The organism is Desulfovibrio sp. Huiquan2017 (genome assembly GCF_017351175.1).
In the GTDB taxonomy this organism is placed as follows: domain Bacteria; phylum Desulfobacterota; class Desulfovibrionia; order Desulfovibrionales; family Desulfovibrionaceae; genus Pseudodesulfovibrio.
On sequence record NZ_JAFMPN010000006.1, the window covers coordinates 57672 to 173014 of the forward strand.

Below are 115343 nucleotides of genomic sequence, written 5' to 3' on the forward strand. Positions count from 1 at the left end.
CGTTGGCCTGCTCAAAACGGCCCATCTTGCCCTTGGGGTTGGCCCCGGTAAAGGCCCCGCCCACGTAGCCGAAAAGCTCACTTTCGAGCAGGGTTTCGGGGATGGCCCCGCAGTTGATGGCCACGAACGGGCCTTCGCGGCGACCGCCCTCCTCGTTCAGGGCCCGGGCCACGAGTTCCTTGCCGGTGCCGGATTCGCCAGTGACCAGGACGGAGGAATTGGAGTCCGCAAACCGGGCCACCTGCTCCTTGAGGGTGACGATGACCTCGGAGGTGCCGAGAATGGCGTCCAGGCCCAGGCGTTCGTGGGAAGAGGCCAGGCGCAGGGCGTCGTCATGCATGAGCTGGGCATCGCGAAACATGAACATGCAGGCGCTTTCGCCGTGCTCAAGGCGGTACTCGTTCCCGGCCACATTGTGAGAGCGGCCCAGGAGGTTGACGGTGTACTCGGTGTATTGCAGCAGACGGTTTTCACCGCGCATGAGCCGTACGGAAATGGCGTCCTGCCCTTCGAAGGGGAAGTCGAGAATCTGCTGTGCGGCCTTGTTGGACCGGACGATGCGTCCGTCCCCGGAGAGCAGGAGCACGCCTTCGTCCACCTTGTCCACCACGGTTTCGAGCAATTGGCCGAGAGCCTTGCTCCGGGCGTACGCCATGGACTCGACCACCTTGGAAGCGAGAATGTCGGCCATCTGGGCCAGGAAATCGAAAAACACCTCGAAATTGTCCTGAATGTGGTCCTTCTGCTCCGCAGTGAAACAGACGAAACCGATGACCCCGACCACGGTGCCCTGGTACAGGATAGGCGTGCTCATCTCGAAGGTCTCGTCGCAGGAATGCCAATTGGGGCAGTCGGCGCAGAACTCGGAGAAGCCGGGCTCGCGGATGACCAAGGGCCGTCCGGTCTTGAGCACCTGGCGGTACACGCCGCTGGCCGAGGACATCTGCTTGCCCACCAGGGAGGCGAACCGCCCCGTGCCGGCCACGCGGTAGAGATCGCCGTCCACGATCTCCACATCCACCCGGAGCACCCGCGAGATGACCGCCGCGTATTGGGACGCGGCTCCACTGATGTCCCACAGATTCCGGGGCACGCTCTCCACGTTCACTTCCATTGTCAGAACCGCTCCAATGGGGCCTTCCCCGTATCAAAACGATACCGCCTTTGCGGCGCACCCATTGGCGAAGAGGCGCAACAACCCGGCATCGTGTCGTTTTAGTCCGGCGGCAACAAGAACCGGCCGCTAGTATCAAAATGAAAACACCTATGACATAATCGTAATCTCAAAACCGTTCAAGTGCTTTCAAGCGGCACACTCCGCGAGAACCAGCTCAAAATTATATAAGTAACCTATTAATATTTTAACTACTTTTTAAAAAATACCAAAACGGCAAAAAAAATCACACCAGCCAAAATCATGGCACGCTATCTGCTTCATAGAGACATCCTCGAATGGGGACATCACTTCAACCCATCACATTATGCAAACACACAAAACACCCCCCTTCCTCAATCTGGGCATCGCCGTGGAACGGTTCGCCTTCCAGCTGAACCACGTCCTGGAACGGATCTGCGCCCTCCTGGTGGCCGCCATGATCTGCGTGGTCTGGTTCGGCATCGTCGAACGCTACGCTCTGGCCCTGGGAGCCACCTGGAGCGAGGAGCTGGCCCGCTACATCATGATCTGGGCCGCGCTCCTGGCCGTGCCCTGCTGCGCCTACCGGCGCGAGCACATCGGCCTGGACCTGGTCTTTTCCCGGCTCCCGCTGGACTGGCAACCGCCCGCACGCATGTTCCTCGACCTGCTCGGCCTGTGCTTCTTCCTGTTCCTGGCCTACTACGGCATAACCATGGCCAAGTCCGGCGCACACCAGTACGCCACCATCTTCGGCATGACCATGTTCCTGCCCTTCACCGCCGTACCGATCACCGCCGGACTGACGGTCTTCCAGATCGCGGCGGTCATGATCCGCGACGCCGCCGGGGTCACTCCCCTGTTCGTCGGGAAGGGGGCCGCCTGATGCTTACCGTCGCCATCGTCTTTTTCGGCCTGCTGCTCATCGGCGTGCCCATCGGCTTCGTACTGGGCATCGCCGGCGTCATCGGCCTGGTCCAGGTGGGCGGGGACAACTTCCTGGTCATGGCCCCCAAACGGTTCTTCGAGGGGCTCAACCTGTTCACTTTCATGGCCATGCCCTTCTTTATCCTGGCGGGCGAGATAATGAACCGCGTCGGCATGACCCAGCGTATCGCCAATCTGGCCGACGCCCTGGTCGGCTACCTGCGCGGCGGCCTGGCCCACTCGAACATGCTCGCCTCGGTGCTGTTCGCAGGCATGACCGGCGCGGCCGTGTCGGACACCGCCGCCTTCGGCAACACCCTGGTCCCGGCCATGGTCAAGCAGGGCTATACCCGGCCCTTCGCCTGCGCGGTCACCGCCGCCGGGTCGATCATCGGCCCGACCATCCCGCCGTCCAACCTGATGGTCATCTACGGCTCGCTGGCGGGCGTATCCATCGCCGGACTGTTCGCGGCGGGCATCCTGCCCGGCCTGCTCATCTGCCTGGTGTGCATGGCACTCATCGTGGCGATGGGGCGCAAGCTCGGCCTGCCCAAGAAGGAGGGCTGCCCGTCCCTGCGGGAAATTCTCTGTGCCTTCAAGGGCTCCCTGCTGGCCCTGATCATGCCCGCCATCATCCTCGGCGGCATCCTCGGCGGCATCGTCACCCCCACCGAAGCGGCGGCCATCGCGGTCTTCTATGCCCTATTCGTCGGACTGGTTATCCACCGCACCCTGACCTTCAACGACATCGTGGAGATGCTCGTCCGCACGGCCCGGATCACCGGCGTGGTATTCCTGATCATCGCCTCGGCCTCCATCCTGAGCTGGTGGATGACCTTCATGCAGATCCCGCAGCAGATCGCGGACGCCTTCCTGTCCCTGTCCACCACTCCGTGGATGATCAAGGCCATGATCCTGCTCATGCTCCTGGTCATCGGCATGTTCATGGACATCAACGCGGCGCTGATAATCCTGACGCCCATGCTCGGCACCCTGACCCAGGCCATCGGCATGAACCCGGTGCACGCGGGCGTGATGATCGTCCTGACCCTGAACATATCGCTCATGACCCCGCCCGTGGGGGCCTGCATATTCGTGCTCTCCTCGGTCACGGGGGAGCGCATCGAGCGCATCAGCGCCGCCCTGTGGCCGTTCATACTCGTGGAGGTGGCCGTACTCATCCTGACCACCTTCTGGACGGACCTGGCCATGTTTTTCCCCAAACTTCTGCTCGACATGTAGCGGAACAAACCATGAGAGAGGATTGTATGAGAATTGGTAAGAAATTGACTGTGCTGCTCGCCGTGGCGGCCTTGCTGCTCTGTTCGGCCCAGGGGGTCCTGGCCGCCAAGGTCATCAAGATGCACCACCTGAACAAGAACGGCGCCTTCGACAACCCGTCCGGCGCGGCCGCCGTGGTCTTCAAGAACCTGGTGGAGTCCGGCACCAACGGCGAGGTCCAGGTCCAGATCTTCCCCAGCGGCCAGCTCGGCAAGGACGCCGAAGTGGTCCAGCAGGTCAAGGACGGCATCATCCAGCTCGGCGTGCACTCCGTGGGCGCCGTGGGCAGCGTCTACCCCATGATCTCCGTGCTCGACGTGCCTTTCGCCTTCCCCAACCACGCCGTGGCCTACGAGGTCTTCGACGGTCCCTTCGGCAAGAGGCTGGGTGACGACATCACCGCCAAGACCGGCATGAAGTGCCTCGGCTTTTCCGACTCCGGCGGATTCTTCCAGTTCACCAACTCCAGGCGGCCGATCAAGACCCTGGAGGATATGAAGGGCTTGAAAATCCGTACCATGGGCCTGGACACCCACAAAATGCTCGTCTCCAGCCTGGGCGGCCAGCCCGTGTCCATCGCCTGGTCCGAGGTTTACACCTCCCTTCAGACCGGCGTGGCCGACGGCCAGATGAACCCGGTGCCTATCGTCGAGTTCGCCAAGTTGTACGAGGTCCAGAAATACCTGACCATTTCCAACCACCTGTTCGCGCCCCACGTCTGGCTGATGAACAAGGCCTTCTACGACTCCTTGACTCCGGCCGAGCGCACCGTGGTGGAGAGCGCCGCCAAGACAGCCATCGTGGTCTCCCGGGGCATCGCCAACGCCATCGAGGCATCCGACAGGGGCCTGCCCTTCCTGTCCGCCAAGATGGAGATCTACACCCTGCCCGAGGCCGAGAAGGAGCGTTTCCGCGCCGCTTCCCAGCCGATCGTCAAGAAATACCTCGAAGAGCATTTCGGCGACGAGGGCAAGGCCATGCTGAACGCCTTCCTGAAAGCCATCGAAGAGGCCTCCAAGTAACCCAGTACAAGGCTTGAACGCCGGGCGGCGGACCTTCCGTCGCCCGGCCGCTCAACACCACACACGAAAACAATGAATACGACACCCCGGCCCGACCACGTCACAGGGATGCGCTGCACCCTCTGCGGAAAGACCTATCTCCCCGGCGAGGTGGACTACGTCTGCCCCGACCACGGCAACGAAGGCATCCTGGACATCGAATACGACTACGACGCCATCGGGCGACGGATTTCCCCACACAGCCTGGCTCGGGACAAGACATGCAGCCAGTGGCGCTACCGCCCGCTCCTGCCGGTCCTGCCGGAGACCCCCGCGCCGTCCGCCGTCGTGGGCTGGACGCCGCTCTACGAGAACCCGCGCCTGGCCGCCGCCGTCGGTCTCGACACCCTGTTCATCAAGGACGACTCCCGCCAGCCCACCGGCTCCCTCAAAGACCGGGCCAGCGCCCTGGCCGTAATGAAGGCCCGGGAGGCCGGGGCGGACATGATCACCACGGCCTCCACCGGCAACGCGGCCGCCGCCCTGGCGGGCATGTGCGCGGCCGACGGCATGCGCTGCACCATATTTGTGCCCCGCTCGGCCCCACGGGCCAAGGTGGCCCAGCTTCTGGCTTACGGAGCGCGGGTCTTCCTGGTGGACGGCAGTTACGACGATGCCTTCGAGCTGTGCCTCGCGGCCGCCGCCGAATACGGCTGGTACAACCGCAACACCGGCTTCAATCCCTACATGGCCGAAGGCAAAAAGACTGCGGCCTACGAAATCTGCGAGCAGCTGGACTGGCAATGCCCGGACGCGGTCTTCGTGGGCGTGGGCGACGGCTGCATCATTTCCGGTTTGCACAAAGGATTTCTGGACATGTACCGGCTGGGCTGGATCGACCGTCTGCCCCGGCTCATGGGTGTGCAGGCCGAGGGCAGCGACTTCCTGTACCGTTGCTGGGAGGCCGGGGCCGATCCCGTGAGCTTTCCGGCCATCCGGGCCCATACCGTGGCCGACAGCATTTCCGCGGGCCTGCCCCGCGACCGCAAGAAGGCGCTGAAGGGCGTCGCCGACACGGACGGGGCATTCCTGCGCGTGGCCGACCAAGCCATCCTCTCGGCCATCCCCGAGCTGGCCCGGGCCACCGGGGTATTCGCCGAACCCGCCGGGGCCTCGCCCCTGGCCGGACTACACGCGGCCATGGCCCAGGGACTGGTCCGCCGCGATACGACCTGCGTGCTGCTGGTCACCGGCTCGGGCCTCAAGGATGTGGACGCGACCATCAAGGCCTGCGGTGCCGAGCCCCCGATCATCTCCCCGACCATGGGGGCCCTCCGGGATGTCCTCGGCAAGATCGAACGAAACCAAAATCATAAAAGATAAAGGACGGACAACCATGCTTGACCTGACCATCAACCCGCAGGGCCTGGATAGCGCCGTGGCCTGCGCGCGAGAGAAGGATATCATCATCCCCACCCTGGAGCAGATGTGCCACCCGGAGAAGATCCCGGCGCCCATCAAGGAGAAACTCGGTTCCGTGGGACTGTGGGACCTCAACCCCTTGAACCTGTTCCGCATCACCTGGAAAAACGAGCCCGCCGCGAGCGGCGGCAAGTACGCGGGTGTGAACCACATTGAATTGCCCCCGTCCCTGACCGGGGTTCCCGCGCGCATCGTCCTGCTGGTGGGCAAGTGGTTCCCCACCGGGGCGCACAAAGTCGGCGCGGCCTTCGGCTGCCTGGCCCCGCGTCTGGTCACCGGCCAGTTCGACCCACGCAGGCAAAAGGCCGTCTGGCCTTCCACCGGCAACTACTGCCGGGGCGGGGCCTATGACTCCAACCTGCTCGGCTGCGAGTCCATCGCCATCCTGCCCGAGGGCATGAGCCGGGAGCGTTTCGACTGGCTGTCCAAGGTGGCGGGCGAGACCATCAAGACCCCGGGCTCCGAGTCCAACGTCAAGGAGATCTTCGACAAGTGCTGGGAGCTGCGCAATTCCGGCGACGACATCATGATCTTCAACCAGTTCGACGACATGGGCAACTACCTGTGGCACTACACCGTGACCGGCCGGGCCATGGCCGAGCTGGTCGAATCCCTGACCGACGACGCGGACAAGCGCTTCAGGGGCGTAGTCCTGTCCACGGGCTCCGGCGGCACGCTGGCCGGCGGCGACTATCTCAAGCAGCGGTTCGCCCGCGTCAAGGTGGCCGCTTGCGAGGCGTTGCAGTGCCCGACCCTGCTGAACAACGGATTCGGCGCGCACCGCATCGAGGGCATCGGCGACAAGCATGTGCCCTGGGTGCACAATGTGCGCAACACGGACATGGTCATCGCCGTGGACGACGAGGTGCCCATGAACCTCATCCGCCTGTTCAACGAGCCTGCGGGCATCGAGGCCCTCAAGGATAACGGAGTCCCCGCCGCGATCGCCGAGAACCTGCATCTGCTCGGCATCTCCTCGGTGGCCAACATGATCTCGGCCGTCAAGTTCGCCAAGTACTACGAGCTGGGCGCGAACGACGTGGTCCTGACCGTGGCCACGGACTCCATGGAAATGTACCAGAGCCGCCTGGCCGAACTGACCGCTGAACGGGGCGAATACAACGCCGGGGATGCCGCCTACTCCCGGGGCGTGTTGGCCTCCACAACCACCGACAACATGGAAGAGCTCGGCTACTACGACCGCAAGCGCATCCACAACCTCAAGTATTACACCTGGATCGAGCAGCAGGGCATGGACTTTGCGGACATCCAGGCCCAATGGTACGACGAACATTACTGGGAAAGCGTCCAGAAACTCGCCCCCGAGGTGGACCGGCTGATCAACGAATTCAACGCCAAGACCGGCCTGCTTGAAGGCTAGGAGGGCGACCATGCCGAACAAGGAAAAGTACTGCAACCTGAGCGTGGCCTTGTGCCAGGAGCTTATCTCCCTGCCCAGCCTCTCCGGCCAGGAGGCCGACGTGGCCAAGGCCTTGACCGCCGCCATGGAGGCCAACGGCTTCCACAAGGTCACCGTGGACCGCTACGGCAACGTCCTGGGCCGCATCAAGGGCGACAAACCCGGCCCGTGCGTCCTGTTCGACGGGCACATGGACGTGGTCCCCGTGCCCGATCCGGCCGCCTGGACCCATGCGCCCTTCGGCGGCGACATCAAGGACGGCAAGGTCTGGGGCCGAGGCTCCTCGGACATGAAGGGCGCCCTGGCCTCCATGGTCGGGGCCGCCGCATGGTTCGCCAAGGAGACCAAGGGCAGATTCGCGGGCGAAGTCTGCGTGGCGGGGGTGGTCCACGAGGAACTCTTCGAGGGCATCGCCGCGCGGGAGATATCCCAGGCGGTCAAGCCGGACTTCGTCATCATCGGCGAGGCCTCCGAACTGAACCTCAAGATCGGGCAGAGAGGCCGCGCCGAGATCGTGGTCGAGACCATGGGCGTGCCCGCGCACTCGGCCAACCCGGACAAGGGTGTCAACGCCGTGCACCTGATGACCGACCTGATCCGCGAGATCGACCGCATCGAGGCCCCGGAGCAGCCGGTCCTGGGCAAGGGCATCTGCGTGCTCACGGACATCAAGTCCACGCCTTACCCGGGCTCGTCCGTGGTCCCCAGCGGCTGCCGCGCGACCTATGACCGCCGTCTGCTGGTGGGCGAGACCCCGGAATCCGTCCTGGCCCCCATCAACGAAGCCATCCGGCGGCTGGCCGAGGGCAATCCGGACTTCAAGGCCAAGGCCTGCTTCGCCAAGGGCCGCGAAACCTGCTACACCGACGTGCACATCCAGGGCGAGCGTTTCTTCCCGGGCTGGCTGTTCGACCCCGAAGCCCCGTTTGTGACCGCCGTCCTGGCCGGGCTCAGGGACGCCGGGCTCGATCCCGGGCTGTCCCATTACTCCTTCTGCACCAACGGCTCCCACTACGCGGGCGAAGCGGGCATCCGCACCCTGGGCTACGGCCCGTCGCGCGAAAACCTGGCCCACACCATCGACGAGCACGTCGAAGTGGACCAACTGCACAAGGTCACCGTGGGCTACAAGGCCATCATCGAGGCCCTGCTCGCTTGCGAATAGCCGCCGGGAGGAACCATCTCATGAGCATCCGCATGGAAAACGCCCGCATCATCGACGGCACCGGCTCGCCCGCCGCGCCGGGCGGCGTACGCGTCGAGGACGGAATCATCACCTACGTGGGCCCAAACCCGCCCGAGGCGGAACAAACCATTGATGCCGGGGGGCGCGTGGTCTGCCCCGGCTTTATCGACACCCACTCCCACTCCGATCTGGTGGTCATGGAGGACCCGTTCATCTGGCCCAAGATACGCCAGGGCGTGACCACGGAAATCCTGGGCCAGGACGGCATATCCATGGCCCCCCTGCCCCTGTGCCACGTCCCTGCCTGGCGCAAGAACCTGGGCGGCCTGGAAGGCGAGTCCGACACCCTGGACTGGGCCTGGAAGACCACCGAAGGCTACCTCGGGCGACTCGAACAATCCGGCGTGGGCGCCAATGTCTGCTATCTGGCCCCCCACGGAAATGTGCGCATGGAGGCCATGGGCCTGGACGACCGCCGGGCCGGTCCCGGCGATCTGACCCGGCTCAAGGCCGTGCTCCGGCGCGAATTGGAGGCCGGGGCCTTCGGCTTGTCCACCGGGCTCATCTACCCGCCCTGCACCTATGCCGACCGGGCCGAGATGGAGGCGCTTTGCTCCGTGGCCGCCGGATTCGGCCGCCCGCTGGTCATCCACCAGCGCAGCGAGGCGGACACCATCCTCGAATCCATGGCCGAAGTGCTCGACATCGCCCGGCACACCGGGGTGCATGCGCACTTCTCCCATTTCAAGATCTGCGGCAAGAACAACGCCGACAAGTTCGACCGGGTGCTCGGCCTGCTCGACCAGGCCGCCGACGAGGGGCTCACGGTCACCATAGACCAATACCCCTACGTGGCGGGCTCGACCATGCTCGGGGCCATCCTGCCCCCCTGGGCCCACGCGGGCGGCACGGACAAGCTCCTGGAACGCCTCGCCGACGAAGAGGCCCGCGCCCGCATGCTCCGCGACATCCGCCAGGGTATCGACGGCTGGGACAACTTCGTGGACTTTGCGGGCGTGGACGGCATCTTCGTCACCAGCGTGCGCACCGCAGCCAACGCCGACGCCGTCGGTAAAACCCTGGTCCAGCTCGGCGGGATGCGCGGCAAGCCGCCGCTGGAAGCCGCCCTCGACCTCCTGCTCCAGGAGGAAAACGCCGTGGGCATGGTCGATTTCTACGGCCTGGAGGAGCACGTCAAGGCGTTCATGGCCCGCCCGGAAATGAATGTCTGCACCGACGGCCTACTCGGCGGCACGCCCCACCCGCGCACCTACGGGGCCTTCCCCCGCGTGCTCGGCAAATACGTACGCGAGGAACGGGTCATGCCGCTCGAAACGGCGGTCCGCAAGATGACCGGCAAGCCTGCGGAAACATTCCACATCAACAAACGCGGTCTGCTCAGGCCCGGCTACCACGCCGACATCGTGCTCTTCGACCCCGCCACCGTGCGCGACAAGGGCACCTACACCGAACCACGCCAACACCCCGTCGGCATAGACCTGGTCATGATCAACGGAGCCGTCGTCCATGGCCCCGGCGCCCCGGACACCCCCGCCCCGTCCGGCCGCGTGCTGCGATTGGGCCGGTAGAAAGGCCTCCGGCGGCCGGGGGAAGGGGAGGAAAAACCCTTTGGAAAGGGGTCGTTCCTCCCCTTCCCCCGGGCCCCATCCTCTCCTTTTCCCAAACGGTATACGCGCTTCGCGAGTGCGGGAGAGCGCCCTTTGCCGTGCGTCTTTGTCGGACGAAGTAGGGTCTGAAGACTGATCCGTAGAGATAGCGCCCATACAGGTGCTTGGCCCCCGCGAAGCGACGCTGACAAGTTTTGGAGAATCCTGGCGAGGTCTGGGGCAGCGCTCTGGCCGCTCGCTGCCGTCCGCATCCGTAAGGCTCAAAGACTCACCGATGGTCGGAGGCTCGGAGACGCCCGCCCGGCGGGGGCTCCTACGCCACGCAGTCGACGGAGGGACCGGCTTCGGTGCGGGAAAGGAGGCAGAAGCGGGAACGGTCTTCGTCGTTGCCGATGAAGGCCACGAGGTCGCCGGGTTCAAGACGATAGGCGGCGTCGGGATTGGTCTTGAGCCGCCCGTCGCGGACCACGCCGACCACGGATGCGCCCGTGGTCTTGCGGATATTGCTTTCGCCGATGGATTTCCCGGCCAGGGGACTGCTCGGGGCCACCTTGATCCATTGCAGGTCGAACTGTTGTTCCGCCCCCCGAAACTGGACGAGTTCGCGGTATTCATCGGAGGAGTTGGCCAGCACGGAGTAAAACTCCTGGCGGATGCGGTCCGTGTGCCGTTGAATGTCCACAGGCGACTTGTGCAGCCGAAGCAGGGACTGGCGGGACATCTCCAGGCTGGCCTCAAGTTCCGGAAGCACGGCCTCGTTCGCGCCCAGTTCCTTCATGTCGTGGAGGTGCTCCCGGGTGGTGGATCGGGCGATGATGTCCAGGTCCGGATAATCCTGCCGGACGTGCTGGAGAATTGTCCGGATGGTCACCAGGTCGGGCACGGTGACGATGAGCTGGGCGGCATCGCGCAGTCCGGCGGCTTCAAGCACGATCTCCTGGCTGGCGTCGCCGTAGACCGCCGGAATGCCCGCCTTCTTGGCCTGCTCGAAGCGGCGATGATCCAACTCCACGACCACGTGGGTCTGGTCGAAGCGTTTGAGGACCTGGGCTATCTGGAGCCCCACCCGGCCCGCGCCGAGGATGATCACGTGGCCGCTCAGGCCGTTCCTGGGCATGTTCGAGGATTCGAGGGGCTCATGGGAAAACCAGCGCTTGCGCAGGGCGTAGAGCCGGGCGGTCTGGCCGGAGACGATCGGGGTCAGGACCATGGAGAGGATGGTCACGGTCATGATCATGGAATACAGTTCGCGGGGGATGGACCCGGTGGACAGGCCCAGCCGGGCCAGAACGAAAGAGAACTCGCCGACTTGGAACAGGCCGAGCCCCACGGCCAGGGGCACGACATTGCGGTAGCGGAATATCTTGGCGACCACGGCGAAGATGAGCCCCTTGCCGACGCAGATCACGGCCAGCAACCAGAATATCTGCTTGAAGTGCTCCACAAGGTACATGGGATTGAAAAGCATGCCCACCGAAGAAAAGAAGAGCAGCCCGAAAATATCGCGCAGGGGGATGATGTCCGACAGGGCTTGGTGGCCGAAGTCCGATTCGGACAGGACCATGCCCGCCACGAAAGCGCCGAAGGCGAAAGACAGACCGGCCAGGTAGGTCAGATATCCCACGCCCAGGCCGATGGCCGCGATGGCCAGCAGAAAGAGTTCGCGCGAGCCGAGCCGGGCGATGCGGGCCATGAGCCAGGGCAGCAGCCGGGTGCCCAGCAGGATCATGGCGGCCAGAAATACGGCGGCCTTGACCAGGGCGAAGCCGAGCTTGGGCAGGCCGACCACCGGATCGTTCAGCTCGGGCAGGACGATCATCATGGGCACCACGGCCAGATCCTGGACGATGAGCATGCCGATCATGACCTTGGAGGACAACGTCCCGAGCCAGCCCTGGTTCATCAGCGTCTTGAGGAGGACCATGGTGCTCGAAAAGGAGGCCAGCGCCCCCAGCCACAGGGAGGACTTCCAGTCGAAGCCCATGACCTGGCCCACGGCGTACCCCATGGCCATGGTCAGGAGCATCTGGATCGGGGTGCCGATGAGGGCCACGTACTTGACCGGCTTGAGGTCCTTGAAGGAGAACTCCAACCCCAGGGCGAACAGGAGGAGCGCGATGCCGATCTCGGCCAGCAGCTCGATCTCATGGGTTCCGGATATGGTCAGCCCGCCGGTGTACGGGCCGAGAAGCACCCCGGCCAGGATGTAGCCGAGGATGATCGGTTGCTTCATGCGCTGGGCCGCCAGCCCGCAGAAGAAGGCGACGACGATGATGAGGATGATGTCCGTGGCCAGGCCCATGTCAGGTTCACCTTGCGTGTTTGTCGGATTGTGTACGGCCGTTGAACCGGCCCCGCCCCTGGAACGGGAACTCCCCTTCCCACGGCGCGAGGGTTTACCATAATGGGTATCATGACGGGAATCCAGACGAAAAGAAGGCTTGCTCGCCAAGCGTGCAACCCTTCTTTTTTATTGATCTTCGCCCCGAAAACAGCCGGGATACGCAACTCCGGCTCCTGGCGGGCGGGTTGCGGTCCGGGACTGTTTGCTTTGCGCCGGGACTCCGGGGGCGGGGCCTTCTCCGGATAGGGTCCGCCTTCTTGAACGCGCCTACAATTCGATCTTGTGGTCCACGATTTTCTGGAGGATTTTTTTGCAGGTCTTAAAATCCTTTTCCTTTATCGCCCGGTAGATGCCATAATGCCGCCGATCATCGATCGTATCGTCGTCGCGTTGCTTCCAGTTCTCAATGCGCTTGCGCAGGATGATGATCAGGTAGCGATAGATAATGTCCTTGGCCACCGTGTAGGCGTTGAAATACAGCTCGTTATGGGAAAATTCGCAAATAGTGCTGTGGAACTTCAGGTCCGTCCTGGCGAGTTCCGCCAGATTTTCCTCGCTGTAGTTTCCCTTCAGCACGGCGCATTGCCGGGAGTATTCACGGCAGATGCGTTCGAGTTCGCCGACCTCCGCCTCGGTCGCTTTCTGGATGGCCAACCGGCAACATTCGGTCTCTATGAGCTTTCGGAAATCGGCAACGTCGTCAAGCAGTTCCGGGCGGCTGAAAAAAATCGAAACCTCGCCGAGGTACTGGCTCATGTCGAATTTCTTCACGTAGGTACCGTCGCCGATCTTGGTTTCCAGCACGCCGAGAGTGTTGAGCTTCTGCAGCGCCAGACGAACCGACAGCCGGTTCACGCCAAAGGTCTTGGCCAGGGCCTGTTCGGAAGGCAACCTGTCGCCGACGGCCCAATCCCCGCGGATGATCGCATTTTTTATCTGTTCGTAAACCAGCTGGTATATGGTGGGCTTTTGTATTTTATCCGCTATAAAATCCATACGATACCTCCGCGGCGCCTCGGCCGTTTGCCAGGCGTCTGCCGCCCTTCACAAGAAAAAATCTCACCTAACACTTGGAATGTCAAGTAGTTGCAATGAGATACGGGCGATTTCGGCCTTTCCTCCGCGCAAAAGAATGTGATGTTTCCGCCTTGTACCCAAACGGACGGCCGCCTGCAACGAATCATCCTCCCCCTTTTCCCGGCTCACAATCCTCCGACGGACGGACCGGCGGGAGGCATCGCACCGAAAATGTTTTTCGGAAAGAGGGGTTGACACCTCCTTTTTTTTGGACGACAAATTGGGCGAACAGGTGAACTTGTGGTCTAATAAACAGATGCAGTTTGGAGGTCTGAATCATGTTGGTCTTCGCGTTTGTCTTAACAATTGTCTTACTGATCTTCCTGATCGTGAAAGTTCGGGTGCACGCTTTTATCGTGTTGCTCTTTTCCGGTCTGCTGTTCGGCCTGCTGGCCGGGAACGCCCCGGTCGAGGTCGCCAAAAACGTGGCTGCCGGGTTCGGAGGGACCCTGCAACACATCGGAATCGTGATCGTGCTCGGCGTTCTGGTCGGCGAAATCCTTGAACGGACGGGCGGCGCACAGAAAATCGCCCGCTCCATCCTCAAGGTGGTCGGCATCAAACGGGCAACCTATGCGACGTCGATTACGGGTGCGATGGTCGCCATTCCGGTCTTTTGCGATTCGGGATTCGTCATCCTGAATCCCATCATCAAGGCCATCTCCCGCGTGGGAAAGATACCGTACATGACGCTGGTCGTCGCGCTGATGGCCGCTTTGCTGACCACGCACTCGTTCATACCGCCCACTCCGGGGCCCGTCGCGGCGGCCGCGCTGTTCAACGCAGATCTCGGCCGGGTCATGCTGTACGGGCTCATAATCTCCATCCCCGTGGTCATCGCCTGCTCCATCTGGGCCAATTCCCGGTTCATCAAGGGAGCGTACCCCGAACTGGCGGAGGAAGAGGAAATTGAGGATGCAGCCAGAAAAATCGACGAGTCCCTGGAGTCCGGGCCGAGCACTTTCATGTCGTACCTGCCCATCCTCATTCCCATCGTGCTGATCGTCACCTCGTCCTTCGTCCATAGCGACTCGGCGTTCGGCAAGGTCATCGGCTTCGTGGGAACGCCCTGGGTGGCCCTCTTCATCGGCACCCTGGCCGCCTTCATGCTGCCCAAGAAATGCGACCGGACCGTGACGGAAGACTGGGTCGTCGCCTCCATGAAGAGCGCCTCCGAAATCCTGCTGATCACGGGAGCGGCGGGCGGTTTCGCAAAGGTGCTCCAGAGCACGGACATCGGCATGCTGCTCTGCAACTTCATCCTGGACACGGGCCTGCCGGGATTCGTCATCCCGTACCTGATGGCCACGCTGATGGATGTCGCCATGGGCTCCGCCACCGTGGCCCTGATGACCGTCGGCGCCATCCTCGGCCCCATTGTCGGCACGTTGGGCATCACCCCGGAAGTGGCCGTACTGGCTACCGCCGCGGGCAGCCTGACCTTCTGCCACACAAATTCGTCCTATTTCTGGTGCGTCTCGAAAATGGCCGGGATTACGGAACTCCGCACGTCCTACCGCATCGTGACCGCCACATCCGTCATCATGGGCATCGTTGCCATGATCTCGTTGTACATTCTGAAAATGTTTATCTAGAAGGAGTTACCCATGAAAATCGTAAGCGTTGATATCATCAAGGTATTCCCCAACGCCAATGTCGGGAACGTCTCTGTGGGCGGCGTCGGCTGGAGCCCCGTGGTCGTCCGCGTGAACACGGACGAGGGCATCAGCGGATTTGGCGAAGTCGGGCTGGCATATGGCAGCGCCCAAAGCGGCGGCTTCGGCCAGGCCGTGGACTTCGCCCGGCACATCATCGGCATGGACCCCATGCGGATCGAGGCCATATGGGACCTGCTGCACCGCATGACCTTCTGGGGCATGGGTGGCGGCAGCGTCATCTTCGCCGCCATGAGCGGCATTGACATCGCCCTGTGGGACATCAAGGGCAAGGCCCTCAACGCCCCCGTCTACCAGCTCCTGGGCGGCAAGACCAACGACAAGCTCAGGGCCTACGCCAGCCAGTTGCAGTTCGACTGGGGCAAGGAAAGCCATTCCCTGTCCAAGCCCGAGGAGTACGCCGAGGCGACCCGCAAGGCCATGGCCGACGGGTTCGACGCCGTCAAGGTGGACCCCGTGGGCTTCGACGAGCACGGCAACTGGATGGCGGACAGCGGCTACGGGCTGCTCAGGCACAAACAGGTCCAGCGGGCCGTGGACCGCGTGGCGGCCATGCGCGAGGCGGGCGGCCCCGACATGGACATCATCATCGAACTGCATGCCCTGACCGACACCAACACGTCCATCCAGTTGGCCAAGGAATTGGAGCCCCTGAACTGCTTCTACTATGAAGAGCCCACCCAGCCCCTGAACAGCGGGCTGTTCAAGACCATCGCCTCCAAGGTCAACATCCCCCTGGCGGCCGGCGAACGCATGTACTCCCGCTGGGGATACCGCCCGTTCTTCGAGGACCGCTCCATCTCCATCATCCAGCCGGACCTGTGCAACACCGGCGGTCTCACCGAAGGCAAGAAGATCTGCGACATGGCCCACGTCTACGACATCGGGGTCCAGGTCCACGTCTGCGGCGGACCGATCTCGGCGGCCGCCGCGCTCCAGTTGGAGGCGGTCATTCCCAACTTCGTCATCCACGAGCTGCACGCTTCGGCCCTGATCGATACGAACATCAACCTCTGCAAGTACGACTACCGGGCCAAGGACGGATACTTCGAAATCCCGGACCGGCCCGGAATCGGCCAGGAACTCACTGAAGAAGCCTTCCGCAACGCCGAAGTCGTAACGGTCCGCTAGACCGACGGCATCGACAACCTCCCCCATCCCGCCCCACGTCGTTCCCGATACCGGGACCGGCGTGGGGCCCTCTTTTTCGACGCATCCGGACGCCTTGCGGAGACCTGCGCCGCAGCCATAAAAAAGACCGCCCCGGATGGGGCGGCCCTGTGATCCTTCCGGCCGTCCCTGCCTAGCACTTGGACGGTGCGAGCGCGGGCTCAGCGTCCGGGTCGAAGACCACGTCGCCGTCGTCGGTGACCTGCGGATTGAGTTCCTCCATGAAGTCCTGGGTCATGCCGGGGACCTTGAGCATGTCCTCGGCGGACTTGAAGGGACCATGGGCCTTGCGGAAGTCCACGATGGCCTGGGCCAGCTCCTCGGGGATGTCGATGTCCTCGATGGCCATGAGTTCCTGGACGGTGGCCTTGTTGAAGCTGACGATGCCGTCTTGGGCAAAGGCCGCGGCGGCGAAGAGCAGGCAGGCGGCAACCAGGGTGAGAGAGAGGATGATCTTCTTCATGTCGTTGTCCTTGTATGCTGTTGAAAGCGGGCGGAACGGCCAAAAAACCAGGCCGTCCCGCCCACGGGGTTTGGTATCCGTTAGCCCGCCTTGACCCGGAAGGTGGTGTTCTCGGGAGGCGTAACCTTGAGTTCCACAGGCTTCTTGAGTTGCGGCACGTAATCATACGGCACACGATAGGCTCGGTAAACCAAATTGTACTTGCCGTTGGCGGTGTAGTACGGGCTGATGTATTCCCAGACGATTTCATGATCCGGGGTGACTTCCTGGAACTGCCCCACCGCGCCGTTGGTGATCAGCGTATTGCCGTTGGGCAACCGCTGGGCCGAAGACACGTAGTCGGAGTAGAACTGGTACTTGTTGCGCATGCCCATCTGTTTGGCCGAGTGCTCCCAAACCATCTTGAGGGTGCGGGGGTCGAACTCGATGACGCGGGAGTAGTCGCGACGGGCGTCGGACCAGCCCACGGGTGCGCCGGGGTTGCGCTTGCCATAGCCCGCGTAGCCGCCGTTGTCGTAAATCATGATGTTGCCCTCGCCCGGCAATCCTTTGGGGATCATATGGGTGTGGTGCTGACCGATGATCTGCTCCAACTTGGACAGAGCGCGCTTGTACTGCTTGCCGCCGAAGGTCCACATGGAATCGCGGTAGAACTCGGGCCCAACCTGCCAGACGACCTTGCCGGTCTTCTTCTCGATGATGAAACTGGTGTTGGTCTGGCGGCAGGAGATGATGATGTTCTCCGGGTTGAAGACCGCGTACTTCTCCTTGTCTTCGTCCCACCACTTGTTGGGGCCGAGGTAGGAGGCGGCGTTGACATGGATCCAGTCGCCGCCCTTGCGGCCCGGGGTGCGGGTCATGGAGAAGGTCGGGTACTTGTACATGGTCTTCTTGAAGTCCAGGGGGAAGTCCATCTCGTCGAAATGCTCGGAGGCGAGCCAGTCCCAGATGACCTTGCCGTCGGCGTCCACCTCGGCGATATAGTCGTCGTACAACTCCTTGTCGGAGATGAACTGGTTGTGGACAAACTTGTGGGACAGGATGAGCATCTTGCCCTTGTAATTGTCCACAGGCATGCCCGGCACGTGGTAGCCCACGGGGTTGCCTTCGAATTGATAGTCGTGGTGCATGCCCGCGCGGGGGATCTTGCGGACAACCTTGTCGTTCCAGTCCACGACCACCAGATCGGTGGAGTACGGATCGTCCCAAACGCGGCCCTTCTTGTCCGGGGCCGGGCGTTTGGCTCCAGCCAGATAACCGCCCTTGAGCATCTTGGGCGGATGTTCGGCCTGGCCAATATCCTTCCACTGCTTGACCACGTTGCCGTTCATGTCGATGAGGACGGAGCCCTCGGATTCCACCTCGGTGCCGAAGACGGTGTAGCCGCTCCAGCACTTCTCCGGCTTGTAAATGGTCGTCCCGTGGGGAAATACCGTGGGGAAGGACAACGCCTTCAGAGGATTGACCAGTGTTGCCGCGGCCGCCACAGCTGCACCGGTGATGAATTCGCGTCTTTTCATTATGTTCTTTCTCCTTTGCCGCTTTGTTGCAAGCGGCCCGGATTGGAGTCTGTTGATCCGGGACCGGAAAACCGGTCCCGGGCTTGATGCATTCTCTAGTAGGCGTTCATGGTCGGGCCGTCACTATCGTCCTCGGCCGGAACAGCCGCGGCCGGGGCCTTGGCCGGAGCCGCGCCCGCCGCCGGAGCGGTGAAACCGGCACCAGCGTGATAGTCGCGGAAGAAACGCGGCGCGTCATCGCCCGCGATGTAGCCCTGCGGAGTCAAGGTCTTGCCGTAGAAGGCCGGGTAGTCCTCGCCGTAACGATAGGCGCGGTGCACCATGTTGGCCATGCCGTCGATGTGGGCCTCAAACGGCAGTCCGTCGATATTGTGGAACACGGCCTTGGTCTTGCCCGCGGAGATCGGATTGACGAATTCCCAGACCAACCGTCCCTCGGGATTGACCTCGAAGATGTGGCCGCCGTGGGTGGAGGTGATCAAGGTATTGCCGTTCTTCAGCCGCTGCACCGCGCCCTGGCGGTGGGAGTTGAAGCTGTTGGTATGGCGGGTCCTGAATTCCCAGACAATCTTGCCAGTCTTGGGATCGACCTCGATGGCGCGGGACCGACGGTCTTGGGGACGCTCGGAACCGTTGTCGAAGACGAGTATGTGGCCGTTCTTCAGCGGAGTGGCGCAGTGGTTGCCGAACATCTGCTGGGAACCGTCATCCCAGTAGCCGGGCTTCTTGGCGTTGGGATCCCAGGCAGAGGGATTGCCCCAGCGGTATTCCATTTCACCGGTCTTGTGGTTGATGAGGTAGAACTCGGACAGATTGCGCGAGTTCAGGACCACGGTGTCGGTCTCGGGGATGTAGTTGACGGTGTTGAAGTGGGACCAGTCGTAGGTGGCGTACATCTCGCCCATGGGCATGGGCAGGGTGTAGTTGATGTCGAACTGCTTGGGGCCCGTGCCGATGTGATCCTTGATGTGCCATTCCCACACGGTCTTGCCTTCGGGATTGATTTCGCGAACGAAGTCCACCCAGAACCGGTCGTGGGGGATGCCATTGGAGACCACCGGCTTGGTCGGGATGGTCAGAGGACTGCGGCCCAGCTTTCGGGCCTCGTTATTGGTCAGGGTTTCCCAGCCCAGGATCATGGTGTTGCCGTTGGGCATGCGGCAGAAGGTATGATGCTGAATCTCCTTATTGGGGATGAACATCTTGTATTCCCAGACCTTTTTGCCATTCCAATCAAATTCTTCCAGGATGCCGCCCGCACCGCCGATACCGCAGTAGCCGACTTCTTTTTTCCTGGGCAGGACGCCAGCGCGCAACAAATGGCCGTTGGGCAACAGCACGGAATGCAGGCCCGCAGTGTATTCGCTTGTCCAGGTGTGGACGATGTTGCCGCGCATGTCGATGAGATAGGTGGTCTTGCAGGCCACCGTAGGGTCATACAGGGTGTAGCCCTGATAGGACTTCTCCTGATTGTAGTACAACACACCGGTGGGGCCGGTGATGGCTTCATAGGCGAACGCCACCGAACTCAGGACCATCACGAAAATCCCGAGCAGAAGCGCCATGTGCCAGCGTTGCAATTTAAGCACTCTTTCCTCCTTACCTGTTTCAAAGACGTTTGTTGCCACACAAGCCGCACATGCAGCCCCGAACCGGCCACGCTCCCCGCCCGGTTATTCTTCACGGGGGAGACGGCCGCCCGGCACGAGCCGCACGGTACGCAAGACAGCTCAACCAAGTTTCATGCCACCGCAACGCAAACAATAAAAATCAATAAATTCAAGCTGATAAAAAAGCACGCATGGAACAAATGCCTCCCCTCGCATGCGTCCGCACGCACACACTGTATTGCCCTCCGCACAGAAGGCCATGGAATCACGACCCGGGCCAAGTTGCGGGCGCCGTGGCCAAAACCCGGCAGCGCCCGGCTCACCGGGATGCCGAGGGAAAAGCTTGCAAGGCCGAAGCCGCACTGGAACGGATCTTGATCAACCACGCGGAACCGCCCGGAAAGCTGCTCCGGCGGCCGGTTGCCGCGCAGGTTGGTCAACGGGACCCGAAACGCAGGTGGCCAACATGCAAATCCGGCGCGATTTCCGCAAAGGCGCGCCGAGCAAGTGGAGGAAGAATGAAAAGTATCAAAATCGGATTACTGGGCTGTCTGCTGCTCGTCTTGCTGGCTGTCCCGGTCCGAGCCGAAGAGAAAACGCCCGTCGCCTGGGGGGGCGTGGGTTCGACCTTCGGCCCTTGCGGCCTGGGGTTCCCAACCGGCGCCCTCGGCGTCGGCGGCAACGTCTACTTCGGCAAAAGCAACGGCGTCCGGGAAAGCGCCCGGCGCGTCAACGGCAACGTCAAGACGACCAAACTCAACGAGATTTTCAAACTCCGCTACGGCATCATGGACGGCTTGGATGTCCGTACGGCGACCCCGATCTACAATGTTCACCTGGACCGCCAGGGCACAGCCAACCGGGACACCTACGGCGTCGGCGACAGCACCGTGCTGCTGCACAAGACCTTTCTGACCCAGAAGAGCGGCGACCCGTTCTCCCTGGCCTTGGACTTCGGCGGCATCGTGCCCACCGGATCCGTGACCGAACACTCTTCCGACGCCGCCGGCAACTCCGCCTGGGGCGCGGTGGTTGGCGTGGGCGCCACCTACTTCCTGGGGGCCAACCGATTTGACTCCGAAGTCAACTACGCCACCTTCACCGAGGGGGCCAGGGATTACGAGCATGGAGACAGGGTCCGCTGGAACTTGGGCTACGCCTACGCCTTGAGCGACCGCTGGGACATCGGCGCCGAATCTTCCTGGACGATGCAGGAAGAGGCCCGATACAAAAACGAGGGCATGAAAGACGCCTATGTGGAATGGTATATGGGCCCCAAAGTGTCCTACAAGTACACCCCTTGGAAGCTCTATGCGGGCCTGCTGGCCGACGCACCGGTGCATCGCTGGTACGAAAGCAACAAGGCCGGGTCCGACGACTTCAGGCTCCAACTCAAGCTGATCAAGGTCTTCAACCTGAACGCCCTATTCGACTAGCCACCCTCCCGCAACAACAAGGGCCGGTCCGCGCGGACCGGCCCTTTTCCGTGCCCGCAGCCGGCGGGCCTAAAGATTGTAGGAATCTATCTTGTCGTACAGAGTGCGACGCCCGATACCGAGTATCTTGGCCGCCTTGGAGCGATTGCCCCCGGCCGAGGCCAAAGCCTGGCGGATAGCCGTGATTTCGGCGTTCTTCACGGCCTGTCTCAAGGAGACAGCGCCCTCCTCTCCCCCGTGCTCCTCCGCAGAAAAACAGAGAGGATGAGCGCAGAGATCCTCCACGCTGATGGTCTGCCCTTCGGCCAGAAGCACGGCCCGCTCAATGACGTTCTCCAATTCGCGAATGTTTCCCTTCCACGGGGAGTCGCGCAGGGTCTGCATGGCCCCCGGCGTCAGGGACTGAACCTTTTTGTTGTAGCGCGCGTTGAACTTGCGCACGAAATGGCCCACGAACAGGACCATGTCTTCCGGGCGGTTGCGCAAGGCGGGCAGTTGCAGGGGGATGACCGCCAGCCGGTAATAAAGATCCTTGCGGAACTCCCCGGTCTCCACGGCCTCCTCCAGGTTGCGGCTGGTGGCCGAAAGAAAGCGCACATCCACGGAGATGGGCAGGTTGCCGCCCACGGGCTTGATCTCCTTCTCCTGGATGGCCCGCAGAAGCTTGACCTGGGTGGATGGGGTCAGTTCGCCGATTTCATCCAGAAATATGGTCCCGCTCTGGGCCTCCTCCAACAGGCCGCGCTTGGCCCGGATGGCCCCGCTGAAAGCGCCCTTGACGTGTCCGAAAAGCTCGCTTTCGAGAAGATTTTCGGACAGGGCCCCGCAATCAATGGTGAAGAACGGCTTGTCCGCCCGGGAGCTGGCGCTGTGTATGCGCTTGGCGAACAGGGACTTGCCCGTGCCGGTCTCGCCCTGGATGAGGATGGACACGTCCGAGTCCGAGACCTTCTCGATCATGGTCATCATCTGCTGCATGAGAACGTTGTTGCCGATGACCATGGCCCCGGACTCCGCCTGCTGTTCGCGCTCGCTGAAGGTCTCCAGCTTGCGGTGCAGTTGGCCGTATTCGATGGCCCGACGAGCCAGCAAGGCCAGTTCCTGGGTCTTGAACGGCTTGGTGATGTAGTGGTAAGCCCCGAGCTTGATGGCCTCCACGGCAGTCTCGATGGTCCCGGCCCCCGTCATGATGATGAACGGTTGAATGTGGTCTATGGTCCGGATCTGCTTGAGCAGTTCGAGCCCGCTCATGGGTTCCATGGCCAGGTCGCTGACCACAAGGTCGTAAGCGGTCTCGGACAGGGCCTTCCAGGCCTCCAGGCCGGTGGAGGCCGTATGCACCACGTATCCTTGGCGGCCCAAGGATCGCTTCAGCACGGCGAGCAGGTCCTGCTCGTCATCGACCAACAGTATCTTTTCCGGCATGACTTATGCCTCCTCGGGATGAACTGACGGAAATTCCAGGTACATGCATGTCCCCTTTCCCAGCTCGGATTCGGCGAAAATCAGGCCGTCAAGGCGCTCCACCATGCGGCGGGTGATGAACAACCCCAGACCGAACCCTCCCTTGCGAGAGGAAAAGAACGGCTCGAATATCTGAGTCAGGTTGCGCCGTTCGATGCCGGTGCCGTTGTCGCTGACCTCCAACCGCACGGTCTCGTCCTCGCCCTGTCCGGCCTTTTTGGCGCGGATGAGGATACGTTCGCCCTCTCCGGTCACGGCCAGGGAATTAAAGACCAGATTCATGAGTACCTGTTGCAAGGCCCGGACATCCCCCCGAATGTACATCGGCGCGCCAGGCAAATCCACCTCGACCCGTTCCCGCTTGCGGCGGCTGCCGAGCAGCGACAGAGCGTCATGGACCAATTCGCCCAATTCCACGACTTCCAGGACCATGGGTTTGGGCGTGGCCGCTTCAAGCAGTCCCTTGGTGATCTCGCCGGCCCGAATGGCGTTGCGCTGCACGGCCTTGAGCCCGTCCTTGACGTCCTGGGTCAGACCTTCCTCGAACATGAGGTCCTCGGCGTTGGCCTGAATGACGCCCAAGGGATTGTTGATTTCATGAGCCAGGGAAGCGGCCATCTTGCCAATGATGCCCAGCCGCTCGGACTGGATCAACTCTTCCTCCATGCGGTTGCGCTCGGTCACGTTGCGTGCGAACAGGCAGGCCAGAAGCTGGGTCAGAACCGGCCCCTGGATGATCCGTCCGGCCACTTCCACCTCCATGGGCTGGCTCGCGGCCCCGACCATCTCAAATTCGAATTTGTCGCAGCCGTCATTGAAAACCTTCCTGAGGAAGGCGTCGATCTCGTCGGTGTACTCCCGGGTGACCAGTTGGCGCAGGTTGACCACCCCGCCCGCGGGCGGGAAACGCAGGGAGTCACGGGCCCGCTCGTTGGCATGAAGCACATGGCCTTGCTCGTTGACCAGAAAAATCATGTCCGGCGAGGACTCGATGAGATCGCGATATCGCTGCTCGGTGCGGCGCAAATCCTGGGTCACCCGGTCCACCCGCCGCTTGAGCGAGACGTTCCAGGCCACGATGGCGATGAAGATGATCCCGGCCGCGCCCGAAGCAACAGCCACGTACTTTGCGTAATGACGGATGTCGTCGGTGATGGTCGGCTTGCCGAACCACTTGTCGCGCAACCGGGCGGCCAAGCCGGACTCCCGTAAATGGCGAAAGGCGTTTTCGATCAGCACGGCCAGTTCGGGCCGCTTGCCGGACACGATGATGCCCAACGGACTCTCTCCAAGGACCACGCCCTTCTTGAGGATGTTCGGGATCTGGTAGCGGTCGATAAGGTCGTCGGCCACCCGCTCGGACGGGGCCACGAACACGTCCATGACACCCTGGCTGACCATATTCAGGGCCTCCATGGGCGAACTCAACCAGATCACGTCCTCGGGTAGGTTAATTTCCCCGCTATAAGGGGCCGAGGTAATGGCAACGACCTTTTTCTTGGACAGATCGCGCAGGCAGGTCACGGAACGGCAGCTCTCGTTGACGTAGAGGTGATGGCGCAGGCTGATCCCCACAGGTATCCAGATGGCGCCCAGCGCTTCGGCCGTTTCTTTGGAGTCATGGGCCAGGATGTCTACCGAGCCGTTCAGAAAGAGTTCGCGGCGCTTGTCCAGATCATGGATGGGCTTGAATTCCATGTCCGCGCCCATGATCTTGCCAAGCAGGACCATCTCGTCCACGGAATAGCCGCGCACCCCCGGCTTACCTTCCTTGACGGCCAGGAAGGAGAACGGCGGGGAAATGGCCCGGGTCCCCACGTGGTAGACCGACCGCGCGAAGGCCCCCCCTTGCGGCAGGACCGGGAAAAGTCCGAACCAGAGCAGGGTAAGCAGGAGGATACGGCGCATGGTCGTCAATCTATCGCAAAGCGGCGCGATGCGCCACCGCGCCGTGGAAGGCGGTTGCCGAAACGCCGAAGTCCCCCGGCCGGAGGAATGCCGGGGGAGTTCGGTGAGAGGAGGTTGATGAAACGTCGGTTCATCATTGTTCCTTGGGACATTATTTCACGGTGCCGATGAGGACGGCCTTGTACCCCTTGCCAATGTCGTTGCGAGCGTCCGAGTGGACCATGACCATGTCCAGGAAACGGCCGGAGGACAACCCTTCCAGGGTGAAGGCGATCTTCGCGGACTGCCCGGAGGGCACAACCAGTTCGCCCTGCCAGTATGTCTTGCGGAACTTCTGCGACTGGAGCGCCGTGACCGTCATGGGCGCGTCGCCCGCATTGGTCACCGTGAGAGACACATCGTTGGGCAGCCCGGCCTTGAGGGTCCCGAGCTCGATTTTGCGCGGCTCCACCTCCATGACCCCCATGGGGATGGGGTCTACGTAGCCGACAATGTGGATGACGTCCTCGGCCCCGCCATTCTCGCCGGTAAAGACGTGGACCGTCTTGTCGAACTTACCGGGGTACTTGAGGGTGTGGTAGGTGATGACCATGGTCGCGGTCTCGCCCGGGGCCAGGGTGGTCTTGTCCAATTTGGTGGTGGTGCAGGCGCAACTGGTGGAGACGTTGGCCACCACGGCCTCTTCGCCCGAGACGTTGGTCAGGGTGATGGTCTTTTCCGCGTTGGGGCCTTCCTTCATGTTGCCGAACCGGACCTGGGTCTCGCTGATCTTCAACTGGCTCGCGAACGCGGACGCGGCCAGACACAGGACCATGGCCAGGGCCACGGTTATGGTACGCACTTTCATTGCTTGTTCCTTATTGTTCCCCGTGCACGAGACGGGATTTGACCTTGTAGTCGAAGTTGCGGTCCTGCCCCTCGGTGTGGCAGACGCGACATGCCTCCTCGCCGGGCCTGGCGACGATATCGGCCGGGTCCTGCGATTGGACGTGCTTCCGTCCGGGGCCGTGGCAGGCCTCGCACTGGACGTCCTTAAGCTCCGGAGTCAGGTCCATGTCGATGAATCCGCCGTCCGCGTCCATGGCCACTACATGGCAACGCACGCAGCCCGGCACGGACTGTTTCTCCTCGCCCTGTTGCCGGAGATCCTCGAAGGCGTTGGCGTGGGGAGTGGTCTTCCACCCCTTGACGATGTCGGCATGGCACTCCACGCAGGCGGTGTAGCCCACGTAGTCGCCGAACAGCTCGGCATAGGACACGGCCGCCGCCAGGGAGAGGGCGAAGCAGGCGGCGGCCACAATCAGCAAAAGGCGGTTCATGCGCTCCTCCCCACTAACAATTGCAATCCGATGCGGGCTCTATGTAGATGACCTTTTCGAGCTTGCGCAGCAGGGCGTTGTCCACGCCGTCGATGTCGAGCAGTTCGGACATGTCCACGAACTCGCCGTTTTCGGTGCGGGTCTTGACGATCTCCTCGGCCAGCTCGTGACTGACGCCGTCGATGGCCTCAAGCTGTTCCACGGTGGCCACGTTGAGGTTGAGCTTGCCGGAATTGTCCCCGGCAAAGACGGTGGTGGCGGACAGGGCCAAGGCCAGAAGCAGGGCGAATGCGATGCAGATCTTTTTCATGATCAATACTCCTAAACGGGATTTACCAGCCGAGATACTGATGGCTGTACATAAAGAACCAGGCCAGGCAGGAGATGGCTCCGCTGGCGATGCCGGAAACGGTTTTGCGGAAGGCCGAGGCCGTGTCGCGGCCCGCCTTGAACACGCCCAGGTACAGGGCTGCCGTGGTCAGAAAGACCAGCAGGACCGCGAACAAAGGCAGGATGACGTAGTAGATGCCGTGCATGATCTCCTCCTAGAGCAGGCCCAGGTATTGGCTGACGGTGATGACGACCATGACCGCCAGGGCGAAGAGGATGCCGAGGGTGTCCCGGTCCTGCTCCTCCACGCCCTTGTTGGCCATGAAGTCGAAGCCGGTTTCGTCGGTGGTGTGCGGATGTCTGTTCATCTCGTTCCTCCTAGGCCGCGAACAGGCCTGTTTTGACGCAGATCGTCAGGGCCGCGAGAAGCAGGGCGATGCGCAAAAGCCCGGCGACCACGGTCACCGCCACGCCCTTGAGGCCGTGCCGCGTGATCTCGCGAAAGGATATGGACAGGCCGAGCGCGGCCGCGGCCAGGGAGAAGTCCCATTTGACCATCTCGAAGATGGCGCGATGGGCGGGTTCCTTGAACAGGTGCAGGCAGGCCAGGGCCCACAGGAAAATGAACACGGCCAGCCAGAGCGGGAAGGTCTTGATGCCGCGCGTGGCCATGACCGTCTCGTCGTTGCGGCGTCTCAGCTTGCGCACGAACATCACGATGAAGACGTAGAGAAAGCCCGCGGGCATGATCACATGGCGGCCCACGTCGAACCAGGTGGCCCAGCGGCCCGCTTCATAGCCGGAGCCGAAGGCCGCGAACAGGGACTGGGCGCCGTTGCCCACGCCGACCACCGAGGCCAGGCCAAGCGCCTTGGGGGTCAACCCGACCCACTCCCCGAGCACGGGGAGCAGATACATGGAGACAAGCCCGAAACCGATGACGCAGGCCGTGGCATGGACCACCTGGCCGCCCTTGGCCTTGATCAACGGCATGAGAATGGCGCAGGCGTGGGGGTCGCCAGTGGCCAGCCCGCCCGCGATGATGGCTCCATGGCGGTCGTCGAGCCTGAAGAGCTTCGCGATCCACAGGGTCAGGGTGGCGGTCAGGAACAGGAACGCGGTACAGATCAGGATCGGGGCCAAGCCGAGCTTGAAGGCATGGCCGATCATAAAGTGTGGGGCCAGCATGATGATGCCCAGAGGCATAAGCATGTGGATGTAGGACAAGCCCCGCTTCCAGCAGTCCGGCACGCCGAAGACGTTGCCGATGATCAGGCCCAGCAGCAGCGGGTTCCAAACGAAGTTGGAGTTCAGGACCTGAAAGAAGGACTGGTGGTGCACCGGGCCGATGACCCCGTCCAGCCAGACGAACAGGTTGTGCAGGGTGAACGGATTGGGCACCCCGGCCAACTTGTTGCTGAAGATGGCGATGAAGAACATCGCCAGCAGGCCGGGCAGGACCGCCTTCAAGCCGTACAGAGCGCTGAGCCAGGATTTGCGGCCCAACTCGTAGTCTATTGCCATGCTATCGGTATTCATTGGTTTTCCTCGTGATGTCTTGGACCGTTACCGGCGGATATGGGCGGAGCCGCCGGTATTCACCGAACCGCTGACCTTTTCGTCCGGGGCCTTGGAGCCCACGCGCCAATGGTCCATGAAGCCCAGGCGCGGCAGCATGGACAGCCGCAGGAAGCCCTCGATGGTCCCGTTGACGCCGACCAGCACGTCCACATTGTTGCGCGGGCGGAAGGCCAGGTTGTCGGTCTTCTCGATCTCGCCCTTGTACTCGGTCTCGATATGCCAGGCATGGACCATCTCGCCGTCAAAACTATCGAGAACAAGGCGGAACAGCGGTTCGCCCTTCTCGTTCTTCGGGCCTTCGAACACAGGATGATCCTTGTCCAGGACGATGGCCTCGGGGTTGTCGAGGAGCACCTCGTTGAGCTGGTAGCAATGGCCGCATACGTCCGGGCGGACCATGAAGCGCGGATCGAACTCGAACGGGGTGTCGCGCTGAAGCTCCTGGATGCCGGTGTACAGCCAGAGATGGGCCTTGCCGTCCTCAAACGGGGTTTCCAGGTCCATCTCGGCCAGAACCGAACCGGCCTTGAACTGCATCATGCGGGCGGTATGTTCGTGCTGGGGCAGCAACTTGCGGGTCTCGGCATTGAGCGGGCCCACGGTCTTTTGGGCGACCGGACTGCCCGATTTGTCCAGCAGGGACAAGGCGATGGTTCCGGCCTGTTCATCCAGGCCGTCGCAGCGCAGGACATACGTGCCGAGCTTGGCCGTGTCACCCACGCCCAAGGCCTTTTCGCCGGGCTTCTTGTAGGTGTAGCTGATGCCTTGCAGAGACGGGGTGCCGAACTCCTTGATCTTGACGTAGTTGGAGCCGATGTACTCGGGCTGAATGTAGGTCGCGCCCTCGGAGAAGAGGTCGGGCATGAAGTAGCGGTCACGGGCCGACTTATCCTCGCTGAATCCCTGAGCCAGGTAGAAGTGCGCGCCCCAGCGGTTGCCGGAGTACTTCATCAGCGAAAGCGAGGCCACGGGGCGGTCGTCCAGGTAGGACATGCCGGTGTAGCGCAGCGCCTTATTGCGCACGCCAAGCAGTTCGTCCTGCCAGTACATCAGGTTGCCGTCGCCCATGGGTTGGTTCTTCCAGAAATCCAGGTCGAAATCCTTGCGCACGAACGTCCCGGAATCGAAGGTGGTCAGATAGGCGCGCTTGCCGAGCAGGAAGAAGCTTTCGCCCGCCAGGGTGCGGATGTTGCGCGCGTTGCGCGAGGTATAGCACAGCCCCGCCGGAGGAATGACCACGCGGTTGTTGCGGTAGTCCACGTAGGATCCCCGGACCACAATGGCCTCGGCGGACAGGAGCCGCTCGCCCTTGCGGTTGCGCGAGACCTTGCGCATGAGCCCCTTGAGCCGGGGCACGAAGGGGGCGGTGTGGTCCGGCTCGTAGAAGGAGGCGTCAGAAATGACCTTGGGGTAGGAGGTGAACTTGGACTCCTCCACCACGGTGCCGTAGGAGGAATCGGCCAGCCGCGTCAGAAAGGAACGCTCGATGATCGGCTCCAGGACCGGCGAGGAGCCGAGGAAAAAGTCGATGCTGTTTTTCCCTTCCTCGGGCCACAGGACCATGTTGTCCGTGCGCATGAAATAGTAATCGCGGACGTACAGGTCGCGAACCACGTCCCCGTCCAGACCGTCCACGACCACCTTGAAGGCCGGGCGGTTCCAGACATCCGAGTACTTGACCGGCCCCGCGTAGACATCGTGATCCTTGTCGAAGGTGATGGGCCGGTTGTTCTCGAGCAGCAGCCGGTGAAGCATGCCGGTTTTGAGGTTGGGCTCCAGGACCACGTTGTAGCGCGTGTCCAGGGGCCAGGGCTCGCCGTTCCTGACCGTGACCAGGCCACGGTAGACGACGAAGGAAAAATTGCCCGAGGAATAGCCGTGGGCCTTGCCCGTGGACCAGGGCACAAAATCCGAATCCTTGAGGAAGGTCGGGTCGATGACGATCTCCACGCGCATGTCCAGCTCCGGGACGGTCAACTGGTACTTGTCCACCTCGTCCGGGCGGGTCTTGTACTCCTGGGCCGTGGTGGGCCTGACCAACTTCTCGGCCAGCACCTCGCTGCCCGTGAAGTTGGTCACCCGGACCAGGAAGCCGTCGGGCCGCCGGAAGGCGTAGATGCGCTTGTTGGAATAGTAGCGAAAGTCTTCCTGGCGCACTTCGAGAATGACCGGACGCTGCATGGAGAAAGTCGCCTCGGTGATCTCCGGGAACTCGATGGACTCGAACTCGGCGGTGTCGAAATCCACGTCGCGGGCCACGTATTTGCTGGCCCCGAAATAGTAGGTGTTGTCCAGATAGAACTTTTCGAGCTGCGGGTTGAGCCCTTCCTTCAGGTGGATGTCCCGGACCTCCTCGCGTTTGGGAAACCGCGAGGCGATGGGGAATTCCAGGGGAAATCCACCGGACGGGGAAATGACCGCGAACTCGCCGTAAGGCACGTCGTAATGGTCCGTGGAATAATCGAACCACAGCCGGTAGCCCGAATCGCCCAGCGGTGTGCGGTCGCCCTTTTTCAGGGCCACATCGCGAAAGGTTCGTGTGGCGGTCTTGAGGTCCACCAGGTAGGCGTGCTCGCCCAGAACCAAGAACGGATCGCGCAGGAGCGGCCGGGCGTCGTGGGAGGTCTCGGACAGATAGAACAGCCCGCCCGGCTGGACCGTGGCCTTGCCGTCGGCGATCTCGCTGCCGCGCAGGACGATGGCCTCGGTCAGGCTCTTCTTCTGCCCGACCTGGTTCTTGAAGACCTTGTTGCGCAGCCCCGCCAAGTGCGGCAGGAAGGTCATGTCCCCTGCCGGCGACAGGCCGTGCGGGTCGGTTGCGGCAGCGCCTGCGCCCGGCAGGGCGAGGAACAGGGCCAAGGCAAGGGCCAATAGTCTGAATGTGTGTTGCATATTCCTCTTTCCTGAAAAGCTGTGTTTCAACGTCTCACGGATAACCTGAGCCTTCAGGGAACAAGAAGCGTACCAAGCAACTCCACTTTCATTTTGTTATTTATTTATAGTATGTTATAAAATCCCCCCTGGTTATGCCCCCGCTTTTATTGTGCGCCTTGCCGCACAGCCATCCTCCGTATGTCCGCGTGAACGCACACTCGAAACCGGCGCGCTTTCCCGGAATCGGCCGGAAAGGCTGCGCAGGAAAACGACACTTATGTAGGAAAGTTATTTCAATTTTGTATGCAAGTGCAGAAATTGTAGGCACGCCGACCTTTCAACATGCTGAAATAATTAGATCCACATATTGGCATGTTGTATGCTTTGTTGAGCACAACACACCAAACAAGGCGTACCCAATGCAGATTCACTACAGACCCATCGGATATTTCCACACCCCGCACAAGAGCATCACGGGCATGCCCATCCAGCCTTCCGGGGCCAGAGGCGTCAAGGGGACCATCCAGGTGCTGCCCGAATTCCGCGAGGGGTTGAGGGATATCGAGGGATTTTCGCACCTGATCATCCTCTACCACCTGCACGAGATACAGGGGCAGGACCTGACCGTGGTCCCCTTCTTGGACAAGAACCCGCACGGCATCTTCGCCACGCGCTCACCCAAGCGGCCCAATCCGCTGGGGCTGTCGGTCATGTCCCTGTGCGGGGTTTCGGAAGAGGGGGTCATCCTGAATAACGTGGACGTGCTGGACGGCACGCCGGTCATCGACATCAAGCCCTACGTCCCGGACTTCGACGTCTGGCCCGCCGACCGCGTGGGCTGGTTCGAGGGCAAGTCGTGCAATGCGGCCACCCGGCGCAGCGACGACCGCTTCGCGGCCTGCGCCCTGGAGGAGACCGGGAGCTAGATGCGGTCCCCGGATGAAAAACGGCATCCCGAAGCGCTCGCGGCCTCCGCGCCGCGCCCAGCCGACCGATGCGCAACCCGGATGAGGTGAAACATGGCACTCTTCGTTCTTTTGCACGATGCGTTTCAGGGCGGCTGGGTCTGGCGCCAGACGGCCCGCGAACTGCGCGACCTCGGCCACGAGGTCCACACCCCGAGCTTCGCCGGACGCACCCTGCCCTTCGGCCCGGAAAACGCGGACAGTCCGGCCGGGACGGCCCTGGACAACCTGATCCGCTATGCCGAGGCCGAAAACCTGCGCGACGCGGTCCTGGTCTGCACCGGCTGGTCGGGCCTGCTCGGCCCGGCCCTGGCCCACGCCCTGCCTTCGGCCGTATCCGCCCTGGTCTTCTGGGACGCCGTGCTGCCCGAGCCCGGCAAGAGTTTCATGGAGGTCTGCCCCGCCGATCTGGCCGACGCCATCGACGGCAACAGCGAGGCCACGGAGGTGGCTCCGTTCGTGTCCGGCCCCCTCCATTGGTTGGAATGCGGCGAGGACATAACCTCGCTCCTGGCACCGTTTCCCCGGCGCGGCTTCACCGAGCCCTATGCCGGTCCGGCGCGCGCGGACTGGCCCGAAGCCCTGTTCGTCCACTCCCCGGAGATGGACGCGCCCGGCTCGCCCTTCACCCGCGAGGCCGTCGAGGGAGCGGGCATACCCTGGCTCGAACTCGACATGTACGAATATCCGCTCCTCGCCCGGGCGCAGGAATTGGCCCGCCTGCTGGCCAGCCGGACCGCGCCCGACGCGCCGCGCGATACCGTCGGCTGCGGGCGCAACGCCATGCCGCACGAAATGCGCATGCAATATTGTTCGCACTATCGCCGCCGCCATGCCCTGACCATGGCCTGCGAAGCAAACGAAGCCTGACGGCGGGCCACCTCCTCCCGTTCGTCGGCATGACGGCCCACGCCACCCGGGCCACCCTCCCCTTCACCGTCCGCGTCGGACGCCGCACCTCGATCCGGCGCGGACGGGCTTGGGGGAAGCCCCGCCTATTGTTCCTTCTTGAAGATGATCAACGGACAGTTCTTGCACACGTCCGCGCCGGGGAAACCGTCGCCGGGCCGGGTGATGGAGCTGCTGCCCGCTTCGATGCGCGCCATGAGCCGGTCGAAGACCGCGCCGAACTGCTTGCCCGGAATGATCACGTTGATTTCGCCACGCTCGGTCTTGCCCGCATTATAGCTGCCCGAACAGGCCGGGAGCATATTGAATTCCTGGGCCATGAAGGAGTGCACGTTGCCGCCGCAGGCCGAGGAGTTCATGGTGATGGTCGGGCGCAGGGGGTGGGTGTCCGTGGCCGCCATATAGTCAACGGCCAGATGATAGGCCTGCATGTTGTCGCAGTAGAAGTGCACGGTATCCGGCTCGTACAGGCCGTCCACGGAGCCCAGCGGGGCCACGGCGCTGCCGAGCAGTCCCTCGGGCAGGCGGGCCTTGGAGCGCACGAACCGCTCGGCCTGGTCCAGGTCCTTGGTATACTTGGCGTGGCCCTTGATCTCGCTCTCGTCCAGTTCCTTCCAGCCGAATCCATAGCGCGCATTGCCGCAGCCCAGTCCGGCCTCGCCCGAGTAGACGATCTGTCCCTTCATCCGCGCTCCGATCTCCCATTGGCAGAAGGTCATGGGTTTGACCGGGGTGTAAACTTCCGGGGCCGCCTTGTGAAAGGCGTCCAGTTCGGCCTGGTCGTAGAAGAACTTGACCGCCACGGGGTAATGATAAAGGCGCAGCTCGCGCATCAGGACTTCCTGCATTTCCTTGTACGACATGATCTTTCTCCTTGCGGACAGAATGTTGAAAACGATGCCGGTCCGGACGGAGCCCGCACTGGCAATTCCCCGCTATGCCCCGGTTCGGCCGGGGTCAAGCAGGAGGCGTGTTGTGAAATCCCGCACGCCTGATTATGCTTTATTAAGCATAATACATGTCTTGTACGGGCAATCATTGCACCGTTTTTTCACAAGCGGCAAGGCAGTCACGAAAACAGGGACATTGCGGGCCGCCCCGGAGGGAATCGCCTGAACGGCGGGCCGGAGCGGAAAGGTAGGAACGCCGTGAAGGGGCGGTTGGCGATGGAGCCGCCCGGCAAGGTTCGGGCGGCTCCATCTCCGGTTCGGTCCGGCGGGTCAGCGCAGGATAAGCATGGATGAGGAGGCGTGATTAACCAACGCGTTGACCCTTTTGGAATGAAACAACTTCTCCAAGGGCGACTTGTGCTTGAGCCACAGGGCCATGAGGTCGTCCTTGCGGCCTGATTCGATGAAGGTCTCAAGGGAATCCGCATCCACCACGCGGATCAGGGCGTGGACATCCCGACGCAGGTAGTAGTCCAGGACCTCGCCCATCTTGGACTCGACTTCCTCACGCAGTTCGCCCTTCTTGAGCACGCCAACCACTTCGAGTCCGGCGGCATAGATGGTCACCCACTGGTTGATCAACTCCAGCGATTCCTGTGAGATATCCGCATGATCCAGGCAGCAGACCACCCGTGAGGTCACCGACTCCTCGCGGATGACGAAGACCGAGCAATCGGCCGCGTCGGCGACTCTGCCGGGCACGTCCGAGCCCCGGCCCCAGCCGCCCTCGTGGTGGCCGCAGCCGAGGATAATCAGGTCGCAGCCCTCGGTCTGGGTCTCGGCGGTGATGGCCTTGACCGGATCGCCGCCACGCAGGCAGAGCTTGAAGCCCTTGCGGCCCGAGAGGTCCTGTTCCAGGACCTTGTCCTCACGGCGGACGAAGGGAGCGTCCTCGCGGTCGCCGTACAGATCCGCGCCGGGGCCGAGCGCTTCGAGAAAATCGGCCCGGTAGCGGTTCAGCAGCCGAAGGCGGGGATGGGCGTGACCGGGGTCCAACTCCTCCTCGGCGATGTAGGCGCGGTTCTTTTCGATGGCCAACATGACCACGTCGGCCCAGGTGTTGGCCGCCAGGCGCGCGGCCTGTCGCACGGCGTACCGGCTGTAAGCGTTTTCATCCACGGCGACGAGAATCTTCATGTCAACTCTCCCTTGAAACGGTTACCAGCAAATGAGGATGGGGCTGGAGACCAGTCCCAGGACCTCGGTCAGGGGCGATTTGCGGTTGGAACTGCGGTCCAGGTGGGCCACGATCATGCCGTAGTCGCCCAGGTTCCGGGCCGCCGTCTCGGGCGCGCCGAGCAGCGTGAGGGCCCGGGCGGGTTCGTGGCCGAGCCTGCCGAGCCGATCCCGGCCTTCGGCCAGCAGCTCGTCCGGATGGGGACCGCGGCGCAAGTCGTCCATGACGTAGGCGCACAGGTCGAAATCCGCGGCCCGGCCATTGAACAGGTGATGAAAACGGGCCGTCAGGGATTCCATGTCGGTCTTCTCGTCCAGGAGCAGAACCAGCCGGTCGGACTGGATCATGTTGCGCACCAGCAGGACGGGGCAAGGCATCTGGCGGTAGAGCTTGGAACGCAGCCGCTTGCGGAAGGCCCCGGTGTTGAAATTGGCCACCTCCCCTTCCACGAAGAAATCGTAGCCGCCGAGCCGGAGTTCCTCCAGCAGGGTATCCTCGCGATCGCCCACCCGGACGATGGGATTGGGCAGGATGAAGCAGTCGAGCTTCTCGCTGTTCAGGATGCGCTGCACCTCCTCAAGTCCGGCCTGACGCAGTCCCGATTCCCAGGAGCGGCGGATCCAGCCGGTCTCCGAGGAATGCGGCTTGTGGTCCGGTTCCTCCACGTGCACGGGCTGCACGGCGACGCCGAGCAGTTCCGCCTTGCGGCACAGGTATCGCAGGGCCACATTGGACGCCAACGTCATCTCCACGGGGACAAGAGCTTTCAGCATGTCCATGGGCGCACCTCGTTTGTTGAATGGTTCATGAAATCCTTCCTTCACTCGCCGAGACGAATGTGTTCCTCGGCCTTCCTGATCACTTCCTGGATCTCGCCGAGCTTGAACGGCTTGGCCAGGAAGTCGAACACCCCCTTGCGCATGGACTCCTTGGCCGTGTCCATGGTGGCGAATCCGGTGATGACGATGACTTCGGTGCGCGGCGACAGCTTCTTCACCTCAGCCAGGAACTGCATGCCGTCGATCCCTTCCATCTTCAGGTCGGTGACGACGATGTCGAAGGTCCGCTCCCGGATGCGGGCCATGGCCCTGGCGCTCTCGTAGAAGCTCTCCACCTCGTACCCTTTCTTTTCCAGGGCGGGCTGGAGCCGCTTGCTGACGATGGGTTCGTCGTCGAGAATGAGAATACTGGTCTTCGATGTGCCGGTCATGTTGCCAACCTCCAATGCTAATTGCCCACCGCCTCTTCGGCGATGTGTTCAAATTCCTGACAATGCTCGTAAATCACCGAGTCGCTGACCATGGAGACGTCCAACTGGCGGGTGTAGGCCACCAGCAGGCCGAGGATGCGCATGAGCCGACCCAGATCGCGAGCCATCCAGCCCTTGGCCCGGGCCACCACCAAGTCGTCCTTGACGGTCACGGAAAAATCGAACCCGTTGAGGACCTCGGCCAGGAAACGCGCCCGGCGCGACCGCCTAACCGCTCCGGTCACCCCGCCCGCGAAGCGGAACTGCACGCTGTTGCGCGAGTCGTCCTCGCTCTTGTAGCAATCGATGAGCGTGAAGTGGTAGCCGAGCTTGAGGCTCAGATGCAGGTAGCGGTCCGAGACCACGGCCAGATTCTGGCCCATGCGGCTGACCCCGGCCGAGTCGGCCGAGAAGGTCCGGGTCATGCTCGACATGAAGCTTGAAAAGTCCACGGGAACGGGCTGGGACTGCCAGACCCCCTCCGAGGTCACCCCGGAAATGAAGGCGCGCAAAGTCTCGGAGCGGACCTGGTCCGTGCGGATGGTCCGCCTGTGCCCCGGCTTGTCTCCGTCCCCGGCGCACGATTCGTCCAGGCCGCCGCCGATGTCCAGGACCACCAGGTCCAGGGGCACCGGGAGTTCCAGCCGCCCGCCGGGGCAGGCCTCTGCGGCCCCGGACGAGGTTGGAATCTCGGTCAGGATCTCCACGGCCTTTTCGTGGATGAACCGGGCGATGTCGTGCATGGTCCGGCACCCCTGGGGCGTGAAGTTGTTCTCCTCCGGGTCCACCAGGTAGAGGGGCTCGATGAGCTTGAGCATGCGCCTGAGCAGCCGATACTCGTAGGTCTCCTCCATATGGTCGCACAGGTAGTCGTGCATGCGCAGTTCCCGGACCAGCCCCTGGTAGACCGTCTTCTGCTCGGCATCGAGAGTGACCACGTCGCCCTCCTTGAGCACCAGCGTGGCCCGGCTGACGTTGAGCAGGGCGGGCACCCTGTATTCGCGGGCAATGGTGGCCATGTGCCCCAGCGGCGAACCGATGTCGGTGATCACCCCCGAGGCCTTGGGCAGGACTGCTGCATACTGGGGCGACGACAGGTGGGCCACCAGAATCGCGCCCACCGGGAATTCCTCCAGGTCGCGGCCCTCCCAGGCCACGAAGACCGGACCCGAGGCCACGCCCTGCTGGGCCACATCGCCTTCGCCGCTGAGCAGCACCGGGTATCCCTTGAGCACGTCGCTCAAATCCGGAGAGTGCGGATCGTCGCACACTTCCATGCGCAGGGGCCGGGACTGGAGCACGATGAGCGCGCCGTCCGGAGCGAAGGCAAACTCCACGTCCTGGGGCTTCTTGAAATATTGTTCCAGGCGGATGGCCGTGTCCGCCAGCAGACGGATCTGTCCGGGCGACAGGCTGGGCTTGTCGCACAGGGACGCCTCCACCTCCTCGGTGACCACGGACCCTTCGGGCCCGGGGCGCAGGACCGTGGCCTTATGCGCCACGGTCTCCATGAGCAGGCCATGGCCGGGCTCGCGGGAGACCAGGAAATGGTCCGCCGGCACCTCGCCGGAAACCACCGGAGCGCCGAGCCCCCAGGCCGCCGCGATCTCGATCCCGCTCTCGCCGAGCCGGACCGGGGACAGGGAATAGACCACCCCGCTGGTCCGAGCCTCGACCATGGCCTGCACGGACACGGCCATGAAGACCTCGTCCGGCTTGAAATCGTACTCGCGCCGATACTCCATGGCCGCCGGACAATAGGTGGAGGCCAGAACCTTGCGGTAGGCGTCGTGCAGATCCTCGGGCCGGACGTTGAGAAAGCTCTCGTACTGCCCGGCAAAGGAGAGGTCGCCGTCCTCGCCCCAGGCCGAACTGCGCACGGCCAGACGCAGGATTCCCTCGCCCGCTCCCCGGCGCAGGGTCTCCAACTCGCGGGCCATGGCCCGGCGCACCCGGGGGGGGATGGACCCGGCCAGAATGCGCGACCGGATCTTGCCCGAGGCCTCCTGCACGGTCATGGCCCCGTCGCGCCAGGCCTTTTCCAGGCGGACGATCTCGTCCTCGATGTCGTTGAGTTCCATGAACAGCCGGTAGGCCGAGGTGGTCACTGCGAAACCGGACGGCACGGCACCGGCCGAGGCCTCGGCAATCAGGGCCAGACGGGTGGACTTGGCCCCGGCCGCGTCCATGTCCTGGAGACGGATATCCGCAAAGGACATGGCCATGACGTCGGGCAGGACCGGACGACGTTCCATCTCGCTCTCCAGCTTATGGCGGATATCGCGGAAGATGGCGTACAGGCCGGGATACCGGCCGGGAGCCATGGCGTCGAAGGCGTCGATAAGCTCCCGGACCGTATCCACTATGAACTGCTTGGAGGTGCGCAGGTACTGCACGTCGAAGATGTAGTCCCCGCCGAGCTTGTCGTGCATGGAGGCGATGGCCGTGAGGATGCGGTTGTTCAGTTCCAACACCTGCTGGAACTGCCGGAACAGGGCGGCCAGGGACACGCGTTCCCTGCGCCGCCTGCGCAGCAACCTGGTGCGGATGTGCTCGAACAAACCGAACATGGCCGGTCCTCCCGCCCTAGTGGGCGCCCCCGCGTTCCTTGAAGACCATGCTCATGAACAACCCGGCCAGAATGGCGATGATCACGGCGGCCACGCCGTAGAGCAGCGAGTGGTCGAAGGCGAGCTTGGCCAGGAAGGCGGGCAGCCCGACGAGCTTGGCGTGCAATTCCTCGGCGGCCATATCCACGATCTTGCCGTCCTTCACGGCCAGGACTTCCACCCGGTACACCCCCTGGTGCATAGCCGACGGCACGGCCAGTTCGGCCCGGAAGGAGCGTACGCCGTCCTCCTTACCGGTATACTGGATCACGCCGTTTTCCACCGCGTAGAAGCCGTCCTGCTCCATGAGCTTGATAAACTCGTCATAGAGCCAATCTTCGGTATCGCCCTTGACCGAGCGGAAGGCAAGGTCCGAGTGTTCCCAGTCCATGTCGGACATGCCGTCCGTGCCCATCAGGAAGACGTCGGGAACGCCCTTCACCTCCACCGCGCCAAGGTTCATCCACAGCAGGCCCAGCGCCTTGCCCTTCTTTTTAAAGGTCTTGTCGCGCGGCTCGCCGAGCAGGCGGATAACCGCGCTGGTGCCTTGGGGGATCCGGCCGGTGATGGTCACCTTGGTCCCGTCGTAGCCGGTGCCGATGGCCACAAGGTTGGGGCGCAGAGTCATTTTGACTGCGGCCGCGGCATGGGCCGGGGCGGACAGGATCAGGACGGCCAGCAGGGCCGCGCAAAGGTATGCGAACTTATTCATGACTAGTGACCTCCGGTGACGGCCAGCAGCACGTCGGGCGTGACCAGCAGGTTGAGCAACATCTTGACCATGACGGCCAGGACCAGAGTAGCCAGCAGGATCTTGAGCTGTTCGCCCTTGAGCTTGCGGCTGATGCGGGTGCCGAACTGCGCGCCCAGGGTGGAGCCGAGCAGGAGCAGGACCGCCAGGACGAAGTCCACGGTGTGGTTGGTGTAGGATTGCAGGATGGTCACGTTGATGCAGGTGAACAGAATCTGGAACAGGCTGGTGCCCACGACCACGTGCATGGGCATGCGCAACAGGTAGACCATGATCGGGACCATGATGAATCCGCCGCCCACGCCCATGATGGCCGCGAGAACGCCCACCAGGACGCCGAGCACCAGGGGCATGAGCATGGACAGCCGCACCCCGGACTTGACGAAGTCGGTCTGGAAGGGAAGCTTCTCCATCATGGCCGCATAGCACGACTTCTTGACCGGCTTGGCCGGCGCGCCCGCCTCGGGGGCCCTCTTGCGCAGGCTCTGCACGGATTCAATGAACATGTACGCCCCCACGCCGCCGAGCATGAGCACGTAGGTGACGTTAATCAAGAAATCGGCATTGCCCATGGCCCGCAGGATCTTGATCACCTGGACGCCGCCGAAGCCGCCGAGCACGCCGCCGATGAGGAGTAGGATGCCCATCTTGAAATCCACGTTGCCCAGCCGGTAGTGGGCCAGGCAGCCCGAGGTGGACGCGCCCACGATCTGGTTGGAATCCGAAGCCGCGGCCACGGTCGGCGGGATGCCGAACATGATCAGAAGCGGCGTCATCAAGAACCCGCCGCCGACACCGAAGATGCCGGACAACAGGCCGACGAACCCTCCCAGGGCGAATACCAGGAACACGTTGACGCTGTTCCCGGCGATGGGAAGATACATATGAAACATCGATACTCCTCCACAGGTTGAAATCCATCTTCCGGACCGGACCCGTCGCCGGGCCCATGCCGTAAGCTCCCCGCCTCGCCCCCTTCGGGAGGCGGATCACTTGCGCTTGCCGTGCGCGGACACCTTCTGCACCACCTCCACCTCGCAGCGGGTGGTGGTGTTTACCGCGTCAATCACCTTCATCAGCTTGGAATACAGGGATTGGCGGCCCGACGGCGGGGCCCCGATGAAGAGTTTGGTCACGTTGTTCTCACGGATGAACTTGGGAATCTCCTCCTCCATCCGTCCCCGGACCACGTAGTAATCGAGACGTGCGCCCTCAAAGCGCCCTTCGGCCAGGATCGACTCCAGCCGCTTTTCGGGCGACCCGATCCACTCCTCGGTGTCCCCGGCCCCGTCGAATTCATCGTCCGCCACCAGAAGGATGGAGACGTTGACGGCCATGCGCCGGGTCAACCCCATGGCGTAATAGGCGAGCCACAGGCTGGATTCCGATTTGTCCACCACGATCAATACGTTCTTCATGTTTCCCGTCCGTCGGCTCCCATGAGCAAGGGAGGTGCCAAGACGTTCGTGGGCATGACATTCTTAATGCATTGACATATAAGTGTTTTATTTTTTCGAGACCGTCCACGGGGTCGATTTTTGGCCATTTCGTGTTTCAAAATGAAATACGAAAGGCCGAGCGGGCAGAATCCCGGACGGCTCGGCAACGAGATGGCGTGTTGCTCTTCAACAGATTAAGATACAATGAAATAATGCTTAATCAACGGGGAAGACGGAACGGATGTGGGCCTAGGGAGCATGTTTCATTTTGAAAAATACAGACAGGACAATGGGGACTCCGACCCTCTTTTCGCCCAAATCGTGTTTCAAAATGAACAAGCGCCCAAAAAAGCCCAGGAGGACCGATCCCAAGCGCGCCGTTTTTTTTCAAAAAAACGCGACGCCCCGTCGGCCGGGAAGGCCGAAGGCTCAACCCGCAAAACGGCGCCCTGTGGGATAAGATGAATGAGGGAGGGTGCTTGCGCGGCGTGTCCGGCTAGTCTTCGTCCGCGTCCAGGCCGAATTTCTTGAGCCGTCGCCACAAGGTGGTCCGGGGGATGCCCAGGATGGAGCTGGCCAGCCCCTTGTTGTGGCCGGTGGCTTCGAGCACGCGCTGGATATGCCGTTTTTCGACCTCTTCCAGGGGGAGCAGGCCCGGGGTGCCCAGATTGCTGAAGGTCAGGTTGAGCAGGTCGGGCGGCAGCTCGCGCAGGCCGATGATCTCGCCGTCGGCCAGGGCCACGGCGCGCTGGATGATGTTTTCGAGTTCGCGGACGTTGCCCGGGTAGTTATACTGGGTCAGGACCTCCATGGCCTGGGGCGAAATGGAGGCGACCGCCTTGCCGAACCGGGCGTTGAAGGTGGCCAGGAAGTGGTCGGCCAGGAGCGGGATGTCCTCGCGCCGCTCGGCCAGGGTGGGCAGGTAGATGCGCACCACGTTGAGACGGTAGAAGAGATCCTCGCGGAACTGCCCGGCGGCCATGGCCTCCTGGAGATCCCGATTGGTGGCCGCGATGATGCGGATGTCGAGGTCGATGGGCTGGGTGCCGCCCACGCGCAGGATGCGACGGTCCTGGATGACGTGAAGCAGCTTGACCTGCATGTTCAGGGGCATCTCGCCGATCTCGTCCAGGAAGACCGTGCCGCCGTTGGCCGATTCGAGCAGTCCGATCTTGGTGGCCGTGGCCCCGGTGAAGGCGCCCTTCTCGTGGCCGAACAGCTCGCTGGAGATAAGCTCCTCGGTGAATCCGCCGCAGTTGAAGGAGACGAAGGTCTTGCTCTTGCGCGGCGAGAGGTCGTGGATGGCCTTGGCCGCGCGCTCCTTGCCCGTGCCGGTGTCGGCCTGGAGCAGGACCGTGCAGTTGACCGGCGCGACCTTGCGGATCATGGCGAAGACGTCGAGCATGACCTGGCTGGCCCCGAGAAAGTCCTTCAGCGGCGGGACTTCGTCCAGGGCCTCCTTGAGCCGCCGGTTCTCCTCGCGCAGTTCGAGCTTTTCCAGGGCCTCCCGGGCCACGGCCCTGATTTCCTGCAACCGGAACGGCTTGACGATGTAGTTGGCCGCACCCTTGGCCGTGGCCTCCACGGCCGAGGCGATGGACCCGTGGCCGGTGATGATCACGGCCTCCACGTTCTCGAACCCGGTCTTGACCGCCTCCAGTATCTCGATGCCGTCCATATCCGGCAGCTTCAGGTCGATGAAGGCGAGCTGAAAGGGCCGTTCCGCCATGCGCGCCAAAAAGTTGTGGCCCAGCCCGAAAGTCTCCACTTCGAAGCCGAGCTTCTCCAGCGCCCTGCCGACCATTTTCGCCGCCTGCGCCTCGTCGTCGATAACCGCCGCGCGAAATCGCATCACGCCTCCTTGAAGTCGGGTTCGTCGGCCAGCACGGGCAAACAGACGGTAAACGTCGTGCCCGTTCCCTCCTCGCTGTGCACGTCGATGGCCCCGCCGTGCTTCTTGAGAATGCCGTAGATGATGGAAAGCCCCAGCCCCGTGCCCTTGCCCACCGGCTTGGTGGTGAAGAACGGGTCGAAGATACGGCTCAGGGTGTCCTTGTCCATGCCGCAGCCGGTGTCGGACACGTCCACGCACAGCCGTTCCCCGTCGCGCCGGACCCTGACGCCGAGGGTGCCGCCCTTTTCCATGGCCTGATCCGCGTTGAGAAAAAGATTGATGAAGACCTGTTGCAGGTAGTGCATGTCGCCGTGGATGTCCGGCAGCCCCTCGGGCAGGTCGGTCTGCACCTTGATACCGTTCAGGGAGAGCTGGTTGCCCACCAGCTTGAGGGTCTGGCGGATGACGTTGTTCATGCTCAACCGGGCCAGGGGCCGCTCCTCCTCGCGCGAGAAGTCCAGGAGGTTGCGGACCACCTCGGAGGCCCGGCCCGTCTCGTTGATGATATCGCCGAGCAATTCGCGGACCTCCTCCTCGGGCAGATCCTCCAGCTCCTCCAGGAGGGTGTCGGCGGTCAGGGAAACGTTGTTCAGCGGGTTGTTCAGCTCATGCGCGATGCCCGAGGTCAGGGTGCCGATGGAGACCAGCTTGCGGGCTTCGACGAGTTGCTCCTGGCGCTCGTCCAACTGGGCGGCCATGGACTGGAAGGCTGAGCGCATCATCATCGAGATGGGGTCCTGGCTGGTCAGGTGCTGGACAGCCTCGTAGTCGCCCTTGGCCACGCCGTCGGCGGCCCGCTGGACGTAATTCAAGCGGTCCAGGATCTTGCGCGCCTGCCAGAGATAGACCGCGGTAATGGATATGAGGATCAGGGACATAACCGCCAGGGGCATGAACAGGATGCGGTCCAGGGCGTCGTGGATGGTCTGCTTCTTGGTCGTGAGCAGGGACTGGGCCCCTTCCACCAGCCGGGCGCCGTGCTGCCGGGTATCGTCCGCCACGGACGCGTCGCCGTTGGCCAAGGCATGCAGCAGCCCGCGGTATTCGGCGATGTCGTCGAGCAGGCCGTCGTAGATCCCCCGGCCCGTGATCTCCTCGATCTTGGGCTTGAGCAGGGTCACGGTGTGCTCGGCGCGGTCCAGGTAGACCAGGGCCTCGCCCAGGCTGCCCGGCTCGGGGTAGAACATGAAGTTCTTCTCGTACCGCCGGGTCTCCAGGATGTCCGAGACCACGTCGTGGAACTCGTCCATGACGGTCAGCCGCTCACGGAAGGCCACGATGTTCCACCAATACATGCCCATGGTCAGGAGCATGAACAGGATAAAGGCGACGCCCACCAGAAGGACCTTGATCTTCAACGACTGCATATATGCTCCGAGAGTTTCCACGACGCCCGGCGGGGCAAGGGCCACACATGCGGCCCCGGAACGCCGGGGACAACGGGTACTTTCGCCCCAAACCGGCCAAAAAATCAACTTCGACCCTTCTCCCTGTTTTTATGCGGGTCATTACGACCCGACAAATGACCGCATTTGGGTCATTACGAAACGTAATGGGCTCGCGGCCGTCTCCGGTTTCTGGATCATTTCCCCCCGCCTGAGAAAATTCATGTCTTTCCCTCAAACGAGTGGTTTTGCAGCGCTAGTATTATATCAATATCATGCACGAAATAGGTGCTCAAACCCTGCTCCTCAAGGGCTGGCCCCGTATTTGCTCAAGCAGACATGCGGTCCAATATGTAAATCAAGAAGATTCCCATGAGCGCCATCAAGGCAACGAACCTTGTCGCGGTTGAAGAGACGGCCGCCGATCGCACGGCGGCCCTGGAATAAGCGTCGCAGGGCCCGGGCAACGGCATATCACGTTTCAGGAAATCCTATGCGCCGCATGGCCAGCGGATTGGCCGGGCGCGCCTGGCCGGAGTTCCAGCCAGGTGAAACAACGAGCCAACCATTCAAGGTGAAAGAAGTTATTGCGCCAAGCGTCTTGATAGGGGATGGTCAAAAGGATACAATTATACCAAAGGACTACACTGTGGACATATTCAAGTTCGCTATACCGGAAGTGATTTTCGGCCGGGGAAGCCTGCAATATGCCAGTATTTGCGCCAAACGTCTGGGGGCGTCCAAGATTTTCGTGGTCTCGGACCCCGGCGTGGAGAAGGCGGGCTGGGTGGAGGCCCTGCTCGACATCCTGCGCCGGGAAAACCTCGATTTCGTCTACTTCAACGACGTAATGCCCAACCCGCGCGACTTCGAGATCCAGAACGGGGCGGCGCTCTATCGTCAGGAGGAGGCGGACGTGGTCATGGCCCTGGGCGGCGGCAGCCCCATGGACGCGGCCAAGGGCATCGCCCTGATCGTCAGCAACGGGGGCTCCATCGCCGACTACGAGGGCGCCAACCTGGTGCGCCGCCCCCTGCCTCCCATGGTCTTCATCCCCACCACCATGGGCAGTGAGTCGAACATTTCCCAGTTCACGGTAGTCTCGGATATGGAACGGCGGGTCAAAATGACCATCATCAGCCGGACCCTGGTGCCGAACATCTCAATCACCGACCCGCTACTCCTGGAAACCCTGACCCGGGAGCAAATCATCCCGCCGCTGTTCGACTCCCTGGCCCATGCCGTGGAGTCCTACGTCTCGCCCATTGCGAATCCGTTCACCGAGTCGTGGAGCCTCAAGGGGCTGGACCTGCTCATGCAGCACATCCGCCCCGCTTTGGAATACCGTCGGCTGGAGGATCTCGAGCAACTGGCCATAGCGGGGACCTCGTCGGGCATGGCCTTCACCAACGCCAGCGTGGGACTCGGGCACGCCCTGGCCCACGCCCTGGGCGGCATGCACGACGTGGTCCACGGCATGGCCCATTCCCTGCTGCTGCCCAGCGTCATGCGCTACAACCTGCCCGTCTGCGAGGACAAGATGGCCAAGATGGGCGAAATCATCACCGGCAAGCGACTGAGGACCGCCGAGGCCACGGCCCTGGCGGGCATCGAAGCCCTGGAGCGGCTGCGCGAGGAGATCGGCCTCCCCTGCCGCCTGCGGGAGATACTGCCCGACCGGACCATGCTGCCCCAGGCCAGCCACAACGCGGTCAAGGACATCTGCCTGCTGACCAACCCCCGGCCGGCGGACTGGAAGGATATCCTGAACATCTACTACGAGATGTGGTGACATGACCAAGGAAAACGGTAACGGCGACCCCGTCCCCGGGACCCGCGCGCGCCTTGAGGACATCATCGGCATCGAGTCCATCAAGCTCGGGTTCTTCAAGGAAGTCCAGAAGACCATCAACGAGCTCAAGGCCTCGAACATCGAGCTGGAACAGAAGCGGCGCGACGTCCAGGACATCCTCAACGGCATCCCGGACGTGGTGGCCGTGGTCTCGCCGGACTACCTTGTGCTCTCGGTGAACAGCGCCTTTTCCGACACCTACGGCGACCGCGATCCCATCGGCTTGCCCTGTTACAAGGTCTTCAAGGGCGCCAAGCGGCCCTGTTCGCCCTGCCCCCTGGTCATGACCCGGGAAGAGGGCCGCAAGGTCTGCCGCCAATTGCAGATCATGAACGTAGACGGCGAAAACCGGCAAATCGAGTGTTCGGCCGCGCTCATGCCCGGCACCGGAGAAACCCCGGGCAAGGTCCTGCTTCTGCATCGCGACGTCACCGTGGAAAAGCAGTACCAGGCCAAATATTTCCAGGCCGAGCGCATGGCCACCGTGGGCGTGCTGGCGGAGGGCGTGGCCCATGAGATCAACAACCCCCTGACCTCCATCCGGGGGTTCGCCGAGGCCCTCTATAGCCATCTCGAGCGGATGGGAGGCTGCCTTAAGGGCGGCGAGCCGTGCGTGGAACTACTTGAAACATATGACGAATACCTGGACATCATACTCAAGGAATGCCACCGCTGCTCGGAGATCGTCCAGAATCTGCTCAGCTTCGGGCACCGCGACGTGCGCACCATGTCCATCGTCAATATCAACAATCTCATCCTCAACTGCCTGAAGCTGCTCCACCCCCGCCTATCCGCCCTGCCGCCCGGGATCATCCGGCTGGCCCTGTCCGAGGAGGAGCCGTGCGTCATGGGCCATCCCGGCGAGCTGATGCAGGTGGCCCTGAACCTGATCCTCAACGCCCTGTACGAGATACGCGACATCGGGACCATCGACATCTCCACCCGGGTGAACGGAAGCATGATCCTGCTGCGGGTCTCGGACACGGGCGGGGGCATCGCGCCCGAGGTCATCGACAAGCTCTTCGAGCCGTTCTTCACCACCAAACCAGCGGGCCAGGGCATCGGCATCGGCCTGTCCACCTGTTACAACATCATCATGAAGCACGGCGGCGAGATCACCGCCTCGAACGCCCCCGGCGCGGGTGCGATCTTCGAGGTCATCCTGCCCTTGCTTGAGGAATAACGTCATGGCGAAGCCAGAGATCAACCGCGTCCTGGTAGTGGACGACGAGCCCTTCATCCGCAAGCTGGCCGAACGCGAGCTGGCCCGGCCGGGCAGGGAAGTGACCACTGCGGCCACGGCGGCCCAGGCCCTGCGCCTGGCCAAGCGGGGCGGTTTCGACGTGGTCCTGTTGGACGTGCGCCTGCCCGACGGCAACGGCAACCGGTTGCTGGAGCATTTCCGCGAGACCCTGCCCGATGTGGAGGTCATCATGATCACCGGCTACACCCAGGTGGACAGCGCGGTGGAGGCCATGAAAGCCGGGGCCTACGACTACGTGACCAAGCCGTTTTCCCTGGATCGCATGAACCTGCTCGTGGACCGGGCCTTCCAGCGTCGGCTCATGCAGCGGGAACTGCGCAGCCTGCGCCGAACCAAGGGAGGCAAGCCGAGACAGCCGATCATCGGGACCTCGGCTCCCATGCGCCAGATAGGCTTCCTGGTGGACAAGGTAGCGCCCACGGACGCCCCCGTGCTCATCACCGGCGAAAGCGGCGTGGGCAAAAACGTGGTCGTCAACGTCCTGCACGACCGCAGCGCCCGGGCGGACATGCCGCTCATCATCAAGAACTGCGGCGCATTCAACAAGGAACTGTTGCGCAGCGAGTTGTTCGGCTACTGCAAGGGAGCCTTCACCGGAGCCGACTCCTCCCAGGAAGGCGTCCTGGCCCAGGCGGACAAGGGGACCCTGTTCTTCGACGAGGTGGGCGAACTGCCGCTGGAGGTCCAGGCCATGCTCCTGCGCGTTTTCGAGTCCCAGCGCTACCGCCGCGTGGGCGACCGCGAAGAGCGCGGCGTGGACGTGCGATTCCTGTTCGCCACCAACCGCGACTTGGCCCGGGAAGTGGAGGACGGCCGCTTTCACGAGGCCCTCTACCACCGGCTGAACGTCTTCCGCATCGACATCCCGCCGCTTCGGGAGCGCAAGGAGGACATCCCCCCGCTCATAGAGCACTTCCTGCACAACCTCTACCCGGACCGGCCACCCTATCGGCTGTCCAAGCGGGCCGGGCAGAGCATGATCACCTACAACTGGCCGGGCAATGTCCGCGAACTGCGCAACGTCATCGAACGGGGCATCATCCTGGCCGAGAACGATCTGATCACCACCAAATGCCTGCCCTCGGACATCGCCCGTTCCCTGGAGGAAGGCGAGAACTGCGCTCCGCTGCCCACCCTGGAGCAGCAGGAAAAGCGCTACATCCTGCGGGTCATGGAACATGTCGGCCAAAACCGCACCCAGGCGGCGCGCATCCTCGGCATCGGACGCAAGACCCTGTACCGCAAGTTGCTCGCCTTCGCGGAGAAGTAGGCTTCCCGGAGCCATTCCCGCGCCCGCCGGACGCCCCGAACCAGTAATCGGCCCAGGCGAAGAGCCGGTGGCTTTTCCCGCCCGAACAGGCTATCCTCGGCGGCGGATCGACGACCCGCTCAGGGAGGAGTGTTTCCGATGCAGAACCTTTTCGCCCCGCACCTTATGGACATCATCTGCCTGGCGGCGTCCGCCGGGCTCTTCTCGTCCCACCACCTGTACGTGCGCCACAAACTCAAGACCAATCCGACCTATTCCCTGTACGGTGCCACCACCCTGGCCAGGACGGCCTGGGTGGTCAACGTCATGGAGGAGAAAAACGACATCCTGGCCGTGCAGACCCTGCGCAATTCGACCATGGCCGCCACCTTCCTGGCCTCCACCTCCATCCTCCTGGCCGTGGGGCTGCTGACCCTGTCCGGCCAGGCCGACAAGCTGGGCGAGACCTGGCATGCCCTGAACCTCTTCGGCTCCAGGGCGGAAAGCACCATCACCCTCAAGCTCCTGGTCATCCTCGGGAACCTGTTCATCGCCTTCTTCAACTTTTCATTCGCCATCCGGCTGTTCAGCCACGTCGGTTTCTTGATCAACACCCCGCCCGAGGAAGGGAGCTACGGGGCGTCCATCACCTTCGTGGCCATGGAGCTGAACAAGGCGGGCAGCTATTTCCACATGGGCATGCGCGCCTACTACTTCCTGGTGCCGCTCATCTTCTGGCTGTTCAGTCCCCTGTTCATGCTCGTGGCCACCATCACCCTGGTGGCGCTCATGTCGCGGATCGAAAAAACCCCGCCCCTGGACTGCGAATACCTCGGGGGCCTGTTCAAGAATTCCTGTCCCATGCCGCGCGAATAGGCCTGTTCCCGACCGGGCGGGAGCTCAGGAGACCACCCAGACCGTATGGGCCTTGGCGTGGTGGACGAGCTTGTTGAAAACACTGCCGAACAGAAATTCCCCGGCTTTGGACACGCCTCTGCGCTCGGCGACCAATGTGCCGTAGCCGCCCTCATCGGCTATATCCAAAATCTCCAAGGAGCGGTTTCGGCCGTGGCTGCAATCCACCGCGCCCTCGGGCCGAGCCGCGCAACTATCGATGTATTGGCTGCAAATCTCCTCGGCGGCCAGGCCCCCCGCTTCCAGAACGGCCCTGACCTGGTCGAGAAAGGCCCGCATGACCGGGGAGTGCTCAAGGCACTGCCCGGACCAGGCATCCTTGACCAGATCGCCCATGCTCCAGACCTGCTTGTCCGCGCAGTAAATGAGGATATTGCCCAAGCCGAAGGTATCCAGGCCGTAGGGATTCTCGTGAAATTCGAAGAGGTGGGCGAAATCGACCCAGCGGATCGCCCTGTGCCGTACTCGACGAACAAGTGGTCACGCCGGAAGGCCATAGACGTACTTGCCGATCTTGCGGCCTGGACAATATCCATGAATTGCGTGGTGTCCGTGAAGACCTTGCCGCGCGCCGGACGGGGAACTCCGGCATATATCGCTCCACCAGCCCCCGACCTCCTCGGGCATGGCGGACCTCGCCTGACCGGTTCCCGGAGGAATGTCCGACTCTGTCACAAGATCCGGCCGGGGAGCGGACGACAAGCATCCATTCCGGCGGGCGGCCGGGATGGCGCGGGCGGCTACCGCACGGTCAGGCGGCGGCGCAGGGTCTGGGGGTAATCGGTGATGATGCCGAAGCAGCCCGCATCCAGGAGGGACAGGGCCCGGTCCATGTGATTGACCGTGTACGGAGAGACATGGATGCCCACCCCGGCCAATCTGCGGACCAATGCCTCGTCCAGGATGGCCTCGTCCGGATGATAGCCCACCGCGCCCAGATCGGCGAGGTAGCGCTCGATGTCCTCGGGATGGCGCTCCTCCACCAGGGCGGCCAGGGGAATCTCCGGGGCCAGGCGGCGCACCTCGGCGAGGTAATCGTGGTTGAAGGATGAAATCAGGATAAGGTCCTCGGCCTTGGCCTCGCGGATCTGGCGCAGGACCTGGGAAACGATGGACAGATCGCCGGGGGCGTAGGACAGATCCTTGATTTCCAGGTTCATGGGAAAGTCGTTGCGCCGGGTGAAGGCCAGGGCCTCCTCCAAGGTGGGGATGCGCTGGCCGCGCATGCGTCCGAGGTCGGCCTCGCGCACTTCGCCGCGCGCGATGGTCCCGTAAGGGTCCTGGGCCGCGAACCACGACCCCGCGTCCAGGGAGCGCAGTTCTTCCAGGGTGAACCGATGCACGGGCCACGGCGCACGCTCGCAGAACTCGGGCCGGGCGGACACGTCCGTGGTCCGGCCCAGGTCGTCGTCGTGAAAGACCACCAGTTTGCCGTCGGCCGTCCGCTGCACGTCCATCTCCCAAAAATCGGCGCCCAGCACCATGCCGAGCTCGGCGGCCAGCATGGTGTTTTCGGGAGCCAGGGAACGCGCGCCGCGATGGGCGCCGACATAACCGCCATTTTGCAGATGATCGAAGAACATCAATCCGTCTTCCTGTTGAAATAAAAATTGACCAGGGCGAGCAGCGAGGTGCCCATGATGAGCATCAACGAAACCGCGTTGATGACCGGAGTGGAACCGTCGCGCACCTGGAGATAGAGGTTGATGGGCAAAGTCGGTTCCGAGCCGACCAGAAACAGCGTGGTGTTGAAGTTCTCGAAGCTCATCAGGAAGGCCACGGCCCCGGCCCCGACGATGGCGGGCCGCAGATATTTAAGCGTGATATGCCAGATGACCCCGAACTGGGTGGCCCCGAGATTCAGGGCGGCCTCCTCCAGCGAGGTGTCGAACTTGCGCAGGCGGGCCGAGACCACCAGGGTGACGAAGGTGGAGATGAACGAGAACTGGCCCAGCACCACCAGCCAGAAACTCGGACGAAAGATATCGAAATCCAGGCCGAAGGTCTCGTCGAAAAAGATGCCCGCCGTGTTGGCCGCGAGCAGTTGGGAGATGCCCAGGATCACGCCGGGGACGACCAACGGGGCGAGCATAAGCAGGTAAAGCAGCCCCTTGAAGCGAAAGTGTTCCTTCTCGAACAGGAAGCTCGCGCAGGTGCCGACCACCACGCTCAGGATGGACACGAAGAAGGCGGTCTCGAAGCTGGTCAGGATGGCCCGCAGGTTCTGCTCGTCGTGGAACAGCCCCACCCGGTCCGGGCCGTCGGCCAGGAACCAGTCCAGGCTGAACCCTTGCCATGGCAGGGACGGAAAATCCGAGTTGTTGAAGGCCAGCACGCAGGTGACCACCAACGGCGCGAACAGAAAAACGAAATAAAGGACGATGAACCCGTTGAAGGCCCAGTCGTATCCTTTGGAACGCGGCAGGGAGCGGATCATGAAGCCACCTCCCCGAGTTTCTGGCCCGACAGTTTGAGGCCCGCCCAGATGATCAGGGAACTCAGGACCAGGAGCAGGAAACCGAAGGCCGAACCCTGGTTCCAGTTGAAGCTGGCGATGAACTGATTGTAGATCTGCTCGGTGAACCACAGGGAGTTCTTGCCGCCCATAAGGTTCGGGGTCAGGTAATTGCCCAGGGTGAGCATGAAGACCACGATAGCCCCGGAGGTAATGCCCGGCTTGCAGTGCGGAATGATGATGGTTCGCCAGATGGCCGTCTTGCGCGCCCCCAGGTCGTGGGCCGCCTCGATGAGGCTGTCGTCCAGGCTGTCCATGACCGAGACCAGGGGCACGACCATGAAGAGCATGGAGGTATAGACCAGCCCCATGATCATGGTTGCGTCGTTGTAGAGCAGCTCCACGGGCCTGTGCAGGATGCCGAGCTTGACCAGGAAGAAATTGAGCACGCCGGACTCGCGCAGCAGGATCATCCAGCCGTAGATGCGCACCAGCTCGCTGACCCAGAACGGCAGGAGGATGAGAATCATCAACGCGCCCTGGATCCGGACCCGGGCCAGCTTGGAGATATAGAAGGCCACGGGCATGGCCAGGATTAGGGTGATGCCGGTGGTCACGATCGCATAGAGCGCGGTGCGTACAAAGGTCAGCCAATAGATGGGCTCAGTGAAGAAATTCAGGTAGTTCTGAGCCGTCCAGACTATGTCGCCGTAGTCGTTCTCGCCCCGGAAGCTCATGAGCAGCAGGTCGATGTGCGGCAGGACGATGAGCAGCAGGAGCCACATGAGCACCGGGGCCAGGAATATCCAGAAGGCAAGACGCGACCGGGGCAAGGCGCTAATCCCCCGCCCGGAAGCAGATGCCCGACTCCGGGTGCCAGCCCACGCACACTTTGTCGCCGGGCCGGATGTGGTCGAACTTGCGGTTTTGCGGCAGGGTGACGATCAGTTCTCGATCCTCGCCGGTAACCGTGAGCAGGCGGCTGTTGGCCCCGTCGAAGAGGATGGACTTGACGGTCACGTCGAAGGTGTTCAGCCCGGCGCACTCACGGGGCTCGATGCGCATGGCCTCGGGCCGGAGGAATAGATCCACCCGCTCACAGCCCGCGCAGGAGGCGTGCGCCCGGGTATGGAAGGCATATCCCTCGTCGGTCGCGATGAGCACCTCGCCGCGATCCAGGGTCTGGGTGACCGTCCCGCGCCACCGGTTGTTGTCGCCCACGAACTCGGCCACAAAGGGGGTCTCGGGCTGGCCGTAAAGCTCCTGGGGCGTGCCCACCTGCTCAAACCGGCCGTTGTGCATGACCGCCACGTGGTCGGACATGACCAGGGCCTCGGACTGATCGTGGGTGATGTAGACGAAGGTCGTGCCCACTTTGGCCTGGAGCTTCTTCAGCTCCACCTTCATCTGCTCACGCAGCTTCAGGTCCAGCGCGCCCAGGGGCTCGTCCAGAAGGAGCACCGAGGGCTCCAAGACCAGGCAACGGGCGATGGCCACGCGCTGTCGCTGGCCGCCGGAAAGCTGTTCGACCCGCTTGTCGCCGAAGCCGGGCAATCCGACCCGCTCCAGGATGGCCTCGGTCCGCTTCCGGACCTCGGCCCCGGCCACGCCGCGCCGTTTCAGGCCGAAGGCCACGTTCTCGGTCACGTCCATCATGGGGAACAGGGCCAGATGCTGAAAAACCAGGTTCACGGGACGCCGGTTGGGCGGCACCCCGAGCATATCGCGGCCGCGGATCTCGATGCTCCCGGAACTGGGATTCTCGAATCCGGCAATCATGCGCAAAAGCGTGGTCTTGCCGCAGCCGGACGGGCCGAGAATGGAAAAAAACGACCCGTCGGGCACGTCGAAGGACACGCCGTCCACGGCAGTGAACTCGCCGAAACGCTTCACCAGGGCTCGGACAGAAAGATCATTGGTCATAGGCGTCAATTGGTTGTGTACGGAATGAGGCGGAGAGCCTCGTCGGCTCCCCGCCTCGTGCTGTCGTCTTGCACCGGGTCAGACTAGTTGGAGGCCTTGATCTTGTCCAGAACTTTGCCTTCCAGGCTTTCGAGCTTGGCCGGAACCGGCGGATACCACTTGATGTTGTCGATGACATCCTGCGGGAAGGAGCGGCTGAAGTTGTCGGCCACGGCCTTGGTTGTGTATTCGAGCGCGCCCTGGGACGCGGTGGCATACTTTTCCTGGGAGGAGAAATAGCCGCAGTTCTCGGGCTTCATCATGAAATTGATCCACTTGTAGGCGGCGGCCACGTTCTCGGCCTTGGCCGGGATGGCGAAGGTGTCGATCCAGCCGAGCGCGCCCTCCTTGGGAGCCTTGAAGTCGATGGCCGAATTGTCGCCGTGGAGTTTCCACCCGCCCGCGTCCCAGGCCATGGCCACAAAGACTTCGCCGGAACGCATGGACTCGATGAGCGCGTCGCCGTTGGCCCAGTAGTTCTGGACGATGGGCTTGGCCTCGATCAGGGTGTCGGCCACCTTGTCGAGCATGGCCTTGTAGCCCTTGACGTCGGCGTACAGGGCGAATGGGTCATAGCCCAGGGCGAATCCCATGGCGATGAGGGTCGGGCGCTTCAGCCGGTAGCTCACCCGGCCCTTGTACTTGGGGTCGATGAGGGCCTTGAAGGAGTCCACGCCCGGCGCCTTGTCATTGTTGACGATCAGGCCGGAGGTGCCCCAACAGAAGGGCACGGCGTAGGACTCACCGTCCACCAGGGTGTTCTTCTTGACCGCCTTGAGCATGGACGGAATGAACAGTTTGGAATCAATCTTGGCGTAGTCAAGGGGCTGATAAATGTGGAACTTCTCCTGGACCGACGAGATGCGGTCCTGGGAAGGTTGGACCAGGTCGAAGCCCGCGCCGCGGGTGGCGCGCAACTTGGCGATCATCTCCTCGTTGTTGGAAAAAGTCACCTCGACCTTGATGCCGGTTTCCTCTTCGAACTGCTCGACGAGCTTCTGGGGCGCATAGCCCTTCCAGGTCAGGAGTTTGAGCGTTTCGGCCCGCGCCGTCCCGGCGAAAGCGAACATTGCCAGCAGGAAAACCACGAAAATCCGTTTCATCATCATCTCCATTTGCACGTGTTGGGTTGATTCGGACGTTTGTTACAGTCATCCGGCCCGTTGCGCAATATCGCTTTGTTACAAACGCATTAACTTATCACTTCGCCCGGCGAGCGCCCGGCCGAATCCAGGGCCAGGGCGTCGTCCACCTTGAGGGCCACGCCGGACAGGCCGCGAATGTCCTATAATGGCAAAACGCGACGAGGCCGGGTCATTCCTGGTCCGGCAAGCCCTCAAAGACCGGCACGGCTTCCAGGCCGTTGTCCCAATCGGCCCTGCGGGCGTGAAAAATGTGCCCATCGGGCCGGATCGGCACCTCGGTGTCCAGACTCCCGGCGGGCACGACCAGAAGCGCGCCGTCCATCTGAACGTTCGGCAGGGCCGAACCGCAAATGGTGCAGAAACTCTTGATGTGCCCCGTGCCGTTGAAATCGAAGGTCCGCACCAGATCCTCGCCGCGCAGCCAGTGCAGACGGGCCGTGGACGAAAACAGATTGGCCGCGTGGGCCGAGCCGGTGTCCTTGCGGCAACGCTCGCAGTGACACAGATAGAATTGCTCGAAATCCCCTTCCACCTCAAATTGCACGGCCCCGCACAGGCAGCCGCCGACATGTTTCCCGGACATACGCATTCCTCACCTCGCCCGGCCAACCCGAAAGGGCGGCCGTCGCGCGTTATCGGTCTATCCCCGCCTCGGGGGGAGGTTCAGGCAGGCCATGGCGCAACGGGCGAACAACTCCACGCCGGGAACCAGACACGCCTCGTCGAAATCGAAACGGGGATTGTGGTGCCCGGCGGCCAGATCACTGCCGAGCAGAAGGTAGGCCCCCAGGCCGCCCCGAGCCTGCACCGCGCCGAGCAGCAGAGCGAAATCCTCGCTGGCGCGCATATCGACGCCGTCCCGGATGTCGGAGAAGCACCCCATGGCCTCGGCCGCGCGGCGCACCACGGCCACCACCCCGGGGTCGCTCCGGCCGCTGGGCGACCGGCCCGCCACCATGATTTCATGGTCCACGCCGTACATCATAGCCGCCCCGGCCACGACCTCCCGCGCCCGTTCAAAGACGAAACGGTCGATCTCGGTGGTCCGGCCGCGCGTCTCGGCCTGGAGCTCGGCCTTGGCGGGGATGACGTTGCGCCCCTGCCCGGCGTGGAGCGTTCCCACGGTGATCCGCGACGCCCCTTGCCCGTGGCGCGAAATGGCGTGCAGATTCAAGGCCGCGTTGGCTGCGGCCAGCAGGGCGTTGCGCCCCTGCTCCGGAGCCGCTCCGGCATGGGCCGCCATCCCGGTGAAGACCGCGTCGAATTTGGTGGTGGCCAAAAATCCCTCCACGCCGCAGACCACCTGCCCGGTTTTGGGCGCGCGCAGCCCGATGTGCCCGCCCAGGAGGTAATCAACGCCGTCGAGCACGCCCGCGTCCGCCATGGGCCCGGCCCCGCGCACGCCCTCCTCGCCGGGTTGAAATATCAGCCGGACCGTGCCGCGCAAGCGATCCCCGAGAGTGGCCAGAATCTCGGCCACGCCCAGCCCGATGGCCGTATGCCCGTCGTGACCGCAGGCGTGCATGGCCCCCGCGTTGACCGAGCCGAAGCCCTCGCGGTGGGGCCGGTGACCGTCGTCACGGGCCTCGTCCAGGTCGTTGGCGTCCATGTCGAAACGCAGGGCCACCACCGGACCGGGGCCGAAGCAACGCTCGCCAACCACCCCGGTCAGACCACCCGCCATGCGCCCTATAAGCGCCGGGTCGCCGCCTTGGGCCGCCGCCCGCTCCATATGGGTCGCCAACTCTCCGGCCGGGGGCGCGCCGAGCATGGATTCACGGCGCACCACCTCCCCGCCCAGGCGAACCGCATACCCGGCCGCCGCAAGCGCCCGGGCCGCCAGGGAAGCGGTCCGAAACTCGGTCCAGGCCGTTTCCGGGTACTTGTGCAGGTCGCGCCGCCGGGCGATGAGTCCGTCCGCAAGCCCGGCCGCCAGCCGGCCGATATCCGTGGTCGCGTGATCCGTCATGTCCTTCCTCCGTTCGAGCGTTTCCCTGTTGTGGCCCAACGGACGGCCAAATGCAAAGGGCTACGCGCAATCCTGAACGCCCCCGGACGCGAAACGGCCCGGAAGGATCGCCTTCCGGGCCGTCGCCACCCGGCCAGAGGCCGGGATAATTCATTTCGCGCCGGGCCGTTATCCGGCCCGATGCCTAGTCGTGGTTATGGCCGTGGCCGTCGCCGTCGTCGTGGGCATGATCCACGCTGTGGCTGTGCGTGCCGTGGCCGTGCTCATGCTCGCCCTCGGGCCCGTGCTCATGGCCGTGGCTGTGCGAGTGACTGTGCACATGGCAGTGTTCGTGAACATGAGTAGTGCCGTCCTCGTGGGTATGCTCGTGCACATGGCAGTGCTCGTGTTCATGCTCGTGCTCATGCGCCACCTTGTCGCCGTGGGCGTGCTTGTGAGCCACCTTATCCTTGCCGAGATTGCATCCGCAGTCCTTGCACATGATGTCGCTCCTTGGGGCTGAAGTGTTCCGTCTACATAGAGTATGTATTCGATTTCCCCCCGGGACAAGTCCCGCAAGAAAATTCTTTTCATGTCCAGCCCAAGAGACCCCCGCCCGACGAGTGACACGCTTTCGCACGAAAGCCGCATCCGTCCGCGCCCAGGCGCACGATCCGCCGCCCGGTGCCGGAATCAGCCGTCCAGTCCGGCCACGTAGTCCATGATGGCCTGGGCCGAACGCTTGGAACGGCTCACGGCCTCGGCCACGGTTTTGGCCCCGGTGACCACGTCGCCCGAGGCGAACACGCCATCACGGGTGGTCCGGCCGTCCTCGTCGGTGATAATCAGACCCGTCTTGCCCACTTCCAGGCCGACCAGGTTGGAGCGCGGGGCCTGGCTGACCGCGATGAAAGTCGAGTCGGCCTTGAACAAAAACTCCGAGCCCTCCACGGGCTCCACCCGCGACCGGCCGTCTTCGCCTTCCACGACCCGTGTGTCCACACAGATCACGCCTGCATCAACCAACTCCTCGGGGGAGGTGTAAAAGCGGAAACGGACGCCATCCACCTTGGCGTACTCGTACTCGTACTTGGTGGCGGTCATGTCCGCCTCGCCCCGGCGGTAGAGCACGGTGACCTCGTTGGCGCCCTTGCGCAGGGCGGTCCGGGCCACATCCATGGCCACGTTGCCCGCACCGATGACCGCGACCCGGGAACCCAGGGTGTAGACGCCGGGATTCTGGAGATAATGGATGGCGTAGTGCACGTTGCCCAGGGTCTCGCCCTTGAGGCGCAACGGCTTGGGATTCCAGACCCCGGTGCCGATGAAGACCGCTTTGTAGTCGTCCCGGAACAGGTCGTCGAGGCCGATGACCGGCCCGATGAGCGTGTTGGGCCGGATCTTCACCCCCAGGCCCAGGAGCTTCTCCTTGAGCTTTTCGAGGATGTCCTTGGGCAGACGGAAATCCGGGATGCCGTATTGGAGCACTCCGCCGATCCTCTCCTTGGATTCGAACAGGGTCACGTCGAATCCCTGCCGGGCCAGGATAATGGCCACGGTGATCCCGGCCGGGCCGGACCCGACGACGGCAATGCGCTTGGCGTTGTTGCCGTTTTCCGGCCGCTCGGGCTGGAACTGCTCCAGATAATAGCGGGAGATGTATTGCTCGATGCTGCTGACCTGAACCGGCGCACCCTTTCTGCCCAAGATACAATGTCCTTCGCAGAACCGCTCGTGCGGACAGATCAGCGAACAGATCGAGGTCAAGGGGTTGTTGTCGAACAACAACGCGCCCGCCTTGCGCATGTCGCCCTCAAGCAGGGCCTCGACCATGCGGTTGGCCGGAGTCGATACGGGACAGCCCTTGCTGCACTGCGGCTTGCGGCATTGCAGGCAGCGCGCCGCCTCTTCTATGATGTGTTTACCCATTCCCTTTCCTTCTGGATTGTCGGTGTGACCCGGCGGACCGGACAGACAGATGGTCCTACAGCAAGTCCCGGCCGTGTGCAATTCCTGGATGCCCGCCACAACGCGGGGGGAATTTCCCCCGGCAAACGCCCCGAAGCAAGGCGCATGGCCATGACCGACAAAATCCTTCGGAAGGATGGGGCCGTTTCGGCCCAATGGACAGCACCTGCGTCGATTCACCAACACGTTGCAATAAGTGGAATATTTTCAAACAGACAGGACCGAAGCGCCCGTTCTGGATACGACAACGCGCTCATGCGATACGTCGATGCGAACAACATGTTTAATAGAACAGGATAATTGACATGCCAATGGGAGCGCAATAATAGATTCCCCCTGCCCGGAATGCCGTGCAAATTCCCTGTCCGCAAGGCTCGGGCCCCCGCCCTGGCCCGATAATCACGAGGCTGCCATGCACTATTATCTCTGCATCGACGATACCGACAACCTGGAGACCAAGGGCACCGGCTGGCTGGCCGAACAGGCCTGCAACGAGATGAAGGACCTGGGGCTGGGTTCGTTCTCGGCCATCAGCCGCCACCAGCTCTTCGTCCACGAAGACGTGCCCTACACTTCGCACAACAGTTCCCTGTGCGTGGAGGTGGGAGATTGCGGCGCCCCCGAACCGATCCTCCGCCACATGCGGACGTTTCTCGAACGCAACGCCGCGCCCGGCTCCGATCCCGGTTTGTGTCTGGTTCCCGAGACCCTGTCCGGCGAGGCCCGGAAACGGCTCATCCGCTTCGGCAACGATGCCAAGCGCACGGTGCTGAACAAGGGGCTGGCCTACGGACTGGCGGGGGAACTGGGCGTGCACCTGTCCGAACACGGCGGCACGGGCGACGGAGTGATCGGCGCCCTGGCGGGCGCGGGACTGCGCATGGGCGGCGAAGATGGCCGCTATCGGGGCTGGCACCACCTGGGCCCCGAAGGATCGGCCCTGCCCGCCGGGGAGATCGCCCGACTGTGCGGCGCCCACCACATCCAGGACCAGGCGGGCACCGAAGTGGCCGCCGACACCCCTGTCCTGCTCCAGGAACGCATCAAGCTTATCCGCCGTCACGGCCTGGCCGTGCTCCTGGCCCGACCCGACAAACCGGGCGGAACCCTGCGTTTGCTGCACAAGAGCGAACTGAAGGCATATTGATCCCACGGCCCGCCCGGCCCTGAAACAACGAGAGCCGGGGACACCCCGGCCCTCCTCCGCCCGATAGCCCCATCCACGCCCCCGGGTGGGGGGCGACTAATCGAGATTACGCGGATCGGTTTGCTCACGTAGTTTCAATCCACGCCCCGGGTGGGGAGCGACCAGGCTACGCTCGGGCATGCCCGCTTGATGTACTTGTTTCAATCCACGCCCCCGGGTGGGGGGCGACCGGCAAACTGGACGGAGACGCCCTACGTGTTTGACGTTTCAATCCACGCCCCCGGGTGGGGGGCGACACCGACTCACGAAAGATAGGGATGTATTCGTGCTGTTTCAATCCACGCCCCCGGGTGGGGGGCGACCTGGACTCCGGCCCTGCAACTGCTGCCCGCCCCTGTTTCAATCCACGCCCCCGGGTGGGGGGCGACCTTGATCAAAATACGATATATCCTTGCGGGCATCGTTTCAATCCACGCCCCCGGGTGGGGGGCGACATGACGAGTTCAACGAGCGGTTTGTGACCGAGGAGTTTCAATCCACGCCCCCGGGTGGGGGGCGACGCGGTCATGCAGGTTGCCAACTTACCGCTGGAGTAGTTTCAATCCACGCCCCCGGGTGGGGGGCGACCGCATTTGGCCTGGGCAAGACGCTCATGCAGTTGGTTTCAATCCACGCCCCCGGGTGGGGGGCGACTCGAACTGCTTGTTGAAGGTCGCCTTCAGGTTGGTGTTTCAATCCACGCCCCCGGGTGGGGGGCGACTACCAGGTCTCCAACGTCTGGGGCGAGTGGGGCGTTTCAATCCACGCCCCCGGGTGGGGGGCGACTAGCCAAAGCACGCACACCCCCCCGGCCGGGTGCGTTTCAATCCACGCCCCCGGGTGGGGGGCGACACCAATCCATGATAGCAACCTGGACGTCTACCAGGTTTCAATCCACGCCCCCGGGTGGGGGGCGACATGGCAAAGGAAAAAACGGTTCACCTGAGTGTCCGTTTCAATCCACGCCCCCGGGTGGGGGGCGACGTTGTATGTATGACCTTGGGAGATCAAGTAGTTGTTTCAATCCACGCCCCCGGGTGGGGGGCGACGATCTGGGTCAGGGTGATGACGACAGCGCAACCGTTTCAATCCACGCCCCCGGGTGGGGGGCGACCATGGGCGACGATCGTATGCGGGTCATGTTCCAGTTTCAATCCACGCCCCCGGGTGGGGGGCGACAATTCCCGCTCCGGTCTTTGTTGCCCGAGCTACGGTTTCAATCCACGCCCCCGGGTGGGGGGCGACTTTAGACCTGGACCCCCTCCCCTCCTTTCGATCCAGTTTCAATCCACGCCCCCGGGTGGGGGGCGACGCGCTGACCGGCGGGGCCTCCCATCCGGTTGCCCGGTTTCAATCCACGCCCCCGGGTGGGGGGCGACGACATCCGGCTCGTCGCCCGGGGGCGCATCAGCCAGTTTCAATCCACGCCCCCGGGTGGGGGGCGACACAGCCGATCTAGCGGTATGAACGTCGACTACTGGTTTCAATCCACGCCCCCGGGTGGGGGGCGACGGCTTGCCGCCGACATCTCCCAGGCCGTTGACGAGTTTCAATCCACGCCCCCGGGTGGGGGGCGACTAGGAGCTGCCATCGGGTACAGCCTATTTTGCAGGTTTCAATCCACGCCCCCGGGTGGGGGGCGACCTGATTATCCAGCATCTGACCAACCGGCCATCCCGCGTTTCAATCCACGCCCCCGGGTGGGGGGCGACCGCCGAGCTCGCAGGAGGCGACCCCCTCAAGCGGGTTTCAATCCACGCCCCCGGGTGGGGGGCGACAAGCGGTTCCGGGCGGCCTGTATGCGGGGCGGGATGTTTCAATCCACGCCCCCGGGTGGGGGGCGACGCGGGTGAGCGCGGACAGCGAGACCTTGCAGGTCCAGTTTCAATCCACGCCCCCGGGTGGGGGGCGACCATTAGACGGGCAGCACATATACTCAATGCTCGAGTTTCAATCCACGCCCCCGGGTGGGGGGCGACCAGTGGGGGGACCTCGCTATGCAGCGACCGGGCCCGTTTCAATCCACGCCCCCGGGTGGGGGGCGACGTTGCCGAGGCCGAAAGCGTGCTTTGCCTGGGACAGTTTCAATCCACGCCCCCGGGTGGGGGGCGACATCCCGCCGAACAATAACATATCCATCATACCCGGTTTCAATCCACGCCCCCGGGTGGGGGGCGACAATTTGCCTAATATGCGGCGGCCCCATGATTAAGGTTTCAATCCACGCCCCCGGGTGGGGGGCGACCCGGTGGGAGACTCGGATACAGCCTCTGGTGCAGGTTTCAATCCACGCCCCCGGGTGGGGGGCGACGGACGCATACATCGCCGCCGTGTTGCCGGAGTCCGTTTCAATCCACGCCCCCGGGTGGGGGGCGACCCGTCCATCTTCGACACGTCCGAAGAGATTCTGGCGTTTCAATCCACGCCCCCGGGTGGGGGGCGACGGACGGCGTTTCCCGCATCATTCTTCGGCACCTTGTTTCAATCCACGCCCCCGGGTGGGGGGCGACCATGGAGTTCTCAACCTGGATCGCAGCCTCTTCCCCGTTTCAATCCACGCCCCCGGGTGGGGGGCGACACCTCAATATCGGTGCGGATGCCCAGAGTGCGGAGTTTCACTCCACGCCCCCGGGTGGGGGGCGAGCGTGATAAAGCATTTGCGGGCAGGGTATGAGGCCGTTTCATTCCACGCCCCCGGGTGGGGGGCGAGCGTGATAAAGCATTTGCGGGCAGGGTATGAGGCCGTTTCATTCCACGCCCCCGGGTGGGGGGCGAGCGTGATAAAGCATTTGCGGGCAGGGTATGAGGCCGTTTCATTCCACGCCCCCGGGTGGGGGGCGAGCGTGATAAAGCATTTGCGGGCATGGTATGAGGCCGTTTCAATCCACGCCCCCGGGTGGGGGGCGACCGTGATAAAGCATTTGCGGGCATGGTATGAGGCCGTTTCAATCCACGCCCCCGGGTGGGGGGCGACAGCAGATGAGTCTGGAGGCTAGGTTGGACCTGCTTGTTTCAATCCACGCCCCCGGGTGGGGGGCGACTAATCTTCCCCTTGCAGGGACTCCGCTCTCTTGAGTTTCAATCCACGCCCCCGGGTGGGGGGCGACTTTGGTGGAGGAGAGCAGACGACGGGAGATGGCCTCGTTTCAATCCACGCCCCCGGGTGGGGGGCGACACCCAGACCCGGAAAGCCGGATTGCCATAAACATGGTTTCAATCCACGCCCCCGGGTGGGGGGCGACGCCCCAGCTCGCGTGCAAGTTCAAGGCGGAGCCGGTTTCAATCCACGCCCCCGGGTGGGGGGCGACATCACTTATCGCGGCAGTGAGGACGGCCCGAAAGAGGTTTCAATCCACGCCCCCGGGTGGGGGGCGACGCGGCCGGACGCGGAACTGGCCGCGCTCATCGCCGCGTTTCAAACCACGCCCCCGGGTGGGGGGCGACGCTAGTCTGTTGGACCGTTGACAAACAGGACGAGGGGTTTCAATCCACGCCCCCGGGTGGGGGGCGACGCGGCCGGACGCGGAACGGGCCGCGCTCATCGCCGCGTTTCAATCCACGCCCCCGGGTGGGGGGCGACGCTAGTCTTTTGGACCGTTGACAAACAGGACGAGGGGTTTCAATCCACGCCCCCGGGTGGGGGGCGACCTGGAAGACTGCCTCGCCGCCCTTGATCCCGAGGGTTTCAATCCACGCCCCCGGGTGGGGGGCGACCCTCGCACCGATCGGGACTTCGCCAAGCTGGATCAGTTTCAATCCACGCCCCCGGGTGGGGGGCGACGGCGGCGGACAGATGCAGAAGCTCGGCGACCTCCTGTTTCAATCCACGCCCCCGGGTGGGGGGCGACTTGGTGGTGGAGGTGTCCGTGAAAATGCCCGAGTCGGGTTTCAATCCACGCCCCCGGGTGGGGGGCGACATTCCGGGGCGATGGGCCACTCCACCGATTCCGGGTTTCAATCCACGCCCCCGGGTGGGGGGCGACTGGCCCGGATGCAGGAGCGGAACGAGGCTTGGGAGGTTTCAATCCACGCCCCCGGGTGGGGGGCGACTTGGAAATAGCTGCCCATGACCTTGCGCAATGTCCGTTTCAATCCACGCCCCCGGGTGGGGGGCGACACGGCCAGAGCCGTGTACGTCTGGACACGATCCGGTTTCAATCCACGCCCCCGGGTGGGGGGCGACGGATTGCCACCGGGAGAAACCCCGACGCGGCCGTGTTTCAATCCACGCCCCCGGGTGGGGGGCGACCGCTGCACCATGCCGAGGTGCGGGCGTTTCTAACGGTTTCAATCCACGCCCCCGGGTGGGGGGCGACATCCGGCCTTGACGGGGTGTCTGTGACATAATACGTTTCAATCCACGCCCCCGGGTGGGGGGCGACGGGCCGAAGACACGGCTTCCTGCATGACGGGATTGTTTCAATCCACGCCCCCGGGTGGGGGGCGACTACCCGAGGTGCGCCCGCGCGTGCTGATCATGGAGTTTCAATCCACGCCCCCGGGTGGGGGGCGACTCAAGCACGCCCTGGTCGGTGCGGCCCTGGTCAAGTTTCAATCCACGCCCCCGGGTGGGGGGCGACCGACCCGCAGGCCGTTACCAACCTCGCAGCACTCGTTTCAATCCACGCCCCCGGGTGGGGGGCGACTTCTCCTTGCCTACCGTCAATACCGCTAAAAAAGTTTCAATCCACGCCCCCGGGTGGGGGGCGACACGGCCACCTCGCGCACCCAGTCCGACATGCGCCGTTTCAATCCACGCCCCCGGGTGGGGGGCGACCTGGGGGCCGCCCGGACGCCGCCTGTCCGGGAGGGGTTTCAATCCACGCCCCCGGGTGGGGGGCGACTGACCGGGATTTTAACGGTGTTCGGGCCATACTTGTTTCAATCCACGCCCCCGGGTGGGGGGCGACCGTATAACTCCCATTAGTTTGGGTAATATTGCCGGTTTCAATCCACGCCCCCGGGTGGGGGGCGACATCCCACCATGCAAGTCCTGGATAACATACTGGCAGTTTCAATCCACGCCCCCGGGTGGGGGGCGACCGCGGCCATGCAATAGCCAGGGGGGGTATCAATGGTTTCAATCCACGCCCCCGGGTGGGGGGCGACGTTGATAAGTGGGGATTATACGAAATATCTGCATAGTTTCAATCCACGCCCCCGGGTGGGGGGCGACGTCACGGCATACGGCAACCACGGGCGTACGAACCAGTTTCAATCCACGCCCCCGGGTGGGGGGCGACCGGCCTTGAAGGTGTCGCTAGGTGGTGGAAGCTGCTTGTTTCAATCCACGCCCCCGGGTGGGGGGCGACGATCAAGATCATGCGCTTGGAAAAGCAAGTATCCGTTTCAATCCACGCCCCCGGGTGGGGGGCGACATGTTCCTGGACATGTGTTCGGCTACGTCCTGGGGTTTCAATCCACGCCCCCGGGTGGGGGGCGACAAGCCGCTGGTCGGCGGCCGGACGCGCCGTCCGAAGTTTCAATCCACGCCCCCGGGTGGGGGGCGACCATTCGGCAATTCTACGTATTGCATCACATAAAAGTTTCAATCCACGCCCCCGGGTGGGGGGCGACGGACGCGCTCTGCCTGATGTTGAACACAAGTCCGGTTTCAATCCACGCCCCCGGGTGGGGGGCGACAATCACACAAAAAGGAGGATACCTATGGCAGAGGTTTCAATCCACGCCCCCGGGTGGGGGGCGACCATTCTCGCAGGGCCACCAATCCACACCCGCCCGTTTCAATCCACGCCCCCGGGTGGGGGGCGACCAAGAGCGACCACCACAAAGCGCAAGGCTACGCCTGTTTCAATCCACGCCCCCGGGTGGGGGGCGACGTATGCGGGTCATGTTCCGGAAAACCCCATGGCTGTTTCAATCCACGCCCCCGGGTGGGGGGCGACGTCACCGCCCTGTCGAACCTGTCCATCTACGTCCAGTTTCAATCCACGCCCCCGGGTGGGGGGCGACGCACTCCTTTCCCTCCACGGGGGAGGGGGCGTCGGTTTCAATCCACGCCCCCGGGTGGGGGGCGACGAACGGGTCAAGGCCATCCAGGCGGCTGTCCAGGTTTCAATCCACGCCCCCGGGTGGGGGGCGACTTATTGGTGAAAATGAGTTATCCTTGCCCACAATAGTTTCAATCCACGCCCCCGGGTGGGGGGCGACTGAGGCGTTTAAGGCGACCAACCGCCGAAGTGCTGGTTTCAATCCACGCCCCCGGGTGGGGGGCGACGTGGAATCGTCGGCATTGACAAATGGCAATTTGATGTTTCAATCCACGCCCCCGGGTGGGGGGCGACCCGCTGGAACCCGACCAACTTTTACGCGCACCGATAGTTTCAATCCACGCCCCCGGGTGGGGGGCGACATCGAGTAACCCGCAACTGCGGCCAACTCGATTGGTTTCAATCCACGCCCCCGGGTGGGGGGCGACGCGTCTTGTACCATTGCTCCACAGCCAAATCCGAAGTTTCAATCCACGCCCCCGGGTGGGGGGCGACTCTGTTTGGTGAGGGGGTTCCGGTAAGAGACTCGGTTTCAATCCACGCCCCCGGGTGGGGGGCGACCGTCCTCAATGCCTACGACTGCGCGGGCTTCAAGGTTTCAATCCACGCCCCCGGGTGGGGGGCGACATGCCCGATCCTTGAGCTGGTTCCGGTTGAGGGGGTTTCAATCCACGCCCCCGGGTGGGGGGCGACTGTCCATGATGCCCGAGTCCTACGGCGGCGGCTGGTTTCAATCCACGCCCCCGGGTGGGGGGCGACTCTCCATCCACTTGTCCGCGCCCTTGATGGCCTTGTTTCAATCCACGCCCCCGGGTGGGGGGCGACTGTCCATGATGCCCGAGTCCTACGGCGGCGGCTGGTTTCAATCCACGCCCCCGGGTGGGGGGCGACTCTCCATCCACTTGTCCGCGCCCTTGATGGCCTTGTTTCAATCCACGCCCCCGGGTGGGGGGCGACTGTCCATGATGCCCGAGTCCTACGGCGGCGGCTGGTTTCAATCCACGCCCCCGGGTGGGGGGCGACTCTCCATCCACTTGTCCGCGCCCTTGATGGCCTTGTTTCAATCCACGCCCCCGGGTGGGGGGCGACTGTCCATGATGCCCGAGTCCTACGGCGGCGGCTGGTTTCAATCCACGCCCCCGGGTGGGGGGCGACTCTCCATCCACTTGTCCGCGCCCTTGATGGCCTTGTTTCAATCCACGCCCCCGGGTGGGGGGCGACTGTCCATGATGCCCGAGTCCTACGGCGGCGGCTGGTTTCAATCCACGCCCCCGGGTGGGGGGCGACTCTCCATCCACTTGTCCGCGCCCTTGATGGCCTTGTTTCAATCCACGCCCCCGGGTGGGGGGCGACTGTCCATGATGCCCGAGTCCTACGGCGGCGGCTGGTTTCAATCCACGCCCCCGGGTGGGGGGCGACTCTCCATCCACTTGTCCGCGCCCTTGATGGCCTTGTTTCAATCCACGCCCCCGGGTGGGGGGCGACTGTCCATGATGCCCGAGTCCTACGGCGGCGGCTGGTTTCAATCCACGCCCCCGGGTGGGGGGCGACAGGACTACCGCGCCCTCAAGGCGCTGCCCGAGGCGGTTTCAATCCACGCCCCCGGGTGGGGGGCGACGACGTGAACAAGGGCTGGATGCAGTTCATGCGCGAGTTTCAATCCACGCCCCCGGGTGGGGGGCGACTACGATGGCAACGTGTTGACAGCGTACTGATTATAGTTTCAATCCACGCCCCCGGGTGGGGGGCGACTTGGGCGCGTCCTCCCGGGTTTGGAGCGAATAGTTGTTTCAATCCACGCCCCCGGGTGGGGGGCGACAGACTGCACAATGTCGGCAAACGTGCGCCAGGGGGTTTCAATCCACGCCCCCGGGTGGGGGGCGACCGGCCGGACGCGGAACTGGCCGCGCTCATCGCCGCGTTTCAATCCCCGCCCCCGGGTGGGGGGCGACTCTCGTGATAGCCGCCGCAATCGGGACAGCGAACGTTTCAATCCACGCCCCCGGGGGGGGGGCGACTCGCGTGATAGCCGCCGCAATCGGGACAGCGAACGTTTCAATCCACGCCCCCGGGTGGGGGGCGACCGCTAAGCGCCGGGAGCATCTCAAACATTTCATGTTTCAATCCACGCCCCCGGGTGGGGGGCGACTCTCGTGATAGCCGCCGCAATCGGGACAGCGAACGTTTCAATCCACGCCCCCGGGTGGGGGGCGACGCGGCCGACCCCATCCGGTGCCCAGCGATGGATTGTTTCAATCCACGCCCCCGGGTGGGGGGCGACAGGACGTAGCCGACGACATGGCGAAAAACATCATGTTTCAATCCACGCCCCCGGGTGGGGGGCGACCGGTCGTAGCGGTCGCGCCCTGCGCATTATAGGTGTTTCAATCCACGCCCCCGGGTGGGGGGCGACACTCATGGGCGTTGTAGTGATGGGGACTCTCATTGTTTCAATCCACGCCCCCGGGTGGGGGGCGACGTCGCGGCGCTGACCAACCTGCCGTACTCGACCCTGATGTTTCAATCCACGCCCCCGGGTGGGGGGCGACTCTACGTGGACCTGCCTGTTTGCCCGGGCGATGCGGTTTCAATCCACGCCCCCGGGTGGGGGGCGACCCATGGCCACCGTGTACCGCTGGCTCAGGGGCGTGGTTTCAATCCACGCCCCCGGGTGGGGGGCGACCTTATGGTCGTGACTCTTACACAGAGGACCACTGGTTTCAATCCACGCCCCCGGGTGGGGGGCGACAGGACAGAGATCAGAAGGCCATTGACCTTTACAGGTTTCAATCCACGCCCCCGGGTGGGGGGCGACACCTGGGCGTGGCCATGCTCGACAAGGCCGCCGAGTTTCAATCCACGCCCCCGGGTGGGGGGCGACCGAGTGCAGCGCCGCCAACTCCGGGTCCACCGCCAGTTTCAATCCACGCCCCCGGGTGGGGGGCGACTTATGACGCACGCGCACGGATAGCCGACAAAATGTTTCAATCCACGCCCCCGGGTGGGGGGCGACATGGCTACGCGGCCTCCTGATTAATCGTGTCGATGTTTCAATCCACGCCCCCGGGTGGGGGGCGACTTCGGCGCTGCTGCATTGGCCAAAGGGGATGCCGTTGTTTCAATCCACGCCCCCGGGTGGGGGGCGACCCCCCGACGCATATACAGTGCCGCCCCAGGCGTATGTTTCAATCCACGCCCCCGGGTGGGGGGCGACGCAACCCCCGCGCCAAGGGGCAGGTCGAGTGCGCGTTTCAATCCACGCCCCCGGGTGGGGGGCGACTACCGCTCCGGGTTCGCGGCCGCACTCCCCAGGGGTTTCAATCCACGCCCCCGGGTGGGGGGCGACCCCCGGCCCTTGTTCTCCTTGATCAGCCGCTCGGGGTTTCAATCCACGCCCCCGGGTGGGGGGCGACCTGGATTTTCAAAAAATAGGAGGGACCTGTGAACAAGTTTCAATCCACGCCCCCGGGTGGGGGGCGACGCCAATTCCTGGCCGAAGGAAAATCCTTCGCCAAGGTTTCAATCCACGCCCCCGGGTGGGGGGCGACTGTGGGGGGCCAAACGTCCTTCCGGTGCGGGTTGCCGAGGGGAATTCCGCGAACCGGGAGCAATGGGGGCGGCCCGACATGCGCCCAAAGGGGAACATGGTTCCCAATTAACCGGGATAACGGGTTATTGGCAACCGCGCGAACCTCCCGGGGATTCCGCAACCGCTAGGGGTTCGCGCTAGAGAATCAGAACGTCCGTTTCCGGGTCGTAGGCGGCGCCGGAACCGTGTTGTTCCACCCGCCGCTGCCAATTCTTGCCCAGAAAATAAAAACGCAGGCTATCCCGCTCCTCATCATACGCCTCCAGCAACCGGTGACGCAGTTGAACCCATTGAGCGGGCTCGACCACGCACTCGAACACCGAGTACTGCACTCGCTGCCCGAAATTCTCGCAGATCTTGGCAATCCGGCGCAGCCGCCGCTTGCCGTCCGGTTCCGCGAAACCGACATCGTAACTGACCAGTACCAACATGCTCACTTCCAGAAAAAGGGTGGATAGCCGTCCAGGTCGCCGCGCACGGCCCGCGCCATGAGCCGCGCCTGCACATGGAAGGCCAAGCCGAGCGGAAGGCGCTCCTTCAAAAACGGGTGCAAGGCTTCATCCTGCTTGCGCTTCTGCCAGGCCGTGAGGACCGTTTTACGCGTGTCGTCATCCATAAAGACCGCGCCGCTTTCCTTGCGCACGAAGCCGCGAGCGCGCACCTCCCCGCGATTGATCAGGGACAGCACCAAGCGGTCGGCCAAAAACGGCCGGAACTCCTCCATGACATCCAGGGCGAGGCCGGGGCGGCCGGGCCGGTCGCGGTGCAGGAACCCGACCTGCGGGTCGAGCCCCACCGCTTCCAAAGCGGAGCGCACGTCATGGGCCAGCAACGTGTAGACAAAGGAAAGCAGGCAGTTGACCGCATCCAGGGGCGGCCGCCGGTTCCTGCCCGCAAAGCAAAAGCTCTGGTCCTCGGCGAGAATCATGTTCCCGAAAACCGAGAAATAGGCGTTGGCCGCCTGCCCTTCCATGCCGCGCGCCTCATCCAGCGGGACCGGACGCCGGAGGCGCCCGGCGCAGTCGTCGAGCACGGCCAGGGCCCGGTCCATGGCGAGCCGGTCCACGCGCTCCCCGTGGTCGCGCAGGCAACGACGGAGCACGGCCCGCGAATTGGCCGCCTTGCCGATGATGATCGACCGGGCCAGGCGCGACGAACCGTCCTCGTCGTCCGCCAGCCGGTACTGGGCCCGCCGAAGCAGAACATTGCCGCTTTGCGGGCCGCGCACCCCGGCCAGATACCGCCCCCGCTCGGTCAAAAACGAGACGGCCAGCCCTTTGTCCCCGCAATGGCCCAGCAAAAACGGGCTGCACAACACGTTGCCGAAGCAGACGATGCCGTCCAGCACATGGACCGGAAAGCGTCGCTTCGCCCCGTCTTCGGTGCGAACCACCACGCATTCGCCGTCCTTGGACAGATAGCTGCCCTGGGAGGTGATGTAGAGCGTGTTCAGAAGTTTCTTCACGGGTCCAACCCCCTTTGCAGATAGGCCTCCACGCGCCGGGATGCGCCGGGCATGCACGCGCCCGCAAGCGAGCAACCGCGGCACCGCTTGCCGGGCGAGGCGTCGGGCGTCGCGGCCCGCTCGATCATGACGTGCAGTTCGCGGCAATGTCGCTGCACGGCCTCGCGCAAAGGGGCGTCAAAAACCACCCGCTCCCTGCGCCGGGGCTTGCCGTAGAAGATAGCCCCCTCCGGAACCTCCACGCCGAGCATCTCCTCCAGGCACAGGGCCTGGGCGCAAAGCTGCTCCCGGTCCCAATCCTCGACCTTGGGGCTGCCGCGCTTGTATTCCACGGGATACGGCGTCTCGCGCCCGTCCGGCCCGGGCCGCAGCTCCACAACATCGGCCACGCCGTAGAGCCCCAGCCGGTCGCTGCGCAGGGGCACGGCCCGATCCTGGACCACGCCCCCGCGCCGACCGGGGGCCCCGGCGTCCGCACGCAGATGCAGAAGCCGTCCCTCGGCGGTGTACAGGTTCTCCTCCCAGACCTTTTCCACGTGAATGAGCGCGCACTGCCTCGGGCAGTACAGATAATGCTGCAACGCGGAAAGAGGCAGGGTTCGGTCCATGGCTAGAACTTCACCTCCAGGGTGACGATGTCGGGAATGGCCGCCTTATCCACGGCGACCACGTAATCCGTGAAGGCGCGGGCCGGTCCCTCGGCATCCTTGCGGGTCACGGTCACGGCCTCGAACAGCTTGTGCGCCGGGGCGTTGCCCAGGGCGTCCTTGTGTTTGAAGACGATCAGGCCGCGCGGGCTCATCTTGCCCCTGGCCGCCGAGTGATCGTGATCGAACATGTTGGCCAGGGCCTGCCAAAGCAATTCCAGATCGTCGTCCGAGAAGCCGGTCCCCTTGTCGCCTTGCGCCAGGTTGGCGGACACGAATCCCTCGGCGCGGTACAAGCCGTAAGGCACAATGTGCTTGCGGCCCATGGTCCGGTTGTCACCCTCCTGGGCCTCGGCCTCCTTGGCGGTCTCCACGGCCATGCGGGTGATGGACACCTCGGCCGGAACAATGGGCTCGATGCTCTTGGCAAACGTCAACTGCACCGGCCCGCGCACCTGGCCGCAGTTGTTTTCCTTGGTGGACATGACCGCGCCGAAGGTGCGCACGTCGAAAAAGTTGGCGCACATCCACTTGCGTGCGGCGGCCACCTGCTCATCCTTCTTCTTGAGCGCCTTGACCTCCTCGGTCTTGTAGGCGGGCTCGCGGGTTTGGGAGAGCACCCCCTTTTCGGCCACGTAAATGTTGTACCCCTCGCCCCCCTGCTTCACGACATCCACATAGTTGCGGATCTTGCGCTTGAGGCAGACGTCGGTGACCAGACCGTGGCCGGTCTCGGGGTCGATGCGCGGGGTGTTGCCCGCGTCCGGGTCGCCGTTGGGGTTGCCGTTCTCCACGTCGAACAGATAGACGAACTCGTAGCGGTTATTGATGGCGGCCATGGTCTAGTCCTCCGTATTCTTTTCTTTTTTGGTGTAAAAATCCTGACGCTGTTGATAGTAGCCGAGAATAAACATGCCCTGCTTCTCCGACGGCATGGAGGCCGGGAAGCCGGTGGCGGCGTCGATGCCGCCCACGATCTCCTGAATGGCCTTGTCGAGGGTGACCGCCCAGCCTGGCTTGTCCTTGCGGATTTTCGCCAGCCCGTGCTGGGCGTTCTTCATGATGATGGGAAAGGTCCGCGCCGGCGTGGCGGCGGCGGACGCGAAGAAGCGATCCCTCACCGTGGCGTTGGCCCCGGGAACCGCCTCCTCCTGAATACGCTCGACAATGGCGAACAGCCTGCCGAGACGGTAGCCTATGTCCGTATTGGTGGTATCGAGAGTCATGGGAATCTCCTGTTTTCTGTTGCGGACGAGAAAAGCCTTGATCACGGCCGCCCGCAGGTAGTTGACTTCCTTGTCGGCCCGGATGCGGCCTATGGCGGAAGAAAGCAGGGTCTGGGGATAGGGCAGGCCCTGGACGATGGAGCGGACGAACTGGCCGAAGAGCAGCGGCGACATGTTTTTCGCGTCCCGCTGCGGGGCCAGCTCCTTAAGCAGCCGCCATGGGCTCGGGTGCTCGGGATCGCTGTCGAACCGCCGTTGCAAGGCCAGGGCCCGGAAATGGCGTCCCAGATTCTCCGCCATCTCCCCCACGGTGCCCACGTGCCAGAAGCGCACGGACAACCGGGCCGCGTTGGGCGACAGGCCGAGCACGTAGAACGGGGTGCTCGCCTCGCCCAGTTCGTCGGGATATTTTCCCTTGGCCATGTCCGTGAGGTATCGTTCCAACCGTGCGGCCAATGCGTCGTCCTCGGTCTTTCGCCCTCCCATGCCGAAGCCGAAGAGGGGTTCCGCCTCGCCCGGCCCATCGGCCCAGAAGACCACGGTGGTCTCGCCCACCTGGACCTTGCGCGGACTGTCCGGGGCGAGCAGATGGTTCAGCGCCGTGGTGTAGGCGAAGGCCGCCTGCTCCGAGACCGGGGAGTTGAGATTCTGCTCCTTGCCGTAGGACTTGGCCGCATCAAAGTTGAAGGAAATCAGGGAAGCGCCGGCCATCTGCGCGCCGGGCACGCCCTTGATCTTGGCATGGGTCGGCGGGATGGGACCGATCTCGCCGGTGACCAGGCAACGGCCCGTTGCGAACTCGTCGTTGTCCGAAAGGCGCTCCAGCCACGCCTTGCGGAAGGCGGACCGGTCGTGCAGAAAGCCCGGCTCGCCATCGAGCATGAAAACCACGTTCAGGCCGACCATGTTCTCCCAGCCGGGCAGTTCCGAGGCCCGCGCCGGGTCCCAGTCGTCCAGAAAGGCCAGCAACGCCCGCGCCCCCTTGTCGTCCACGCCGTCCAGGACCCCGGCGGCCAGCGCTTTGAAGGCCGCATGGGTTTCGGCGGTCCGCTCCGGTTTGCCCTTGTCGTCCGCGCCAAGCACGTACCCGGTGTTGTCCCAGGCGAAGTTGGACCGTATCCCCACGGACCGGCCCACCGGCCCGGGCACTTCGATGCGACTCGGACGCCCTTTCTCGTCTCGCAGGTCCATGGGACGGCCCGCCAATGCGCCGGACCGGTCCAAGATAAGGCAGAAGTGCACCCCCTGGCGGCCAAATCCGAACTCGGGCACGTCCTTTTTGGGGGCCGCGAGCAATCGCGCGTAATAGTCATTCAAGGCCTGCAGGATCATGAGGCCACCCCCTCGCGCTCAAGCGCCCGGGCCACCTCGACCACACCGCGTTCCAGGGCCGGACGGAAGAACAACGGGGCCATGTCGTTGCGGTAGTCGAGGTCGTAGAGCATCCAGCCCAGGTCGCGCGGCGCCTCAAGGGCCAGGGGCGAGGCCGGGACATCGCCCTCCACGGGCTCGAAGAAGGCCGCGAACTCGCGGCAGCCAAGATACGGCCGGTGGAAGCACTGGCCCTTGCCCGCGCGACGGTTGAACATGTCCAGATGCTTGCCGTCGTTGCGGTCTTCGGGCGACGTGTATTCGAAATGCGCCTCGATGACGTATTCCACGTCGCGCAGAAGCAGGGCGGCCCGTTGCTGACGGTTGTCCTCAATGAACAAGCGCAGGGGTTCGCCCCCGCCTTTCATGGCGGTCTTGACGCTGCCCACCGGGAGCTTGGCCGACACCTCGTTACGGCGCACGTTGTCGAAGCGGATGGGTTTCATGACGTGGATGCGGTCCACCACCCAGCGGATGGACGGCTTCCAGTACACCGCCTCCAAAATCCCCCGCGCCGCCGAAGGGGTCATCACGTCGTAACTGACGCGCTCCACCTTCATCTCCGGCCGGGTGAAGCAGGCGTACTCTCCCCAGACTCTGAGTTTTATTCCTGACACGAATCAAAACCTCCGTGTTGTAGTGCCTAAGCCAAAAAATACTCCGGATCGGCTTGCCCAGGCACGGTCAAGCCGAACAAATCGTCGTAAAACTCCATGCGGCAGAGCACGTTGCAGCCTTCCACCGCTTCCTCCACTGCCCCGATTTCGTCCAGGGAGCGGAACTGACGTTCATAGACCTGAACCGTATACTGCTGGAGCCTGCGCAGAATGCCGCCGGGATGCTCCGCGTAGGGCAGCGCCCCGGCCAATTCCCGCGCCCGGTCGTCCCACGGGATGATCACCGGGACCATGGGGTTGTCGATCAACCGGAAGTCGTCCGCCGCCCGGCGGAAATACCATTCCCCCTGATCGTTGCTCAGGGCGTCCATGATCCGCTTCCGGTCCAGGCGGTCCCGTTGTAGCCAGTAGTGCAGACGGAAGTATTGCCGGATGGCCTCGGGCGAAAACGGATCGTCGCCGTACTTCCCGCGCAGGACCGAGGCCGCATGCTCCGCCTGGGCGGCGAAGGCCCTGGGCAGCCCCTCTGCAGGATAAAACACGGACACCGGGGCCGTGTCCCCGCGCTCGCCCTCGCGATTGCACCGCCCCGCCGCCTGGGTGATGGAATCGAGCCCCGCCATCTCACGGATCACTTCGGGAAAGGATACGTCCACTCCGGCCTCGACCAACTGGGTGGAGACCACCCGACACGGCTCCCCGGCCTTGAGCGCATGCCGAATCTCCGCCAGCCGCGCGGACCGGTGGGCCGGGCACATCAACGCGCTCAGATGTCGCGCCCCCGGCTCATCCCGGACCATCCCGAACAGCTCGGACGCCCGGGCGCGGGTGTTGACGATGCTCAGGACCTGTTCCCGCTCCCGAATCAACCCTGCCACATCGGACAGGGCCAGTTCGCCGAGATCGCGCAGGACCGTGCGCTTGAAGTCGCGATGCAGCCGGTCAGGGTCCGGGGCCAGCTCCCGGCCGTCGAGCCCGGCCAGACCCGGCGCGAAGTCCTCCCGGCGCAGGGCGGGCTGGGTGGCCGTGCACAGGACCACACTGCACCCATAGTGCGCGGCCAGCTCCTCCACCGCGCGCAGGCACGGGTCCAGGAACTCCACAGGCAGCATCTGCGCCTCGTCCAGCACGATGACCGACCCGGCCAGGTTGTGCAGCTTGCGGCAGCGCGACGTCCGGGCAGCGAACAAAGATTCGAAGAACTGCACGTTGGTGGTCACCACCACGGGCGCGTCCCAGTTCTCGCAGGCAAGCCGATGACGGCGGGCCTCGGCGGATTCGCGGGCGTTATCCGCGCGGGCAAAGACCGCCTCGGCGTCGAAGTTGCTGTGATGCTCGATCACCGCGCCATCCGGAAAAATATCGCGGAAGACCCGGGCGTTCTGTTCGATGATCGAGGTGTAGGGAATGACGTAAACCACCCGGCGCAGACCGTGCGCAAGGGCGTGGTCCAGGGCGAAGGCCATGGAGGTCAGGGTCTTGCCGCCCCCAGTGGGCACGGTCAGAGTGAACAGACCGGGGGCGAGAGCCGCCCGCTCCCGGCAATGGGCCAGGATTTCCGCACGCAGGCCGTTGATGCGTCCCGTCGTGCCGAACGCGGCCAACCTGCGGTCCAAAGCCGCGCGCAGGGCCTCAAGCGGCGGGCCCGGTTCGCGCCATCGGCTCTTTTCCTTATCGACGAAAGCCTCGGTGTCGAGAAAGTCCGCATCCACCAGGGCGGAAAAAAGCATGCGGGTCAGAAAGGCGCACTGAAAGGCGTTTTGCGGAGGGAACGGCCAGCCCGGTTCCGTGAAGCCGTCAAGCGGGCTGTTGCCGGGCAGTTCGTAGGCTTGTTTTATGATCTTTTGCAATGATGCGCGCGGCCCGGAACCGTAGAAGTCCGGCAAGCCGCCATGGTGCCCGGCCACGCAATAGGCGGCCATACGGCCGAAGGGCGAGCCCAGGGCTTCGAGCAGCTTGGCTCCGGCCCCCTTGTGATCCGCGTGGCCATTGAACTCCCCTAACAGCCGCTGCTGAAACCTGGGATTGCTCTTCCCCACATCGTGAAGCTGTCCCACGGCTCGTCCCCAATCGGCGGCCCCAAACGCCGCAGCGAACGATGACGCCTTGTCCGCCACGTTCTGAAGATGTTCCTCCAAGCCCTGCCACGATTCCGGACCGGCATCCGCCAACGAATGCGCGTACATGTCTCGTCACCTCCGATTTTCTCGTCCGATACCACACACTGCGCCGGATCAAAATAGTGTTTTACATGTTTATCCGCTGATAGACGCTGCACGCCGTTTGTCGGAACCGCCCGAGGGGGAGCCCGGGCTTGAACGGCCCGGCATGGGCGCGGGAAGGGATGGCGGGAAAAAGGCCGCGCGGGTGACGTTCGGCGGGATATCGACAACCGGTCGGGCACGTACCGGCAGGATCGATCACGACCTGTTTGCCAATTGTTCTCAAAACACGTTAAGAGTTTGTCTGCCGACCAACCACCTGCATCACGCCAAAGGACCTTCATGCCGGATTCCACAGCAAAACCGAACAACCCGCCCGAGGAAAAGATCCTCGCCAACTACCTCGAAGAACTGCCCGGCATCGTCTGGCGCATCAATGTGGTCAACAACGAAATCACCTTCCTGAATAAATACGCCGCGTCTCCCGAAGGGGAAAGGATCCGGGCCGTGCTCCAGAATCCCCAAATCCCCCAGGAGGTCATCGTCCCCAAGGACAGGGAGCAATTCCGCTACTGCCACCAGTTGATCCGAAGCCGCAGGAGGACGGCCTGCTCGTTCCGGGTGCGCTCCGAGACGGGGCCCGTGAAGTGGTTCAAGTTGATGGGCATGCCCGACCCGGTGCATCCGCAATGCTCCATCGGGATTCTGCTGGACATCTCCGACCACGCGGAAACCATCCTCAAGGCCATGGGGAGTCCGCGGCTGTCGGCCAAGATCGACATGATGGCCGACCCCGTGTTGCTGGTCCGCTTCGTGGACCGGACCGTCCATCTCGCCAACCAGGCCGCCCGGCAGTTCCTGGGCTATGACGACCAAACCCTGGCGCAGATGACTCTTCAGGACCTGCTCCGCCACAATCCCGACACCGACCTGTACCAGATATACGAGAGCCTCATCTTTTCCGACCATTGGAACGGCGACCTGCTGATCACCGACGCGCACGGCAAGAGCCACCTCTGCACCGCCCGCATCCAGGCCATCTCCCGGCAGGAAGACAATCTCCTTTGGATGACCCTGTCCCACCACAACAACTGTACCGCCTGCAAGGGGTTGCCCGTGCGGGGGAACGAGGCCGTATCGGCCAAATTCTCCAATGCGTCCTTGAGACGCTGCGCCTCGGTCAGGACCCTGCTCAAGGCCATGCTCCGGGCGCTGCCCAAGGGAGCGCCGACCAGCGCCCTGCTGCTCTCGCGCATCTTCATAAACGAGAATTTCGTGGCGGTGACCGGCGTGGGCGCGCCCTTTGAAAAGGACCCGGAGGATTTCGCCCACCCCTACGAAGGGTCCATTGCCGAAAGCATTGTACGCTTCAAGCAACCCAACCACGTGGTGGCGGAAACGTCCAAAAGCATCAAGGCCATCGACTGGGCCCTGTTCATCCCGCGCGGCATCCGCTCCTACTACGCGCAGCCTTTTTACGAGGACGACATCCTGACCTACGTGCTGATATTCTGCTCCACGGAGCCGGACAGCTACGATCCGGACGCCGAAGCCCCCCTCCTGCCCCTGCATGGAGAATTCCTGGTCAATCTGGACCGCTGCCTGAAGAAAAAACGGTAATTCTGGTCCAACCAGCCTAACGTCGAATCCCACTTCCCCGCCCCGGTCCCGCGCCGGGGCGTCTTTTTTTGCCGCCCAGCGACCAGCAAACTGCGTCGACCATATAAATCAATTATATCAAGATAATAAAACAATCTTATGCCATATTTTAACAAAATCGGCGACAACTGGTTGGGCCAGTTTTGTGCATTTATTTGCAATTTAGCTTGCCTCCTTTCCAAGACGCGACCTAAAAGAGAAATGAATAAATAAGCATCAGACATAAAACGAAAAACTGGTTGGGCCAGATATGACGACAACAGCACAACGACCGCTTCTCTGCCGCAAGGTGGTGGCCATGCTCCGGAGCAATTCCTTCTCCATCGGCGACAAGCTGCCCGGCGAACGCAGGCTGGCCACGATGTTCAACACCTCCCGCAACACCGTGCGCGAGGCGCTCTGCAACCTGGAGTCCATGGGCTACCTGGAAATCCGGGAAAAGAGCGGCTGTTATCTCAAAAGCAAGGAAGGCCGCATCAACTGGGAAATGCTCCGCACCCGCAAGAACCCGGCGGCGTTCCGGCAATTCGTGGAGACCCTGGCCCTGGTTGCGCCGGGGCTGGCCCGCTCCCAGGCGGCCAGGCTCACCGCCCGCGACATGGCCAGACTGGAGGAGGCCACGGTCAACATCAGTTGGGCCATCGTCAATTCGGACCTGCCCACCATCAGCCATCGCTACATCACATTCTACCTCACCCTCGCCGAGGTGGCGGGCAACGACTACCTGTTGCTGCTGATGAAGGAACTGGTCCTGGCCTCCCGGAACCTGCAAAGCGCCGCCGTCGGCCTTTCCGAGGTCCAGAAGGACACCCTGTTCGCCCTCCACGTGGAGTTGTTCAACGCCTTGAAGAACAGGCAGCCGGACGCTGTCGAGGATCTCGCCAAACAGTGCATGCAGGTCTTCGCCAGACTGGTCCTGCCAGAAGAATAGATGGGCGAAGGCCACACCACGGGAGCCCTCATGAAACGAAGAGAACTTTTCCGCCGGTTCATCCCCTTCGGGAACCATGACCAGAAGGATGTTGCGAACGCCCCCCGCGCCGGGGAACGGCCCAGGCCGCCCCTCACGGAAAACGAGCGTTTCCTCCGCGCCATGGCCCTTGGGATCGACCCGGCCACCGTCACCCCCGGGCAACTGGATACGCTGATTTCGGAATCGGAACCGTCAACCACACTGTAAAAAGCAGGGTTGGATCCGGGGATTGATCACCCCCTGTCCGGCACCTCGGTTAGGAGTACGACATGGACAACAGTAGCGTCAGCTACCTTGAGAGTCGGAAGCTGGTCAAACGCTGGAGCGGGCCTATTCCGGCGCTGGTGAATACCATATTCATCCTCGCGATATTCTACGCGACATGGTGGATTTTCCAGGATCCGCGCGGCCTGATGCGCATGTATACCCCCTACGTGGGCTACATGGTCTGCCGCTGGCTCCTCATCCTCTTCATCTGGGTCGCCTACATCTTCGACTACTGGCCGTTCAAACGGTCCTGGCTGGAGAAGACCCACCCCCTGATCAAGGGCACCATCCTCACCCTGGTCAGCGTGGCCGCCATGATCCTGCTGATCAAGGGCTTCTTCGTCGAGATCCTCGGCAACTTCGGCATCGCCTACTTTGACCCGTCCAGGCTCGAAGCCATGGGCATCACCGACTTCTACTCCATCGAATACGCCGCCGAGGCGATCATGATGTTCGCCGCCATCGCCTCCTGGCTCTCCCCGAGCTGGGTCGTGGCCTGTGAAAACGCGCCCTGGCAGAAGCTGGACCAGCCCGCGCGCGGCATCACCATCGCGGTGGTCACCTTCTTCCTGAGCATGATCGTCTATTTCCTGACCATGCATTCGCACATGGCCATCCTCTTCTACCCCTGGCAGAAGTTCACGGCCATTTGCCCGCCCTATTGGGAGCAGTTCGCCAATACGGTCTCCGGCAACTTCCACATCGCCTGGATCATGTGCTGCACCGTGGTGGTCTGGCTCTTCGAGACCATCTGGGAGCGCTATCCCTTCAACCTGATAAAGAACGACGCCCTGCGCCGGGTCACCTCCTTCTTCGGCATCATCGCCATCGCCGTGGCCCTGTGCTTCTTCCTGTACTACGCCCAGGACCTGGTCTGGGGTCAAACCATCCGCGGCACCCGCCGCCTCATGGCGCCGGACTGGCGCTGGCTGCACGTCGGTGAAATGGCCATCTTCTGGCTGGTTCCCTCCCTGTACCTGGCCTTCTACTGCAACAACTGGCCGACCAAGTTCAGCCGCCCGGTCAACGTCTGCATCCGCACCCTGCTGACCGCGCTCATGGCCGCCTTCGTCTACATCGTCTACTACAAGACATCCCACCTGTTCCTGGGGACCCAGAAGGGCTTCTCCCATCCGCAGCAGTTCCCCATGATCCCCATGATCTGGCTGATCAACATCTTCCTGATCAACGTCTGGTTCATGGACGGCTGGCCGGGCTGGCGCGCCGTGCCCAAGACCACGGCGGAGCTGGCGGAAATCAAGGAAGAGGTCGTGGCACACGACGTCGCCTGGACGCCGGGCCTGGCCAAGGGCCTGTTCATCGGGCTGTGCGCCGGCGTGCTGCTGTACATAGCCATCATCAACATCCTGCCCTGGATTGGTGAGCATTTCACCATCATCCACTAGGCGAAGCCCCGGAGAACATCATGAGCAAAGACAACAAAGGCATTACCAGACGCGATTTCGTCAAGGGCGCGGCCACCGGGCTGGTCGTCGGCGCGTTCGCCAGCATGGGAGTCTACTCCTACACCTCCTCGGCATACGACCGCCTGCCCACGGCGGAAAGAAAGATGCATGACTTCGGTGCCTGCCGCAGCGTGCGCGTGACCAACATCTCGGAGACGAGCTGGTTCAACAACGCGCATCTCATCGGCGACATTCACGAGGCGGGCGGCCTGCTGGTCAACCAGTACACCCTGAACTGGGCGCCGTTCGCCAACGGCAAGGGCTCGGCCAAGGGCTCCTACGACGACGGCATCGGCTCCATCAAGGAACTCCTGCCCAACGACCTGAAAAAGGCCTGGGAAATCCAGAAGAAGCTGGCCCTGCACCCGGACAATCCGGGCGGCTACTCCTGCCTGCTCGAAGTGGAGGATCTGGACGGCACTATCCACAAGTACCTGCTGGACACCGGCTGGTCCTACGAGTGGATGGAGGACAGCTTCAAACGCGAGGGCATCGACAAGATGCTCGAAGAGCAGCAGATCGAGGCCCTGTTCATCTCGCACGAGCACTGGGACCACTTCTGGGGCCTGCCGGTCACGGTCAAGTACGACAACCGCATCCCCCTGTACGTGCACGACGGCTTCTACAAGGAAGGCCTGCAATACATCAAGGATTGCGGATACAAGGGCGAAATGACCATCGTGGACAAGCCCATCACCGAGATCATCCCGGGCATGGCCCTGCTCAAGTTCGACGTGCCCATCATCAACCGCGTGTTCGGCGAGACCTCCCTGGCCTTCAACATCAAGGACAAGGGGCTGCTGCTCATCTCGGGCTGCTGCCATCAGGGCATCCTCAAGTTCGCCGACTTCGCCCAGGCCAACCTGAAGTATGACAACGACCGGTTCTACGGAATCTACGGCGGATTGCACATCTCGCCCTTCGAGGACTGGGACCCCAAATACGACGACCTGGTCATCTCCCTGGGCGAATGGGGCTTCGAGCGCATCGGCTGCAACCACTGCACCGGGCATCTGACGGCCAAGAAGTTCATCGAGGCCGGATATCCGGTGGTGCGCGGCACCGCCCGGTTCCGTTCGGCATCCAAGGACTACCTGGGCAACGGCGACAAGATCAGCTTCGGCTGTTAACAACCGCACACCACCTCCACCCCATCAGGTCCGGCCCGCCGCAACGGCGGGCCGGGCCGCCCCAAACGAGGATCCGTCATGCAACTCAACGCCGTGCTGCCTCCGCGCCGCAGCCTCCACCGAAAGATCGACCTCCCCGAGATGCTGACCAATTGCCTGCTGGCTGCCTGCCAATACACGGCGTTCAAACGGCTGACGGGCTGGAAGGGCATGGCCATCTGCCCCCGGTCGCCCCGGGCCTGGACCATGAAGGTCCGCGCCCGGCCGGGCGTGTTCGGCCTGGCAGTCGAAGACGATCGGGAAGACGACCGGGGCAGTCACGCCCGCCTCGGCGTGTACTATTTCCCCGCGCCCGGGGAACCGCTCCTGGAGAGCATGTCCCTGGCCGCCCACCTCGCCTCGGCCCGCCCTGGCTACATGGAGATCGTGCGCCGCTTCACGGCCATGGGCGAATGGGCCGTTCCCTTCCGCATGGGCACGCTGTCGGCCTCCCTGACCCCGGACGAAAACGGGCTGGTTCTTCGATGCGACGCCCTCGACAGGAAACTGAGCATTGCGCGGGACGGACTGGTCACCCCGGAAGGCAAATGGGTGCTCCGGCCCGGCGAGGCCGAGGAAGACTATCCCGCCCACGAGATCGCCTTGGATATCGTCCTGGTGCTGGCCGCCGCGATCACGAAAAGCCTGGAGGAGCAGCCCCGCCGCGTCGGGTGCAGCCGGACCCCGGCCCTCGGCATGGCCTACGGCAACGACGGCGGCCGCACATCCGTGGACGACGGCATCGAAAGAATCGGCGACCTGTTTTGCTGGGGCGAGGCAAAGGCCCTGGCGAACCTGGCCTCGCCCCTTCTGACCAATTGCGAAGTCACCGCCGGCCCCGAATCCAGGACCGACCTGCCCGCCCCGCTGGACGATGCGCTGTTTTGGAAGACCCACGATCTCCAGGCGCTTTCCCAGGACCAGGCCTTCGCCCCGGCCTTCGACAGCCGCCCCGGCCTGATCGTGCTCAGCGGATTCCTCGGTTCGGGCAAAACCACGTTTCTCAACCAGTTGCTGGAGTACCACGCGGCCCGCGATGAACTGGTCGCCATCATCCAGAACGAGATCGGCCAGACCGGCGTGGACGGCAAGTTGCTGGAAGGCGACGATTCCATCGTGGAACTGGACGAGGGATGCGTGTGCTGCACCCTGGCGGGCAATCTTTCCAAGGGGATCGAACAGCTCAAGGCCCGGTTCTCCCCCAAGATCATCGTGCTGGAATCCACCGGCCTGGCCAACCCGTTCAACATCCTGCACGAACTGGAGACCCTGCGTCCCCTGGTCCGCCTGGACTCGATCACCACCCTGGTGGACGCGGCCAACGCGCCGAGCCTGCTGGCCGAACATGAGATCGCCCGCGATCAGGTCGCGGCGGCGGACACCATTTTGCTCAACAAATGCGACCTGGCGGACAAAGCCGCCCTGGAACGCCTGCGTGCGACCCTGGGCGAACTGAACCGACGGGCCGTCATCGTGGAAACGGTCTTCGGGGCCGTCAATCCGGGCTACCTGTACGACACGGACCCGTTCGAGCAGCGGATCGCCCTCCCGTGCATGCCGGGCAAGAAGCACCATACCCACGACCATGAGGGATTCTCGTCGAGACGGTTCGCATTCCCGTTCGCCCTCGACCGCGCACGGCTGCTGGACGCGCTGGACGGACTGCCCGACTCGGTGTTCCGGCTCAAGGGCATCGTCCGCCTTGCGGACTCCCCTCTTCCCGAAGTGGTCCAGTACGTCTGCGGCCGCCATGAACTCTCCCCGCTGGGCGACGACTTCACCGAGGAGGGGTTTCTGGTGGCCATCGGAAAAGAGATGAATCTTACCCGGCTTGAGGAGCTGGAAGGAGCAAGCGCATGAATATCCTGCAACAAGGCGGCGTCATGATGTGGCCGCTGCTGGTCCTGTCCGTGGCGGCCCTGGCCGTCATCCTGGAACGGTTCGTGGTCTTCACCACCAGCCGGTTTCCCTCCCCGTCCACGCTGGACGGGCTGCTGGAGACGTTCCGCACCCAGGGCCGCGACGCGGCCGCTCTCAAGGGCGCGGAAACGGCCCCGGCCTTCGGCGCCTTTTTCCAAGCCTGCTTCTCGGAAAGCGGCAACGGCCGGGAAGCGGCCATCCAATCCGCCGGGGACGATATCCTCTTCCGGTTCAATGCCCGGCTCGACTTCCTGTCCACCGCCGCGGCCACGGCCCCGCTCATGGGGCTGCTGGGCACGGTGCTCGGCATGATCAACGCCTTTTCCCGGCTTTCCTCCTCGGGCGACGTGGACATCACCGTGCTGGCCGGAGGCATCTGGCAGGCCCTGCTGACCACGGCCGCCGGGTTGTGCATCGCCATCCCGGCCGTGCTGGCACACCGCTGGTTCTGCCGCGAATACGACAAGATCGCCCATGCCATGCAGCACACGGCGCGGCTGGCGGCCATCCGGGATACGGCGTCATGATCGACTTCAAGCGGCACGCGCCCAGACCGGCCGCCCCGGACATCACCCCGCTCCTGGACGTCGTCTTCATCCTGCTGATCTTCTTCGTTGTTTCGGCTGTCTTCACGGCCAAGGGCGTGGACATCGAGCTGCCCCAGGCCGAGACGGCCCGGGCCGTGACCGGCAAATCCATGGAGATCGAGCTCAAGGAGGACGGCTCCATCCTCTGCGACGCCGCGCCGGTCACCCTGCACGACCTGACCCACCTGTTGCGCAATACCATCGACCGCCCGCTTCCCCTGCAACCGGATCACATCCTGTTGAAATCCGCGCCCGGGGCCCGGGTGGAACGGTTTGTCCGGATCGTGGACCTGGTACGCAAGGCCGGGTTCAACAACCTGATCATAGCAACCAACACCCGCCCCAACCAGGATGGCGAGGCGGACCGATGACTTCCGCCCGGACCATATGGGCCTGCGTGGTCATCTCTCTGTGCCTGCACTGGTTCGCGCTGGAACGGCACTGGGCGCACACCCCCGAGCCGGCCGGGGAAAGCATCGTCATCCCGGCCGACTTCGACCTCTCGGTGGGCGCTTCGAGCGGGACCGGGCTGGCCCTGGAACAGGGATTTTCCCCCGATACGGAAAAAACCGACCACGAGGACACGCTCAGGCGGCTTCGGCGGCAGGCCCTGAAGCGCTTCCTGGCCCAGGTTCACGGCGCCGTGGAACAGCGCAGACGGCCGCCGGGCAGCGACCTCGCCGATCTGATCGGCAACGCCCGCTACCGATTCCACATCCGTCCCGACGATACCTTTTCGGAGATCGTCCTGCTCCACTCCTCGGGAAATCCCAAGCTCGACGCCGCGGCCCGGCGGGCCATCGAATCCGCCAGCGGCGCGGTCGAACGCCCGGCCCTCCTCAAGGGCCAATCCTGGACCATCGTCATCACGGTGAAGTATCAATACTCCCTCTGAGGACGGACGCCTCGCGGCCTGCGCGGCACTTTAATCCTTGCGTGCATAGTTGTTGCTCCTTATGGTGGCGCTCCTAAATCGACAGGCATGGGAGGCACAAAACATGAGCATGCAACTGCGGTCGCTGACTGACACTCTGGGGTGGAATATTTTTCTGTTGACGCTGGGGTCGGTGGTCTACGTCATCGGCTACAACGGCATCGCCGCGCACCACGACTTTGTGCCGGGATCGTTGTACGGCCTGGCCGTGGTGGGCAATAACGCCATGCCGGGGCTCTCATTGTCGAACTGGTACATACTCCTCAACGCCCCCCTGTTCTTCCTGGCCTGGAAAGGCGTGAGCCGACGGTTCTTCCTTCTGAACCTCTACAGCATGCTGACCATAGCCCTGCTGACCGCCTATCTGCGCTGCGACTTCGGCATCCGGGCGGACGTATACTCGGCCATCGCCGCGGGGGCCCTCATGGGAGCCGGGTGCGGGCTCATCTTTCGCACCTACGGCGGCGGAGGCGGCCTGGACGTGCTGGCCGTGATCCTGAACAGGAAATACGGCCTGCGCTTCGGCGTCTTCTATTTCGTGGTCAACGCCCTGGTCATGACCACAGCCCTCAAGCGCTTCAGCCCGGACATCATCGTCGCCTCGCTGGTCATGCTGTTCATCAGCTCGGTGGTCACGGAATACGTCCTTTCCCTGTTCAACCAACGCAAGGCCGTCCGTATCCTGACCCGCAAGGGGGATGCGGTCGTGCAGTTCCTCACCCATGTACGCAAACAGCACGCCACGGTCTTTCCCGGCAAGGGAGGCTACTCCGGCATCAACGTGGACATGATCCTCTCGGTCACGGACAGGCTGCGCCTGCGCTCGCTGGAACAGGCCGTCTTCGACATCGACCCCGAGGCGATCATCGTCGTGGAGAACACCTTCAGCGTCACTGGAGGCTCCGTGGGACTGCGCAAGAAGTATTGATCACCGAACGGAAGCGCCGCATGCGAACCCGCCAACGCCCGGCTGAGCCGAGGCCGGGGAGTTCCCCTGCGCGCATCGAAATGCAACGGAAGCCGAACCGAGCAAAGGTCCCGCCGCCCCGGACCGCCGGAGCGAGTCGAGCCTCCTGCCGGTAGCCGCAGACAGATTTACTTCATCTTGCGCACGGAATCACGCTCGACAAGCCGGGGCTCGATCCTGATGACCCGTCCCTTGCTCCGCTTGCTGCTCAGGCGATCAATGAGCGTGTCCACGGCCATGGCCGCAATCTTGCTTGTGGATTGGTGGATCGTCGTGAGCGGCGGGGTCATGTAGCGTGCGATGTAGATATCGTCGTACCCGACAATGGACAGGTCCCGGGGGATACGCACCCCGATCCGGGCGGCCTCGTTGATGACGCCAAGCGCCATCATGTCGTTGCACACGAAAAGGGCCGTCGGCCGGGAAGGCCGCGCCATCAATTGCCGCAGGGCGCGGATACCGCCGCCGCAATCATAGTCGCCCTCGACGATCCATTCCTCGCGAACGGGCAAGCCTGCTTCATCCATGGCCGAGCGCAACCCTTCGAGCCGCTCACTGGCGGACCGGCGCCCCATCGGGCCGGTTACGCACCCGATTTCCGTATGGCCCATCTCAATGAGATGCCGAACGGCCATGTAGCCGCCGTCGGGCGAGTTGTCGTATATCCGATCGACATTGTCCGACTCCGGCCCCCAATCGAAAACAACGGTCGGAGTGGGCCGCTCGGCTTCGAGCAGGCGGAGAATATCGTCGTTCACCTCGCTGCAAAGAAGCAACAGCCCGTCCACCCGCTTCTCCTCAAGGGCATCGAGGTTCGCCTCCATGCGCTTCACATCGCCTTCGGTGTTGCACAGGAAAAGCGTATATCCCCGCTCGTAGCACCGCCTTTCCACGGCGTGGACCACTTCCGCAAAAAACGGGTTCCGGCTGGCGGTGACCAGCATGCCCAAGGTATTGGTGGTCTGCACCTTCAAGCTGCGGGCGATGGAGGAAGGACGATAATTCAGTTCGCGAACGGCGGCATCGACCCGTTGACGCGTGTCCTCGCGGACGAATCGGGTCTTGTTCAGGACGTGAGAGACCGTTGATGTCGACACCCGTGCGAGTTTTGCAACATCCTTGATGGTCGACATGATTGATTATCCGTTGTCTTTGATGAATCTGTCCACTTCCGCGCGGTAGGGAATGGACGTTTGTGCGCCGAGCCTGGTTACGGAGATGGCAGCCGCGGCATGGGCGAAACGAACGGCCCCGGCCATATCAAGGCCCTGTTGCAAGGCCGCGACGAGCGCCCCGTTGAAGGTATCACCGGCGGCAGTCGTGTCAACTGGTGCGACCTCATATCCCGGGACACGCCGGGAAACCCCGGCGGTACTCAAAAAAGCTCCATTCCCGCCAAGAGTGATGATGACCGTTTCAACTCCCTTGTCGTGCAAAACCCCAGCAGCCAGTCTCGCATCGGATTCCGTCGCGACCCTGACGCCCGTAAGCAGTTCCGCCTCGGTTTCGTTGGGCGTTATCACACTCACATCGGCAAGCAGCGAATCAGCCAGAGGCTGAGCCGGAGCCGGATTGAGCACCACAGTCACGCCGTATTCCCGCGCCTTTCGAGCGGCCAACTCGATGGTCGCCAACGGGCTTTCCAACTGCATCAAAATGGTATCGGCCCTCTGCAGCAACTCCAGGCGCGGCCCCAACACGTCAGGCGTCAGGCAACCGTTGGCCTCGGGCGAGATGACAATGGAATTCTCGCCGCCCGCCGCGATCTGGATGAGCGCAATCCCTGTGGGCGTATCGGGCACGACCCTGACCGCCGCCGTATCAATGCCGTCGTCGCGGAAACGCTCCAGGATGCGCACGCCGAAATCATCATCCCCCACGCAGGCGATAAACCCGACATCCGCGCCGAGTCGCGCCGCAGCCACGGCCTGGTTGGCCCCTTTCCCGCCCGGCAGGACCTGGTAGCCATGGCCGATGACCGTCTCGCCGGGACGGGGAAAATCCTCCACCCGCAGGATGTGGTCGGCGTTGACGCTGCCCAGGACTATCAACTTTTTTGCAGTCATGGCGTTACTCGGAAACCTGAATTTTGGTCAGGAGCCGATTGCGGTAGGTGTCGATAATGACCGCGGCGACGATAATCAGGCCGGTGACGATCTGGCGGGCAAAATCCCCCATGCCGAGCAACAGGAGCCCGTTGTTGAGCACGCCGATGATGCAGGCCCCCAGGAACGTCCCCACCAAAGAGCCTTTTCCGCCCATCATGCTGGTGCCGCCGATAACGACCGCAGCGATGGCATTGAGTTCGAAACCGACGCCGAGAATCGGGCTGGCCATGGAGAGGCGCAGCATATACATGATGCCGGCCACGCCGACACAACCGCCGCAGATGACAAAGGCCGCGATCTTGTAAAGGATGGTCCGGTGCCCGGAAAGCCGGACAGCTTCCTCGTTGTTGCCAATGGCATAGATCATCCGCCCGAAGACGGACCGGTTCAGGACGATAGTCCCCAAGATCACGAGGGTCAGGGCCATAATAAAGATGACGGGCAGCCCGAACACGTTCTGCGCGCCCAGGTCGGTAAACACCTCGGGAAAGCCGAACAGGGTTCTGGAATCACTGATCTGGAGGGCCGCGCCGCGGGCGATGTTGAGCATGCCCAGCGTGACGACGAAAGAATGGATCTTCCAGCGCTCGCACACGAACCCGTTGAACAGACCGCACAGCGCCCCGACGGCCAGGCTGACGACCACGGCGAGGAAGAAGGCCAGCCCGGGAGACAGGGATTCATTGGTGAGGGTCAACCCGGCCACGATGGTACAGAGCGCCAGCACGGACCCGACGGAGAGATCGATTCCACCCAACAGAATGACGAACGTCATGCCCACCGCGATGACCGTGTTGATGCTGATCTGCGTACAGATATTCATCAGGTTGATGGGCGAGGCGAAATTGGGCGCGACGAGCATGAAGATGACGATGAGCAGCACGAGCGCCACACCGATACCGGCCTCTCTGAGCAGCAGATATGCAAGTTTCCTGAAATTCATCAGAGTCCCCGTTTAACGTGTTCTGTTCCCGATGACGCCGCGTCATCCTGGATGTATTCTTCGTATGCCATGGTAAGGATGCGTTCCTGATCGAACTCGTCCCGTGGCAGTTCGCCGGTAATTTTCCCGTCGGAAAAAGCGATGATGCGGTGGCAGATGCCCAGCATTTCCGGCAAATCGGACGAGACGATGATGATCGCCTTGCCCGCGGCGGCCAACTTCCAGAGCAGGAGATAAATTTCGTACTTGGCGCCGACGTCGATACCGCGCGTCGGCTCGTCAAAGATGAGCACCTCGGCATTCCGGAACAGCCACTTGGCAAGGACCACCTTCTGTTGGTTGCCGCCGGAAAGGTTGCCCACCCATTGAGAGATGGATGGCGTCTTGATGCCGAGATCGGCCACGAATCGCTCCGCCACCTCCCGCTCCATGTCATGCTGGATGAAGCCGTGCCGCGCCACACCGGGCAGGTCGGTGAGCGTCATGTTCACGGCGCAGGACATTTCAAGAATGAGCCCCTGATTCTTCCTGTCTTCGGTGAGCAGGCAAATACTGTTCTCCACTGCGTCGCGCGGCGTTTTGATGGACAGCTTCTTCCCGTGCAGCAGGATCTCGCCGCCATCTTTGGGGTCCGCCCCGAATATGGCGCGAACGACATCCGTACGCCCGGAGCCGACCAGCCCGGCCATGCCGAGTAACTCGCCTCGCCGCACCTCGAAGGAGACCGGATGGGGCTTGCCCTTGCAACGCAAATCCCGCACGCAAAGCAGGGGCTCGCCAACCGCCACGTCGTCCATGAAGGGATACTCCTCGTCCATGGACCGTCCCACCATGAGCTTGACGATCTCCGGGATGGAGATATCCCGAGCGACATGCGTGCCCGCATTCTCTCCGTTGCGCAGGACGGATATGCGGTCCCCGATCTCGAAGACTTCCTGCAGATGGTGGGAAATGAAAATGATGGTCACGCCCTGGGCCTTGAGCTTGGCGACGATGCCGAACAGCATCTCGATCTCCTTGCTGGAGAGCGTCGCCGTGGGTTCGTCCAGGATGAGCAGCTTGCTCTCGGACGAAATCGCCTTGGCGATCTCAATGAGCTGCATCTGGGCCACACCGAGTAATTCGACCGGCGTCTTGGGGGAGACATCCAACCCAACGATATCCAGCAACTCACGAGTCTTGCGATACAGCGTATGGAAATCGACCAGCCCGTACTTCCGGGGCAAATTATCAAAAAAGATATTCTCCGCCACCGAGAGATAGGAGAGAAGATTGAATTCCTGGTAAACCACACGGATGCCCGCATCCATGGCGTCATGCGGCGTCTGCGGCGCATAGGGCCGCCCCTGGTAGAGCATCTCGCCAGCATCGGGCTTGTAGATGCCGCACAGGACTTTGATGAGGCTCGACTTGCCCGCTCCGTTTTCACCCACCAGGACATGCACCTCGCCCTTCCTGATGTCGAGATCGACGTCGTTCAAAGCGACGACGCCGGGGAACTGCTTGGTAATACCTCGAAGTTCTATGATATTTTCACTTGTAGCCATCCGCGCTCCCACTCAGGGCATACCGAAAATGCGTCGAAAAACGATCCAAAAAGGCAGCGGGCACAAAGGCCCGCTGCCATGATTCGCCGCAGGCCTAAAGGTCGGCCTTGGTCACGAGCTTGATGGGGGTCTTCTGCCAGCCGGTCAGCTTTTCGCCGCCGAGAATGCGGAAACCGACCTTGATGGCGTTGGCCGCCATCTCGGGGCCGAACTGATCGATGGTGGCAAGGCACTTGCCCTGCTTGATCAGCTCCTGGACCGCGCCGATGTTGTCGAAGCCGACGATCTGGATCTTGCCGGTCATGCCGGCGGCGGCGATGGCCTTTTCAACGCCGAGCACCATGGAATCGTTGGCGCACATGACGCCCTGGACGTCCGGGTGCATGGTGAGCAGATTGGTCATCAGGGTGTTGGCTTCCTCGGTTTCCCAATGGGCGGTGCGGGAGGTCAGGAGGTTCAGGTCGTACTTCTTGACGGAACGCATGAAACCGGCCTTGCGCTGCTTGGCATTGTCGGCGCCGGGGTTACCTTCGATAATGATGACCTTGGCGCCCTTGCCGATGGTCTTGCCCAGGTAGTCGCCGACCATTTCGGCACCGTCGGCATTGTCAGGACCGACAAACAGGAAATCCTTGGGCAGACCGGCCTTGACCAGTGCTTCCTTGTTCAGGGTGACATCGAAATTGACGACGGTGATCCCGGCATCGACGGCCTTTTTGACCGGGATGGTCATGCCGACGGAGTCAGCCGGGGCGACAACGATCATGTCCACCTTCTGGGCGATGAAATTCTCCATGGCGCTGACCTGGGTGTCGATGTCGGTCTCGGAATTCATGCCGACCGGAATCAGGGTGAAAGTGCCGTCTTCCTGGGCGTACTTGCGGGCGCCCTCTTCCATGGTTTTGAAAAATTCGTTGGCCAGTGATTTCATGACCAGGCCGACAACCGGCTTCTCAGCGAAAGCCGGCGCGATCGCGACGGTGCCAAGGAACGCCAAGGACATGAATACCACAGAGATCTTTTTGAAAAAACTCATACCGATACCTCCAAATAATTAGTGGATCACACGCATACAATCGTTTGCGCAATCGTTTGCGTAAGCTTTTCCACCCTACCTTCCGTGACATTTCTGTCAAGATTTTTTTGTCCCGACACGCGTCGCCATTCCTATCAATGGACATAGCCCCATGGCGATAATAGTTTCATTCGACAATGGTTTGAATGAGTTGCAACCGCGCCGTGAATCCGGCAGAAATGGCTTCGACCGGGAGTGAAAACCGTTCCCACCTTTTTGTCCTTACCGCCGCGCCGCCCAAAAAGCCGATTCCCGACGATTTCGAAAAACACCGGCGCACCGGCCCGGCAGGCGCAGGACATCGTGACACAAAAAACGGCTGCGGAAATCGGCCCCCCCGTCAAGGCTGACAGGACTGGCCCCTCGGCGGACAATCCCTGTCCAAAATAAAACCCGTTCCAACGCGGCGTTCAAAACGCGATCCGCGTGGCCGTCTGGCTTGCATTGCGGTGTGCCGGACATCTTCAACACGAACCAAGGTTCGCGGGACGACGAATGTGCCTATTGGCGAGAGCGGGAAACGAGTTACGGCAAGGCTCAGCTTGGCGGTTTGAGGCCGACAACAAGACTGCATTTCATTTTTGACGGCAGGATGCCGCCGGAGATATAGCAAAACGGACTCAGGCCGGAAGGCCCCCGCAGGAACGGCACAGCGCATGGCCCTTCCCGCCTGACAGGCGCTCCCCCAAGGCGAAGCGCCAGGGCCTTCCCGGGACGCCTCCCCAGAGCCAACCGGGCGAGGCCTGGGGGGAAACATTGCGGGTGGCTGCCCACACCCAGATACCGGATCCGCCCCCTTGGCCCTGTATCTCATTTGCATCTGAAGTCCGATTTTGATTTCCGGGCCCTTGGCGCGGCCAGTTCATAAACTGGTGCATTGTGCGCCCACCGCCCGGCAATCAGCCGACTTGGCAGATTGTTCCCCCCCGAAGTCCCCGAACTGTCATAGGTTTGGCGGCCCCGCCCCTGGCGGGTATGACTTCGCCAAAAGGTGCGCATGCTTTATTTTGAGCATTCCCAGTATGTTATAAAAACTTTGAACATTTTTGTTCAGGATAAGGCTCCTTTTTGGAGCACGCCTTGCATTATAGGCCTCATGGGTGGGCGCCATGCCGGGCCATGAACTGTTATACCAAGCTGCAACGAGAAAAAACGTGACCGCTATATCCATTGTCGTCCCTGTCTACAATGTGCAGAAGTGGCTCCCCCGCTTCTTTGCCTGTTTGCAACGTCAAACATTTGAGAATTTTGAAGTCCTTCTGATCGACGACGCCTCCAGCGACAACAGTGTCGGCTTGATGGAAGAGATTGCCGCTACGGACCCGCGCTTCAAGCTTATCAAGCTGCCGGAAAATCGCGGTTGCGGAGGCGCTTGCAATGTCGGCATCTTGGCGGCCCGGGGGGAAACCATCTGTTTTGCCGATCCGGACGACCTCCTGCCGGAGAACTCGCTTGAAGTGCGTTACAACGCCTACAAGAAGCATCACGCCGTGGTCCGCGCTTGCCACCATGAAATCATGGACGACGGCACAGTGCGCAACATGGAGGTCAGGCCGTCCGGTCTGCCGGAAATCTGCGCGCCGGTTGAAGCCGCCCCCCGAGTGGGCGTCAATCCGTTCCTTTGCGCGCACTGGACATGGCTGTGGCCCACCGGCCTCCTGCAGAAAAATAAAATCCTGCACGGCGAAGGCATGCGCACTGGCGATGACATCCACATGCTCGTTCAGCTCTTTTTCCGGCTTAACCGGGTGGTCTGGATCGATGACGTCGTCTATTACTGGATCAAGCGCACCGACTCCCTCTCCACGACCGTATACACGCCGGAACATTACGGAAACTATTTCTCAAGCTGCGATATTTTTTATAATGAGGCCAAATCGCGCGGCAAAACCCCTCTCGCGGACATGTTTTTCAGCGAGTACCTGCTTACGTACCCGGGGCATCTCTTGATGCAGATAAGCGAGGGCAAAAGCACCGAGCAGGACGCACGCGAAGTCATCGGCCAGATGGCCCGGGTAGCTGAAAACCACGCGGTTTTCCCCCGTTGCCTGGAGATCATCAAAAAGAATCCGTTGCGCTACCCCGGAATATACCGATTGCATCATATCCTGACCAACAACGCGGCTCTGGCTATCCAGCGTCTTGCGGAGTCCCAGGCCTAGATCGCGCCCCTCGTGCTCCGCATGCAATACCGCGCAGTACGGGCAAAAGGCTGGAGCCAGGAGCTTGTGATCGACAAGTTTGATACGGAACGGGAACTGCTTCGGGTGCGCTATGAGTTCTGTGGCAACCCGCCGGACGAGCGAATCCTCTGGGGTGACGACGAACAGGCGCCCGTCTATGCCAAGAACCGCACCGCCCACGTGGAAAGGGACTTTACGGTTTTTGAGCGCATTCTCTGGCTTGCCCTGCCATCCCACGAAGACACGCAACTGCGCCTGTTTGTGGCCGGGCAGGAAACCTCCCTGCACCACACTGGAGCTGAAATTCGCGCGGCCTTCACCCCCGCCCCGCTTGAAGACACGGGCTTCCCACCGGACGTGCGCGCTCTCCGCCGTCTCGCGACTTCGCCTGGCATGCGGGAAAAATTCAAGAATGCCTGGATGTTCATAGACAAAGACACCGAGGCCGATGACAACGCGGAACACCTATACCGCTGGGTGCAACGCAATCATCCGGAAATCAACGCATGGTTTGTACTCAGTGAATCCTCACACGATTGGCCTCGGCTGGAAGAGGAAGGTTTCCGACTCATTCCCCATGGCAGCGTGGAGCACGGGGCACTCTTCCTGACCTGCGCCAAGTTGATTTCCAGCCAGATGGACCGATATATCTTTACGCCTCTTGAGGAGCAATATTACAGCGATTTCCCCAAGCCGAAATTTATTTGCCTGCCGCATGGAGTGACCAAGGACGATGTGTCGCGCTGGTTTAATAGTATTCCTTTTGATTTATTCATAGCCGCCACCCACGCAGAGACGGCCTCCATCACCAATGACGGTCCCTACCTCATGTCAAACAAAGAAGTGCGCCTCTGTGGATTCCCCCGCTATGACAAATGGCTGGAGCCGACCGAGACAACAAATCAGATCTTCGTCATGCCGACATGGAGGGCAGACCTTGTCGGTGCTTGGGACGGCAAGGGACAACGGCGCGAACGCAACCCCAATTTCTATTCCTCGAACTTTGTAAAGATGTGGGCGGACTTCTTTGGGGATCCGCAACTCAAAGCACTTTTGCAAACATATGGGTATAGGATAGTTTTCTTCTCGCACCCGGGTTTTGAAGACTATGTCGAGGACATGCCGTTCCCCGATTTTGTAGAGAAACGCTCCAAGCGTCATGGTTCCATTATAAAAGTGATGCAACAATCCAAAATCATGATAACAGACTTCTCTTCTGTTGCGTACGACATGGCCTACATGGAAAAACCGGTTTTGTATTACCAGTACGAAAGAAAGGCGGACTTTGTTCACAGTCAAATCTGGAAGAGTGGCTACATTAATTATGAAACCATGGGGTTCGGCCCTGTCTGTCAAAACAAGGCAAGCCTTTTTGCGGAATTGGAAAAGACATTGGAAGGAGGATGCGCAGTGGCACAACGCTACATTGATCGCGTAAAACAAACCTTTGCCTACCACGATCAAGGGTGTTGTCAACGCGCTTTTGAAGCTATCATGCTGGATTCCAATCCAGAGAAAGAAGGGAAACGCCATGTCTAAAAAGAGCGTCCTTCGAGACCTATTCCGCCTGTTGCGCGAACTCGACCAAAACCTCTTGGATCTTCGCCTCAAGGCTCTCCCTCAGCCTGCATTGCTTATGCTTTTGGAAAGGCGCACCGAGCTGCACACGGCTATGCGGCTGAGTGCGAAAAAACTATACCAGCGCAAGCATCGAGCCGAAGAAAGGGGATGGAAGGAACCGTTACAGAACGCGAAACAATCCCTCGCGGCGTTGCACCCCATATTCAAGCGGATGTGCGCTATCCACAAAGACGTCAATGCGGATTTATCCACCGCCGACGCGTGCATCCACTACAAAGACCTACCCGTGATGGTACAGGTTCTTAAGCAGCGTCTGCGGGCACTGGGGGCCGACACAGAGAAGAAAATGGGGGCATTGTCTCCTGAACAGGTATTCAAGGATAAAATTGACGGGATCAATGGCATTACGCGCCAGATTGGGCAACTGACGAATGTCATCAACAAGCTGAACCAATGGGCTGATGCGAAAATCGCAGATCACTGCGCAGAGTTTTCAGCCATTTTTACGCAGCTTGAGACCGACCCAGTCTTGGCGGATGTCCACAGGGATGTCGTGATTGCACTGCGCGGCATAGCCTACAAGAGCATTGCCGCTTCCGGACTTTTTGACGAGCCGTTTTATCTGTCGCAACTCCCGGATGGCGGCAAGGATATTCGGGATGGTCTGAAAAACTACCTGATGCAGACACATGACGCTCCGCCCTGTCGTTTCTTCAGCGATACATACTATAGGCAACAATCCAGCTTTGTGGAAAAGCTCCGCTATTACCCGCTTGAACACTTTGCACGGTATGGCGAACTCATGCGACTGAGCCCCGGGCCGGAGCTGGATATGCTTTTCTACTTGAAAAGCAATGAAGATGTCCTCAATGCGGGTGTTTCTCCTTATCGCCACTTTGTGCACCATGGCGTGGCCGAAGGACGACCGCCGTCTGCGCATGCCGGTGACTTTCTCAGCAGAGAATATATGGACAGCACAGCCGGACGGCTGGCCTTTGTGGGCGACCCCGAAAACGAAGAGCGGTTGGCGTGGGAGGTACTGCGTTCGCGGTGCCAGGAAAGGGAAAACGGACACGTCGTTTCTTTTCCTGTTGCGCAATGGGACGACCATGAAGACAGCTTCGACGGCGTCGTGGTCGGGGCTTCAGCTCTCTCCGCTCTGGACGGAACACGCTTGTCCGCCCTTGCCCGGAGCGGGGCATCTCTGGTTTATCTTGGCGGCAACCCACAAGAAGATCTGCGAGAACTCCTCGCCCAAAGCACCTTCCCTTTGACCAAAGTATGCGCCATCACGAATAACTATGAACGGTTCCTGCGCTGGCAGGAAAGCGAAGTGCCGCTCAGGCTTCTCTACTATCCGTTTAAGAACATGGAGGACTCCCGCCCGCTGGCCGACGCGGTGCTCTCCAGACTTGGACGTAGGGAAGAGGCTGTTTTGCGCCGCTTTGTAGAACCGGCCAAAAACGATGACGGCGGACCCAAGCCAGTCATCAGCGTAGTGAGCATCATTTATAAAAAACCGGACGAAATGTTGGCTTTCCTGGAATCCATCAACAGGCAAGACATCGCCCGCCCCTATGAAGTCGTTTTGGTAGACGACGCCTCTCCCGATGACACCGTTGACCGGGTAAACGCCTGGTTGAAGGGGAAACGGGACTCCGGGCTGCTTAATTGTCATATGGATGTCCGCATTCTTTGCAACGAAACCAACTCTGGCAACTGCATTTCACGAAATAAAGGCATTGAGGCCGCGCGAGCCGAAATAGTGCTTGTGGCGGATGGTGATATGGCCTTTGGCTCCTCCAATCTGAGTGAGCATGCCAGGGCTTACCGGTTTGGCGATTGCGATGCCGTACTCGGTTTTTTCCGTTTTGACTTGAACAAGGAATTCATCTTCGACTGGCTTGCCGCCTGTGAAATCGATCATGAAATCATCAATAAGAAGTTGTTAAACCTCAAGAGCCTGCTGACGGCTTATGGCAATCTGCAATTTCTTGGGCATGGTGTTTTCAATTATGTAACGCGAAATCTTTCATTTAGAAAAGGGGTCATCAAAGAAGAGTATTTCGATCCCGATTTCAGCTACTCCACCAAACCGGACTCCGGCTATGGAGGAGAGGATCAGGAATTCGGGGCCAAGGTATACCTCGCGGGGGGCAAGACCCGTTTCGCCGAGCGCGCAATAGCCATTCATACCCGGCATGCGGATAATTCTTACAATGACAGCAAAGTGCTGGCGAATCTGCGAAACTGGGAGAAGCTTTTGGCCAAGCACCCCGACTTGGCTTTGGTGGATCGCCAGTTCTATCAAGGCAACACGGCCGAGCTGCTGGACAGGGTCTCATCAAGACGGGAAGCGCCGGAGTACATCGCGGCCCACGCCCGCTATACCGCCCCGGAGAGAGCAAATATACAGATCCGCCCCTCCAGGCCGCTCAGGATTTTGACATATAAGTGGCATGCCGCACACCAATATGAACTATTCAAAATGGGGCGACACTCCTTTACCCTGGCAACCAATATCGGGACACGGCATTGCAACAGATGGGAATACGATCAACGCCCCCTGCCCCGCAACGTCAGGTTCGCCCCTCTTGAGGCCATCAATCCGAACGAATACGACCTGGCTATCCTGCCCTTTGATGAGCACGTACTTTACCCTGAACATTGCGGCATGCATTTGCCGGAATGGGGTAATGCGTTCTTGACCATGCTGGAAGCGACAAAGGGCATCCCACAGGTCGCGCTGTGCCACGGCTCGCCTCAGATATATGAGGACGAAGCGACCGCGGACGCCGGTCACACCCGAGGGGAGGTGATCACAGGCAGTCGCGAGGCTCTGCGGGAGCTGCTCGGCGATGTCCATGTGGTCTGCAACTCGCATCAGGCCCAGCGGGAATGGAATTTCGCCAATTCATCCGTCATTTGGCATGGCTTTTCTCCCACGGAATTCCCTCCGGGGAGACATGACCGCCTCGCAGCCTTGACATTGTCCAGGAAGGCCTTCGATTCGTTGCCGATCAAACGCGGGGCCGCCTACCTGGACCACATCTCCGCATCGGTTGGGGCCGACAAGATCGCTTTTTCGCAGTCCCCCCCTCCTCATCCCGGCTACGAGATGCAAACACAGGAGTGGGCGCTGGCGAAATTTCAAAATTATACGGCATACATTGGAGAATTTGCCGCCTACCTCAACACAACCGTAGGCGCTCCCATGCCGCGCTCACGCGGTGAGGCGATGATGACCGGAACCGTTCCCGTTTCATTGCGCAACCATGATGTAGACATGTTCATCCAGAACGGAGTGAACGGTTTTTACGGCGACAGCGCCGAGGAGCTTGCGGAACAACTTGCCTGGTTGCTGAGCCATGAGAAAGAACGGCGAACAATGTGCCGCCAGGCACGGCTGACCGCCATGGATATATTTAATATAGACAGATACCTTTCAGCGTGGAGCGATTTGGCTACGCAGATGGTATAAGATGTGCATTACAGTGACAACATGGGTATGCTTCCGGCAGTCCATAGATATTTAACCAGCTACTAACGACCAAGGACATACTATGGGCAAGTATCCGCTTCCCCCAGTTTTCGACCACCGATACTATGCGTCTCGCAACCCCAATGTCGCCAACCTCTCTTTTGAGGATGCCTGCCGCCATTTTTTGACAATAGGGAAAAAGAGGGGTTGCCTCGGTTCACCGATAGCGGATCATCGCTTGTTTATTGCCTGGATTGCCGGGCTTGGATGTGAACGGATCCTGGAGATTGGACCGGGTGTGAATCCATCATTCAACGGAGACAATGTATTTTACTTTGACGTCCGGGAAGGCGATGAGTTCCACAACTATGCGCGCGGAAAAGGTGTAGAGGACATGCAGTCGCTTCCAAGCATAGACTATTATGCGGAAGACGGCTCGCTCCGTGGGATCGACAAGAAATTCGATCTCATCTTTTCCTCACACTGCATTGAACACGTCTGCGACATTGTCACGCACATCAATGAAGTCGAACACATACTTGAGGATGATGGCATCTACTGCCTCGTCGTCCCCGACAAAAGATATTGTTTTGACCATTTCCGCCGCACCTCTTCCATCGGCGACATAGTTGATAGACATTTCGCCACTGACACCAAATACCATCCGTTGCAAGTGTTCATCGACGGGCTTTTCATGGCGCACAATGATTCCGGAAGGCACTGGCGAAGAGACCACGGCGAGGCCAACATCGACGCCGGCGCCATTCCAGCCGCCATTGATCGCTGGAAAGCCTCCAACGGAAGAGACCCCGGAATGCATGCGTGGACATTTACCGACGACTCATTCCTACAGATCTTCAACCTTCTCTACGTATCCGGAATGACGCGACTGAAGCCTGTCCGCGTATACAATACGCCAAAAGACACGTTTTCATTTTGCGCTATCTTGCAGCGGGAGCCGAGCGCGATGCAGGGAGAAAACCGATGAGGGCCATCCTGAAAGATTTTGAAGACAAGTTCGGGCGCAAACCGCGTGTGCTTATCCTGGCCGACGTGCCAGGATGGGCTTACGACATAAACAGCAAGGGAATACAGAAAGCCTTGGCTGACGACTTTGAAATCGAAATCGCCTACCTGCATCACGGGGAGGCCCCTGATCCCCGTCCCGACTATTTTGATATCTATCATATTTGCTGTTGGGTGGACATTGTCGATCACTGGCATATCGACCCGCGGCGGATTGTCAAAGAGGTATCCAGCCACCGATGGGAAGATCCCGGACAGTGGGGACCGCTCACCACAAAGCAATTTTGCGAAAAATATTTGGCGGATTCAGGCGTCATCACGGCGGTGTCGAAACGCCTGCATGAGAGCGTGGGCAAAATCAGACCGGTCCTGTTGGCCCCTAACGGCGTGAGCGGCTTCTTTGAGCCCGGCCCCCCAAAGACAGGCGACCTGACGTTTGGCTGGGCCGGCAATGCCAACGACCCCTGCAAGGGACTGCGCGACATCCTGCAACCCGCCTCATACCGCCTGATAAACCTCAATATCGCTCCGGGCAACGTGGCGCATGAAGAAATGCGGCAGTTCTATCAAAAGACCGATGTGCTTTGTGTCGCTTCGACCAAAGAAGGTGAGCCGCTGCCCTTGCTGGAAGGGATGCGTTGCGGTTGTTTCCCGATATGCACGGATGTCGGTATTGTCCCGGAATTGATCCGCCACGAAGAGAACGGTTTGATCGTGGAGCGCACCCCGGAGGCGTTTCGCAAGGCCTTCAAATGGTGCCTTGAACATCCGGAGCGGATTCGCGCCGCCAGCGAGGCCAACAGCGAGCTCATCCGCAAGACGCGCAGTTGGGACCGGCTGAAGGGAGCCTGGCGCAGGGCGTGGTGCGAGGCGTTGCGGTATCATACGCAAAATAAAAGCACAGAGGGAACAGGGGTTGTACCCGATCTTCCAACCGATGCGGTAAAACAAATGCCAAAGAAGAAAAAGAACATTTCGCTGATTACCCGTTTCTACAAGACGCTCGCGTGGATTGACGCGCATTCTCTCGCTTCCGGCGGCATAGCCGTTTCCAGTGCGCACAAAACGCCATACCCCGAAGTGACGGGATACTACATCCCCACTTTGATCGCCTGGGGAGAGCGGGAGAAGGCCATTCAGTTCGGCCAGTGGTTGCTCTCCATACAGCGGGAGGACGGTTCGTTTCCCGGGCCGGACGACCATGCCCCATATGTTTTCGATACGGGACAGATCGTTCGCGGGCTGCTTGAATTGACTCGCCAGGGACTGCTTGACTGCACCGATGCCTTGGAAAAGGCCTGTGGTTGGATAACGCACTTCATCGAAGAAAGCGGGGAGATTCGTTGTCCCGACTTGTCGCAGTGGGGAACGGGCGCCGTCCCGGCTGGGGTCCTTCTCTACGCACTGGAACCCGTCAGGCGCGCGACCGAACTGTTGCGCAGACAAGATATGATCGCCGCCGTGGATCGTTGTGTCGCACACTTTCTGCGTTCCCCCGATCTCGTTGATTTTACCTGCTTGTCGCATTTTCATGCCTATATCCTCGAAGGATTGTTTGATCTCGGGTATGAAGATCTCTGCCGCAAGGGGATGGAAAAGGCGCTCTCCCGGCAGTTGCCCGACGGCGGCCTTCCGGCCTACCGGGATGTCTCTTGGGTGTGCTCCACCGGCATGTTCCAATACGCTGGATTGCTGTATAAAATGGGGAGAAAAGAAGAAGCCGACCGGTATTTTGCCTATATGGCTTCCTTGCAGAATCCAACTGGTGGTTGGTTTGGAAGCTACGGAGCCGGAAAGACGTATTTCCCCGATGCCGAGATATCGTGGGCAAGCAAGTATTTCCTTGATACGTTTTCGCGCAAATTAAAGAGTTCCTTTGAAGAACATGCGCCACGTTTCCTCGACAATATCGCTCCGGATGACGGCCGATACCTGTTGGTAAAACAGCAGATCGAAACCCTTACGCGGCACACTGGCGCTTCCGAATTGTCCGTGTTGGACGTCGGTTGCGGCAAGGGGCGTTACCTTGCCCGTCTTGCCCAGGAACCGTTTGCCGCAAGACTTGCCTTGTATGGCAGCGACCTGTCCACGACGGTTTTGCGCTACGTCCCCTCCGGCATCAAAACACAACAGGGGACATGTCTGAACCTCGGCTATCCGAGCGAGTCCTTTGACTTTGTCTTCTCCTGTGAAGCGCTTGAGCATTGCGTTTACACCGAAGGCGCACTGCAGGAGCTTTGGCGCATCGTGAAGCCGGGTGGAGTTTTGTTGATCATAGACAAAAACAGTGCGTTGCTTGGGAATCTACAGATACTGGACACGGAGCAGTGGTTTGACACCCAAACGGTCCAGGGCATTCTGACCGACCTGGGCGGGAGCGTCTCCGCCCATGAGGGTGTCCCCTGCGAAGGACGCAACGACAAGTTGTTTACTGCGTGGATCTCCCAAAAGAACGGATCGGCACTGTCACAAAACCTGTCCTTTACCGACTGGAACAAAGTCATCGTCGGCAGCGCAACACCAGACGCGATGGCGGAACGCGTACTCTCGGGGAACATACCCGAATGGATATCGGTCATGCTGGAAGAAAGCCGCCCGGGGGATGCGTGCCTTGAATTGGGAAGCGGATCGGGGCTCCTCTCCGCTTCCCTGGCGAAACAGGGGCGAAAGACCTCCTTGCTCGATTTCAGCGCCGACAGCCTGGCCTTCTCGAAAAGGCTTTACGATGAACTGAACCTAAGCGGCGAATTCACCCATGCGGATGTCCTGCAGCCGCTGCCGTTTGCGGATGCGACGTTTGATTGCGTCTGGAGCAGCGGATTGCTGGAGCACTTCAGCGACGCGGAAATACAACATATCGTTTCAGACTCCGCGCGGATTTCAAGAGGGATCGTTCTGTCTCTGGTTCCCAATGCGGCGTCAATCCCCTACAGGATCGGCAAGTGGCACCAGGAACAGACCGGGAAATGGCAATATGGGTACGAAGATCCCAAATACACCGTTGCGCCCTTTTTTGAAAAAGCGAACTTACATGGCATTCGAGAATACACAGTCTCATGGAAGCATGCGCTCAAATTCATGTCTTTCGACGGCGCAACGGCACTTCGCGGCCTTTTTGAACAATGGTATGACTCGTTGAGCGAAAGGGATATAAAAATGCTGCCCCAGGGCTATCTGCTGGTGACGGTCGGCAGCAAAAAATCATGATTCGGACATCGAATCGTGAAATAAACAATTCTTCACAAGAGAAGGGATAGCCTATGATAGGAAATGATTGTCTCGTAATTATACCCTCGGACCCTCTCGCCGCCTATGAGGAGAAAGGATATCTGGTGCGTTTGTTGCGGGATGACTATTTCAATCCCAAAAAGGCTTTCAAAAAAGTTTATATTGTCAGTCCATACGAGCCTGACGGAGTGCGGGAAATCAACGGCTACAGCGTTATCGGCGTGAAGGGCAGGGCCACGCTTGACGTGATTTCACACATCTCGCCCGACCTGATCAGAGGGTATGGCGGCTACTGGGCCTGCGACCTTGCCATATACGCATCCATTCTCGGCGCTCCGAATTGCCCCGTCTATGTGAGCGTTCATGATCCCAACCCCAAGAATATTCACCCGACATTGGTGTTCCCGGACCGTGTTCATTGCACCAGCAGCATCGTCCGCGACGCGGTGTTGCGCACGGGGAGGGACGAAGCCTCCACATGCATTGTGCCGAACTGGGTCAGCCCGGAGTCCTTTTATCCTGACGACTCCTTGCCGGAGTTGCCTGCGGAGTGGGGGGATCTTGCGGGATGCCTGCCGATTCTGCATGTCGGAAGAAAGACGGAACAAAAGAACATTGAAACGCTTATTGGCGCGCTAAAAGCTTTGCCGCAGCAGTATATCGCGATATTTATCGGGCAAGGCGACGACATGGTATACAAGAGGTTGGCGAAACATCTCGGAGTCGAGACGCGTTGCTTTTGGGTGCCTACTGTAGACAATGACGAGATCAGGAAATGGTACTCCTGGTGCCATGTCATGTGCACACCCTCCCGTTGGGAAGGGTTTGGTATCGTGTTTATTGAAGCGGCCGCTTGCGGCGCGCCTATCGTTACATCCAACATCCCCCCCATGAACGAGATTCTGACGCATGAACACGACGCGCTTTTGGTCGATGCCCATGAATCGCCAACGGCGCTGGCGCAAAGCATACAGCGATGTTCGGACAAGGCGCTTGCCCGTCGCCTTTCTCGGAACGCAGTCGAAACCTCGAAAAAATACTATAAGGAAACCGTCCAGGCGCTTGAGGCGAAGATGATGCGAACAACGGAAAGACGACAGGTCAGCCCAGAGTTGGATGGTCTTCGGCGCGAGCAGGCGCTTGCCTATTTCGCAATGAGATAATTTCGGGGAGCGTGGCTTGGCAACCACTTATGGGGTCTTGTTGCTTTTGCGTTTGGACTTCCATCTCTCCTTTTCAGCGCCGGCACCCGTAAACAGTTTTGGAGAAAGGTATGGCCCAGTCGATATTTGTTGAACAATTTCGTTGTCCCGCGTGTCACGCCGCGCTTCATGCAGGCACCCGATTTTGCCAATGCGAGGGGTGCGGAGCGCGGTACATGCTCCTGGGGGGCCTTCCCTTGCTCGTCCGCGATCAAGCCGCCCACTTGTCCGGCATTGAAGCCGCAAGAGCCGCGAATCCCGGTTGGTACGAACATGAGCAGCCGCCTGAAGCGGTGAGCCCGTGGCGGCATCATCTCCGCCGACGCAGGCTGTACGTCACTTCCGTCATAAAGCGAGAGATGGCCGACCGCGGACTGGACAAGTCGTGCCGCCTGCTTGACCTCGGTTGCGGCGACGGCAACAACCTGACTTGGCTTCAGGAATTTTCCGACAATTTGTATGGCAGTGATTACAATCTGCTGCGCCTCGCCCGCGCGCAAAGGAACGTGCCTGCGGCGCACATCTTCTTGGCCAACATACTCGATTACCCTACCGAAGACGCTTTTTTTGACGTGGTATACTTCAACCACGTCATCGAGCATATCCCTGACGATCTCGCGGCATTGCGAGAGGTGCGGCGTATCCTGAAGCCGGGAGGGATCCTGGTCCTCGGCGCTCCCAACGAAGGCTCCTGGTGGTGGCAGTTGGCCTACAAACGGGACCCGGCCTCCTTGCTCAGAACCGATCATGTGCATTTCTATACTGTCAGGGTCTTGGACTGCATGATGCGCAAGGCGGGATTGGACGTTCTCGAATCCAAGCGCCTGGGCTTCGGACCGCCGGATTGGCGCCTTGATGGACGGATACGGAAATACAAGTGGGTGGATGACACGTTCGAGTTTATTGGCCAGGCCGTCATGCCCTCTCAAGCCTCTTCCATGTATATCATTGCCACGAAAAGCTGACTTGGACTCGGTAAAGACGGCAGAAACAACTGCGGAAGGGGTTCAAGACCAAGGCCCTCTTGCACGCGACGGCCAGGGCTTTGTAAAACGGCAAGACGGATCGTCTTCCCTCAACAGCCTAACAAGATATGAACAATGACTAAAGTTTCAATAATATTACCTGTCTACAATGGCGAAAAATACCTGCGGACAGCGATAAAAAGCATTCTCAATCAGTCCTTTGAGGACTTTGAGCTCATACTTGTGAACGATGCCTCCACCGACAGGACCTTGGACATCATTCAATTTTTTGCCGCAAAGGATAAACGAATAAAGGTAATATCAAACCAGGAGAACAAGAAGCTCCCGGCCTCGCTCAATGTTGGATTCTCCGAAGCGACGGGAGCGTATTTGACATGGACTTCAGATGACAACGCCCTCATGCCTGATTGCATCGAGCGGCTTCTGGCGGAATTGATAAAAAGAGATGTTGATATTATTTACGCCGATGTCGAAGAGATAAATGAGCATGGCGACCTCACAACGATCATGCGTCGCGACAAACCTATAGAATATTTGCTTCACACCAATGTCGTCGGGGCCTGTTTCCTGTACCGCCGTGAAGTCCAAGAACGTCTTGAAGGATATAGAGAGGATCTTTTTCTAATAGAAGACTATGACTTTTGGTGCAGAGCATATTTGCAAAATTTTAGATTCCACCACATCAAAGAGATTTTATATTCATATCGGCGGCACACCCAATCGCTTTCCTTGAGCTATACGGAACGCGTCTCTTTTTACCGCCTGCAATACATCATAAAAACAATGAGAGGAATCGACAACCAAGCCCTTAAGAATCAGATACTCGGAGAAGTTTTCAGCATCTACAAAGGGTTTTACTGGGCACCGGCGAAGATAGACGGCTCATCCCCCCAGCAGGCGCTGGAGCACTTTCAAAAGCAGATCAAAGCAAGCCCGTTGAATCTTTTCAATTACCACGCCACCGCGCAACTTTTTTCCGCTGCCAACGACTATGCCGCGGCTGAGGCGGTGTTAAAGGATATTCTTGACGTATTCCCTTATTGGGAGAACGGCGTCATGTTGTTGCTGGATATATATTTAAAACAAAACAAAATAGATGCAGCAATAGCATTGATACAAAATGCCGCCGCCATTGATGACCAGAACGATACGTACAAGAAAATTCTACTCACGCTACTAAAACACCACAAGGGAAGTTAAAGTGAGCTTTGACGCACACCACGGTGACGCTTTTTATCAGAACCATAGCGTTGTATCCCTCACCATAAGTTGGAAACACTGACGAAGACCCACGGAAACGCGTCCATGCCAATGAAGGCGAAACGACTTTCAGCGGCTGATCGTTCTTACAGCGAAAAGACAGGATAATTTCATTTTATGTCCTAGCCGCCATCCTCTTGTTGCGGCATGAGTGCAAGACGTAAGACTTTGCGGGAGCGACCATGAAAAAAATACTCGTTTTTGCCGGCACCAGACCGGAAGCCATCAAGATGATTCCCGTCTATATTGCATTGCGGCAATGCCCGGACTTCGACATCAAACTCGTAGCCACCGGACAGCACCGCGAGATGTTACTCCAGGCTTTCGAAGACTTTGACATCAAGCCGGATTTGAACCTGGATGTCATGGCGGCCAACCAGACCCTTGCCTCGCTTTCAGCTCGGCTTTTCACGGCCATCGACACCCTCCTCGCGCAGGAGGCGCCTGATGCCATCCTTGTCCAAGGCGACACCACCACCGTACAAGTCGGCGCTCTTTGTGCCTTTTATCGCGGCATCGCCATTGGCCACATCGAAGCGGGCCTACGAAGCGGCGATATGCTCGCGCCCTTTCCGGAGGAATTGAATCGACGCGTAGCCAGTCTGGTGGCGACCTGGCATTTTGCGCCAACTCAACGGGCCGCCGACCAGCTCCTCGCGGAAGGCATTGACGCCAATTCCATCCTCGTGTCGGGAAACTCCGTCATCGACGCTCTGCTGTTGATGCGGGACAAGGTGCTTGCCGCACCGCCCAAACTTCCTCCGGAGGTATCGGCGGTGATCGAGGAAGACCGTGACATTTTACTTGTCACGGGACACCGGCGTGAAAGCTTTGGTACTGGATTCAAAAATATTTGCACCGCCCTGCTCGAACTCGCCGAATCCTTCCCCAAACTGGCAATTATCTACCCGGTCCACCTCAATCCCAATGTGCAAACCGTTGTCAGGGCGATGCTTGGCGGGCATTCACGCATTATTCTTACCGCCCCCCTCGGCTACAAGCCCTTCGTTTACCTGATGAGCAAAAGTCGGCTCATTCTATCCGATTCGGGCGGCATCCAAGAGGAAGGGCCGTCCCTGGGCAAGCCCGTGCTGGTTATGCGCGAGATAACCGAGCGCCCCGAAGGCATTGAGGCCGGGGTCAACATGCTGGTCGGCACCGATCGGGATAAAATTGTGGCGAACGTTTCGAAACTGCTGCTTGATAAAGAACTATACCAAACGATGGCGACACGAAAGAACCCTTATGGCGATGGCCACGCCGCGCAGTTGATTGCGAAATTTCTTTGCTCAGCCGAGCATGGTGAGCGCGCCTGAACCGTCTCTTTCTCGACTGCGCACCGGGCAAGCGGATCCATTATTCTTGGCCATGGATGGCCCGTCACGCGTTAGCGGCAACGCAAATCAGTTGAGTCGCCGCGAGCAGACGGCCAGGCAGGGGGCAGTGCCAGATAAAGAGTATCTCCGTACCCCGTTATGATCATTGTGTCGTCAGCACAGGATAGATGCGGTATTTAGTTGGCTCACCTCACATAATTGAACGATATCCCCGATAATCTTCATGCTCAAGATTTAAAGCTTATTTATTATAAATGGTAGCTTTTAGGCTAAACGACATCGGATACTTATTTGCATTATATTGATAGTTATATAGACCGCTGTCCCCGTCTCGATCCATCTCTCCGGAATCATAAAAATTTTCCGTGAATTCATTCAAGAATTCAATATGCAATCCTGCCAATGACAACGCGTTGATAATATCAGATATGGTGTGCATCCAAAAATACGCTTTTACCCCGTGCTTACATTCGGATGCATATCCGCCAATGGAATCTTCCATGTCCGGCTCTTTTCCGAAATAAGGATATTTTATCTCGTATTGCTCGTTGCTCAGCTTACTTTCATCCAGCGAGAGAAAAAATGGATGCGAATCAAAGACATATAAAAATCCGTTGTCTTTCAAAAGAGTTCGAATTGTATTTGCCCAGATATTCAAATCCGGCAGCCATCCGAGCACTCCCTCGGAAGTAAACACAATATCATATTTCCGGTCGTGGCTTTGCGACAGTGTCATGACATTCGACTCAATGAAATCCACATTATGAACTTGAATGTCCGCGGCAAGTTTCTTCGCATAAAAAATATTTTCCGGGACTAAATCAATGCCGGTAACTTGGCTCGCCCCCATTCTTGCCAAAGCGATTGTATCGGCTCCCGTATTACACTGTAAGTGTACTATTTCTTTTCCGGTTATATCTCCTAATTCAGCCTGTATATAGCCGTTCAGCTTATGCGTACCGTTTTCAAATGCTGATTTAAAGGCGCTGAAATGATCTTCTGAAATTTTGCTCCAGGCTTCCTTGTTTGATTCTATTTCTTTCACTCCGCTTATCCTCCGCTATCGGTTAACTATAGACCAGTGATACAAATAGCGCCGATCCACTGCAAGGTGGAGATTGTTGCGGGGACACTGACGACGCCTTGGACTTCACCCGCACACACTGATATTCTCGATGGATTGGCACAAAAACACGTCATTATCGAACGTAGCTATGACTAATTAAGCCAAATCTGATTGAGCTTACTGCCGGTCGCCCCTCGTACAGTGCGTACCAAAGTCATGCAGGCGACGACCACTTACCCACAACAACGAAAGGCTGAGAATTCTCAGCCTTCCTTATTCATACTACTAGTATTCGAAATCCGTATGGTTTGGCGCTCACTGCATCTTGGTTTGCGCATTTGAAACGCCGAATGCAGTTTTGCCTAACAATTTCTATTTGCACTGGCCCCATCTTGTGGGGATCCTGCAGGCCAAGGTGTCGCCCCGCCGAGGGGACACAGCTACCAAACCGTTTTGAAAGAGTCTTTTAAATCAGAGGTACTGCCAGACTTTGTCGATTGTTGTTTCCATGACGGCAACGACGCAAAGATCAGTGTAGGCGATTTGGACAACCTCGGCCCGAAACTTCCCCTCCCCTTGCTCCACGTTGAAGGCGTCCATGATTGCAATGGATTCATTGCGGGTGCGTGATCGCGGGGAGCTGCCGTCATGAGTTCGGGGGTGGTAACCCAAGAAGATCGTCTTGGGCTTTTCCTGTTCTTTATGCATACCGGCCCTCGCTGGCTTGTGGTTGTCCGTGTTAGGCTCCGGGGCCGACGTCCGTGATCCGGCCTGGGGGATGAGCTCCAATGAATTCTCCCCAGCCTGCGGTTAGTGCGCGCTCACCGTAACCCCGAGGCTGTGCTTGCAGTCCATTCGAACCACAGGCCCGCCCGCAATGACAGTTGCTCCGGCGGCTAGGGTGCTATGGAGATAGCCCATCACATTGTGGAGTCAAGCTCTTCCTGCCCGTGCCCCAAAAGTTGTACCATATTTGTGCAACCTTCAAGCGAAAAAGGCTTGGTGGCGCTGGAGGAGGTTGAATCCGCAGCAGCTTGGATGCCGCGTGAGACGATCGTGTGACGACAAACCGGCAGCAACCGCGCATGCGCAACGGGATTCCCGCCACGAATTAGGGCGAAGGCACACCCTCCGGCGTGTCCCGGTGGTTTGGTCCCGGCTCCAGGTCTCGGCCCTGACCGACAACCCCGGTCAGGGCCTTCAAGACGACAATTCCCGTCCCAACCCGGATGGACGCGCAATCAGCAAATCAGATTGCGTTCCGCCGCCCTTCCTCGATATAGATCTCGTTCAACCGCCTGGCTGTGGGGCCGGGGACGCCTCCAGAAAGCTCCGTGCCGTCGATTTCCACCACGGGCAGGACAAAGGACGTGGCCGAAGTCACGAACGCCTCCTGCGCCGCCTTGGCCTCGTCGAGGGTGAAGGGGCGTTCCTCGATGACAAATCCCCGCTCCTCCGCCAGCTTCAGGACCGCGGCGCGGGTGATGCCGGGCAGAATGGAAGAGGACAGTTGCCGGGTCACTATCGCGCCCTCGCTGGTCACGATATAGGTATTGCTCGAACTGCCTTCGGTAACGAAGCCGTCCTCCACCATCCAGACGTCGTCCTTGCCTTGCTTCTTGGCCCCGGTCTTGCTCATGGAGGCGGCCAGCAGTTGAACGGTCTTGATGTCCCGGCGGCGCCAGCGGATATCCGGGATGGAGACGACCCTGAGCCCCTTTTTCTCACCGGCCAGATTCTTCAACTGGGTGAACGCCACCACGGTCTGACTCACGTTCTCGGGGAACAGGAAATTCCGGTCGGCCACCCCCCGCGACACCTGGAGATAAACGCAGCCTTCCTCCAGGCCGTTCTTGACCACCAGTTCACGGTGCAATGCAAGCCAGGCCTCGCGGTCCATGGGCATCGGCATGCCCACTTCGCCAAGGGAGCGCTCCAGGCGGGCCATATGGCCGTCGAAATCCACGAGCTTCCCATCCAGAACGGAGGTCACCTCGTAAACGGCGTCGGCGAACAGGAAGCCCCTGTCGAAAATCGATATCGAGGCTTCCTCCTCGGGAATGAACGCCCCGTTGAGATATACTATGCGGCTCATATTAATTCCCCTTGTTCACGGCCTGTCTGCAGAAGGCCGAAATCATGGTCCTGGCCGGAATGAAACTGTCCAGCGTCATGTACTCATCCAAACGATGCGAGTTCTCCCCGACCGGCCCCATGCCGTCGAGTGTCGGGATGCCCATGGCCGCCGTCCAGTTACCATCCGAGCAGCCGCCGGTAGATATTCCGCCGACCTCGATGCCCAGCTTCGCGCCCTCGGCCACCAGCAGTTGGAAAAGCGCCTCGCTTTCGGGACCACTTTCCATCGGGGGACGCTGTCCATGCACGACAACTTCGACCGTGGCCCCAGGAAGAAGCGTTTCCTTGGGCAGGGCCTCGAAAAAGGCGTCCACCTCGGCCATCTCCTGCATGGTCGCGTAGCGGACATCCACTTCCACCTCGGCCCGGTCCGGAATGATATTGGTCTTGTCGCCGCCCCGAATCACCGTGCATTGGGCGGTAATGCCCGATCCCGCATGGTTGAGGGCGTTGATGCGGCCGATCTGGTGGGCAAGCTCCACCACGGCATTGACGCCCTTTTCGGGGTCGGCCCCGGCATGGGAGGAAACGCCGTGAGCGACGACCCGGACCCGGTATCCGCCCTTGCGGCTGACGACGTACCTGAAACCGGGACGGCACGGCTCGAAGACCAGGACCCGATCGCACAGGGCGGCGGTCTCCTCGATCCACGGCCGGGAATTGTGAGAGCCGGTCTCTTCATCGCCGTTGAAGGCGAGACAGACGGCCATATCGTCCAGCGCCCCTTCCTTCTTGAGCCGCTCAACCACGTACACGGCCAGCAAAAGGCCGCCCTTCATGTCGTTGACGCCGGGGCCGTGGGCAAGACCGCCTTCCGTGCGGAAGGGACGCCTGCCAGCTTCCCCGGTGGGGAAAACGGTATCCATGTGCCCGAGGAACAGAAAATCATACCGGCCGTCCCGGCTGGGGGTGCAGGCCTTGAGGCAGGGCACGCCGTCCTCTCCCTGGCGGGTTATTTCCACTTCCAGGCCCAAGGGGACAAGCTTGTCCCGCAGGAATGCGGCCACTTCGGCTATCCCCTCCGGATTGTCGCTGCTGCTGTCGAGATTAATGATCCGCTCAAAATCATTGAGAAAACGTTCATAGCACTGTTGTTCTTCAGTCATCTATCTATCCTATCCAGGTAATCAGGGTTTCCCGGAGTCGGGCCTAGCGGCTCAGCTTCGGATTCATTTCATCGCGGAGCCAGTCGGCGAACAGGTTGATGCCCACGACCAGCAGAATAAGCACGGCGCCGGGGAAAAGAGTCAGCCACCACATGCCCGCATAAATGTAGTTCTTGCCGATGGCGATCATCATCCCCAGGGAAGGCTCGGTCAGGGGAACGCCCACGCCGAGAAAGCTCAGTGTGGCCTCCAGCATGATGACCACCGCGAGGTCCACGGCCATAACCACGAAAATGGGCGGCAGCGCATTGGGCAGGATATGCTGGAACAGGATGCGGAAATCCTTTGCGCCGGAGGCCTTGGCCGCCATGACGTAGGGATTGTCCTTGATTTCGAGCACACTGCCCCGGATGGTGCGGGCGTATCGCACCCAGTCCGCGATGCAGATGGCGAGAATGACCGTTCCCAGACCCCTGTTGTCGAATACGCCGAGCAGCAGGACAGCCAGCAGGGTCGTCGAAAAGGAAAAGACCGTATCCGCACACCGCATGACAAAGGCGTCGAGGAAGCCGCCGTAGTAGCCCCCGATCATGCCCAGGGTCACGCCGATGGTGCCCGCGATGGCCACGACCGAAAAACCGACCAGCATGGATGTGCGCAGCCCGTAGAGAATGGTGGAAAGGATGCAGCGTCCCTGGTCGTCGGTGCCCAGCGGGAAGGCGCTGGAGCCGCCATGGACCCAAAAGGGCTGGAGCAGGACGTTGCCCAGATCCACGGACGAGAGATCGTAGGGATTCATGGGCGCGATCAGCGGCGCGAAAACACCGGCAAAGAGAAAACAGAGCATGATGGCCGCCCCGAGCATGGCCGGCTTGTCGTTCAAGAAGCTGTGCAGCCGTTTGTTTCTGATGGAACCGTTCATGGGAGACCTAGCTGTAGCGGATTTTCGGGTTGAGCACTGCGTAGAGCAGGTCGACCAGGATATTGATGAAAAGGATGATGCAGGCGGCCAGCATGATATAGGTGACGATAATGGGCTGGTCCGTCTCGAAAATCGATGTCAGCAGGAGATTCCCCATACCCGGCCACTGGAAGATGGTCTCCGTGACGATGGAAAAGGCTATCAGCTCGCCGAACGAGAGTCCCGCGATGGTCACCACGGGGATAAGGACGTTGCGCAGGGCGTGCTTGAGAATGACCTTGGTCGGAGACAACCCCTTGGCCCAGGCCGTCTTGATGTACTCTTCGCCCATGACCTCGCGCATGCCCGCGCGGGTCAGGCGCATCATGACCGCCAGTTGGTAGCTGGAGAGGGTCAGCGCGGGCAGGATGATGTGCTTCCAGCCGTCAACGGTCAGCAGCCCGGTGCGCCAGGCCCCGAGTTGCACCGTGTCGCCCCGGCCGAAGGCGGGTAGGATCTCCAGCCAGACGGAGCAGACCATCACCAGCAGGATACCGGTCAGGAAGGTCGGCATGGAGATGCCCAGAAGGGACCCGGACATGAAGACCTGGGCCAGCGCGCCTTTCGGGCGGATGGATACGACGATGCCCAACCCGACCCCGACGATGAAGGAGATGGACATGGCCACCATGGCGAGCTCGAACGTGGCGGGAAAACGTTCGAGGATGGTGTCCAGGGCGTCCACCTGGCTGACGTAGGACTTGCCGAAGTCCCCGTGCAAGGCGCCGCCGATGAACTTGAAGTACTGCACGTAGGTGGGTTGGTCCAGGCCGTAGGCGTGCCGGACCATTTCCCGTTCTTCCTGGGTTGCGTACTTGCCCGCCAGCATGAGCACCGGATCGCCGGTGAAACGGAAAAGGCAGAAGCAGATGAAGGAGACCGCCATCAGGACCAGAAGTCCCTGGAGGACTCTTCGGAGAATGTATGATGCCATAGTGGTGAAGAGGGGCCGCCGAAGCGGCCCCGTGTTGTTCGCTGTTTGC

91 protein-coding genes and 1 CRISPR repeat array (2 of these 92 cut by a window edge) are annotated in these 115343 nt (G+C 61.5%); of the genes, 36 read left to right on the forward strand and 55 right to left on the reverse strand.

The features are described 5' to 3' along the window. A protein-coding gene (locus J0909_RS06195) for a sigma 54-interacting transcriptional regulator (RefSeq protein WP_207261353.1) crosses the window boundary here: on the reverse strand, positions 1-1114 show its 5' portion. The gene continues 653 nt to the left of window position 1, outside the view; 1114 of the gene's 1767 nt are visible here — the first part of the coding sequence; it begins with the start codon at positions 1112-1114; its stop codon lies off the left edge, out of view. Between the two features lie 367 nt (positions 1115-1481). Between J0909_RS06195 and J0909_RS06200 the strand changes: the two genes are divergently transcribed. The 7 genes from J0909_RS06200 to J0909_RS06230 all read left to right on the forward strand — a co-directional run bounded on the left by J0909_RS06200 (position 1482) and on the right by J0909_RS06230 (position 10021). Further along, positions 1482-2021, forward strand: a complete 540-nt coding sequence (locus tag J0909_RS06200; protein WP_207261355.1) for a TRAP transporter small permease — start codon at positions 1482-1484, stop codon at positions 2019-2021. Continuing rightward, positions 2021-3304 carry a TRAP transporter large permease gene (locus tag J0909_RS06205; protein ID WP_207261357.1) on the forward strand — a complete coding sequence of 428 codons (1284 nt, stop codon included), beginning with the start codon at positions 2021-2023 and terminating at the stop codon, positions 3302-3304. The genes J0909_RS06200 and J0909_RS06205 overlap by 1 nt, the downstream gene beginning before the upstream one ends. 26 nt (positions 3305-3330) lie before the next feature. Then, on the forward strand, positions 3331-4365 hold the full coding sequence (locus J0909_RS06210) for a TRAP transporter substrate-binding protein (protein WP_207261359.1): 1035 nt from the start codon (positions 3331-3333) through the stop codon (positions 4363-4365). Positions 4366-4437: 72 nt separating this feature from the next. After that, on the forward strand, positions 4438-5727 hold the full coding sequence (gene thrC / locus J0909_RS06215; protein WP_207261361.1) for a threonine synthase: 1290 nt from the start codon (positions 4438-4440) through the stop codon (positions 5725-5727). Positions 5728-5740: 13 nt separating this feature from the next. Then, positions 5741-7207, forward strand: coding sequence for a pyridoxal-phosphate dependent enzyme (locus tag J0909_RS06220; RefSeq protein ID WP_207261363.1), 1467 nt, complete (start codon positions 5741-5743; stop codon positions 7205-7207). 10 nt (positions 7208-7217) lie between these two features. Beyond that, on the forward strand, positions 7218-8411 hold the full coding sequence (locus tag J0909_RS06225) for a YgeY family selenium metabolism-linked hydrolase (protein WP_207261365.1): 1194 nt from the start codon (positions 7218-7220) through the stop codon (positions 8409-8411). Between the two features lie 20 nt (positions 8412-8431). Further along, complete coding sequence (locus tag J0909_RS06230; protein ID WP_207261366.1) at positions 8432-10021, forward strand: N-acyl-D-amino-acid deacylase family protein; 1590 nt, start codon at positions 8432-8434, stop codon at positions 10019-10021. Positions 10022-10373: 352 nt separating this feature from the next. Here the strand turns inward: J0909_RS06230 and J0909_RS06235 are convergent, their stop codons facing one another. Both J0909_RS06235 and J0909_RS06240 read right to left on the reverse strand, forming a co-directional pair. Next, the gene (locus J0909_RS06235; protein ID WP_207261368.1) at positions 10374-12362 is read right to left on the reverse strand and encodes a monovalent cation:proton antiporter family protein; all 1989 of its coding nucleotides are present in this window, start codon (positions 12360-12362) and stop codon (positions 10374-10376) included. Between the two features lie 309 nt (positions 12363-12671). Next, the gene (locus J0909_RS06240; protein WP_207261371.1) at positions 12672-13400 is read right to left on the reverse strand and encodes a FadR/GntR family transcriptional regulator; all 729 of its coding nucleotides are present in this window, start codon (positions 13398-13400) and stop codon (positions 12672-12674) included. 359 nt (positions 13401-13759) lie between these two features. Between J0909_RS06240 and J0909_RS06245 the strand changes: the two genes are divergently transcribed. Beyond that, positions 13760-15076 (forward strand): GntP family permease, encoded by a 1317-nt coding sequence (locus J0909_RS06245; protein WP_207261374.1) that lies wholly within the window; start codon positions 13760-13762, stop codon positions 15074-15076. 12 nt (positions 15077-15088) lie between these two features. Next, positions 15089-16288 carry a mandelate racemase/muconate lactonizing enzyme family protein gene (locus J0909_RS06250; protein WP_207261376.1) on the forward strand — a complete coding sequence of 400 codons (1200 nt, stop codon included), beginning with the start codon at positions 15089-15091 and terminating at the stop codon, positions 16286-16288. A 172-nt stretch (positions 16289-16460) separates the two neighbouring features. Here the strand turns inward: J0909_RS06250 and J0909_RS06255 are convergent, their stop codons facing one another. From J0909_RS06255 to J0909_RS06270, 4 genes are all read right to left on the reverse strand, one after another. Beyond that, the gene (locus tag J0909_RS06255) at positions 16461-16790 is read right to left on the reverse strand and encodes a ComEA family DNA-binding protein (RefSeq protein ID WP_207261377.1); all 330 of its coding nucleotides are present in this window, start codon (positions 16788-16790) and stop codon (positions 16461-16463) included. A gap of 80 nt (positions 16791-16870) precedes the next feature. After that, entirely contained in the window at positions 16871-18310 is a 1440-nt protein-coding gene (locus J0909_RS06260; RefSeq protein WP_207261378.1) for an aryl-sulfate sulfotransferase, read from the reverse strand. 95 nt (positions 18311-18405) lie between these two features. Beyond that, positions 18406-19899, reverse strand: a complete 1494-nt coding sequence (locus J0909_RS06265; RefSeq protein ID WP_207261379.1) for an aryl-sulfate sulfotransferase — start codon at positions 19897-19899, stop codon at positions 18406-18408. Positions 19900-20051: 152 nt separating this feature from the next. Next, entirely contained in the window at positions 20052-20360 is a 309-nt protein-coding gene (locus J0909_RS06270) for a hypothetical protein (protein ID WP_207261380.1), read from the reverse strand. A 78-nt stretch (positions 20361-20438) separates the two neighbouring features. Here J0909_RS06270 and J0909_RS06275 point away from each other — a divergent pair, with 78 nt between their 5' ends. Continuing rightward, entirely contained in the window at positions 20439-21356 is a 918-nt protein-coding gene (locus J0909_RS06275) for a transporter (protein WP_207261381.1), read from the forward strand. A 69-nt stretch (positions 21357-21425) separates the two neighbouring features. Here the strand turns inward: J0909_RS06275 and J0909_RS06280 are convergent, their stop codons facing one another. The 9 genes from J0909_RS06280 to J0909_RS06320 all read right to left on the reverse strand — a co-directional run bounded on the left by J0909_RS06280 (position 21426) and on the right by J0909_RS06320 (position 30850). Beyond that, positions 21426-22781 (reverse strand): sigma-54-dependent transcriptional regulator, encoded by a 1356-nt coding sequence (locus tag J0909_RS06280; protein WP_207261382.1) that lies wholly within the window; start codon positions 22779-22781, stop codon positions 21426-21428. A 3-nt stretch (positions 22782-22784) separates the two neighbouring features. After that, positions 22785-24728: an ATP-binding protein gene (locus J0909_RS06285; RefSeq protein ID WP_207261384.1), complete on the reverse strand. Its 1944-nt coding sequence runs from the start codon at positions 24726-24728 to the stop codon at positions 22785-22787. A 151-nt stretch (positions 24729-24879) separates the two neighbouring features. Beyond that, complete coding sequence (locus J0909_RS06290) at positions 24880-25575, reverse strand: DUF1573 domain-containing protein (protein ID WP_207261386.1); 696 nt, start codon at positions 25573-25575, stop codon at positions 24880-24882. Positions 25576-25585: 10 nt separating this feature from the next. Further along, complete coding sequence (locus tag J0909_RS06295) at positions 25586-26047, reverse strand: cytochrome c family protein (protein ID WP_207261388.1); 462 nt, start codon at positions 26045-26047, stop codon at positions 25586-25588. A 13-nt stretch (positions 26048-26060) separates the two neighbouring features. Continuing rightward, complete coding sequence (locus J0909_RS06300; protein ID WP_207261390.1) at positions 26061-26357, reverse strand: ComEA family DNA-binding protein; 297 nt, start codon at positions 26355-26357, stop codon at positions 26061-26063. Positions 26358-26379: 22 nt separating this feature from the next. After that, positions 26380-26583 (reverse strand): hypothetical protein, encoded by a 204-nt coding sequence (locus tag J0909_RS06305; protein WP_207261391.1) that lies wholly within the window; start codon positions 26581-26583, stop codon positions 26380-26382. Between the two features lie 9 nt (positions 26584-26592). Continuing rightward, the gene (locus tag J0909_RS06310; RefSeq protein ID WP_207261393.1) at positions 26593-26745 is read right to left on the reverse strand and encodes a hypothetical protein; all 153 of its coding nucleotides are present in this window, start codon (positions 26743-26745) and stop codon (positions 26593-26595) included. Between the two features lie 10 nt (positions 26746-26755). Beyond that, positions 26756-27916 (reverse strand): putative sulfate exporter family transporter, encoded by a 1161-nt coding sequence (locus J0909_RS06315; RefSeq protein ID WP_207261395.1) that lies wholly within the window; start codon positions 27914-27916, stop codon positions 26756-26758. Positions 27917-27943: 27 nt separating this feature from the next. Continuing rightward, positions 27944-30850: a hypothetical protein gene (locus J0909_RS06320; RefSeq protein ID WP_207261397.1), complete on the reverse strand. Its 2907-nt coding sequence runs from the start codon at positions 30848-30850 to the stop codon at positions 27944-27946. A gap of 401 nt (positions 30851-31251) precedes the next feature. Between J0909_RS06320 and tsaA the strand changes: the two genes are divergently transcribed. Then, positions 31252-31758, forward strand: a complete 507-nt coding sequence (gene tsaA / locus J0909_RS06325; protein WP_207261399.1) for a tRNA (N6-threonylcarbamoyladenosine(37)-N6)-methyltransferase TrmO — start codon at positions 31252-31254, stop codon at positions 31756-31758. A gap of 93 nt (positions 31759-31851) precedes the next feature. After that, positions 31852-32667 (forward strand): alpha/beta fold hydrolase, encoded by an 816-nt coding sequence (locus J0909_RS06330; RefSeq protein WP_207261401.1) that lies wholly within the window; start codon positions 31852-31854, stop codon positions 32665-32667. Between the two features lie 125 nt (positions 32668-32792). Here J0909_RS06330 and J0909_RS06335 read toward each other — a convergent pair whose 3' ends face one another. From J0909_RS06335 to J0909_RS06380, 10 genes are all read right to left on the reverse strand, one after another. Further along, complete coding sequence (locus J0909_RS06335; RefSeq protein ID WP_207261403.1) at positions 32793-33569, reverse strand: DUF169 domain-containing protein; 777 nt, start codon at positions 33567-33569, stop codon at positions 32793-32795. Positions 33570-33926: 357 nt separating this feature from the next. Beyond that, positions 33927-34793 (reverse strand): universal stress protein, encoded by an 867-nt coding sequence (locus J0909_RS06340; protein ID WP_207261405.1) that lies wholly within the window; start codon positions 34791-34793, stop codon positions 33927-33929. A gap of 21 nt (positions 34794-34814) precedes the next feature. After that, positions 34815-35612 (reverse strand): putative universal stress family protein, encoded by a 798-nt coding sequence (locus tag J0909_RS06345; RefSeq protein WP_207261407.1) that lies wholly within the window; start codon positions 35610-35612, stop codon positions 34815-34817. A 41-nt stretch (positions 35613-35653) separates the two neighbouring features. Beyond that, positions 35654-36043, reverse strand: coding sequence for a response regulator (locus J0909_RS06350; RefSeq protein WP_207261409.1), 390 nt, complete (start codon positions 36041-36043; stop codon positions 35654-35656). 17 nt (positions 36044-36060) lie between these two features. Then, entirely contained in the window at positions 36061-38652 is a 2592-nt protein-coding gene (locus J0909_RS06355; RefSeq protein WP_207261411.1) for a PEP/pyruvate-binding domain-containing protein, read from the reverse strand. Between the two features lie 16 nt (positions 38653-38668). After that, positions 38669-39403 (reverse strand): TIGR02186 family protein, encoded by a 735-nt coding sequence (locus J0909_RS06360; RefSeq protein WP_207261413.1) that lies wholly within the window; start codon positions 39401-39403, stop codon positions 38669-38671. A 2-nt stretch (positions 39404-39405) separates the two neighbouring features. Further along, the gene (locus tag J0909_RS06365; protein ID WP_207261415.1) at positions 39406-40335 is read right to left on the reverse strand and encodes a sulfite exporter TauE/SafE family protein; all 930 of its coding nucleotides are present in this window, start codon (positions 40333-40335) and stop codon (positions 39406-39408) included. Between the two features lie 96 nt (positions 40336-40431). Next, on the reverse strand, positions 40432-40860 hold the full coding sequence (locus J0909_RS06370) for a universal stress protein (protein WP_207261417.1): 429 nt from the start codon (positions 40858-40860) through the stop codon (positions 40432-40434). Positions 40861-41377: 517 nt separating this feature from the next. Then, entirely contained in the window at positions 41378-42733 is a 1356-nt protein-coding gene (locus tag J0909_RS06375; RefSeq protein WP_207261419.1) for a sigma-54-dependent transcriptional regulator, read from the reverse strand. Further along, positions 42733-44142, reverse strand: a complete 1410-nt coding sequence (locus tag J0909_RS06380) for a sensor histidine kinase (RefSeq protein ID WP_207261421.1) — start codon at positions 44140-44142, stop codon at positions 42733-42735. Before J0909_RS06380 ends, J0909_RS06375 begins: the two co-directional genes overlap by 1 nt. A 667-nt stretch (positions 44143-44809) precedes the next feature. Between J0909_RS06380 and J0909_RS06385 the strand changes: the two genes are divergently transcribed. From J0909_RS06385 to J0909_RS06400, 4 genes are all read left to right on the forward strand, one after another. Then, complete coding sequence (locus J0909_RS06385; protein WP_207261423.1) at positions 44810-45952, forward strand: iron-containing alcohol dehydrogenase; 1143 nt, start codon at positions 44810-44812, stop codon at positions 45950-45952. A 1-nt stretch (position 45953) separates the two neighbouring features. Further along, positions 45954-47195: an ATP-binding protein gene (locus J0909_RS06390; RefSeq protein ID WP_207261425.1), complete on the forward strand. Its 1242-nt coding sequence runs from the start codon at positions 45954-45956 to the stop codon at positions 47193-47195. A 4-nt stretch (positions 47196-47199) separates the two neighbouring features. Continuing rightward, positions 47200-48546 (forward strand): sigma-54-dependent transcriptional regulator, encoded by a 1347-nt coding sequence (locus tag J0909_RS06395; protein ID WP_207261427.1) that lies wholly within the window; start codon positions 47200-47202, stop codon positions 48544-48546. 138 nt (positions 48547-48684) lie between these two features. Further along, the gene (locus tag J0909_RS06400; protein WP_207261429.1) at positions 48685-49401 is read left to right on the forward strand and encodes a DUF599 domain-containing protein; all 717 of its coding nucleotides are present in this window, start codon (positions 48685-48687) and stop codon (positions 49399-49401) included. A 24-nt stretch (positions 49402-49425) separates the two neighbouring features. Here the strand turns inward: J0909_RS06400 and J0909_RS06405 are convergent, their stop codons facing one another. The 10 genes from J0909_RS06405 to J0909_RS06450 all read right to left on the reverse strand — a co-directional run bounded on the left by J0909_RS06405 (position 49426) and on the right by J0909_RS06450 (position 58879). Beyond that, entirely contained in the window at positions 49426-49821 is a 396-nt protein-coding gene (locus J0909_RS06405; protein ID WP_286181832.1) for a universal stress protein, read from the reverse strand. A gap of 359 nt (positions 49822-50180) precedes the next feature. Beyond that, entirely contained in the window at positions 50181-51023 is an 843-nt protein-coding gene (locus J0909_RS06410; RefSeq protein WP_207261431.1) for a glycerophosphodiester phosphodiesterase, read from the reverse strand. Further along, positions 51023-51877 (reverse strand): ABC transporter permease, encoded by an 855-nt coding sequence (locus J0909_RS06415; protein WP_207261432.1) that lies wholly within the window; start codon positions 51875-51877, stop codon positions 51023-51025. Before J0909_RS06415 ends, J0909_RS06410 begins: the two co-directional genes overlap by 1 nt. Next, a complete protein-coding gene (locus J0909_RS06420) occupies positions 51874-52728 on the reverse strand; it encodes an ABC transporter permease (RefSeq protein ID WP_207261433.1) in 855 nt (284 codons plus the stop codon). Before J0909_RS06420 ends, J0909_RS06415 begins: the two co-directional genes overlap by 4 nt. 4 nt (positions 52729-52732) lie before the next feature. Then, positions 52733-53818: an ABC transporter ATP-binding protein gene (locus tag J0909_RS06425; RefSeq protein WP_207261434.1), complete on the reverse strand. Its 1086-nt coding sequence runs from the start codon at positions 53816-53818 to the stop codon at positions 52733-52735. 83 nt (positions 53819-53901) lie between these two features. Further along, positions 53902-54960, reverse strand: a complete 1059-nt coding sequence (locus J0909_RS06430; RefSeq protein ID WP_207261435.1) for an extracellular solute-binding protein — start codon at positions 54958-54960, stop codon at positions 53902-53904. A 211-nt stretch (positions 54961-55171) separates the two neighbouring features. Next, entirely contained in the window at positions 55172-55585 is a 414-nt protein-coding gene (locus J0909_RS06435) for a GFA family protein (protein ID WP_207261436.1), read from the reverse strand. Positions 55586-55642: 57 nt separating this feature from the next. Next, a complete protein-coding gene (locus J0909_RS06440; protein ID WP_207261437.1) occupies positions 55643-56971 on the reverse strand; it encodes an amidohydrolase in 1329 nt (442 codons plus the stop codon). Positions 56972-57155: 184 nt separating this feature from the next. Further along, complete coding sequence (locus J0909_RS06445) at positions 57156-57452, reverse strand: hypothetical protein (RefSeq protein ID WP_207261438.1); 297 nt, start codon at positions 57450-57452, stop codon at positions 57156-57158. A gap of 191 nt (positions 57453-57643) precedes the next feature. After that, a complete protein-coding gene (locus J0909_RS06450) occupies positions 57644-58879 on the reverse strand; it encodes an NAD(P)-dependent oxidoreductase (RefSeq protein WP_207261439.1) in 1236 nt (411 codons plus the stop codon). 451 nt (positions 58880-59330) lie between these two features. Between J0909_RS06450 and J0909_RS06455 the strand changes: the two genes are divergently transcribed. After that, entirely contained in the window at positions 59331-60065 is a 735-nt protein-coding gene (locus tag J0909_RS06455; RefSeq protein ID WP_207261441.1) for a hypothetical protein, read from the forward strand. A 197-nt stretch (positions 60066-60262) separates the two neighbouring features. Continuing rightward, a CRISPR array of direct repeats spans positions 60263-69663; the repeat unit is 32 nt; unit sequence GTTTCAATCCACGCCCCCGGGTGGGGGGCGAC. 178 nt (positions 69664-69841) lie between these two features. Here the strand turns inward: J0909_RS06455 and cas2 are convergent. From cas2 to cas3, 7 genes are read right to left on the reverse strand one after another with little or no spacing between them, the layout of a single operon-like run. Beyond that, on the reverse strand, positions 69842-70135 hold the full coding sequence (gene cas2 / locus J0909_RS06460) for a CRISPR-associated endonuclease Cas2 (protein WP_207261443.1): 294 nt from the start codon (positions 70133-70135) through the stop codon (positions 69842-69844). A 2-nt stretch (positions 70136-70137) separates the two neighbouring features. Continuing rightward, positions 70138-71169 carry a type I-C CRISPR-associated endonuclease Cas1c gene (cas1c, locus tag J0909_RS06465; protein WP_207261444.1) on the reverse strand — a complete coding sequence of 344 codons (1032 nt, stop codon included), beginning with the start codon at positions 71167-71169 and terminating at the stop codon, positions 70138-70140. After that, positions 71166-71777 (reverse strand): CRISPR-associated protein Cas4, encoded by a 612-nt coding sequence (gene cas4 / locus J0909_RS06470; protein ID WP_207261445.1) that lies wholly within the window; start codon positions 71775-71777, stop codon positions 71166-71168. The genes cas1c and cas4 overlap by 4 nt, the downstream gene beginning before the upstream one ends. 2 nt (positions 71778-71779) lie before the next feature. Continuing rightward, positions 71780-72655 carry a type I-C CRISPR-associated protein Cas7/Csd2 gene (cas7c, locus tag J0909_RS06475; protein WP_207261446.1) on the reverse strand — a complete coding sequence of 292 codons (876 nt, stop codon included), beginning with the start codon at positions 72653-72655 and terminating at the stop codon, positions 71780-71782. Positions 72656-72658: 3 nt separating this feature from the next. Beyond that, a complete protein-coding gene (gene cas8c, locus J0909_RS06480) occupies positions 72659-74374 on the reverse strand; it encodes a type I-C CRISPR-associated protein Cas8c/Csd1 (protein WP_207261447.1) in 1716 nt (571 codons plus the stop codon). Next, positions 74371-75030 (reverse strand): type I-C CRISPR-associated protein Cas5c, encoded by a 660-nt coding sequence (cas5c, locus tag J0909_RS06485; protein ID WP_207261448.1) that lies wholly within the window; start codon positions 75028-75030, stop codon positions 74371-74373. The genes cas8c and cas5c overlap by 4 nt, the downstream gene beginning before the upstream one ends. A gap of 26 nt (positions 75031-75056) precedes the next feature. Then, positions 75057-77216: a CRISPR-associated helicase Cas3' gene (gene cas3 / locus J0909_RS06490; RefSeq protein ID WP_207261449.1), complete on the reverse strand. Its 2160-nt coding sequence runs from the start codon at positions 77214-77216 to the stop codon at positions 75057-75059. 318 nt (positions 77217-77534) lie between these two features. Here cas3 and J0909_RS06495 point away from each other — a divergent pair, with 318 nt between their 5' ends. The 10 genes from J0909_RS06495 to J0909_RS06540 all read left to right on the forward strand — a co-directional run bounded on the left by J0909_RS06495 (position 77535) and on the right by J0909_RS06540 (position 87095). After that, positions 77535-78812: a PAS domain-containing protein gene (locus J0909_RS06495; RefSeq protein WP_207261451.1), complete on the forward strand. Its 1278-nt coding sequence runs from the start codon at positions 77535-77537 to the stop codon at positions 78810-78812. Positions 78813-79101: 289 nt separating this feature from the next. Further along, positions 79102-79782, forward strand: coding sequence for a FadR/GntR family transcriptional regulator (locus J0909_RS06500; protein WP_286181834.1), 681 nt, complete (start codon positions 79102-79104; stop codon positions 79780-79782). 30 nt (positions 79783-79812) lie between these two features. Continuing rightward, positions 79813-80031 carry a hypothetical protein gene (locus J0909_RS06505; protein ID WP_207261453.1) on the forward strand — a complete coding sequence of 73 codons (219 nt, stop codon included), beginning with the start codon at positions 79813-79815 and terminating at the stop codon, positions 80029-80031. A gap of 62 nt (positions 80032-80093) precedes the next feature. Beyond that, positions 80094-81497 carry a hypothetical protein gene (locus J0909_RS06510; RefSeq protein WP_207261455.1) on the forward strand — a complete coding sequence of 468 codons (1404 nt, stop codon included), beginning with the start codon at positions 80094-80096 and terminating at the stop codon, positions 81495-81497. Between the two features lie 20 nt (positions 81498-81517). Then, positions 81518-82687, forward strand: a complete 1170-nt coding sequence (locus J0909_RS06515) for an MBL fold metallo-hydrolase (RefSeq protein WP_207261457.1) — start codon at positions 81518-81520, stop codon at positions 82685-82687. Positions 82688-82765: 78 nt separating this feature from the next. Then, positions 82766-84586, forward strand: a complete 1821-nt coding sequence (locus J0909_RS06520; protein ID WP_207261459.1) for a CobW family GTP-binding protein — start codon at positions 82766-82768, stop codon at positions 84584-84586. Next, complete coding sequence (locus J0909_RS06525) at positions 84583-85173, forward strand: MotA/TolQ/ExbB proton channel family protein (RefSeq protein WP_207261460.1); 591 nt, start codon at positions 84583-84585, stop codon at positions 85171-85173. Before J0909_RS06520 ends, J0909_RS06525 begins: the two co-directional genes overlap by 4 nt. Further along, positions 85170-85604: an ExbD/TolR family protein gene (locus tag J0909_RS06530; protein ID WP_207261461.1), complete on the forward strand. Its 435-nt coding sequence runs from the start codon at positions 85170-85172 to the stop codon at positions 85602-85604. Before J0909_RS06525 ends, J0909_RS06530 begins: the two co-directional genes overlap by 4 nt. Then, positions 85601-86128, forward strand: a complete 528-nt coding sequence (locus J0909_RS06535; RefSeq protein ID WP_207261462.1) for an energy transducer TonB family protein — start codon at positions 85601-85603, stop codon at positions 86126-86128. The genes J0909_RS06530 and J0909_RS06535 overlap by 4 nt, the downstream gene beginning before the upstream one ends. Positions 86129-86231: 103 nt before the next feature. Further along, positions 86232-87095 (forward strand): YitT family protein, encoded by an 864-nt coding sequence (locus J0909_RS06540; RefSeq protein ID WP_207261463.1) that lies wholly within the window; start codon positions 86232-86234, stop codon positions 87093-87095. A gap of 167 nt (positions 87096-87262) precedes the next feature. On the opposite strand, the gene J0909_RS06545 is transcribed toward J0909_RS06540, so the two are convergent. The 5 genes from J0909_RS06545 to J0909_RS06565 form a co-directional block, all read right to left on the reverse strand. Next, positions 87263-88267, reverse strand: a complete 1005-nt coding sequence (locus J0909_RS06545; protein ID WP_207261464.1) for a substrate-binding domain-containing protein — start codon at positions 88265-88267, stop codon at positions 87263-87265. A 6-nt stretch (positions 88268-88273) separates the two neighbouring features. Continuing rightward, the gene (gene rbsK / locus J0909_RS06550; RefSeq protein ID WP_207261465.1) at positions 88274-89200 is read right to left on the reverse strand and encodes a ribokinase; all 927 of its coding nucleotides are present in this window, start codon (positions 89198-89200) and stop codon (positions 88274-88276) included. Between the two features lie 4 nt (positions 89201-89204). Beyond that, a complete protein-coding gene (locus J0909_RS06555) occupies positions 89205-90185 on the reverse strand; it encodes an ABC transporter permease (RefSeq protein WP_207261467.1) in 981 nt (326 codons plus the stop codon). Further along, positions 90185-91732, reverse strand: coding sequence for a sugar ABC transporter ATP-binding protein (locus tag J0909_RS06560; protein WP_207261469.1), 1548 nt, complete (start codon positions 91730-91732; stop codon positions 90185-90187). Before J0909_RS06560 ends, J0909_RS06555 begins: the two co-directional genes overlap by 1 nt. Positions 91733-91826: 94 nt before the next feature. Then, complete coding sequence (locus tag J0909_RS06565; RefSeq protein ID WP_207261471.1) at positions 91827-92768, reverse strand: sugar ABC transporter substrate-binding protein; 942 nt, start codon at positions 92766-92768, stop codon at positions 91827-91829. Positions 92769-93916: 1148 nt separating this feature from the next. Here J0909_RS06565 and J0909_RS18350 point away from each other — a divergent pair. From J0909_RS18350 to wecB, 9 genes are all read left to right on the forward strand, one after another. Then, on the forward strand, positions 93917-94969 hold the full coding sequence (locus J0909_RS18350) for a glycosyltransferase family 2 protein (protein WP_286181836.1): 1053 nt from the start codon (positions 93917-93919) through the stop codon (positions 94967-94969). Positions 94970-94990: 21 nt separating this feature from the next. After that, positions 94991-96529 (forward strand): CDP-glycerol glycerophosphotransferase family protein, encoded by a 1539-nt coding sequence (locus tag J0909_RS18355; RefSeq protein WP_286181837.1) that lies wholly within the window; start codon positions 94991-94993, stop codon positions 96527-96529. Beyond that, positions 96522-100052, forward strand: coding sequence for a glycosyltransferase (locus J0909_RS06575; RefSeq protein WP_207261473.1), 3531 nt, complete (start codon positions 96522-96524; stop codon positions 100050-100052). The genes J0909_RS18355 and J0909_RS06575 overlap by 8 nt, the downstream gene beginning before the upstream one ends. A gap of 82 nt (positions 100053-100134) precedes the next feature. Beyond that, a complete protein-coding gene (locus tag J0909_RS06580; RefSeq protein ID WP_207261475.1) occupies positions 100135-101040 on the forward strand; it encodes a methyltransferase domain-containing protein in 906 nt (301 codons plus the stop codon). Then, complete coding sequence (locus tag J0909_RS06585; protein WP_207261477.1) at positions 101037-104285, forward strand: methyltransferase domain-containing protein; 3249 nt, start codon at positions 101037-101039, stop codon at positions 104283-104285. Before J0909_RS06580 ends, J0909_RS06585 begins: the two co-directional genes overlap by 4 nt. A gap of 125 nt (positions 104286-104410) precedes the next feature. Beyond that, a complete protein-coding gene (locus J0909_RS06590; protein WP_207261479.1) occupies positions 104411-105469 on the forward strand; it encodes a glycosyltransferase family 4 protein in 1059 nt (352 codons plus the stop codon). Between the two features lie 236 nt (positions 105470-105705). Then, a complete protein-coding gene (locus tag J0909_RS06595) occupies positions 105706-106473 on the forward strand; it encodes a class I SAM-dependent methyltransferase (RefSeq protein WP_207261481.1) in 768 nt (255 codons plus the stop codon). A 135-nt stretch (positions 106474-106608) separates the two neighbouring features. Continuing rightward, positions 106609-107694 (forward strand): glycosyltransferase, encoded by a 1086-nt coding sequence (locus J0909_RS06600; RefSeq protein WP_207261483.1) that lies wholly within the window; start codon positions 106609-106611, stop codon positions 107692-107694. 242 nt (positions 107695-107936) lie between these two features. Then, the gene (wecB, locus tag J0909_RS06605; protein WP_207261484.1) at positions 107937-109070 is read left to right on the forward strand and encodes a non-hydrolyzing UDP-N-acetylglucosamine 2-epimerase; all 1134 of its coding nucleotides are present in this window, start codon (positions 107937-107939) and stop codon (positions 109068-109070) included. Between the two features lie 262 nt (positions 109071-109332). Here wecB and J0909_RS06610 read toward each other — a convergent pair whose 3' ends face one another. The 7 genes from J0909_RS06610 to J0909_RS06640 form a co-directional block, all read right to left on the reverse strand. Beyond that, a complete protein-coding gene (locus J0909_RS06610) occupies positions 109333-110136 on the reverse strand; it encodes a class I SAM-dependent methyltransferase (RefSeq protein ID WP_207261486.1) in 804 nt (267 codons plus the stop codon). Positions 110137-110628: 492 nt separating this feature from the next. Further along, a complete protein-coding gene (locus tag J0909_RS06615; protein WP_207261488.1) occupies positions 110629-110865 on the reverse strand; it encodes a hypothetical protein in 237 nt (78 codons plus the stop codon). Positions 110866-111406: 541 nt separating this feature from the next. After that, positions 111407-112252, reverse strand: coding sequence for a D-amino-acid transaminase (locus J0909_RS06620; RefSeq protein WP_207261489.1), 846 nt, complete (start codon positions 112250-112252; stop codon positions 111407-111409). A gap of 1 nt (position 112253) precedes the next feature. Next, the gene (locus J0909_RS06625) at positions 112254-113399 is read right to left on the reverse strand and encodes a M20 family metallopeptidase (RefSeq protein ID WP_207261491.1); all 1146 of its coding nucleotides are present in this window, start codon (positions 113397-113399) and stop codon (positions 112254-112256) included. Between the two features lie 43 nt (positions 113400-113442). Continuing rightward, entirely contained in the window at positions 113443-114321 is an 879-nt protein-coding gene (locus tag J0909_RS06630) for an ABC transporter permease (RefSeq protein ID WP_207261493.1), read from the reverse strand. A gap of 7 nt (positions 114322-114328) precedes the next feature. After that, the gene (locus J0909_RS06635) at positions 114329-115294 is read right to left on the reverse strand and encodes an ABC transporter permease (RefSeq protein WP_207261495.1); all 966 of its coding nucleotides are present in this window, start codon (positions 115292-115294) and stop codon (positions 114329-114331) included. Positions 115295-115342: 48 nt separating this feature from the next. After that, position 115343, reverse strand: a 1-nt sliver of a protein-coding gene (locus tag J0909_RS06640; protein ID WP_207261496.1) for an ABC transporter substrate-binding protein. Its footprint extends 1508 nt past the window's final position; a 1-nt sliver of its 1509-nt coding sequence is all that appears in the window; its start codon lies off the right edge, out of view; the stop codon is cut by the window's right edge — 1 of its three bases falls inside, at position 115343.

Coding starts and splice junctions, on each gene's coding strand:
- cas8c (WP_207261447.1), bottom strand. CDS start 74,374: ATGATCCTGCAGGCCTTGAATGACTATTACGCGCGATTGCTCGCGGCC.
- J0909_RS06530 (WP_207261461.1), top strand. CDS start 85,170: ATGATCGACTTCAAGCGGCACGCGCCCAGACCGGCCGCCCCGGACATC.
- J0909_RS06625 (WP_207261491.1), bottom strand. CDS start 113,399: ATGACTGAAGAACAACAGTGCTATGAACGTTTTCTCAATGATTTTGAG.
- J0909_RS06575 (WP_207261473.1), top strand. CDS start 96,522: ATGTCTAAAAAGAGCGTCCTTCGAGACCTATTCCGCCTGTTGCGCGAA.
- J0909_RS06275 (WP_207261381.1), top strand. CDS start 20,439: ATGAAAAGTATCAAAATCGGATTACTGGGCTGTCTGCTGCTCGTCTTG.
- J0909_RS06320 (WP_207261397.1), bottom strand. CDS start 30,850: ATGCAACACACATTCAGACTATTGGCCCTTGCCTTGGCCCTGTTCCTC.
- J0909_RS06440 (WP_207261437.1), bottom strand. CDS start 56,971: ATGACGGATCACGCGACCACGGATATCGGCCGGCTGGCGGCCGGGCTT.
- J0909_RS06315 (WP_207261395.1), bottom strand. CDS start 27,916: ATGAATACCGATAGCATGGCAATAGACTACGAGTTGGGCCGCAAATCC.
- cas2 (WP_207261443.1), bottom strand. CDS start 70,135: ATGTTGGTACTGGTCAGTTACGATGTCGGTTTCGCGGAACCGGACGGC.
- J0909_RS06455 (WP_207261441.1), top strand. CDS start 59,331: ATGCACTATTATCTCTGCATCGACGATACCGACAACCTGGAGACCAAG.
- J0909_RS06260 (WP_207261378.1), bottom strand. CDS start 18,310: ATGAAAAGACGCGAATTCATCACCGGTGCAGCTGTGGCGGCCGCGGCA.
- J0909_RS06295 (WP_207261388.1), bottom strand. CDS start 26,047: ATGAACCGCCTTTTGCTGATTGTGGCCGCCGCCTGCTTCGCCCTCTCC.
- J0909_RS06365 (WP_207261415.1), bottom strand. CDS start 40,335: ATGTTTCATATGTATCTTCCCATCGCCGGGAACAGCGTCAACGTGTTC.
- J0909_RS06345 (WP_207261407.1), bottom strand. CDS start 35,612: ATGGACATGCTGAAAGCTCTTGTCCCCGTGGAGATGACGTTGGCGTCC.
- J0909_RS06545 (WP_207261464.1), bottom strand. CDS start 88,267: ATGTCGACCATCAAGGATGTTGCAAAACTCGCACGGGTGTCGACATCA.
- J0909_RS06245 (WP_207261374.1), top strand. CDS start 13,760: ATGTTGGTCTTCGCGTTTGTCTTAACAATTGTCTTACTGATCTTCCTG.
- J0909_RS06505 (WP_207261453.1), top strand. CDS start 79,813: ATGAAACGAAGAGAACTTTTCCGCCGGTTCATCCCCTTCGGGAACCAT.
- J0909_RS06535 (WP_207261462.1), top strand. CDS start 85,601: ATGACTTCCGCCCGGACCATATGGGCCTGCGTGGTCATCTCTCTGTGC.
- thrC (WP_207261361.1), top strand. CDS start 4,438: ATGAATACGACACCCCGGCCCGACCACGTCACAGGGATGCGCTGCACC.
- J0909_RS06555 (WP_207261467.1), bottom strand. CDS start 90,185: ATGAATTTCAGGAAACTTGCATATCTGCTGCTCAGAGAGGCCGGTATC.
- J0909_RS06615 (WP_207261488.1), bottom strand. CDS start 110,865: ATGCATAAAGAACAGGAAAAGCCCAAGACGATCTTCTTGGGTTACCAC.
- cas3 (WP_207261449.1), bottom strand. CDS start 77,216: ATGTACGCGCATTCGTTGGCGGATGCCGGTCCGGAATCGTGGCAGGGC.
- J0909_RS06390 (WP_207261425.1), top strand. CDS start 45,954: ATGACCAAGGAAAACGGTAACGGCGACCCCGTCCCCGGGACCCGCGCG.
- J0909_RS06435 (WP_207261436.1), bottom strand. CDS start 55,585: ATGTCCGGGAAACATGTCGGCGGCTGCCTGTGCGGGGCCGTGCAATTT.
- tsaA (WP_207261399.1), top strand. CDS start 31,252: ATGCAGATTCACTACAGACCCATCGGATATTTCCACACCCCGCACAAG.
- J0909_RS06620 (WP_207261489.1), bottom strand. CDS start 112,252: ATGAGCCGCATAGTATATCTCAACGGGGCGTTCATTCCCGAGGAGGAA.
- J0909_RS06580 (WP_207261475.1), top strand. CDS start 100,135: ATGGGCAAGTATCCGCTTCCCCCAGTTTTCGACCACCGATACTATGCG.
- J0909_RS06415 (WP_207261432.1), bottom strand. CDS start 51,877: ATGATCCGCTCCCTGCCGCGTTCCAAAGGATACGACTGGGCCTTCAAC.
- J0909_RS06370 (WP_207261417.1), bottom strand. CDS start 40,860: ATGAAGAACGTATTGATCGTGGTGGACAAATCGGAATCCAGCCTGTGG.
- wecB (WP_207261484.1), top strand. CDS start 107,937: ATGAAAAAAATACTCGTTTTTGCCGGCACCAGACCGGAAGCCATCAAG.
- J0909_RS06635 (WP_207261495.1), bottom strand. CDS start 115,294: ATGGCATCATACATTCTCCGAAGAGTCCTCCAGGGACTTCTGGTCCTG.
- J0909_RS06395 (WP_207261427.1), top strand. CDS start 47,200: ATGGCGAAGCCAGAGATCAACCGCGTCCTGGTAGTGGACGACGAGCCC.
- J0909_RS06560 (WP_207261469.1), bottom strand. CDS start 91,732: ATGGCTACAAGTGAAAATATCATAGAACTTCGAGGTATTACCAAGCAG.
- J0909_RS06375 (WP_207261419.1), bottom strand. CDS start 42,733: ATGCGATTTCGCGCGGCGGTTATCGACGACGAGGCGCAGGCGGCGAAA.
- J0909_RS06500 (WP_286181834.1), top strand. CDS start 79,102: ATGACGACAACAGCACAACGACCGCTTCTCTGCCGCAAGGTGGTGGCC.
- J0909_RS06200 (WP_207261355.1), top strand. CDS start 1,482: ATGCAAACACACAAAACACCCCCCTTCCTCAATCTGGGCATCGCCGTG.
- J0909_RS06410 (WP_207261431.1), bottom strand. CDS start 51,023: ATGTTCTTCGATCATCTGCAAAATGGCGGTTATGTCGGCGCCCATCGC.
- J0909_RS06240 (WP_207261371.1), bottom strand. CDS start 13,400: ATGGATTTTATAGCGGATAAAATACAAAAGCCCACCATATACCAGCTG.
- J0909_RS06630 (WP_207261493.1), bottom strand. CDS start 114,321: ATGAACGGTTCCATCAGAAACAAACGGCTGCACAGCTTCTTGAACGAC.
- J0909_RS06250 (WP_207261376.1), top strand. CDS start 15,089: ATGAAAATCGTAAGCGTTGATATCATCAAGGTATTCCCCAACGCCAAT.
- J0909_RS06310 (WP_207261393.1), bottom strand. CDS start 26,745: ATGAACAGACATCCGCACACCACCGACGAAACCGGCTTCGACTTCATG.
- J0909_RS06600 (WP_207261483.1), top strand. CDS start 106,609: ATGACTAAAGTTTCAATAATATTACCTGTCTACAATGGCGAAAAATAC.
- J0909_RS06350 (WP_207261409.1), bottom strand. CDS start 36,043: ATGACCGGCACATCGAAGACCAGTATTCTCATTCTCGACGACGAACCC.
- J0909_RS06400 (WP_207261429.1), top strand. CDS start 48,685: ATGCAGAACCTTTTCGCCCCGCACCTTATGGACATCATCTGCCTGGCG.
- J0909_RS06210 (WP_207261359.1), top strand. CDS start 3,331: ATGAGAATTGGTAAGAAATTGACTGTGCTGCTCGCCGTGGCGGCCTTG.
- J0909_RS06285 (WP_207261384.1), bottom strand. CDS start 24,728: ATGCGCCGTATCCTCCTGCTTACCCTGCTCTGGTTCGGACTTTTCCCG.
- J0909_RS06300 (WP_207261390.1), bottom strand. CDS start 26,357: ATGAAAAAGATCTGCATCGCATTCGCCCTGCTTCTGGCCTTGGCCCTG.
- J0909_RS06510 (WP_207261455.1), top strand. CDS start 80,094: ATGGACAACAGTAGCGTCAGCTACCTTGAGAGTCGGAAGCTGGTCAAA.
- J0909_RS06495 (WP_207261451.1), top strand. CDS start 77,535: ATGCCGGATTCCACAGCAAAACCGAACAACCCGCCCGAGGAAAAGATC.
- J0909_RS06205 (WP_207261357.1), top strand. CDS start 2,021: ATGCTTACCGTCGCCATCGTCTTTTTCGGCCTGCTGCTCATCGGCGTG.
- J0909_RS06255 (WP_207261377.1), bottom strand. CDS start 16,790: ATGAAGAAGATCATCCTCTCTCTCACCCTGGTTGCCGCCTGCCTGCTC.
- J0909_RS06225 (WP_207261365.1), top strand. CDS start 7,218: ATGCCGAACAAGGAAAAGTACTGCAACCTGAGCGTGGCCTTGTGCCAG.
- rbsK (WP_207261465.1), bottom strand. CDS start 89,200: ATGACTGCAAAAAAGTTGATAGTCCTGGGCAGCGTCAACGCCGACCAC.
- J0909_RS06380 (WP_207261421.1), bottom strand. CDS start 44,142: ATGCAGTCGTTGAAGATCAAGGTCCTTCTGGTGGGCGTCGCCTTTATC.
- J0909_RS06540 (WP_207261463.1), top strand. CDS start 86,232: ATGAGCATGCAACTGCGGTCGCTGACTGACACTCTGGGGTGGAATATT.
- J0909_RS06445 (WP_207261438.1), bottom strand. CDS start 57,452: ATGTGCAAGGACTGCGGATGCAATCTCGGCAAGGATAAGGTGGCTCAC.
- J0909_RS18355 (WP_286181837.1), top strand. CDS start 94,991: ATGCAATACCGCGCAGTACGGGCAAAAGGCTGGAGCCAGGAGCTTGTG.
- cas4 (WP_207261445.1), bottom strand. CDS start 71,777: ATGGACCGAACCCTGCCTCTTTCCGCGTTGCAGCATTATCTGTACTGC.
- J0909_RS06330 (WP_207261401.1), top strand. CDS start 31,852: ATGGCACTCTTCGTTCTTTTGCACGATGCGTTTCAGGGCGGCTGGGTC.
- J0909_RS06355 (WP_207261411.1), bottom strand. CDS start 38,652: ATGTTCGGTTTGTTCGAGCACATCCGCACCAGGTTGCTGCGCAGGCGG.
- J0909_RS06430 (WP_207261435.1), bottom strand. CDS start 54,960: ATGAAACGGATTTTCGTGGTTTTCCTGCTGGCAATGTTCGCTTTCGCC.
- J0909_RS06450 (WP_207261439.1), bottom strand. CDS start 58,879: ATGGGTAAACACATCATAGAAGAGGCGGCGCGCTGCCTGCAATGCCGC.
- J0909_RS06340 (WP_207261405.1), bottom strand. CDS start 34,793: ATGAAGATTCTCGTCGCCGTGGATGAAAACGCTTACAGCCGGTACGCC.
- J0909_RS06360 (WP_207261413.1), bottom strand. CDS start 39,403: ATGAATAAGTTCGCATACCTTTGCGCGGCCCTGCTGGCCGTCCTGATC.
- J0909_RS06425 (WP_207261434.1), bottom strand. CDS start 53,818: ATGACCAATGATCTTTCTGTCCGAGCCCTGGTGAAGCGTTTCGGCGAG.
- J0909_RS06520 (WP_207261459.1), top strand. CDS start 82,766: ATGCAACTCAACGCCGTGCTGCCTCCGCGCCGCAGCCTCCACCGAAAG.
- J0909_RS06230 (WP_207261366.1), top strand. CDS start 8,432: ATGAGCATCCGCATGGAAAACGCCCGCATCATCGACGGCACCGGCTCG.
- J0909_RS06290 (WP_207261386.1), bottom strand. CDS start 25,575: ATGAAAGTGCGTACCATAACCGTGGCCCTGGCCATGGTCCTGTGTCTG.
- J0909_RS06335 (WP_207261403.1), bottom strand. CDS start 33,569: ATGTCGTACAAGGAAATGCAGGAAGTCCTGATGCGCGAGCTGCGCCTT.
- J0909_RS06585 (WP_207261477.1), top strand. CDS start 101,037: ATGAGGGCCATCCTGAAAGATTTTGAAGACAAGTTCGGGCGCAAACCG.
- J0909_RS06235 (WP_207261368.1), bottom strand. CDS start 12,362: ATGGGCCTGGCCACGGACATCATCCTCATCATCGTCGTCGCCTTCTTC.
- J0909_RS06280 (WP_207261382.1), bottom strand. CDS start 22,781: ATGCCGGAAAAGATACTGTTGGTCGATGACGAGCAGGACCTGCTCGCC.
- J0909_RS06305 (WP_207261391.1), bottom strand. CDS start 26,583: ATGCACGGCATCTACTACGTCATCCTGCCTTTGTTCGCGGTCCTGCTG.
- cas7c (WP_207261446.1), bottom strand. CDS start 72,655: ATGGCCGCCATCAATAACCGCTACGAGTTCGTCTATCTGTTCGACGTG.
- J0909_RS06515 (WP_207261457.1), top strand. CDS start 81,518: ATGAGCAAAGACAACAAAGGCATTACCAGACGCGATTTCGTCAAGGGC.
- J0909_RS06220 (WP_207261363.1), top strand. CDS start 5,741: ATGCTTGACCTGACCATCAACCCGCAGGGCCTGGATAGCGCCGTGGCC.
- J0909_RS06565 (WP_207261471.1), bottom strand. CDS start 92,768: ATGAGTTTTTTCAAAAAGATCTCTGTGGTATTCATGTCCTTGGCGTTC.
- J0909_RS06525 (WP_207261460.1), top strand. CDS start 84,583: ATGAATATCCTGCAACAAGGCGGCGTCATGATGTGGCCGCTGCTGGTC.
- J0909_RS18350 (WP_286181836.1), top strand. CDS start 93,917: ATGCCGGGCCATGAACTGTTATACCAAGCTGCAACGAGAAAAAACGTG.